Source organism: Mycobacterium sp. ACS1612 (assembly GCF_001667505.1).
Taxonomy (GTDB): Bacteria; Actinomycetota; Actinomycetes; order Mycobacteriales; family Mycobacteriaceae; genus Mycobacterium.
The window spans coordinates 172,534-287,876 of sequence record NZ_LZHZ01000063.1; the positions used below are offsets into that span (position 1 = coordinate 172,534).

The 115,343-nt window shown below is 67.0% G+C and carries 95 protein-coding genes and 2 pseudogenes (2 of these 97 only partly in view); 52 read left to right on the forward strand and 45 right to left on the reverse strand.

Annotated features, from left to right (window positions below; all coding sequences use genetic code 11):
* The 4 genes in view from A5724_RS26155 to A5724_RS26170 are tightly spaced (at most 22 nt apart) and all read left to right on the forward strand, a layout consistent with a single transcriptional unit that may run on beyond the window.
* A protein-coding gene (locus A5724_RS26155) for a peroxidase (protein ID WP_082965281.1) crosses the window boundary here: on the forward strand, nucleotides 1-188 show its 3' portion. 1,126 nt of this gene lie to the left of the window's left edge; only the last 188 of its 1,314 coding nucleotides appear in the window; its start codon lies off the left edge, out of view; its stop codon occupies nucleotides 186-188.
* Nucleotides 189-199: 11 nt separating this feature from the next.
* Nucleotides 200-1,201, forward strand: coding sequence for a hypothetical protein (locus A5724_RS26160; RefSeq protein ID WP_067809147.1), 1,002 nt, complete (start codon nucleotides 200-202; stop codon nucleotides 1,199-1,201).
* Between the two features lie 22 nt (nucleotides 1,202-1,223).
* On the forward strand, nucleotides 1,224-2,018 hold the full coding sequence (locus tag A5724_RS26165) for an SDR family oxidoreductase (protein WP_067809149.1): 795 nt from the start codon (nucleotides 1,224-1,226) through the stop codon (nucleotides 2,016-2,018).
* Between the two features lie 19 nt (nucleotides 2,019-2,037).
* Nucleotides 2,038-2,313 carry an EF-Tu/IF-2/RF-3 family GTPase gene (locus A5724_RS26170; protein WP_067809150.1) on the forward strand — a complete coding sequence of 92 codons (276 nt, stop codon included), beginning with the start codon at nucleotides 2,038-2,040 and terminating at the stop codon, nucleotides 2,311-2,313.
* A gap of 3 nt (nucleotides 2,314-2,316) precedes the next feature.
* Here the strand turns inward: A5724_RS26170 and A5724_RS26175 are convergent, their stop codons facing one another.
* The 4 genes from A5724_RS26175 to A5724_RS26190 form a co-directional block, all read right to left on the reverse strand.
* A complete protein-coding gene (locus A5724_RS26175; RefSeq protein WP_067809151.1) occupies nucleotides 2,317-2,622 on the reverse strand; it encodes an STAS domain-containing protein in 306 nt (101 codons plus the stop codon).
* Nucleotides 2,622-6,800, reverse strand: a complete 4,179-nt coding sequence (locus A5724_RS26180) for a SpoIIE family protein phosphatase (protein ID WP_067809153.1) — start codon at nucleotides 6,798-6,800, stop codon at nucleotides 2,622-2,624. Before A5724_RS26180 ends, A5724_RS26175 begins: the two co-directional genes overlap by 1 nt.
* A gap of 83 nt (nucleotides 6,801-6,883) precedes the next feature.
* A complete protein-coding gene (locus A5724_RS26185; RefSeq protein WP_232004985.1) occupies nucleotides 6,884-7,252 on the reverse strand; it encodes an STAS domain-containing protein in 369 nt (122 codons plus the stop codon).
* Between the two features lie 98 nt (nucleotides 7,253-7,350).
* Nucleotides 7,351-8,013, reverse strand: coding sequence for a PAS and ANTAR domain-containing protein (locus A5724_RS26190; RefSeq protein WP_067809157.1), 663 nt, complete (start codon nucleotides 8,011-8,013; stop codon nucleotides 7,351-7,353).
* Nucleotides 8,014-8,185: 172 nt separating this feature from the next.
* Here A5724_RS26190 and A5724_RS26195 point away from each other — a divergent pair, with 172 nt between their 5' ends.
* The 10 genes from A5724_RS26195 (at nucleotide 8,186) to A5724_RS26240 (ending at nucleotide 17,406) form a co-directional block, all read left to right on the forward strand.
* Nucleotides 8,186-9,307 carry a YeiH family protein gene (locus A5724_RS26195; RefSeq protein WP_067809158.1) on the forward strand — a complete coding sequence of 374 codons (1,122 nt, stop codon included), beginning with the start codon at nucleotides 8,186-8,188 and terminating at the stop codon, nucleotides 9,305-9,307.
* A 17-nt stretch (nucleotides 9,308-9,324) separates the two neighbouring features.
* Nucleotides 9,325-10,281, forward strand: coding sequence for an ABC transporter substrate-binding protein (locus tag A5724_RS26200; RefSeq protein WP_156752457.1), 957 nt, complete (start codon nucleotides 9,325-9,327; stop codon nucleotides 10,279-10,281).
* A gap of 12 nt (nucleotides 10,282-10,293) precedes the next feature.
* A complete protein-coding gene (locus A5724_RS26205; protein WP_067809165.1) occupies nucleotides 10,294-10,986 on the forward strand; it encodes a queuosine precursor transporter in 693 nt (230 codons plus the stop codon).
* A 75-nt stretch (nucleotides 10,987-11,061) separates the two neighbouring features.
* Nucleotides 11,062-11,742, forward strand: a complete 681-nt coding sequence (locus A5724_RS26210; protein WP_067809167.1) for an allophanate hydrolase subunit 1 — start codon at nucleotides 11,062-11,064, stop codon at nucleotides 11,740-11,742.
* Nucleotides 11,739-12,623, forward strand: a complete 885-nt coding sequence (locus A5724_RS26215) for a 5-oxoprolinase/urea amidolyase family protein (protein ID WP_067809528.1) — start codon at nucleotides 11,739-11,741, stop codon at nucleotides 12,621-12,623. Before A5724_RS26210 ends, A5724_RS26215 begins: the two co-directional genes overlap by 4 nt.
* 36 nt (nucleotides 12,624-12,659) lie before the next feature.
* A complete protein-coding gene (locus A5724_RS26220; protein WP_067809169.1) occupies nucleotides 12,660-13,223 on the forward strand; it encodes a GNAT family N-acetyltransferase in 564 nt (187 codons plus the stop codon).
* A gap of 96 nt (nucleotides 13,224-13,319) precedes the next feature.
* The gene (locus A5724_RS26225; RefSeq protein WP_067809173.1) at nucleotides 13,320-14,714 is read left to right on the forward strand and encodes a NarK/NasA family nitrate transporter; all 1,395 of its coding nucleotides are present in this window, start codon (nucleotides 13,320-13,322) and stop codon (nucleotides 14,712-14,714) included.
* A 56-nt stretch (nucleotides 14,715-14,770) separates the two neighbouring features.
* Complete coding sequence (locus A5724_RS26230; protein WP_067809175.1) at nucleotides 14,771-15,919, forward strand: uroporphyrinogen-III synthase; 1,149 nt, start codon at nucleotides 14,771-14,773, stop codon at nucleotides 15,917-15,919.
* Nucleotides 15,916-16,617: a sirohydrochlorin chelatase gene (locus A5724_RS26235; RefSeq protein ID WP_067809177.1), complete on the forward strand. Its 702-nt coding sequence runs from the start codon at nucleotides 15,916-15,918 to the stop codon at nucleotides 16,615-16,617. Before A5724_RS26230 ends, A5724_RS26235 begins: the two co-directional genes overlap by 4 nt.
* A 57-nt stretch (nucleotides 16,618-16,674) precedes the next feature.
* Nucleotides 16,675-17,406: a superoxide dismutase family protein gene (locus tag A5724_RS26240; protein ID WP_067809179.1), complete on the forward strand. Its 732-nt coding sequence runs from the start codon at nucleotides 16,675-16,677 to the stop codon at nucleotides 17,404-17,406.
* Here A5724_RS26240 and fdxA read toward each other — a convergent pair.
* From fdxA to nirB, 3 genes are all read right to left on the reverse strand, one after another.
* Nucleotides 17,403-17,753, reverse strand: a complete 351-nt coding sequence (gene fdxA, locus A5724_RS26245) for a ferredoxin (RefSeq protein WP_067809181.1) — start codon at nucleotides 17,751-17,753, stop codon at nucleotides 17,403-17,405. The genes A5724_RS26240 and fdxA overlap by 4 nt on opposite strands.
* A 75-nt stretch (nucleotides 17,754-17,828) precedes the next feature.
* The gene (gene nirD / locus A5724_RS26250; RefSeq protein ID WP_067809183.1) at nucleotides 17,829-18,173 is read right to left on the reverse strand and encodes a nitrite reductase small subunit NirD; all 345 of its coding nucleotides are present in this window, start codon (nucleotides 18,171-18,173) and stop codon (nucleotides 17,829-17,831) included.
* Nucleotides 18,170-20,737, reverse strand: coding sequence for a nitrite reductase large subunit NirB (gene nirB / locus A5724_RS26255; protein WP_067809531.1), 2,568 nt, complete (start codon nucleotides 20,735-20,737; stop codon nucleotides 18,170-18,172). The genes nirD and nirB overlap by 4 nt, the downstream gene beginning before the upstream one ends.
* Nucleotides 20,738-20,942: 205 nt before the next feature.
* Here nirB and A5724_RS26260 point away from each other — a divergent pair, with 205 nt between their 5' ends.
* Entirely contained in the window at nucleotides 20,943-21,350 is a 408-nt protein-coding gene (locus A5724_RS26260; RefSeq protein WP_067809185.1) for an Hsp20/alpha crystallin family protein, read from the forward strand.
* A 58-nt stretch (nucleotides 21,351-21,408) separates the two neighbouring features.
* Here A5724_RS26260 and A5724_RS26265 read toward each other — a convergent pair whose 3' ends face one another.
* Both A5724_RS26265 and A5724_RS26270 read right to left on the reverse strand, forming a co-directional pair.
* Complete coding sequence (locus A5724_RS26265) at nucleotides 21,409-21,906, reverse strand: hypothetical protein (protein WP_067809187.1); 498 nt, start codon at nucleotides 21,904-21,906, stop codon at nucleotides 21,409-21,411.
* A gap of 12 nt (nucleotides 21,907-21,918) precedes the next feature.
* The gene (locus A5724_RS26270; protein WP_082965282.1) at nucleotides 21,919-22,443 is read right to left on the reverse strand and encodes a DUF302 domain-containing protein; all 525 of its coding nucleotides are present in this window, start codon (nucleotides 22,441-22,443) and stop codon (nucleotides 21,919-21,921) included.
* Between the two features lie 57 nt (nucleotides 22,444-22,500).
* Between A5724_RS26270 and A5724_RS26275 the strand changes: the two genes are divergently transcribed.
* On the forward strand, nucleotides 22,501-23,019 hold the full coding sequence (locus A5724_RS26275; RefSeq protein ID WP_067809189.1) for a helix-turn-helix domain-containing protein: 519 nt from the start codon (nucleotides 22,501-22,503) through the stop codon (nucleotides 23,017-23,019).
* On the opposite strand, the gene A5724_RS26280 is transcribed toward A5724_RS26275, so the two are convergent.
* Together A5724_RS26280 and A5724_RS26285 are read right to left on the reverse strand one after the other, a co-directional pair.
* Nucleotides 23,020-23,397: a hypothetical protein gene (locus A5724_RS26280; protein ID WP_067809191.1), complete on the reverse strand. Its 378-nt coding sequence runs from the start codon at nucleotides 23,395-23,397 to the stop codon at nucleotides 23,020-23,022.
* 9 nt (nucleotides 23,398-23,406) lie between these two features.
* The gene (locus A5724_RS26285; RefSeq protein WP_067809193.1) at nucleotides 23,407-24,165 is read right to left on the reverse strand and encodes an isocitrate lyase/phosphoenolpyruvate mutase family protein; all 759 of its coding nucleotides are present in this window, start codon (nucleotides 24,163-24,165) and stop codon (nucleotides 23,407-23,409) included.
* 111 nt (nucleotides 24,166-24,276) lie between these two features.
* Between A5724_RS26285 and A5724_RS26290 the strand changes: the two genes are divergently transcribed.
* Genes A5724_RS26290 through A5724_RS34285 form a run of 5 tightly spaced genes read left to right on the forward strand, consistent with a single transcriptional unit; the run spans nucleotide 24,277 to nucleotide 28,340 of the window.
* Complete coding sequence (locus A5724_RS26290) at nucleotides 24,277-24,567, forward strand: hypothetical protein (RefSeq protein WP_067809195.1); 291 nt, start codon at nucleotides 24,277-24,279, stop codon at nucleotides 24,565-24,567.
* A 46-nt stretch (nucleotides 24,568-24,613) separates the two neighbouring features.
* Nucleotides 24,614-25,432: a hypothetical protein gene (locus tag A5724_RS26295; protein ID WP_067809197.1), complete on the forward strand. Its 819-nt coding sequence runs from the start codon at nucleotides 24,614-24,616 to the stop codon at nucleotides 25,430-25,432.
* Between the two features lie 34 nt (nucleotides 25,433-25,466).
* Complete coding sequence (locus tag A5724_RS26300) at nucleotides 25,467-27,380, forward strand: fumarate reductase/succinate dehydrogenase flavoprotein subunit (RefSeq protein ID WP_067809199.1); 1,914 nt, start codon at nucleotides 25,467-25,469, stop codon at nucleotides 27,378-27,380.
* Nucleotides 27,381-28,136, forward strand: coding sequence for a succinate dehydrogenase/fumarate reductase iron-sulfur subunit (locus tag A5724_RS26305; protein WP_067809201.1), 756 nt, complete (start codon nucleotides 27,381-27,383; stop codon nucleotides 28,134-28,136). It abuts the gene before it with no gap.
* 54 nt (nucleotides 28,137-28,190) lie between these two features.
* Nucleotides 28,191-28,340, forward strand: a complete 150-nt coding sequence (locus A5724_RS34285; RefSeq protein WP_197518786.1) for a hypothetical protein — start codon at nucleotides 28,191-28,193, stop codon at nucleotides 28,338-28,340.
* Here the strand turns inward: A5724_RS34285 and A5724_RS26310 are convergent, their stop codons facing one another.
* From A5724_RS26310 to A5724_RS26335, 6 genes are all read right to left on the reverse strand, one after another.
* A complete protein-coding gene (locus tag A5724_RS26310) occupies nucleotides 28,341-28,826 on the reverse strand; it encodes a flavin reductase family protein (protein ID WP_067809536.1) in 486 nt (161 codons plus the stop codon).
* 122 nt (nucleotides 28,827-28,948) lie between these two features.
* Complete coding sequence (locus tag A5724_RS26315; RefSeq protein WP_067809203.1) at nucleotides 28,949-29,593, reverse strand: GAP family protein; 645 nt, start codon at nucleotides 29,591-29,593, stop codon at nucleotides 28,949-28,951.
* A gap of 28 nt (nucleotides 29,594-29,621) precedes the next feature.
* A complete protein-coding gene (locus A5724_RS26320) occupies nucleotides 29,622-31,370 on the reverse strand; it encodes an AMP-binding protein (protein WP_082965283.1) in 1,749 nt (582 codons plus the stop codon).
* A gap of 43 nt (nucleotides 31,371-31,413) precedes the next feature.
* On the reverse strand, nucleotides 31,414-32,553 hold the full coding sequence (gene pe, locus A5724_RS26325) for an acyltransferase PE (RefSeq protein ID WP_067809538.1): 1,140 nt from the start codon (nucleotides 32,551-32,553) through the stop codon (nucleotides 31,414-31,416).
* Nucleotides 32,554-32,597: 44 nt separating this feature from the next.
* Nucleotides 32,598-35,594 carry an RND family transporter gene (locus A5724_RS26330; protein WP_067809205.1) on the reverse strand — a complete coding sequence of 999 codons (2,997 nt, stop codon included), beginning with the start codon at nucleotides 35,592-35,594 and terminating at the stop codon, nucleotides 32,598-32,600.
* A 34-nt stretch (nucleotides 35,595-35,628) separates the two neighbouring features.
* Complete coding sequence (locus A5724_RS26335; RefSeq protein WP_082965284.1) at nucleotides 35,629-37,050, reverse strand: condensation domain-containing protein; 1,422 nt, start codon at nucleotides 37,048-37,050, stop codon at nucleotides 35,629-35,631.
* Between the two features lie 248 nt (nucleotides 37,051-37,298).
* On the opposite strand from A5724_RS26335, the gene A5724_RS26340 reads away from it, so the two are divergent.
* Nucleotides 37,299-48,239, forward strand: coding sequence for a type I polyketide synthase (locus A5724_RS26340; protein ID WP_067809208.1), 10,941 nt, complete (start codon nucleotides 37,299-37,301; stop codon nucleotides 48,237-48,239).
* On the opposite strand, the gene A5724_RS26345 is transcribed toward A5724_RS26340, so the two are convergent.
* The gene (locus A5724_RS26345) at nucleotides 48,220-49,314 is read right to left on the reverse strand and encodes a dihydrodipicolinate reductase (protein ID WP_067809210.1); all 1,095 of its coding nucleotides are present in this window, start codon (nucleotides 49,312-49,314) and stop codon (nucleotides 48,220-48,222) included. The genes A5724_RS26340 and A5724_RS26345 overlap by 20 nt on opposite strands.
* A gap of 240 nt (nucleotides 49,315-49,554) precedes the next feature.
* On the opposite strand from A5724_RS26345, the gene A5724_RS26350 reads away from it, so the two are divergent.
* The 4 genes from A5724_RS26350 to A5724_RS26365 all read left to right on the forward strand — a co-directional run bounded on the left by A5724_RS26350 (nucleotide 49,555) and on the right by A5724_RS26365 (nucleotide 55,189).
* Entirely contained in the window at nucleotides 49,555-51,390 is a 1,836-nt protein-coding gene (locus A5724_RS26350; RefSeq protein ID WP_067809212.1) for an acyl-CoA dehydrogenase, read from the forward strand.
* A 134-nt stretch (nucleotides 51,391-51,524) separates the two neighbouring features.
* Nucleotides 51,525-53,189, forward strand: coding sequence for an NHL repeat-containing protein (locus tag A5724_RS26355; protein ID WP_082965285.1), 1,665 nt, complete (start codon nucleotides 51,525-51,527; stop codon nucleotides 53,187-53,189).
* A 59-nt stretch (nucleotides 53,190-53,248) separates the two neighbouring features.
* On the forward strand, nucleotides 53,249-54,514 hold the full coding sequence (locus A5724_RS26360; RefSeq protein WP_232004986.1) for a hypothetical protein: 1,266 nt from the start codon (nucleotides 53,249-53,251) through the stop codon (nucleotides 54,512-54,514).
* Between the two features lie 15 nt (nucleotides 54,515-54,529).
* Nucleotides 54,530-55,189: an esterase gene (locus A5724_RS26365; RefSeq protein ID WP_067809540.1), complete on the forward strand. Its 660-nt coding sequence runs from the start codon at nucleotides 54,530-54,532 to the stop codon at nucleotides 55,187-55,189.
* Nucleotides 55,190-55,375: 186 nt separating this feature from the next.
* Here A5724_RS26365 and A5724_RS26370 read toward each other — a convergent pair.
* Both A5724_RS26370 and A5724_RS26375 read right to left on the reverse strand, forming a co-directional pair.
* Nucleotides 55,376-56,155 (reverse strand): annotated as a pseudogene (locus tag A5724_RS26370) (TIGR03564 family F420-dependent LLM class oxidoreductase); the annotation flags it as partial.
* A 190-nt stretch (nucleotides 56,156-56,345) separates the two neighbouring features.
* Complete coding sequence (locus A5724_RS26375) at nucleotides 56,346-57,653, reverse strand: acetyl-CoA C-acetyltransferase (RefSeq protein ID WP_369830670.1); 1,308 nt, start codon at nucleotides 57,651-57,653, stop codon at nucleotides 56,346-56,348.
* Between the two features lie 38 nt (nucleotides 57,654-57,691).
* Between A5724_RS26375 and A5724_RS26380 the strand changes: the two genes are divergently transcribed.
* Entirely contained in the window at nucleotides 57,692-59,041 is a 1,350-nt protein-coding gene (locus A5724_RS26380; RefSeq protein ID WP_067809218.1) for a 3-oxoacyl-ACP reductase, read from the forward strand.
* A 1-nt stretch (nucleotide 59,042) separates the two neighbouring features.
* Nucleotides 59,043-59,885 (forward strand): MaoC/PaaZ C-terminal domain-containing protein, encoded by an 843-nt coding sequence (locus tag A5724_RS26385; RefSeq protein WP_197518787.1) that lies wholly within the window; start codon nucleotides 59,043-59,045, stop codon nucleotides 59,883-59,885.
* On the opposite strand, the gene A5724_RS26390 is transcribed toward A5724_RS26385, so the two are convergent.
* The 5 genes from A5724_RS26390 to A5724_RS26410 form a co-directional block, all read right to left on the reverse strand.
* Nucleotides 59,880-60,530 carry a L,D-transpeptidase gene (locus tag A5724_RS26390; RefSeq protein WP_067809220.1) on the reverse strand — a complete coding sequence of 217 codons (651 nt, stop codon included), beginning with the start codon at nucleotides 60,528-60,530 and terminating at the stop codon, nucleotides 59,880-59,882. The two genes, A5724_RS26385 and A5724_RS26390, sit on opposite strands and share 6 nt — an antisense overlap.
* A complete protein-coding gene (locus A5724_RS33965; protein WP_156752459.1) occupies nucleotides 60,527-60,685 on the reverse strand; it encodes a hypothetical protein in 159 nt (52 codons plus the stop codon). Before A5724_RS33965 ends, A5724_RS26390 begins: the two co-directional genes overlap by 4 nt.
* Before the next feature lie 414 nt (nucleotides 60,686-61,099).
* On the reverse strand, nucleotides 61,100-62,920 hold the full coding sequence (locus A5724_RS26400) for an ABC transporter ATP-binding protein (RefSeq protein ID WP_232004987.1): 1,821 nt from the start codon (nucleotides 62,918-62,920) through the stop codon (nucleotides 61,100-61,102).
* Between the two features lie 9 nt (nucleotides 62,921-62,929).
* A complete protein-coding gene (locus tag A5724_RS26405; protein WP_067809223.1) occupies nucleotides 62,930-63,553 on the reverse strand; it encodes a TetR/AcrR family transcriptional regulator in 624 nt (207 codons plus the stop codon).
* A gap of 34 nt (nucleotides 63,554-63,587) precedes the next feature.
* A complete protein-coding gene (locus A5724_RS26410) occupies nucleotides 63,588-64,760 on the reverse strand; it encodes a glycoside hydrolase family 3 N-terminal domain-containing protein (protein ID WP_067809225.1) in 1,173 nt (390 codons plus the stop codon).
* 53 nt (nucleotides 64,761-64,813) lie between these two features.
* On the opposite strand from A5724_RS26410, the gene A5724_RS26415 reads away from it, so the two are divergent.
* The 6 genes from A5724_RS26415 to A5724_RS26440 all read left to right on the forward strand — a co-directional run bounded on the left by A5724_RS26415 (nucleotide 64,814) and on the right by A5724_RS26440 (nucleotide 73,493).
* Entirely contained in the window at nucleotides 64,814-65,641 is an 828-nt protein-coding gene (locus A5724_RS26415) for a patatin-like phospholipase family protein (RefSeq protein ID WP_067809552.1), read from the forward strand.
* A complete protein-coding gene (locus A5724_RS26420) occupies nucleotides 65,638-66,579 on the forward strand; it encodes a lysophospholipid acyltransferase family protein (RefSeq protein ID WP_067809227.1) in 942 nt (313 codons plus the stop codon). The genes A5724_RS26415 and A5724_RS26420 overlap by 4 nt, the downstream gene beginning before the upstream one ends.
* A gap of 73 nt (nucleotides 66,580-66,652) precedes the next feature.
* Nucleotides 66,653-66,826 (forward strand): DUF2613 domain-containing protein, encoded by a 174-nt coding sequence (locus A5724_RS26425; protein ID WP_067809229.1) that lies wholly within the window; start codon nucleotides 66,653-66,655, stop codon nucleotides 66,824-66,826.
* Nucleotides 66,827-71,092, forward strand: a complete 4,266-nt coding sequence (locus A5724_RS26430) for an alpha-(1->3)-arabinofuranosyltransferase (protein WP_082965287.1) — start codon at nucleotides 66,827-66,829, stop codon at nucleotides 71,090-71,092. It abuts the gene before it with no gap.
* A complete protein-coding gene (locus A5724_RS26435) occupies nucleotides 71,044-72,021 on the forward strand; it encodes a phosphotriesterase-related protein (protein WP_082965288.1) in 978 nt (325 codons plus the stop codon). The genes A5724_RS26430 and A5724_RS26435 overlap by 49 nt, the downstream gene beginning before the upstream one ends.
* On the forward strand, nucleotides 72,021-73,493 hold the full coding sequence (locus A5724_RS26440; protein WP_067809233.1) for an AMP-binding protein: 1,473 nt from the start codon (nucleotides 72,021-72,023) through the stop codon (nucleotides 73,491-73,493). Before A5724_RS26435 ends, A5724_RS26440 begins: the two co-directional genes overlap by 1 nt.
* Here A5724_RS26440 and A5724_RS26445 read toward each other — a convergent pair.
* Nucleotides 73,459-74,568: an acyltransferase gene (locus A5724_RS26445; protein ID WP_156752470.1), complete on the reverse strand. Its 1,110-nt coding sequence runs from the start codon at nucleotides 74,566-74,568 to the stop codon at nucleotides 73,459-73,461. The genes A5724_RS26440 and A5724_RS26445 overlap by 35 nt on opposite strands.
* A 237-nt stretch (nucleotides 74,569-74,805) precedes the next feature.
* Here A5724_RS26445 and A5724_RS26450 point away from each other — a divergent pair, with 237 nt between their 5' ends.
* Both A5724_RS26450 and A5724_RS26455 read left to right on the forward strand, forming a co-directional pair.
* Nucleotides 74,806-76,002, forward strand: a complete 1,197-nt coding sequence (locus tag A5724_RS26450; protein WP_067809553.1) for a DUF3068 domain-containing protein — start codon at nucleotides 74,806-74,808, stop codon at nucleotides 76,000-76,002.
* A gap of 47 nt (nucleotides 76,003-76,049) precedes the next feature.
* A complete protein-coding gene (locus tag A5724_RS26455) occupies nucleotides 76,050-77,678 on the forward strand; it encodes a hypothetical protein (protein WP_232004988.1) in 1,629 nt (542 codons plus the stop codon).
* Nucleotides 77,679-77,865: 187 nt separating this feature from the next.
* Here the strand turns inward: A5724_RS26455 and A5724_RS26465 are convergent, their stop codons facing one another.
* Nucleotides 77,866-79,023 (reverse strand): glycosyltransferase family 4 protein, encoded by a 1,158-nt coding sequence (locus A5724_RS26465; RefSeq protein WP_067809241.1) that lies wholly within the window; start codon nucleotides 79,021-79,023, stop codon nucleotides 77,866-77,868.
* A 36-nt stretch (nucleotides 79,024-79,059) separates the two neighbouring features.
* Here A5724_RS26465 and A5724_RS26470 point away from each other — a divergent pair, with 36 nt between their 5' ends.
* Both A5724_RS26470 and A5724_RS26475 read left to right on the forward strand, forming a co-directional pair.
* Entirely contained in the window at nucleotides 79,060-79,824 is a 765-nt protein-coding gene (locus tag A5724_RS26470) for a bifunctional 2-polyprenyl-6-hydroxyphenol methylase/3-demethylubiquinol 3-O-methyltransferase UbiG (protein WP_067809243.1), read from the forward strand.
* A 55-nt stretch (nucleotides 79,825-79,879) separates the two neighbouring features.
* Nucleotides 79,880-81,361 (forward strand): aldehyde dehydrogenase, encoded by a 1,482-nt coding sequence (locus tag A5724_RS26475; protein WP_067809245.1) that lies wholly within the window; start codon nucleotides 79,880-79,882, stop codon nucleotides 81,359-81,361.
* 11 nt (nucleotides 81,362-81,372) lie between these two features.
* Here A5724_RS26475 and A5724_RS26480 read toward each other — a convergent pair whose 3' ends face one another.
* Nucleotides 81,373-81,618, reverse strand: a complete 246-nt coding sequence (locus tag A5724_RS26480; RefSeq protein WP_067809247.1) for a hypothetical protein — start codon at nucleotides 81,616-81,618, stop codon at nucleotides 81,373-81,375.
* Nucleotides 81,619-82,018: 400 nt separating this feature from the next.
* On the opposite strand from A5724_RS26480, the gene A5724_RS26485 reads away from it, so the two are divergent.
* Nucleotides 82,019-82,591 (forward strand): TetR/AcrR family transcriptional regulator, encoded by a 573-nt coding sequence (locus A5724_RS26485; RefSeq protein WP_067809555.1) that lies wholly within the window; start codon nucleotides 82,019-82,021, stop codon nucleotides 82,589-82,591.
* Here A5724_RS26485 and A5724_RS26490 read toward each other — a convergent pair.
* Together A5724_RS26490 and A5724_RS26495 are read right to left on the reverse strand one after the other, a co-directional pair.
* Complete coding sequence (locus tag A5724_RS26490) at nucleotides 82,588-83,109, reverse strand: dihydrofolate reductase family protein (protein ID WP_067809249.1); 522 nt, start codon at nucleotides 83,107-83,109, stop codon at nucleotides 82,588-82,590. The genes A5724_RS26485 and A5724_RS26490 overlap by 4 nt on opposite strands.
* A gap of 1 nt (nucleotide 83,110) precedes the next feature.
* Nucleotides 83,111-84,022 carry a helix-turn-helix domain-containing protein gene (locus tag A5724_RS26495; RefSeq protein ID WP_067809251.1) on the reverse strand — a complete coding sequence of 304 codons (912 nt, stop codon included), beginning with the start codon at nucleotides 84,020-84,022 and terminating at the stop codon, nucleotides 83,111-83,113.
* 82 nt (nucleotides 84,023-84,104) lie between these two features.
* Here A5724_RS26495 and A5724_RS26500 point away from each other — a divergent pair, with 82 nt between their 5' ends.
* On the forward strand, nucleotides 84,105-85,244 hold the full coding sequence (locus tag A5724_RS26500) for an acyl-CoA dehydrogenase family protein (protein WP_067809253.1): 1,140 nt from the start codon (nucleotides 84,105-84,107) through the stop codon (nucleotides 85,242-85,244).
* Nucleotides 85,241-86,185 carry an acyl-CoA dehydrogenase family protein gene (locus A5724_RS26505; protein ID WP_067809255.1) on the forward strand — a complete coding sequence of 315 codons (945 nt, stop codon included), beginning with the start codon at nucleotides 85,241-85,243 and terminating at the stop codon, nucleotides 86,183-86,185. The genes A5724_RS26500 and A5724_RS26505 overlap by 4 nt, the downstream gene beginning before the upstream one ends.
* Here A5724_RS26505 and A5724_RS26510 read toward each other — a convergent pair.
* A complete protein-coding gene (locus tag A5724_RS26510; RefSeq protein ID WP_067809257.1) occupies nucleotides 86,163-86,984 on the reverse strand; it encodes an arylamine N-acetyltransferase in 822 nt (273 codons plus the stop codon). The genes A5724_RS26505 and A5724_RS26510 overlap by 23 nt on opposite strands.
* 57 nt (nucleotides 86,985-87,041) lie before the next feature.
* Between A5724_RS26510 and A5724_RS26515 the strand changes: the two genes are divergently transcribed.
* Nucleotides 87,042-87,614, forward strand: a complete 573-nt coding sequence (locus A5724_RS26515; protein ID WP_067809560.1) for a hypothetical protein — start codon at nucleotides 87,042-87,044, stop codon at nucleotides 87,612-87,614.
* A 60-nt stretch (nucleotides 87,615-87,674) separates the two neighbouring features.
* Nucleotides 87,675-89,051: an HNH endonuclease signature motif containing protein gene (locus tag A5724_RS26520; protein ID WP_082965304.1), complete on the forward strand. Its 1,377-nt coding sequence runs from the start codon at nucleotides 87,675-87,677 to the stop codon at nucleotides 89,049-89,051.
* On the opposite strand, the gene A5724_RS26525 is transcribed toward A5724_RS26520, so the two are convergent.
* The 3 genes from A5724_RS26525 to A5724_RS26535 are packed head-to-tail and all read right to left on the reverse strand — an operon-like array spanning nucleotide 89,048 to nucleotide 91,571.
* Complete coding sequence (locus A5724_RS26525; RefSeq protein WP_067809258.1) at nucleotides 89,048-89,371, reverse strand: hypothetical protein; 324 nt, start codon at nucleotides 89,369-89,371, stop codon at nucleotides 89,048-89,050. The genes A5724_RS26520 and A5724_RS26525 overlap by 4 nt on opposite strands.
* Before the next feature lie 37 nt (nucleotides 89,372-89,408).
* Nucleotides 89,409-90,191 carry a crotonase/enoyl-CoA hydratase family protein gene (locus A5724_RS26530; protein WP_067809260.1) on the reverse strand — a complete coding sequence of 261 codons (783 nt, stop codon included), beginning with the start codon at nucleotides 90,189-90,191 and terminating at the stop codon, nucleotides 89,409-89,411.
* Between the two features lie 15 nt (nucleotides 90,192-90,206).
* The gene (locus A5724_RS26535) at nucleotides 90,207-91,571 is read right to left on the reverse strand and encodes a hypothetical protein (RefSeq protein WP_067809262.1); all 1,365 of its coding nucleotides are present in this window, start codon (nucleotides 91,569-91,571) and stop codon (nucleotides 90,207-90,209) included.
* A gap of 137 nt (nucleotides 91,572-91,708) precedes the next feature.
* On the opposite strand from A5724_RS26535, the gene A5724_RS26540 reads away from it, so the two are divergent.
* From A5724_RS26540 to A5724_RS26550, 3 genes are read left to right on the forward strand one after another with little or no spacing between them, the layout of a single operon-like run.
* On the forward strand, nucleotides 91,709-92,512 hold the full coding sequence (locus tag A5724_RS26540) for a lysophospholipid acyltransferase family protein (protein WP_067809264.1): 804 nt from the start codon (nucleotides 91,709-91,711) through the stop codon (nucleotides 92,510-92,512).
* A gap of 4 nt (nucleotides 92,513-92,516) precedes the next feature.
* Nucleotides 92,517-94,163, forward strand: coding sequence for an acyl-CoA ligase FadD12 (fadD12, locus tag A5724_RS26545; RefSeq protein ID WP_067809266.1), 1,647 nt, complete (start codon nucleotides 92,517-92,519; stop codon nucleotides 94,161-94,163).
* A gap of 10 nt (nucleotides 94,164-94,173) precedes the next feature.
* Entirely contained in the window at nucleotides 94,174-95,418 is a 1,245-nt protein-coding gene (locus A5724_RS26550; protein WP_067809269.1) for an alpha/beta hydrolase, read from the forward strand.
* Here A5724_RS26550 and A5724_RS26555 read toward each other — a convergent pair.
* Complete coding sequence (locus A5724_RS26555) at nucleotides 95,405-96,823, reverse strand: wax ester/triacylglycerol synthase family O-acyltransferase (RefSeq protein WP_067809271.1); 1,419 nt, start codon at nucleotides 96,821-96,823, stop codon at nucleotides 95,405-95,407. The genes A5724_RS26550 and A5724_RS26555 overlap by 14 nt on opposite strands.
* A gap of 24 nt (nucleotides 96,824-96,847) precedes the next feature.
* Nucleotides 96,848-98,071: an alpha/beta hydrolase gene (locus A5724_RS26560; RefSeq protein ID WP_067809274.1), complete on the reverse strand. Its 1,224-nt coding sequence runs from the start codon at nucleotides 98,069-98,071 to the stop codon at nucleotides 96,848-96,850.
* Nucleotides 98,072-98,240: 169 nt separating this feature from the next.
* Between A5724_RS26560 and A5724_RS26565 the strand changes: the two genes are divergently transcribed.
* Both A5724_RS26565 and A5724_RS26570 read left to right on the forward strand, forming a co-directional pair.
* Nucleotides 98,241-100,403, forward strand: a complete 2,163-nt coding sequence (locus A5724_RS26565; protein WP_067809276.1) for an acyl-CoA dehydrogenase — start codon at nucleotides 98,241-98,243, stop codon at nucleotides 100,401-100,403.
* 133 nt (nucleotides 100,404-100,536) lie between these two features.
* A complete protein-coding gene (locus tag A5724_RS26570; RefSeq protein ID WP_067809279.1) occupies nucleotides 100,537-100,836 on the forward strand; it encodes a hypothetical protein in 300 nt (99 codons plus the stop codon).
* Between the two features lie 140 nt (nucleotides 100,837-100,976).
* Here A5724_RS26570 and A5724_RS26575 read toward each other — a convergent pair whose 3' ends face one another.
* Both A5724_RS26575 and A5724_RS26580 read right to left on the reverse strand, forming a co-directional pair.
* Complete coding sequence (locus A5724_RS26575) at nucleotides 100,977-101,642, reverse strand: HAD hydrolase-like protein (RefSeq protein ID WP_067809564.1); 666 nt, start codon at nucleotides 101,640-101,642, stop codon at nucleotides 100,977-100,979.
* A gap of 50 nt (nucleotides 101,643-101,692) precedes the next feature.
* Nucleotides 101,693-102,808 (reverse strand): TIGR03364 family FAD-dependent oxidoreductase, encoded by a 1,116-nt coding sequence (locus A5724_RS26580; RefSeq protein ID WP_067809566.1) that lies wholly within the window; start codon nucleotides 102,806-102,808, stop codon nucleotides 101,693-101,695.
* A 150-nt stretch (nucleotides 102,809-102,958) separates the two neighbouring features.
* Here A5724_RS26580 and A5724_RS26585 point away from each other — a divergent pair.
* Nucleotides 102,959-103,339: pseudogene (locus tag A5724_RS26585) on the forward strand (UTRA domain-containing protein); the annotation flags it as partial.
* On the opposite strand, the gene A5724_RS26590 reads toward A5724_RS26585, so the two are convergent.
* Nucleotides 103,328-106,084: an AAA family ATPase gene (locus A5724_RS26590; protein ID WP_067809281.1), complete on the reverse strand. Its 2,757-nt coding sequence runs from the start codon at nucleotides 106,082-106,084 to the stop codon at nucleotides 103,328-103,330. The pseudogene A5724_RS26585 and the gene A5724_RS26590 sit on opposite strands and share 12 nt — an antisense overlap.
* A gap of 75 nt (nucleotides 106,085-106,159) precedes the next feature.
* Here A5724_RS26590 and A5724_RS26595 point away from each other — a divergent pair, with 75 nt between their 5' ends.
* Nucleotides 106,160-107,086 carry an alpha/beta hydrolase gene (locus tag A5724_RS26595; RefSeq protein ID WP_067809283.1) on the forward strand — a complete coding sequence of 309 codons (927 nt, stop codon included), beginning with the start codon at nucleotides 106,160-106,162 and terminating at the stop codon, nucleotides 107,084-107,086.
* On the opposite strand, the gene A5724_RS26600 is transcribed toward A5724_RS26595, so the two are convergent.
* Nucleotides 107,083-108,447 carry an MmgE/PrpD family protein gene (locus tag A5724_RS26600; protein WP_067809288.1) on the reverse strand — a complete coding sequence of 455 codons (1,365 nt, stop codon included), beginning with the start codon at nucleotides 108,445-108,447 and terminating at the stop codon, nucleotides 107,083-107,085. The genes A5724_RS26595 and A5724_RS26600 overlap by 4 nt on opposite strands.
* Nucleotides 108,448-108,497: 50 nt before the next feature.
* Here A5724_RS26600 and A5724_RS26605 point away from each other — a divergent pair, with 50 nt between their 5' ends.
* Entirely contained in the window at nucleotides 108,498-109,877 is a 1,380-nt protein-coding gene (locus tag A5724_RS26605) for an MmgE/PrpD family protein (protein ID WP_067809290.1), read from the forward strand.
* Here the strand turns inward: A5724_RS26605 and A5724_RS26610 are convergent.
* The 5 genes from A5724_RS26610 to A5724_RS26630 are packed head-to-tail and all read right to left on the reverse strand — an operon-like array spanning nucleotide 109,855 to nucleotide 115,016.
* Entirely contained in the window at nucleotides 109,855-110,547 is a 693-nt protein-coding gene (locus A5724_RS26610) for an SDR family NAD(P)-dependent oxidoreductase (RefSeq protein WP_067809293.1), read from the reverse strand. The two genes, A5724_RS26605 and A5724_RS26610, sit on opposite strands and share 23 nt — an antisense overlap.
* Nucleotides 110,540-111,898: an MmgE/PrpD family protein gene (locus A5724_RS26615; protein ID WP_067809295.1), complete on the reverse strand. Its 1,359-nt coding sequence runs from the start codon at nucleotides 111,896-111,898 to the stop codon at nucleotides 110,540-110,542. Before A5724_RS26615 ends, A5724_RS26610 begins: the two co-directional genes overlap by 8 nt.
* Nucleotides 111,895-112,890: a tripartite tricarboxylate transporter substrate binding protein gene (locus tag A5724_RS26620; protein ID WP_067809297.1), complete on the reverse strand. Its 996-nt coding sequence runs from the start codon at nucleotides 112,888-112,890 to the stop codon at nucleotides 111,895-111,897. The genes A5724_RS26615 and A5724_RS26620 overlap by 4 nt, the downstream gene beginning before the upstream one ends.
* A gap of 34 nt (nucleotides 112,891-112,924) precedes the next feature.
* On the reverse strand, nucleotides 112,925-114,436 hold the full coding sequence (locus A5724_RS26625; RefSeq protein ID WP_067809300.1) for a tripartite tricarboxylate transporter permease: 1,512 nt from the start codon (nucleotides 114,434-114,436) through the stop codon (nucleotides 112,925-112,927).
* A 19-nt stretch (nucleotides 114,437-114,455) separates the two neighbouring features.
* Nucleotides 114,456-115,016 (reverse strand): tripartite tricarboxylate transporter TctB family protein, encoded by a 561-nt coding sequence (locus A5724_RS26630; RefSeq protein WP_067809302.1) that lies wholly within the window; start codon nucleotides 115,014-115,016, stop codon nucleotides 114,456-114,458.
* A 157-nt stretch (nucleotides 115,017-115,173) separates the two neighbouring features.
* Between A5724_RS26630 and A5724_RS26635 the strand changes: the two genes are divergently transcribed.
* On the forward strand, nucleotides 115,174-115,343 hold the 5' end (the start) of the coding sequence (locus A5724_RS26635) for an IclR family transcriptional regulator (RefSeq protein WP_067809304.1). 634 nt of this gene lie beyond the right edge of the window; the window shows 170 of its 804 coding nt (coding positions 1-170); its start codon is at nucleotides 115,174-115,176; its stop codon lies off the right edge, out of view.

The following is a 115,343-nucleotide window of genomic DNA, read 5'->3' on the forward strand; positions in this document are numbered from 1 at the left end:
CGTTCCACGAGCTCGGCAACGAGCACGACCCGATCTCCGGCACTCAGGACGGCTCGCTGGACTTCACTGTCCCCAAGCGGCCGATCCGCAAGGTGCACAAGGGAATTCCGGCGTTCACGACACTCAAGGGTGGCGCGTACTTCTTCCTACCCGGCATCAACGCCATCCGTTACCTCGCCACGCTCTAGAAGGGCCGACCATGCGGGCACGCACCTACAACCAGAGCCACATCGCACGCAATCACGATGGTCGGCGGCGCATCAGTATCTACTGGACGTGGAGTTACCCCTGGGAATCTCAACGGGATCCGGCCGTCATCTACAACCGCTTCTCCACCATGACCGAAGTCCGAAACGTCCTGTGGCCCTCGTATGAGACACCGGAGTATGACGCGGCGAACTTTCTGCAGGGCATCGCCGGGACGCTGGAACTGTTCCATCGCTCCGCGTTGGCGTTTCAGGAGTTGGCCGAGGAAGCGACCGGTCACCCGGTGGCAGTGTTCCAGCGCATCGATCAGGCCGGGTACAAGCTGCCGATCGACGAACGCATCCTCGCCGACACGGACACGCTGATGGTGTTCGGGCTCGATCACCTGCTCTCCGAGCAGGAGGCTGCGCCCGAGGAGATCGCCGCCATCAGCGAGTGGCTCAAAAGGGAAGGCACCTGCCTGCTGCTGGCGCCGCACCACGATGTCGGCTTCACCGAGGATTCCGCACAGCAACAAATGGAGTACGAACACCACGGTGACCGCCTTGTTCCACGCCAGCAGAGGTTCGGCCAGTACACCCGGTCGCTGATGAAGGCGCTCGACGTGCCCGTGCACAACATCTGGGGACTGCGGCCAGCAGTTGTCGAGGGCACCAAGGAGATCGCGCCGCTGACCGGTTTCCGTGACCTCGACACCCCGCGACTGCTCGACAACGTCAGCACGTTCAACTTCCACCCGCATCTGCCGCATTACGAGCTCACCGTGCCGGAGGGCAAGGGCGTGCACGTCCTTGGCCGTCAGCGGGTCGACCCCAACCGGCCACATCCGTTCACCGAGGCAGGCAACACGGAGTTCAACGCGCTGATCTGGATGCCGCCGGGCGGCCAGCGCGCGGGCGACATCGTGCTGATCGACTCGACACACTTCACCACGCTGTTCGGCGGCACGGACAGCCTCAAGAACCTGTGGCGGAACCTGGCGACCATGAAGTGACACCGATGGGCGATGATGGCTCATGCCGAATAGAGCCGTATTCATCACCGGAGCCGCCGCAGGCATCGGCCGCGCGACCGCGCTGACCTTCGCCAAGAAGGGCTACACCGTCGGTGGCTACGACATCGACGAGGTCGGTCTGAAAGCCTTGGCCGACGAGATCGGGGCGTTGGGCGGGACGGTCGTCGTCGGCCACCTCGACGTCACCGACTCGACCGAAATGGCCCAGCGGGTGGGCGAATTCGTCGAGGCCGCAGGCGGTCGACTCGACGTGATGATCAACAACGCGGGCATCCTACTGGCAGGGCGCTTCGAGGACATCGAGGTCAGCAGGCATCTGACAGAGATCGACATCAACACCAAAGGTGTCGTGAACGGGCTGCATGCCGCATATCCGTACCTGCGTGACACCGCCGATTCGGTGGTCGTCAACCTCGCGTCCGCGTCGGCGATCTACGGTCAAGCCGAGCTGGCCAACTACAGCGCCACCAAGTTCTTCGTCCGCGGCATCACCGAGGCGCTCGACATCGAATGGCAGCGCCACGGCATCCGGGTGATCGCGATGTGGCCGCTGTATGTGCAGACCGCAATGACGGACCACATCCGAACCGGCACAACGGAATCCCTCGGCATCCGGCTCACCGCGCAAGACGTTGCCGACGCGATCGCCGAGGCCGTCGAGCCGTCGCGGCTGCGCCGCGCCCTGCACCAGGTGCATTTCCCGGTCGGCTCGCAGACCAAGATGATGGCCGTCGGTTCACGGTTTTCGCCTGCGTGGCTGACCCGATTGATCAACAAGCGCCTCGCGCACTCCTGAGCCCTGGCACACTCCTGACATGTTCCGAATGACTGTCGAGGACGTGTTCGTCATCCGCAACCGCGGCACGGTCGCGACGGGCCGGGTGGAAAGTGGTGTGCTGCGCGTCGGCGACACCGTGCGGATCGACGGCACACTCGACGCGCGCGTCGACAGCATCGAGGTCTTCCGGAAGAAGACCGACGAGGCGGGCGTCGGCGACAACATCGGCGTGCTCTTCCGAGATGTCGAGAAGGGGTTACTCGACCGCGGTTCGGTGCTCACCGGGTCCGGTGAGTCGCCGTTCATCGTCTGACCCTCAGCCGCCCACCTCGACGCTCATCACGTCAGTGATCCCGCTGATCTTGAGCACCGGCATCAGGATCGGGTTGACCACTACGCGAACGCGATCGCCGCACGCGAACAGCACGTTGATGGCCCCACTGTCCAGATACTCGACGCCTTGCAGATCCAGCCTCACCGGCTGGCCGTCCGCTTGCGCCAGTGCGCCGGTAAGCGCGTCTTTGAACCGGTCCAGGTTGCTCATGTCGAGCTCACCCGTTGCGGTGACGACGATCTGGCCGTCGGAGCCGCGGCAGGTGGACACCGTCATTGGCGTGGCCATCACGCGATCCTCATGTCCATTGCCACCGTGGTGCCCTCGGCGCCGGGCGAGATGTCCACGGTGTGCATCAATCCGCGCATCAGCATGATGCCGCGCCCACGGTCGGGATTGGCCGCGGGCTGCGGCGTCTTCCACGATCCGGCGTCGGCGACTGTCACGTGCAGACTGTCTCCCGACGCCGTGGCATGCAGGCGCACCAGTCCCTCCTGGTCGTCACGATGGCCGTGTTCGATCGAATTGGCCAACGCTTCGCCGGTCGCCACCAGCACATTGACCGCCTGATCCGCGCCGACCCCGGCCTGGGTCAGCCACCTCCGCAGCGCCGTGCGGATCGGCGCCAATTGGTCGGCCTCGGCAGGGATGGCGATGCTCAACGGCGGCGGGTGCCGGTACAACAGCATGGCGACGTCGTCCTGGTAGCCGTCGCCCGGCGTGATGCGCGACATGAGCGAGTCGGCGAGTTCGTCGAGAGCTGCCTCACGATTGTCGATAACGAGATCCGCGGCTCTGTTGATTCCGCGATCCAGCGGTTCGCGCCGCCGCTCGACGAGGCCATCGGTGTAGAGCAGCAGCGTCGACCGGAACGGCAGCATCCGACGAGCCTCGGTGCGGACGCCGCTGAATCCTAACCCGAGAGGGATGGCGCTACCGCCGTCGAGCAGCTCGACCCTTCGGTCGGCATGCACTACCACCGGCGGGGGATGGCCTGCGTTCGAATACACCAACTCGCCGGTGTCTGGACTCAGCACCGCACAGAACGCCGTGGTTGTTCGCGCGCCCGGCAACCGGCCTGCGAAGCGGTCCAACGCGGTCAGCACAGCGCGCGGGCTGGGGTGTTCGAGCAGCAGCGCCCGGCATGCGCTCTTGAGCTGCCCCATGACGGTCGCGGCACTGAGGCCGTGACCGACGCAGTCACCGACCACCAGCCCGATGCGGCCGTCGTCGAGATCGACGACGTCGTACCAGTCGCCGCCGACTTGCAGCGGCCTCGTCGCGGGTTGGTACCGCGCAGCGAATCCGCCAGGTAGCGCTGCGGGGCCGAGAATCGCGGTCTGCAGCGCCAACGCGGTTTCCCGTTGCTGGTCAAGGTGATACACCCGTTGCAGGCCCTGGCCGAGCCGGCTGGCGAGCACAGTGAGCAGGGTGTTGTCTTCGGTGGTGAACGGCCGCCGCTCAGCCAACTCGAGGTACAGCACGAGAATTCCGTGCGGATGTTGCACCGCGATGGCCGCCGTCCCCGGTTCTGTCGTGTCGCTGACCAGCAGGTCGCCGTCGCGCACGGCAGCCACTCGGCGGCGGATGCGTTCGGACATGTCCGACCACTGTGGCGAGGAGCCCGCCGAGTGAATCCGCGGCGCGTCCTCGTCGGACGCCGTCGACGGCACGGCGAACGTGGCGGCCAACACCGTGCGGGCGTGCCAGAGTCTCCGTAATTCTTCGGCGGCCGCGACGACTGCGTCGTCGAGAGAATCGGCCTGGACGAGTTGCTCCGTGAGCTCGGCCAGGGCCGTATCTCGTTGCATTGCATAGTGTTCGGCGGTGACGTCCCGAAAGGAGCCGACGATCACGCGTCGTCCGGTGTCGGGGTCCTCCGTCTGGTTGGCGCTGAAACGGACCCAGAGTCGATGGCCGTCCCGGTGGATCATAGGGACGGTGCCCGCTCCGCTGCCGTCGGTGAACAGCGTGTCGAACGCGGCCTGCACCTGCCGGTACCCGTCTGGGTCGGTGTTCACGTCCGGCCACCACGGGTGGATCGGTTCGTACGGCAGTTGTTCCGGCCCATATCCGAGGATGTCGGTGAACGTCGTATTTATCTCGATGACAGTGCCGCGCTCGTCGCAGAGGAAGAACGCCTCCTGCAACGCATCGACAAGTGCTGTGCGCCAACGCGAATGATGGTTACGAAGCCGAGACAGCTCGACGTTGGCGCGCACCCTGGCGAGCAGTTCCGCCGCGGCGAACGGTTTGACCAGATAGTCGTCCGCCCCGGCCTGCAGGCCTTCGATGGAGGCTTCCTGCCCCGCACGCGCCGACAGCAACAGCACGGGCACGGCGGCTGTGCGTGCCTCCGCCCGCAACGCCGCGACAAGCGCAAGACCGTCCATGCGGGGCATCATCACGTCGCTGACCACCAGGTCGGGCACGCTCTCGCGGACCTTCTCCAGAGCCAATTGACCGTCGGTCACCGCGTCGACGACGTAACCCGCGCTGCGCAGCAGACGCGAAAGATACTGGCGCATATCGGCGTTGTCGTCGGCGATCAACACCCGCGCGGGCGGCCCCGTTGCGGCGAACGTCGTACTGACTTCCGTATCGGCGGTCACCACACCCTGCGTGAGCCCGTGCGCGGTGTCGGATTCCTCCGGCAACCATCGCAGTGCCTCAGCCACATAGGGCTCGGCCAAACCCGACGGCGCCAGTTCGCGGGCCAACGTGACGACTTCCTCGGCAGGCAGATGCGCAGACCCGAACGGCAGGCAGACCGTGAAGGTGGTGCCCTCCCCTTCACCGCTGTGCGCCTCGATGGTTCCGCCGTGCAGCGAGACCAGTTCCTTGACGAGCGCCAAGCCGATTCCGCTGCCCTCGTTGGAGCGGGCGCGGGTGGCCTCGATCCGGTGGAAACGCTCGAACAACCGTGGGATCTCGTCCGCCGAAACTCCAATGCCGGTGTCGCGCACCGTGACGAGGGCGTAGCCGTCCTGCTGCCGCGTCCTGATCAACACGCTGCCGTCGAAGGTGTACTTCAGCGCGTTGGACAGCAGGTTCAGCACCACCTTCTCCCACATGTCCCGATCGACGTACACCGGTTGGCTCAACGGCGGGCAGTCCACCTCGAACCGCAGCCCGGCCCGTTCGATCGCAGACCGGAACACGCTGGCCAGTTCGGCCGTCACCGCCGACAAGTCGACCGGTTCATATCGGGCCTGCGCGCGGCCCGCTTCGATACGGGAAAAGTCGAGCAACGTGTTGACCAGCTTGGCCAGTCGCAGCGAATTACGGTAGACAACCTCGAGTTCCTGACGTGCGACTTCGTCGAGTACCGATGCGGCGCTGCGCATTTCGGCCACCGGAGCCATGATCAGCGTCAGCGGGGTGCGGAACTCGTGGCTGATGTTGGAGAAGAAGGTCGTTTTGGCACGGTCCAACTCGGCGAGTTCCTCGGCGCGTCGCTGCTGCGCGGCGTAATTTCGCGCACTGCCGATTCCGGCGGCGATGTGGCCTGCCACCAGGGTCACGAAGTCGCGGTAGTGCTCGTCGAACGCGCGGTAGCGATTGATCGCCGTGACCAGGAATCCTGCCGGCGCGCCACCTTGCTGCACCAGCGGGGTCACCAAGGCCTGGGTGGGTGGCTCATGCCAGTCCCCGGTGGGAAGCTTCGGGTACCGGTCGCCGTCGAGTTCGACGAGAACTTGTTCCCCTCGGGCACTTGCGGTCAGCGGCCACAGCGCGGCACCGTCGGCGGACAGGCTCGCCGGTGCGGCCGGGTGGCCGGGTTCGATGCCGCTTGCGGCCGCCAGCCGCGCGCCACCGTCGTCGTCGAACAGGTAGGTCAACGTGAACGGAAGATCACGCGGATTGTGGCTGAGTTGACGCGCGGCGTGCGCCAGGGTCTCGTCCTCGGTCCGCACGACGCTGGGGTCTGAACCCAGGTCGCGCAACGTCGTGATCCTGCGCTGGGCGATCACCCGTTCGGTGTCCTCACTGACGACGCAGAGCATGCCCACCACGTGTCCGAGTTCATCGCGCAGCGGGCTGTAGGAGAACGTGTGATACGACTCCTCCTGATAACCCGACCGCTCGAGGAAGAGCAGCAGCGCGGAATCCCACGTAGCGCGTCCGGTGGCCAGCACGCCGTCGATACGTGGGCCGATATCCGGCCAGATCTCCGCCCACACCTCACTCGCGGGTCGACCGAGCGCCCACGGATACTTGCGGCCGAGCGTGTCACGGCGATAAGCGGCGTTGCAGAAGAACGTCAGCTCGGGACCCCACGCCATCCACATCGAGAACCGCGACGACAGCAGGATGCTGACCGCGGTCTGCAGACTCTGCGGCCACGCTGCCGGCGGTCCGAGCGGGGTGCGCGCCCAATCGACGGCCGCCAGATCGCGGCCGATCTCGGGGTCCGCGTTGAACACCGCCGGTGACGGGCGTTGCGTGATGTCGTCCGCCCCCATCGTCACTCCCGTCAGCGTGCTGGCCCCGAAGGCAGTGGGGCAGCGGCGATTGCAAGACGCGATATACCCACCCTCGTCTGCCGTCAACCGCTGTTGTCGGCGGAGTCGGCGAGCGCGTCAGGCACCGTCGGATACGGCCGGAGCACCGAGTCGAGTTGCGTCACTTGCAGCGGCCGCAACACTTCAGCGGCGTTGGCCACCAACCGCACTGCGACGCCGTTGTCCGCCCCTGCTTCGTAGCACCCGAGCACGGCGTTCAGGCCGGCGCTGCCGAAGTACGTCACGTCGCCGAGATCCACCACGAGCAGTTTGTGCGATTGAGTCGACGCCACGTTCATCGCGGCCGCCAGGTTGCGGGCGAGTGTGTCGACCGTGGCGGTGTCGATATCGCCCGCCACCGCGACGACGACCGCGCGGTCGCGCACAACCTGCTTGATTTCCAGATTTGGCACTGCTGATTTGGTCCCCTGCTTCGTCGCCATCCCCTACCGGAGATTAAGCGACAGCCGCATCGAAAGCGCACCGTTTCACCGCAGTCCCCACCGGCAGCTCAGCGCACCATCCTTTCGTGCACGGTGAGCAGTAGATGGTCGAACTCACGGCGTAACGCGTCCGAATGGTGTTGCACGGTGTCGAGGTCGGCGACAACCTGCGCCGCGAGTGCGCGCAACTTCGTATTGGTCTGCTGAGAGCGCCACTGCAGCATCGCAAATGCCTGGTCGGCGTCGACCCCGTACACCACCATCAGGGCCCCTTTGGCCTGTTCGATGGCCGCGCGGGCTTCGAAGAGTTCGGGCAGGGCAGCGTCGAGTACCTTGCGCCGTGTCTTCTCGACGGAGTCGGTCAGGTCGACGTAGAACCCTTCCGTTCCGACGACCGCCCCCTGGTCGTTGTACATCCGGTCGGCGAGGACGATCACCGTGTGTTCGTGGCCCGCCGTGTCGATGAACCGATGCCTGCTGGAAAACGACCCGCCCTGATGGAGCGCTTGGTCGAGGAGGTCCTGCACGTGCTGGCGGTCGTCGGGGTGTTTGTGCGACAACAGCAACTCAGTGGTCGGCTCGACCGTGCCGGGTTCGTAGCCGTGCATGCGGGCGACCTCGTCGGACCACTCCCAGCGCTGGCCGACGAACCAGAACCGGAATTCCCCGACGTTCAGGTCCTCGCCGTGCTCGCCGGGCCTGACGCGTGGCGCGAGATTGGAGGAGGGCATGCTCTATGGCACCACACTGGGCTGCTCGGTTCTCACTGATCGCAATCGGTGACCTGAAAAGTCGCTGTGCATATGTTGCGGTCGTGATCAACGAGGATTGGCTGGCAGTCATTGTCGGCCTCGCCCTACTGGCGCTCGTGCTCGTCGGCGCGCTTCCGGGGAGCGTGATCCCGTGACCGAGACCGAGACGCGGCGCGACGAGACGCGCTCCGCGCGGATCGGCTACGCCGTCGCCGGGGTGCTCGTGGTGATCGCGCTCGGCGCGGCCACCCGGTTCCTGGAGCAGCAGGTGCCGGTGTGGGCGGCGGGCACGCCGTTCGCGAAAATCGCCAAGTCGATCGAATTCCCGGTCTACGCAATTGCTTTGGGCCTGATCGGCAACGCGGTACTGAGCAAATTCGCGCTGCGCGATGCGCTCGCTGGCCTTTCCCAAGGCTTTCGGACCGAGTTCTTCATCAAGACGGGCCTGGTTCTGCTCGGTGCGTCGATCAACCTGAAGGTGCTGGTCACCGCGGCGGGTCCGGCCGTCCTGCAGGCGCTGCTGCTGATTTCCGCGGTGTTCGGCTTCACCTGGTGGTTCGGCGGCCGACTCGGGCTCGAGGACAAGTTGCGTGCCTTACTGGCCTCGGCGGTGTCCATATGTGGGGTGAGCGCGGCCATCGCGGCCGCGGGTGCGGTGCAGGCCAAGCGCGAACAACTGGCCTACGCCGCATCGCTTGTCATCGCCTTCGCGCTGCCGTCGATCTTCCTGCTGCCGTGGCTCGCCGACGTGTTCAACCTGTCGGATGCGGTGGCCGGCGCGTGGATCGGCGGCAACATCGACACCACCGCCGCGGTCGCGGCATCGGGTGCGATCGCGGGTGAGGACGCCCTGCAGATCGCGACCATCGTCAAGACCACTCAGAACGCCCTGATCGGCGTCGTGGCGATCGCGCTGACCGCGTACTTCGCGCTGAAGATCGAGCGCAAGTCCGCCGCTGAGGCCAGGCCGACGCTCGGCCAGTTCTGGGAACGCTTCCCGAAGTTCGTGCTCGGCTTCATCGCCGCGTCGGTGATCGGCACCCTGTATCTGCAGTGGGTGCCCAGCGGGAAAGCGGAGATTGCGACCGTCAACGATCTGCGCACGTGGTTTCTGATCTTCGCGTTCGTCGCAATCGGCTTGGAGTTTTCGCTCAGGGGCCTGAAAGAGGCGGGCTGGCGGCCGGTCGCGGTGTTCGCCTCGGCGACTGTGGTGAACGTCGTCGTTGCGTTTGGCCTGGCCAGTGTGTTGTTCGGTAACTTCCGGATCAGTTAGCGACTAGGCTCGCGTCGGTGCGAGCTGCGTTGTCCCGCCGGGGTTTCCTGACCATGACTGCGAGCGCGGCACTCGTTGCAGGCTGCAGTTCGCCCAAGCCGGGCGCCGTCGCCAAAGACGGCTCGGTGACGGTCAAGCACATCTTCGGCGAAACCAAGATCCCCGGCCCGCCCAAGCGCGTCGTCAGCGCGGGCTTCACCGAACAGGACGACCTGTTGGCGGTCGGGGTCGTCCCCATCGCGATCACCGACTGGTTCGGCGGCGAGCCGTTCGGCGTATGGCCATGGGCGCAACCGAAATTGGGTAACGCACAGCCGGTGGTGCTCAACCTCAACGACGGCATTCAGGTGGACCAGATCGCGTCGTTGAAACCCGACCTGATCGTCGCCACCAACGCCGGACTGGACCAGGACACCTACACCAAGCTGTCGGCGATCGCACCCACCGTCGCGCAGTCCGGTTCGGACGCGTTCTTCGAGACGTGGAAGGACCAGGCCACGGTGATCGGCCAGGCCGTGTTCAAGGCCGACGAGATGGCCAAGCTGGTGGCTGCCGTCGACGACAAGTTCGCGGCCGTCGGGAAGAACAACCCGCAATTCGCCGGTAAGAAGGCGTTACTGCTCGGCGGCACGTTCTTCGACGACAGCGTGCGCATCACCACGCCCAGTTGGCGCACCGAGTTCCTCACCAAGATGGGGTTCACCGCTCCCGACCCCGGCGCCTCTTTGGTGAAGCGGGACAAGATGGCGGCGGTGCTCGATGACGCGGACGTATTGATCTGGACCACCGAGAGCGATGACGAACAGACCGCGCTCCTTGCCGACCCGGTCGTCGCAAAGCTGCGAGCTACCGTGGGCAACCGCAACGTCTTCACCGGCAAGGAGTTGTCTGGCGCGATCGCGTTCGCGTCGACGCTGTCGTATCCGGTGGTCGCGGACAAACTGCCGCCCATGATCTCGAAGGCGCTGTCCTGATCTAATTACCGGGTGACCAGCGACCAAACCACGACCGAAGAACAGCACGCCGCGTTCGCACAGGTGGGGTCGAAGTACTATCCGATTTTCGTCGCGGTCTTCACGGCGCTGGTGATCATCTCCAACGTGACCGCCACCAAGGGTGTCGCATTCGGGCCGATCATCACCGACGGCGGGTTCATCGTCTTTCCGCTCACCTACGTGATCGGCGACGTCCTCTCCGAGGTGTACGGGTTCAAAGCGGCCCGGCGAGCGATCTTTCTCGGGTTTGCTATGAACGGGTTGGCCGCCCTCACGTTCTGGATCACCATCTATCTGCCCGCGGCGGACTTCTACACCAATCAGGAGCACTTCGAGAACGTCGTGCACGCCTACACCCAGTTGATCATCGCGGGCCTCGCCGGCTTCATCGTCGGCCAGACCATCAACGCGTGGGTGGTGGTGCGGATCAAGGAGAAGACCAAGGAGAAGCACCTGTGGGCCCGCTTGGTCGGCTCGACTTTCGCCGGCCAACTAGGGGACACGCTGGTGTTCTGCAGCATCGCGGCAGGCGCGATCGGCATCAGCACCTTCGGCGACTTCGTCGTCTACACGGCGCTGGGCTGGTTCTACAAGACCGCCGTCGAGGTGGTCATGCTGCCGGTGACCTACCGGGTGATCGCTTACGTCAAGCGCCACGAACCGACGTACGGCGCCGCAATATGAGCTATCGCTAAGCCTTCTCTGGCAAGGCTCATAGAGCTGGTTCCTTCTTAGCTACCCGCGGGTAAGTTCCACACTATGAGCGTGATCGCGGATGTGATGGACGTACGTGCACTCGGCGCTGTACGTGACTATGGCGACCAGGCGCTGCTGCTCGAATTCGACAGCACCGCCGAGGTGTTGGCGTGGGCAGACGCGCTGCGCGAGGCCGATCTGCTCGGCGTCCTGGACATCGTCCCGGCGTCGCGCACGGTGCTGCTGAAACTGGCCGGACCGCGCTATCAGGCGCCGACCCGGCAGCGGCTGGGCAAGCTGCGGGTGACGGCCGAGGCGCTGGCCGCGGCGGCGGCACCGGCGAGCGGACGCGCCGACATCGAGATCGGCGTGGTGTACGACGGCGCCGACCTCGACGAGGTGGCCCGGCTGACCGGGCTGAGCACCGACCAGGTGATCGCCGCCCACACCGCCACCCCGTGGCGCGTCGGCTTCGGCGGCTTCGCACCGGGTTTCGCGTATCTCATCGGCGGGGACGAGCGGCTCAACGTGCCGCGCCAGTCCGAACCGCGGACCAGAGTGCCTGCCGGGTCGGTTGCGCTGGCCGGGGAGTTCAGCGCCATCTATCCGCGGGAATCGCCCGGCGGTTGGCAGCTGATCGGGCGGATCACCCCCGACGTGCCCGCGTTGTGGGACATCGATCGGAATCCGCCGGGGTTGCTGCAGCCGGGGATGTGGGTGCAGTTCCGGGAGGTGCGGTCATGAGCGTCACCCTCGAGGTGCTGCGCACCGGTCCGCTTGCGCTGATCGAGGACCTCGGCAGGCCGGGCCTGGCTCACATGGGCGTGTCCCGCTCCGGGGCTGCCGACCGCCGCTCCCATCAGCTGGCCAACCGGCTGGTGGCCAACCCCAACGACCACGCCACCATCGAGGTGACGTTCGGCGGGTTCTCCGCGCGGGTCCGCGGCGGTGACGTCGCGATCGCGGTGACGGGTGCCGACGCCGACCCGTCGGTGAACGGGAAACTGTTCGGCACCAACAGCATTCACTACGCACGCGACGGCGAAGTCATTTCGCTCGGCGCGCCCCGCACCGGTCTGCGGACCTACCTCGCGGTGCGCGGCGGCATCGACGTCTCACCCGTGCTGGGCTCCCGGTCGTACGACGTGATGTCGGCGATCGGCCCGCTGCCGCTGCAACCCGGCGACGTGCTGCCGGTCGGCGAGCACACCGGCGAACTCCCGGAGCTCGACCAGGCGCCGGTGGCCGCCATCGAGGACGAGGTGCTGGAACTGCGGGTGGTGCCCGGCCCGCGCGACGACTGGTTCGTCGACCCGGACATCCTGATCCGGACCAACTGGCAGGTGACGAACCGGACCGACCGGGTGGGGATGCGCCTGATCGGCATGCCGCTGGAGTACCGCTGGCCCGATCGTCAGCTGCCGAGTGAAGGTGCGACCCGCGGCGCAATTCAGGTGCCGCCGAACGGTTTTCCGGTGATCCTCGGACCGGATCACCCGGTGACCGGCGGCTATCCGGTGATCGGCGTCGTCACCGACGACGACATCGACAAGGTGGCCCAGATCCGGCCCGGGCAGACCGTCCGACTGCACTGGTCGCGCCCGCGCAAGCCCTTCGAGGAGTAGCGAGACAGCGGCGGGTTGCGCTGGTAGACAGGCAGTGTGCACACGCACGAACCTCGCACCCGCGCAGTCCACACCGCCCGTCTGGTCCACACCTCCGACCTCGACAACGAGACCCGCGAGGACGCCCGCCGAATGGTCATCGAGGCGTTCGGCGGTGAGTTCACCGACGCCGACTGGGAGCACGCGCTCGGCGGCATGCACGCCCTGATCTGTCACCACGGCGCGTTGATCGCACACGCCGCCGTTGTGCAGCGCCGACTGATGTACCGCGGCACCGCGCTGCGCTGCGGCTACATCGAAGGTGTGGCGGTGCGCGAAGATTGGCGCGGGCAGGGACTGGCGCACGCATTGATGGATGCGGCCGAACAAGTGCTGCGCGGCGCCTACCAACTGGGCGCGCTGAGCGCCTCGGAGGCAGGCAGGCACATGTACACCTCGCGAGGCTGGTTGCCGTGGCGCGGGCCGACGTCGGTGCTCGCGCCCGCGGGCCTGACCCGCACTCCCGACGACGACAACGGGTTGTTCGTCCTGCCGATCAGCATCGACCTGGACACCTCGGCGGAGATCACCTGCGATTGGCGCGAAGGCGACGTCTGGTAGATCTCACACCCTTGCCGGAAAGGACGTGAGCGGAAGTTCACGGCGGGGTCATCGCGAGGCGTTTGGCCGCAATAAAGCGTTCCTAGCGTTGGCGCCATGTCGAAACGCATCACAGACTGGGATCCCGAGGACATCGCAGCCTGGGAAGCCGGTAACAAGTACGTCGCGCGTCGCAACCTGATCTGGTCCGTGGTGGCCGAGCACATCGGCTTCTCGGTGTGGTCCCTCTGGTCGGTGATGGTGCTGTTCATGCCCGAATCGGTCTACCACTTCTCCGCCGGCGACAAGTTCCTGCTGGGCGCCACCGCGACACTGGTCGGCGCATGCCTTCGCATTCCGTACACACTGGCCACCGCGACGTTCGGCGGGCGCAACTGGACGGTGTTCTCCGCGTTCGTCCTACTGATCCCCACCGTCGGCACCATGTGGCTGCTGGCCCACCCCGGTCTGCCGCTGTGGCCGTACCTGGTGTGCGCGGCGCTGACCGGCCTCGGCGGCGGCAACTTCGCGTCCTCGATGACCAACATCAACGCGTTCTATCCGCAACGGCTCAAGGGCTGGGCGCTGGGCATCAACGCCGGCGGCGGAAACATCGGCGTGCCGATGGTTCAGATCGTCGGCCTGCTCGTCATCGCCACTCTCGGAAACCGCCAGCCGTACTGGGTGTGTGCGGTGTACCTGGTGGCGCTGGCCGTCGCCGGGATCGGTGCGGCGCTGTACATGGACAATCTCGAACAGCACAAGATCGATCTGGCGGCCATGGGCGCGATTCTCAAAGAGCGTGACACATGGGTGATTTCGCTGCTCTACATCGGCACCTTCGGCTCATTCATCGGTTTCGCGTTCGCCTTCGCCCAGGTGCTGCAGATCAACTTCGCGGCCGGGGGCCAGAGCGCGGCCCAGGCCTCGCTGCACGCCGCGCAGATCGCGTTCGTTGGACCGCTGCTCGGGTCGCTGTCACGGGTGTACGGCGGCAAACTGGCCGACCGTGTCGGCGGCGGCCGGGTCACCCTTGCGATGTTCGCGGGCATGATCTTCGGCGCCGGGATCCTGGTCGCCGTCAGCACCTTGGACGATCACACCAAGGGCGCCGCGACCGGCGCCATGATGACCGGTTACGTCGTCGGCTTCATCGTGCTGTTCCTGTTGTCTGGCATCGGCAACGGGTCGGTCTACAAGATGATTCCGTCCATCTTCGAGGCGCGCAGTCGCTCCCTGACGGTCGCCGAGGCCGACCGGGTGGCCTGGTCGCGCGCGATGTCGGGGGCGCTGATCGGCTTCGCTGGCGCGATCGGCGCACTCGGCGGCGTCGGCATCAACATGGCGCTGCGGCAGTCGTATCTGAGCAGTCACTCCGCAACCGCGGCGTTCTGGATCTTCCTGGCGTTCTACGTGGTCGCCTGCGCGGTGACCTGGGTGATGTACGTGCGCAGGCCGGTCTCGGCGCCGGTCGGCAGTGCAGAGCCTGCCACCGGTCTCGCCAGGGCGTGACCGCTCGGCAATGGCTGGGTAACGGGGCGGAAACATGATCTACGTAGACATGGCGCATGAGTGAGCCCGAATGGGCACCGCTCACCGGTTTTCGGGTGGCGGTGACCTCCGCCCGCCGCGCCGACGAACTGGCCGCCCTGCTGGAGCGCCGCGGGGCCACCGTGACGTGCGCGGCCGCGATCGCGATGGTGCCACTGCCCGATGACGAGCAGTTGCGGGCGAACACCGAATCGTTGATCGCCGAACCGCCCGACATCGTGGTGGCCACCACGGGGATCGGGTTCCGCGGCTGGTTCGCCGCCGCCGACGGTTGGGGGCTTGCGGACGATCTGCTCCGCGCACTTGGCAACGCACGCATCGTGTCGCGAGGCCCCAAAGCGACCGGGGCACTGCGGGCCGTGGGATTGCCGGAGGAGTGGTCGCCGGAGTCCGAGTCGTCGCGGGAAGTGCTGCACTATCTGGTCGAGGGCGGTATCGCGGGCAAACGCATCGCGGTGCAGTTGCACGGCGCCACCGACGAATGGGACCCGTTCCCTGAGTTCCTCGACGAATTGCGCTCGGCCGGTGCGGAAGTCGTGCCGATCAGGGTGTACCGCTGGCATCCCGCCCCCCGCAACGGTGACTTCGACCAACTGGTCGCAGGTATCGCGGAGGGCAAGTTCGACGCCGTCAGCTTCACCTCGGCACCTGCCGTCGCCTCGGTGCTGATGCGTGCGGTGGAACTCGGCATCGAGGACAAGGTGTTGTCGTCGTTGCGAACTGACGTGCACGCGATGTGCGTCGGCCCAGTGACCGCGCGGCCGCTGGTACGCCTTGGTGTCCCGACGTCGGCACCGGAGCGGATGCGGTTGGGCGCGTTGGCGCGCCACATCACCGACGAATTACCGCTGCTGCAGTCACGCACGTTGCGGGTCGCCGGCCACATCCTCGAGATCCGGGGCACCTGCGTGATGGTCGACGGTGTGGTGAAGGCGGTTTCGCCTGCCGGGATGGCGACCATCCGCGCGCTGGCCCATCATCCCGGCGCTGTGGTGTCACGGTTCGATCTGCTCGGGGCGCTGCCGGGCACCGGCACTGACACGCACGCCGTCGAAACCGCGGTGCTGCGGCTGCGAACTGCGTTGGGCGACAAGAACATCGTGTCGACGGTGGTCAAGCGCGGGTACCGACTGGCTGTCGACGACGATTTGGCGCAGGCGCAATGAGCTACCCAGTTCGCGCGGGGGCCCAGGTGTTGGTCGCGCACGGCACCCGCAAGCGGCAAGGCGTCACGATGGTGGCTGAGCTTGCACGGCGGGTGTCACAGACGCTCGGGCAGCCAGTGCACGTGTCGTTCGTCGACGTGCTCGGCCCGACGCCGTCCGACGTGTTGGCGTCGATGACCGGATCGGCAATCGTGGTGCCCGCGTTCCTCTCCCGCGGATATCACGTCACCAGCGACATCCCCGCGCACGTCGACGCGAGCAGACATCTCGACGTCACGGTGACGCAGGCGCTGGGGCCCAGCCCGCAACTGGTGCGGGTGCTCGCCGACCGGCTGATCGAATCCGGTTGGCGGCCAGATGATTCGGTGATCCTGGCGGCGGCAGGTACCGCTGATCGTGGCGCGCAGCGTGACCTGCACATGATGGCGACCTGGCTGTCGGCGCTCACCAGCTCTCGTGTGGAACTCGCGTTCGCGGCGACCGGCACACCACATGTCGGTGACGCGGTCGACTCGCTGCGGCGACGCGGCGCCAACAGGGTGGTCGTCGCGTCGTACCTGTTGTCCGAGGGCCTGTTTCAGGACCGTCTGCGCGACAGTGGCGCCGACGTGGTGACGGAGCCGCTGGGCACCCACCCCGGCCTGGTCCGGTTGATCGCGAACCGGTTCAGCCGCGCCCGGTGTGCGGCCGCCGCCTGACCTTTCGTTGGCAAAACTGGCCGTTTGCCGGGGCCCTCGACAGGGTAAGCCGCGTCCATGTTCAAGCTCGTCGCGGCGGTTGCCGTGCTCGCCGCCGTCGCGAGCGGTTGCGCGAATCAGTCGAACGACAATCCGGCTACCGGGACCACGACCCCGTCGGGACCCACTGCTCAGTCGCTGACCACCCAGCTCAATACCGCCGACGGTAAGCACGTCGCGAACGCGACGGTCGACTTCACAAGCGGGTACGCGACCGTGACCGTCGAGACGGTCGCAACCGGCGCCATGTCGCCCGGTTTTCATGGCGTGCACATTCACGCGGTCGGAAAGTGCGAGGGCGACTTCACCTCCGCAGGCGAGCACTTTCAGGCGCCAGGACACACCGGTCAGCCAGCCAGCGGTGACCTGCCCCCGCTGCTCATCCGCTCAGACGGCGCAGGCAAACTCGTCGCGACCAGCGACGCCTTCACCGCCGACCAGCTGAAGGGGCCAGAGGGATCGGCGATCGTGCTGCACCAAGGCGCTGACATAAGCGGCACCGCGTCCGATCAACGCATCGCCTGCGGCGTGCTCAGCCCGGCCACCACCGCCGGCACATCGGTCTCCACATCGATCTCGACGTCGACCGTCACCACCAGTGTCGTCGCGCCTGTGCCGCCCGCAACGGTCACGGAGACCACCTCGCCGACACCGGCCACCACCACCGAGAGCCCCAGCCCGAGCACCAGCACCAGTACCGTCACCGTGACGCAGACGACGTCGACGACAACCGCGCCACCGGGCGGTTAGCCGTGACCCGTGTTCGTCGGCAGCCCGGCGACGTAGGGCGTGTCCACACCGACCCGCCCCAGCTTCGCCGCGCCGCAGGGCGACCCCAAGGGGGCGTCGCGTCCCGGCAGCACGTCGCTGAAGAATGCGGCGCCCCCGGCGAGGAACTGCAGCTGATCCTCGGGAAGATCGGTCTCGTAGTAGATCGCGTCGACGCGACAGATGAAGGCGCACGCACCGCAGTCCACACATTCGTCGGGATTGATGTAGAGCATGCGGTCGCCCTCGTAGATGCAGTCGACCGGGCAGTCCTGAACGCAGGACTTGTCCATCACGTCGACGCATGCGCTACCGATCACATAGGTCATAGGTGTAACTGTAAGTAACACCTGCGCGCACGTCGTGGGCCAAAAGTCCCTAGTTCCTGTGGCGAGCAGACGCAGTCAGACGCCGACCTGCACGTCGCCGTCCACGATGCGGGTGGCATACACCGGCAACGCGACTTCGGGATCATCCAGACAGCTGCCATCGGCTAAGGCGAACGCCTGCTTCTTTATCGGCGTCTGCACCGTCGCGCGGCCACCCCGGTCGCCGACGATGCCTCGTGACATCACCGCGGCACCGGAGAAGGGGTCGATGTTGCCGACCGCGTGCAGCGACCCGTCGTCGAGGCGGAACAACGCCGCCTGCGCACCGTTGGGCAGCAGCACCCCCACCCCGCGGTTCGGGATCAGGAAGTCATACGCACATGCGGTCGTCCAGACCTCGATGTCGTTGGCAAGAGTCATCTTTGAGGCACCTTAGGCATTCCGACGGGCACGATACGACCCGATTGGTGCGTGAACTCGACGGTGGGGTCCGCGACGTCGGGCGCGTTGACGAACGACACGAATCGCGACAGCTTGTCCGGGTCTTCGAGGACACCCTTCCATTCGCACGCGTAGCCCTCCACGTGGCGAGCGATCGCCTCCTCGAATTCCGCTGCCAGGCCCAGTGAGTCGTTGCACACAACCTCACGCAGGTGATCCAGGCCCGACTTGTCGGGGAAATCCATCGCTTCCAGCCACGGCGCCGTCCGCTGTAGCCGGTCGGCGGTGCGGATGTAGAACATCAGGAACCGGTCGATGTAGCGGATCAGCGTTTCGTCGTCCAGGTCGCTGGCCAACAGTTGGGCCTGGCGCGGCGACATGCCGCCGTTGCCGCAGACGTAGAGATTCCAACCCTTTTCGGTCGCGATGACACCGACGTCTTTGCTCTGCGCTTCCGCGCATTCGCGCGCGCACCCCGATACGGCCATCTTGATCTTGTGCGGTGCGCGCAGGCCGCGGTAGCGCTTCTCGATGTTGACCGCCATCTCGACCGAGTCCTGTTGGCCGTACCGGCACCAGGTGCTTCCCACGCAACTTTTCACCGTGCGCAGCGCCTTGCCGTAGGCATGCCCGGATTCCATGCCGCCGTCGACCAGTCTGCGCCAGATCTCCGGAAGCTGGTCGACCCGCGCGCCGAACATGTCGATGCGCTGGCCGCCGGTGATCTTGGTGTACAGGTTGAAATCCCGTGCGATCTCACCGATCAGGATCAACTGCTCCGGCGTGATCTCGCCGCCGGGTGACCGCGGCACCACCGAGTAGCTGCCGTTCTTCTGAATGTTGGCGAGGAAGTGGTCGTTGGAATCCTGTAGCGACGCCTGCTCACCGTCGAGGATGTGATCCGAACTGGTCGACGCCAGAATTGAGGCAACCACCGGTTTGCAGATGTCGCAACCCTTTCCGGTGCCGAACCGTTCGATCAGCCCGGTGAACGTCCGGATGGACGTGGCGGAGATGATAGAGAACAGTTCGGCCCGCGACTGGCTGAAGTGCTCACACAGCGCCTTGGACTGCTCGACGCCCTCGGCCTCCAGCAGTTGCTTGAGCAGAGGGACGCAGGAACCGCAGGAGGTGCCGGCCTTGGTGCAGTCCTTGAGTGCGGGCACATCACTGCAACCGCCTGCGATCGCGTCACACAGGTCGCCCTTGGTCACGTTGTTGCACGAGCAGATCTGCGCGGCGGCAGGGAGTGCCCCGACACCGAGCCCCGTTGCGCCCCCGTCGGATCCGGCCGGTGCGATTAGCGTCATCGGATCACCGGGCAACGGTTCACCGACCATGGGCCGCAGCACGCCGTAGGAGGAGGCGTCGCCCACCAGGATGCCGCCGAGCAGCGTTTTGGCGTCGTCGGACAGCACCAGCTTCGCATAGGTCTGGTTGACGGCGTCGTTGACGACCACCTCGAGACAGTTCGGTGTGCTGCCCATCGCGTCACCGAAGCTGGCGACGTCGACGCCGAGCAGCTTGAGTTTGGTCGACATGTCGGCCTCGGGGAATTCCGCGGTACCGCCGAGCAGGCGGTCGGCGACCACCTCCGCGCTGGTGTAGCCGGGCCCGACAAGGCCGTAGCAGCGGCCCTCGATCGCGGCCACCTCGCCGATCGCGTAGACGTTGGGATCCTCTGTGCCGCATGACAGATCGGTGAGCACGCCGCCCCGGTCGGCGATCGGCAGCTCCGCGGCGCGGGCGAGTTCGTCGCGCGGACGGACCCCGGCCGCGAAGACGACGACCCCCGCGTGGATGATCGTGCCGTCGCTCAGCGTCACCCGCACCGAGTCGGTCTCGGCGGAGCGCCGCACCGGCCGGTTGCGTTGCGAAGGCGCGATGTTGTCGGTGCCGACGCCGGTGTGCACGGTGATGCCGAGTTCACCGATCATCCGACCGAGCAACGCGCCGCCCGCTTCGTCGAGTTGCTGGGCCATCAGCCGCGGTGCCATCTCGACGACGTGGGTGGTAAGGCCGAACTGCCGCAACGCGTTTGCCGCCTCGAGCCCGAGCAGACCGCCGCCGATCACGACGCCCGTCGTGGTGCCGCCTGCCTGCATGGCACGCATCGCGTCGGCGCGGATCGCGTCGAGATCGTCCAGGGTGCGGTACACGTGACAGGACGGCAGATCGTGGCCTGGCACCGGCGGGACGAATGCGTACGAACCGGTGGCGAGCACCAGCGCGTCGTATCCGATTTCGTCGCCGGCCTCTGTCAGCACCGTCTTGGCGGCCCGGTCGATGTCGGTGACCCGACTGCCCAGCCGTAACTCGACGTGGTCGTCGCCGGCGTAGTCGTTACCGGGGAGTGCGAGTTGTGCGCGGTCCCAGTGCTCGGTGTAGCCGGTCAGGCCGACCCGGTCGTAGGCGGCGTCCGCTTCCTCGGCCAGTACCGTCACCCGCCACTCGCCCTCGGCGTCGCGTGACCGCAACGCCTCGACGAACCGGTGACCGACCATGCCGTGGCCGACCACCACGACCCGAGATGAAGAACGCATGACGCCGAGGTTATGCAGCGGATATTGCCGCAATGTCGCCTCGTGTGAAGCGCCCATCACGGACTTCTCACCGGTGTTTGCGCCGCTCTGTGAGCCGTTCGCCGACGGCGAAAGCGCAGCTGGAACATGAGCGGACCTGACTCAAGTTCTAACTGGTAGTCGACCGGCGTGGTGCCGGTCACGGCGTGACGAAGGAGAGTCAACGATGAGCCAAGTGACGTTGTGGGCCAGGCCTGCCTGGGAGATCGACCGTTGGATGAAGCCGGGTGTGTTCACCGGTTTCAGCCCGGCCGCCGAAGTCGTCAAGGACGGGGACGACGCCGTCGTACGCCTCGAACTGCCAGGTGTGGACGTGGCGAAGGACGTCACCGTCGAGGTCGAGAGGGGTCAGTTGGTGATCCGCGGCGAGCGCCGCGACGAGTACTCGGAAGAGAAGGACGGGCGCACGCTCAGCGAGGTCCGGTACGGATCGTTCCGGCGGTCGTTCAAGCTGCCCGCCCACGTGACCGGCGACGCGATCTCGGCGTCCTATGACGCCGGCGTGCTGACCGTACGCATCACCGGTGCGCACAAGAATGCCGAGGCACAGCGCATCGCGATCGAGAGCAAGTAACTAACACTGCCCTGACCAAATCCGGTGGGACCATTGCGGTTCCACCGGATTTGTTCGTCTAGTTCAGCGGCGCGACGATCTCCGAGGTGTAGAAGTCGCCGATCACCCTGCCGGGTTTCGGTGGGCCGTCGACGGACACCCACACGCCCGTCGCTCCGTCGACGACCGGTCCCGCCAGCCTGGTGGTGCCGCTTCCGCTGGCGTCGGTGAACAGGTCGCCGACAATCACTCCCGGGTCTCCCGCGGTGCATGTGCGCTCCGAGGGCCGGGGCACCTCGATGAGCCGGACCGTGTACCGCGTGTTGGGCTGGGCGGTGGCAAGTCGAACGTCGGCGGTGACGCCGCCGGGGCCCACGCCGATCTCCGCGCCGCCGCTGCCGTAGCCGGTGGCCGACACCCAGTGTGTCTGGTCGTGGCTGCAGGTCCTGAACAGGCTGGAGAACGGCACGAAGGTGGACCCACCAGAGGACGCCGCGGCACCGGTGAAGCTTGCGGCGATGGTCGCCGCAGCGACGAGCACTGCGACAGCGCCGACGCGCCGTTTCGACGATTGCATTGCTCGACCCTACTAGGCGCCGAAGGCGTCCCCCGGGTCAACCCCGATGACCCGCAACAGGTTTGCCACCTTGCGGTCCAGGCCCACCCCCACCTCGGTGACGTCGGCGATGCCGAGGCTGCCGAACGCAGGACCGGGTTGGTCCATCGAGAACACCGCGTTGCCGTCGGGGTCGCTGTACACGAGCACCCGCAGCGGTGCGTACAGCATCGCCCGGGGGTCATGCCGGAACATGGTTTCGGCGATGGTGTGGTTACCGAGCAGGTACTCGACCGCCTTGACGTCGTGGCCTGCCGCCCGCATCACCGGGGTGGCATCCACCTTGGCGTACACCATCAGGTCGTTCGGCGCGTTGTCTGCCGCCTGGGCGAGCACGTCGTCCCATGTGCCGCCGGACCCGACGATCTGCGCAACGCGCGCCGAATCAGACGGCGGCGCCGCGGATTCGAACGCGGCGAGGAATTTCTCGAAGTCGACACCGGTGGACACGTCCACTCGCGTCATCGTGTGGTCGTGCCTTGCGAATGGTGCGGTCATCACTGATCCCTTCGTACGGTTCAATCATTGAACCGCTGAACTGCGATACTTCATTCCATGCCGCTGCCCCGCGAGTACGCCGCCGAAAGCTGCCCGATCGCGCGCTCCCTCGAGATCGTCGGCGAGCGGTGGACGTTGCTGATCGTGCGTGACGCCTTCTACGGTGTCCGACGGTTCAGCGACTTCGCCGAACACCTCGGAATTCCCAAGGCGGTCTTGGCGCAACGGCTCTCGCTACTCGTCGACGAGGGAGTGCTGGCGCGAGTAGCGGCCGCCAGCGGCCGCGACGAATACGCGCTGACTGCCAAGGGCCGGCGACTGTGGCCGACGCTGTGGTCCTTGATCGCCTGGGGCAACGAGAACTATCTGGAGCGCCCGGTCCGCCGTGCCTTCAAGCACGTCGAATGCGGCGGAACCATCCGCGCCGACGCGATCTGCTCCAGGTGCGGTCAGCAACCCGGGCCTGCCGACCTCGTCGTGCATCCGCCGCGCCGGCCCCGCAGACGCGACGACGCTGTCAGCAGGGCGCTGAGCCGACCTCACCGGTTGCTCGATCCGGTGAGAAACGGCAACTGATCAGATTTGGCCGGCGTTGGTCGGGGTGGTCGTGGGGTAGGGATTGGTCGAAGTGCTCGACTCCGTGGTGTCTGTCGCGTCACCGCCGGGGCCGTCGTCGGACGGCGTCGACTTGACCGGACCCGTCAAGGACGGGTTGTCCTGGCTGGTCAGCGCGCTCGGCACGGTGTAACTCGTGCTCGACGTCGAACTGGTGGTGTACGTCGACGCCGTCGCCGACGACGCAGGCAATTCGGCGGGCTGCGGAGGCCGCGACGAGTCATCGGCCGTGCGCAGCACCGCCCACACCAGGATCGCGATCAGCACGACTGCCGCCACGCCGGCGGCCACGATCACCGACTGCTGGTTGTGCCAACTGCCGTCGTCGTCAGGACTCACGGCGGAATGCTAAGCCCAACGCGCCAACATCTCTTTGGAGTAGGCGGTGAGCGCGTATTGCCAGAACGGCCCGAAGCTGATCCGCCCGACGCCGAGCGGTCCGAACGTCGCGGGGTCGTCCTGATCCGGCAACGCGATCGCGTTGATGGGCAGCGGCAACTCGGAAGCCAAGCGCCGCAACGTATCCGGATCGTGCCTGCCCACCGGATACAACGAGTCGGCGCCGGCGGCTGCGGCCTCCTTCAGTCGCGCGATCGCACGGTCGACCCGGTCGGCCTCGTCGCCGTCCTGCCGAAGAAAGAGATCGGTGCGGGCGTTGACCACCACATGCACCCCGGCAGCGTCGGCCGCCTGGCGCAACGCGCCGACGAGTTCGGCGTGCTCGGCCGACGACCGCAACCGACCGCCCTGACAGTGCACGGTGTCCTCGATGTTGAGGCCGACCGCGCCTGCCTCCAGCAGTCCCTCGATCAGGCGGGTGGCCGACTGTGCGTAACCCGATTCGATGTCGACCGACACCGGCACGTCGACGGCCGCGGTGATCTGACCGACTCGAGTGACCACGTCGTCGAACGTCATGCCCTCCTGGTCAGCCTTACCGACCGAATCGGCCATCGGGTGGCTGCCGACGGTCAGCGCAACGAAGCCGGAGTCGACCGCCGTCCGCGCCGACCACGCGTCCCAGACCGTCGGGAGGACCACTGGATCGCCCGGCCGGTGCAGGCCCAGCAATGTCTCGGCACGCTCCGCGAGGACCTGGGTGGACATGGACCTACCTCCGCTTCTGCGACGTGACCGGTCTCACGCCAAACCCCCTGATGCAACTAACATCGGGTGTCGTACTGTGATTCGAGACACCCTTCAGCCCAAGGAGGTCAAATGTCGAGCACTACCGAACTTACCGAGTTGCACGAGCTAATCGGAAGCCTGCGGCGGTGCGTCACCTCGCTGGCATCGAAGTATGGCGACAGCCCTGCCACCCGCCGGATTGTCAACGATGCCGAACGCATCCTCAACGACATCGACCGCCTCGACATCGACGCCGAAGAGCTCGAACTGACCAGGGGCGTGACCCGCCACCAACACGGCGCCGAGAAGATCACCATTCCCGACACCCCCTACGACACAGCCTTCTGGGGCGATGAAGACGACAGAGGAGTCGCCGGCTAACGCCGCGGCCTTCGCCAGCGGGACATAACCACATCGAAAGGGAAAAGTGAGCGCACCCACCGCCGACCGCAAAGCGACCGGCGTCTTTTCACCGAGCCGTGCCCAAATTCCGCAACGCACCCTTCGCACCGACCGGTGGTGGCAGTCGCCGCTGATCGTCGACCTGGGCTTCGCCGCGTTCGTCATCTATGCGACAGTGCGAGCGTTCCTACAGAACAACTACTACGTGCCCGAATACCACTACCTGACGCCGTTCTACTCGCCCTGCGTCAGCACCGGGTGCATCCCTGAAGCCAGCCACTTCGGTCAGTTCCTGCCCGACGTGTGGTGGCTGCCCTACGCCGCGCTCTCGCTGCCGTTCCTGCTGCTGTTCCGGCTGACCTGCTACTACTACCGCGGCGCCTACTACCGCTCGGTGTGGCAGTCGCCGACCGCATGCGCGGTGGCCGAACCGCACGCGAAATACACTGGCGAGACACGCTTTCCGCTGATCATCCAGAACACCCACCGGTACTTCTTCTACATCGCCGGGATCATCTCGGTGATCAACACCTACGACGCGATCGTCGCATTCCAATCGCCGTCCGGCTTCGGATTCGGTTTGGGCAACCTCATTCTCGTCGTCAACGTGGTCATGCTGTGGATCTACACGCTGTCGTGCCACTCCTGCCGTCACGTCGTCGGCGGCCGCCTCAAGCACTTCTCCAAGCACCCGGTCCGCTACTGGTTCTGGACGCAGGTGAGCGCGTTGAACACCAGGCACAAGCTGTATGCGTGGGTCACGCTCGGCACGCTGATGGTGACCGACTTCTACATCATGCTGGTGGCCAGCGGCACCATCTCTGACCTGAGATTCATTGGCTGACAGGGTTTTCCGAAAGCAATAGTGAGGTTCATTAATGGCGGAAGTTGAGCGGCACTCCTATGACGTCGTCGTCATCGGTGCCGGCGGCGCGGGTTTGCGTGCGGTCATCGAGGCACGCGAACGCGGCTTGAAGGTCGCGGTTGTCTGTAAGTCGTTATTCGGCAAGGCCCACACCGTGATGGCCGAAGGTGGCTGCGCGGCCGCGATGGGCAATGCCAACCCGAAGGACAACTGGCAGGTCCATTTCAAGGACACCATGCGCGGCGGCAAGTTCCTCAACAACTGGCGGATGGCCGAGTTGCACGCCAAGGAGGCGCCCGACCGCGTATGGGAGCTGGAGACCTACGGCGCCCTGTTCGACCGCACCAAGGACGGTCGCATCAGCCAGCGCAACTTCGGTGGCCACACCTATCCTCGGCTCGCGCACGTCGGTGACCGCACCGGCCTCGAGATCATCCGCACCCTGCAGCAGAAGATCGTCTCGCTGCAGCAGGAGGACAAGGCCGAATTCGGCGACTACGAGGCCCGCATCAAGGTGTTCCACGAGTGCACCATCACCGACCTGATCAAAGATGGTGACCGGATCGCAGGGGCGTTCGGCTACTGGCGGGAAAGCGGACGCTTCATCCTGTTCGAGACGCCTGCCGTGGTGATGGCCACCGGCGGAATCGGCAAGTCCTACAAGGTGACATCGAACTCGTGGGAGTACACCGGCGACGGGCATGCGCTCGCGCTGCGGGCGGGCGCCACCCTGATCAACATGGAGTTCGTCCAGTTCCACCCGACCGGGATGGTCTGGCCGCCCAGCGTGAAGGGCATCCTCGTCACCGAGGGTGTGCGCGGCGACGGCGGGGTGCTGAAGAACTCCGAAGGCACCCGGTTCATGTTCGATTACATCCCGCCGGTGTTCAAAGGCCAGTACGCGGAGAGCATCGAAGAGGCCGACCAGTGGCTCAAGGACAACGACTCGGCCCGCCGCACCCCCGACCTGCTGCCCCGCGACGAGGTGGCCCGCGCCATCAACTCCGAGGTGAAGGCCGACCGCGGAACCCCGCACGGCGGTGTCTACCTCGACATCGCGTCGCGGCTGCCCGCCGAGGAGATCAAGCGCAGGCTGCCGTCGATGTATCACCAGTTCATGGAGTTGGCCGAGGTCGACATCACCAAGGAGCCGATGGAAGTCGGGCCGACGTGTCACTACGTGATGGGCGGCATCGAAGTCGATCCTGACACCGGGGCGGCCACGACGCCGGGGTTGTTCGCCGCAGGCGAGTGCTCCGGTGGCATGCACGGGTCGAATCGGTTAGGCGGCAACTCGCTGTCGGACCTGCTGGTATTCGGCCGCCGCGCCGGGTTGGGCGCGTCCGACTACGTCAGGGCGCTGCCGGAACGACCGAAGGTGTCCGACGAGGCGCTCGCGGACGCGGCCAAGCTGGCGCTGGCACCCTTCGACGGTCCGACCAACGGCGATCGCGCCGAGAACCCCTACACGCTGCAACTGGACCTGCAGGACACGATGAACAACCTGGTCGGCATCATCCGTAAGGCCGACGAGGTCACCGAGGCGCTGGGCAAGCTGACCGAACTTCGGGAGCGCTACAAGAAGGTTCAGGTCGAAGGCCATCGGCAGTTCAACCCCGGTTGGCACCTGGCCATCGATTTGCGCAACATGCTGCTGGTCAGCGAGTGCGTCGCCAAGGCGGCGCTGGAGCGCACGGAGAGCCGCGGCGGGCACACCCGCGACGACTATCCGTCGATGGACGCCTCCTGGCGCAAGACGCTGCTGGTGTGCCGGGCGGAGGGTGATGCGGTGGTGCCCGACGTCACCATCACCAAAGAGGACCAGGTACCCATGCGCGACGACCTGCTCGAACTCGTCGACATCGAGGAACTCGAGAAGTACTTCACCCCGGAAGAACTCGTCAACCACCCGGCAAGGAGAAGCTGAATGGCGGCCTATCAAGCGAAGCTGCGGGTGTGGCGTGGCGACGACGGCGGCGGCGCGCTGCAGGATTTCTCCGTCGAGGTCAATGAGGGCGAGGTGGTGCTCGACATCATCCACCGTCTGCAGCAGACCCAAGCCGGGGACCTCGCGGTGCGGTGGAACTGCAAGGCGGGCAAATGTGGCTCGTGTTCCGCCGAGATCAATGGCCGACCACGGCTGATGTGCATGACGCGGATGTCGACATTCGACGAGGCCGAGACCATCACGATCACCCCGCTGCGGACGTTCCCCATCATCCGCGACCTCGTCACCGATGTGTCGTTCAACTACGAAAAGGCCAGAGAAATCCCGTCGTTCACGCCGCCGAAGGACTTGCAGCCCGGTGAGTACCGGATGATGCAGGAGGACGTGAACCGGTCCCAGGAATTCCGCAAGTGCATCGAGTGCTTCCTGTGCCAGAACACCTGCCACGTGGTGCGCGACCACGAGGAGAACAAGAAGGCGTTCGCCGGGCCGCGGTATCTGATGCGTCAAACCGAACTGGACATGCATCCGCTGGACACTCATGACCGCCGTGCGGTGCAGGCGCAGGAGGAGCACGGCCTCGGCTACTGCAACATCACCAAGTGCTGCACCGAGGTGTGCCCGGAGCACATCAAGATCACCGACAACGCGCTGATCCCGCTCAAGGAGCGTGCTGCCGACCGCAAGTACGACCCCGTCGTGTGGTTGGGAAGCAAACTGTTCAGGCGGAGTTGAGCGCGGGTAACCTTCATACAGCGGCCAATCAACGCCATGACGAGAGGCAGCAGTATGACCCTCAGCATCAACGACATTCGTACGGCGATTCGTGAGCTCAGCGCGCGGGCGGAATTGGCGCGCAAAGAAGGCAGGCCAGCGGACGCCGAGGAACTCGAACGGCGCGTCCAAGGCTATCGCGAGGAGCTTGCCGCCCGCCCGTGACTAGGCGCCGAGCCGACGGAATGTACTGCGGTGAAAGACAATCGGCGGTACATCGGCGTGCACCGTGATGTCGCTGACCCGCAATATGACAATGGTGTGATCGCCTGCGGGCACCAGCTGTTCGATGGCGCTTTCCAGCCACACGCTGGTGCCCGTGACGAACACTGCGCCTGAATCCCTGGACACCGTGTCCAGACCCGCGAACCGATCACCCGTCTTGGCAGCCAGTGTGCGGGCAGCTTCGTCGTGGGCTTCGCCGAGCACGCTGATGCCCAGCGCAGGCAGGTCCTTGAGCTTGGGCCACGTCTCCGAGGCGTTCTGTACACAGAACGAAACCAACGGCGGGTCGAGCGACACCGGGACGAAGGTGCTGGCCACCAGCCCGACACGGACACCGTCGACTTCGGCGGCTATGGCGATGACGCCGGCCGGGAAATGCCCGAACGCCTCCCTGAGGCTGGTGGGGCTCAGATCGTTGGATGCCATCGCTTCCATCTTCACACGCGACATGGGCTGCGCAGTCCAAGTCGTCGGCCCGTAGCCCGTCGTGGGCGCTGGAAGCAATGAAATCTCGTTGAGTACAAAGGACAGGCGGTGTCCAACGCGCTTCAGAGTCCGGCCACGCCCGCCACCAGCGCCACACCGCCAACCACTGCCAGCAGGACGGCAAATTCGACTCGGCGCCGCGCCCGGATCCAGGTGTTCAACGCGTCCACCCGTCTGACGGTGGCCTGCGGCGCCAGCAGATAGGCCAGCAGTGGGATCTCGATGAAGGCGAAGGCAATGACGTTGAACATGAACAGCACCGCGACCTGCGCCATGGCTGCTGCGCCCGAGGCCAGAATGACCGCCAGCGCGGCGAGATAGTCGATGGACGGCAACGCGATGCCAAGACCGGCGACGCCCGCCACCGCGAGCGAGGGACCGCTCAAGAGTTGTTTGGCCGGCCTCGCCAGCCTCGTCGGACGCAAGTTCCACAGCCTGGGCACCGCGACGAACACCGCCGCCAGCAGCGCCACCACCCCGATCAGAATCTGAACGTTCGGCAAGGTGAAGTGGCGGGTGCCCAGCAAGACGCGCCGGAACAGGAACAGGATCACCAGGCCGATCGTCAACCCCATCGCGAAACCACCGCACAGGAACGCCAGCAGTTGCAGGGCTGGTTTCGGCCGGTTGAGCATCAGCACGGTCATCCCGATCCGGAATGGTTCGACGCTGACGGCAAGGGCCATCACCAGGACGGTCACCAACATCGGTATCTCCAGGCGCGCACCCGCCGGGTTAGTCGTCCAGCCGGGCGAATTGGTCCTGCCGGTACTGCTCGACACACACGGCACGTCGGATCTTGCCGCTCGTCGTGGTGGGAATCGACCCTGGTGCGACGAAAACCAGGTCCCCGACACTCAAGCCGTGCAGATTCGATATTGCGGACGTGACGTCGCTCTTGACGCCGCTGAGCCAACGCATCGCTTCCTCGTCGGAGTCCCCGCGCTTCTTCAGTTCGATGACGGTGACCAACTCCTCAGTGCTGTTCACCTGCACCGAGATTGCCGCAACCCGGCCACCGGTGATCTGCTGGACCGTCGCTTCGATGTCCTCCGGATAGTGGTTGCGGCCGCGGATGATCAGCAGGTCCTTGATCCTGCCGACGATGAAAAGCTCACCGCCGGAGATGAAGCCAAGGTCACCGGTTCTCAGCCACGGACCATCCGGTGTCCCCTGGGACGGGTCGACCAGCGTCGCGCCGAAGACACCTTGCTCCTCGGGCGGTTTGCGCCAATAGCCTTCTGCCACATTGTCGCCGTGCACCCAGATCTCGCCGACCCGGTCGCCGGGACATTCCCGGCGGGTCTCGGAATCGACGATCCGCAGCGTGGGTGATTGCGGCACTTTGTATTTCACCAGCTCTGCGCCTGCCCCCGCCGCACACCGCTTGACGCGGCCCTCCGACAACTCGTCGGGATCGAAGCGGACCACTTCCGATGCTTCGCTCCAGGTGCCGCTTGCGACGAACACCGTCGCTTCCGCGAGCCCGTACGACGGGCGCACCATGTTGTCGCGAAAGTTGAAGTGCGCGAAGCGGTCCACGAAACGCTGCAAGGTGGCAGGCTGGACCCGTTCGGCACCGCTGATGATGCCGAGCACCCCACCGAGGTCGAGTCCGGCCAGGTCGTCGTCCGTGGTTTTGCGGGCAGCCAAGTCGAAAGCGAAGTTGGGCGCCGCGGACCACACCCGGGAATTCTCGGCCAGCGAGCGGATCCACCTCGCCGGGCGCTCCAAAAACGCCACCGGCGAAGTCAGTTCGCCGCGGAAGCCGCCGAGAATCGGCGCACACACCCCCAGTACCAAGCCCATGTCGTGGTAGAACGGCAGCCACGACACGATCGTGTCGATCGACTGGCCCTTCAGATGGGACTCCGCGAAGTAGCTGCGCATCAACTGTTCGAAGTTGGCCTGCAGGTTGCGGTGTGAGATCATCACGCCGGTCGGCGCTCGCGTCGACCCCGAGCTGTACTGCAGATAGGCCGTGTTGGGCAGATCGGTTGTCCGCGAGAAGGGTTCGCCAACCGCATCCAGGTTCAACGAATCGATTTCGACGACCTTCGGCATCGCCTCGATGGCAGCCTTGTCGACGTAGTCAGCGACGTCCGCGGCGGCCGCCGACGTGGTGAGCACCACCGCGGGCGACGTATCGGCGAGGACCGCGCTCACCCGCTCATGACTCGAACCGCGGTGCGGCAGCGGTAGCGGAACCGCGATCAGTCCGGCCTCCATGGAGCCCAAAAACGCAGCGATGTAGTCCAGGCCCTGCGGAGCCAGAATCACCGCACGATCCGCCGCCGATCCGTGCCTGCTCAGCTCGCGCGCCACATTCGTTGTGCGACGCGACAATTGCGACCACGTCAGGTTCTCGGAGACGCCCGCGAAGTCGTCTACGTAATCGGTGAAGGTGAATGCGACGTCATCCGGACGCATGCTGGCACGTCCGTGCAACATCGAGAGAATGGTCGACTGAGTCGAAGGCGTCACATCACGTCCGTAGTAATTCGTATTCGTCGGCGCAAGGTTGTGGTCAGCCGCCGCGGTGGTTCAGCACGTACTGGAAGCCGGACAGCAGCTGCGACACCGGGTCAGAGCCGCCGCCGAAGGCGGCCTGGGTAGCCGGCGCCGTGACCGCCGCCGGGTCGTACCCGTGCACCGGATCGACAGTGATCGGAGCGGTCAGTGGATCGTCGTTGCGGGAATATCCGGCATCCACCATCGGTTTGAGCACGCCGTCGAGCCGGTCCAATGTGCCGTCGTCCACCCCGAGGTATTTGAAGGGCAGCACCAGCGGCAGGTGTTGCTCGGGAATCAGGTACGTCGTCGTCTTCGCGCCCTTGGAGTTGACGGTCGTCCTGATGTTCTGCGGCGGCACGTTCTTCGGGTTGGTGAACGCCACCGCGGTGTGACCGGTCGCAAGGCCGACCACCGCGTTCAACAGGGACATCCAGTTGTCCGGCCTGTCCGGCCAGTCCGCGATGCTGTCGTAGGCGGACACGAATTGATAAGTGTCGTACTGACTTTCCACCGGAGCGGGCATGCGGAAGTCCAGTGAGGGGACGACGCTGCCGACGGGGAACATCTGCCTCAGGAAGCTCGCACCGAACGCGTGCGTGGCCAGCGGGTCGCCGTACGTGGCGAAGCTCAGGGTGTTCGGCGGCGGCGCGGTCGGGTCGTTCGCCAGCTTGTCCTGAACGGCGTCGAGCACCATCGCGCCTTCGGACAACCCGATCGCGGTGCCAGGGCCACCGTTGCGGATCGCCGTTTCCAGGTTGCCCTCCCCCTCGTCGACCGATTCGCCGATGCTGGGGCCGTCGAGACCGAGGCCGGGGAATCCGTCGTCCAGCCTGCCGATGCCGGGGAACAACCGTTCCAGCGTATGGCCCTGGACCTGACCGGCGGGATAGTTGACGATCTGCCGGTTCAGTCCCGGGAACCAGTCGGCGCCGGTGCGCTTGATGTACTCGTCGTAGGGGATGCCCAGCACGTGCGCGCCGCCGAGGGCGTATCCCCTGCCTGGCGTTCCGATCGGCGGCGGCCCGGCGCTCGGTGCGCCGTGATCCGGTGTCCAGCCGGCTTGGGAGTCGTCGGCGGCGGCGATCGGTGAGCCGAAAGACCCTGCGGCGCCAACGGATAGCAGCGCAGTGGCCACTGCGAGTAGTCTCCGCATACCTGTTTTCACCTCGCTGACTGCCCCTGCGTCCTGCGGCGACATTACTCCGCCTTCCCTGCGGTTGCCCGTGCCACCGGCGGTGCGCTCAGTCGTGACGGCCACCAGTTCGCCCGGCCCACCAGCGTGGCGATGGCGGGCACCGTGACTGTCCGCACCAGGAAGGTGTCCAGCAGGACGCCGACACCGATCAGGAAGCCACCCTGGACCACGGTGGTGATGCTGGAGAACAGCAGACCGGACATCGAGGCGGCGAAAATCAGACCGGCCGCGGTGATCACCCCGCCCGTCGAGGTCAACGTGCGGATGACGCCGTAGCGCATGCCGTGCGGAGACTCGTCGCGCATTCGCGATACGAACAGCAGGTTGTAGTCCGCACCCACCGCGACCAACACCACGAAGGCCAGCGGCGGCACACTCCAATGCAGTTGCTGGCCGAGCAGGTACTGGAAGGTCAGCACGGTTGTCCCGAGCGCGGCGAAGTACGAGATGACCACGGAGGCAACCAAATAGAGCGGTGCGATGATCGCCCGCAACAGCACCATCAGAATCAGCAGCACGACGATCAGGGTCATGATGATGATGAACCGGATGTCGTGTTCGTAGTAATCGCGGGTGTCGCGCAACGCGGCCGGAAATCCGCCCATCGAAATCTGCGCGTCGACCAATTGGGTGTTCGGCTGCGCGCCCTTGGCGGTGTCGAGGATCTGGTTCACCTGGTCCATCGCCTCGGCGCTGAACGGATTGAGTTTCGTCTGCACCAGGTACCGGGCGGTGTGGCCGTCGGGTGAGATGAAGATCTTCGCGGCCTTCTTGAAGTCGTCGAGCTGCAGGATCTGGGCGGGCAGGTTGAATCCCGCCATCGACGGATCCGCCGCGTCGTGGCGCATCGCCAGCAGGAACGCCGCCGCCTCGTCGAGTCCGGCACCCATCAGCTTGACCTGGTCGACGAGTTGATCCACCCCGCCTGCCACCTGCTTGCTGCCGTCGGCGAGCCGATTGGCGTCCTGCTTGACCTTCGTCAGGCCCGCCTGCAGCCCGCCGGGCCGATCGAGGCCCATGGACCGCACCGCCGAACTGAAGTTCGCCATCGCGTCGTTGAGTTGTTTCACCGTCGCGTTGAGGGACTCCTTGTCGCCGAAGCCCTGCAGTTGCCCGGCCAACGTGTTGATCTCGTCGAGGCGGCCGTCGTCGCGCGCGGCGACCAACTTCTGGAACTGGGCGCGGGTGTCGGCGCACGACGGGTTGGCGTCGCAGACGACGTTGCCGTTCAGCGCGGTCAGCACCGGACCGACCCAGGCGAACATGTCCTTGACGGTGGTGAAGTTGACGCCCATCGCGTTGCCCAACTCGTTGACGCTCTGCACCAGCTTGGCCGCGGTCTCGACGTCTTTGACCAATTTGTCGCCGCCGAGGTTGGTTCGCATCGACGAGAACGCGTCGATCAGCCGCTGCATGCTGGGCGCGATCTTGTTGATCTGGGTTCGCACGTCGCTGAGGCTGGCGGCCAGCGTGCCCGCCCCGTCCGTCAGCCGGTTGAGGTCTTTGGTGTTGTCACTGATCACCGCCGAACCGGTGGCCATCCGATCACCGACGATGCCCGCCTGGTAGGTGGCCCGAAACTCCTGCGGCACTTCCCCTGTGGGGCGGGTCAGGCCGCTGACCAGACCGATGTTCGGCAGCTGGCTGACCCGCTGCGCCATCTGCTCGAGATCCGCGAGGGCCTGTGGGGTGCGTAGATCCCGCGGCGATTTGATCAGGATGTATTCGGGCACGGCCTGGCTGATCGGGAAGTGGCGCTCGAGCGCCGCATAGCCGACCGAACTCGGCGCTGACGGTCCGAGGGCCTTGCGATCGTCGTAGTTGTACTTCGCCAGCGTGGCGCAACTGGCGAGCAGCACCAGGACGAGCAGGCTGCCGACCAGATGGGCCTTGGGGCGCCGCACGATGCGCACCCCTGACCGGCGCCACAATCGACTGGTCAACTCGCGGCGTGGCTTGACCCAACCACGCGGCGCTGCCAGCACCAGGATGGCGGGGAGCAGGGTGACCGCGGCAAGGTACGCCACCGCCACGCCGATCGCACACGCCACGCCGACGGTGGAGAACACCCCCATCTTGGCGAAACTGATTCCCAGGAACGTGATTCCGACGGTAGCGGCCGATGCGGTGATCACCTTGCCGATCGAGATCAGCGCCCGACGCACGGCGTCGTCGAGATCAGCGCCCCGACGCAGATAGTCGTGGTAGCGGCTGATGAGGAACACCGCGTAATCGGTGCCCGCACCCGCGATCATCGCGCTCAGGAAGATCACGGACTGGTTGGAGACCCCGATTCCGAACAGATCCGAGACGCCGGCCACCACGGCCTGCGCCGTCACCAAGGACGCCCCGATCGCGGCGAGCGGCAGCAGCATCGTGATCGGGTTGCGGTAGACCACCAGCACTACGAGAAGGACCAGCACGCCGATCGCGATCTCGATCGGCAACCGATCCTGTTGGCCTGCGACGGTCAGGTCGGCGACGGTGGCCGCCGGCCCGGTCACCTGAACGTCGAGGGAACTGCCCGCGGCGTTGTGCTTGACGATGTCGGCGACCCGGTTGTAGGCGTCGTAGGCGCGCGGCGTGCCCAACTCGCCCGCAAGGCCGACGGGTAGCACCCACGTCGTCTTGTCCTTGCTCGTCAGGAACGGACGCAGTTGGGGCGTGGTGAAGAAGTCCTGCACCATCACGACGTCGGTGACGTCGTCGCGCAACGCATCGACCACCTTGCGGTAGGTGGCCTCGTCGCCTTGCTTGAGCCCGGATTGGTTGATGAACGCAACGACGAGGAGGTTTTCCGAGCCCGACTCGTGAAACGCCTCCGTCATCTCCCTGGCGGCGACACTCGACGGGGCGTCGTTGGGCAGGATGGCCAGCGGATGCCGCTGCGCCATCTCGTTGAGACTCGGGAACGTCAGCGGCAGCGCGACCGCTATCGCGACCCACACTCCCACCACCAACCAGGGCCACCGCACCACAAGATCGGCTAGCCGTCGCATATCGCCCTCACCCTCGTCCGCGAATCGCGCACCACTACGCGACGCGTCCCCAGTCCCCGCTGTCGGCGACTCGTACCGTCACCGACTTCATCGCCTCCATGTAGCGGGTCACCGACTTGTCGGCAATGGGATTGTCGGGATGCATGATCGCCATCACCGTGCCCTCGTTGTACCGGAATATGTAAATGGTCAATTGATAAGAAAACCGGCCGTCAGGGTAAATGCCGATATTGTTCGCCAACCCCATATCGGCGGCCGCGAGAATGGCATTCAGTGGTGCGGCACCGCCGTGCAGGAAATTCGACACCGGGAAATTGGGCTGCGGCCAGTTCAGCCACGGCGCCAACTCCAATACGCGGTAATACGGCACGCGCGCCATGTCGAGCCCCGAATCGAATGACGCCTGCGCCGCCGCGGCGGCGTCGCTGAACGAGGTCGCCGCTATCGGAACGGTGATCGGGATCAAGCCGGTAAACCATCCCTGCGTCATGAAATTGTCGCTGGCGGTCCGCGAATCCCGCGGCGTCAACCCGTAATAGGTGAGCGCACCGGTGAATTCGTACTCCACCAACCCGAGGCAGGCGAACAGGCCGCCGACGAAACGTGCACCCGCCACCGTACAAGCCGATTCGAAGCGCTCGGTCTGTGCCGCATCCATCAGTATTTCCGACGTCATCCCACTGCTGTTCGACTCCTGCGGATTGCCCAGCGGAAGCGGGAATTCAGGAAAACCGTCGGTGTTGTTCTCAGCAAATTCAATCCATGCACGGACCCCGGGCGAATCCAGCGTCAACGCCGATGTGTGCTCACGCTCGCGTACACAGAAATCGTTGAAACTGCCCGCGTCGGGAAGCGTGAGAGCCTGGCTTCCTGCGCTGAGCGCGGAGTACATTCCGTTGGCTTCCAGCATCGTCGTGCCGATCAGCGTCGCATCGCCGTGCACGTGGTCCATGGCGGCGAAGAAGGTGAAGTGGTTCTCGTTCTGGATGATGCCGAACGTGAAGCAACCCCACTCCAACGGATTCGGTATGTCGACGGCATGGGCGCGGATTTCGTCGACCGTCATACGGCCCTGATCGACCGGTACGAATTCGATGTCGGCCGGGTCCTCGATGGCATGGCGGATGAAGTCACCGTCATCGGTCCGTTCGAACCAACTGCGGAAGGTGTCGTGCCGGCGCAGGTACGCGTTGACGGCATGATCCATCGCGGCGATATCGCATTGTCCGGGTACTTCGCAGCTGGCGATGATTTGCCGGGAAAAGGTCAGCCCCGCGTCGGTGCGGTCACAGTAGTTGCGCAGATGTTGGCGCTGCATATAGCTCACCGGTACGGAACTCACCGGCGCTCGGCGCGCTTTTTCGGCCGCCTCCGCCGTCGGATGCCATGAGGTGACCGAGCCCGAATTCAACGACCATTCATCAAGTGCGCCAACCGTGACTTTCCCGATTCGCAAAGCTCGGTCCTCCTATTTGGCCAAGTTTCGGGTCCGGCAGCACCCGTTGCTGCGCCAACATACCCTCGGTCCCAGTACGACGCCCCGCACCGGTTGCCCGCGGGGCGACGACGACGCGCACGCGACAGTGGCGCATGCAATAGTGGTCGGTCGGGAGACGACAGTTTTGTCGGGGATAGGCCATTTTCCTGCGGGACACATGTCCCACAGGAGGCACTTCCAACCGCCGATGCAAGGAGGACAACGGCATGGGATCTGCCGGGCATCCGTTCGAGCCGGCCACACGTTTCGCGATTATTGGCTACGCGGCTCGTTTGCCGGGCGCTCGCGACGCCGATGAGTTCTGGGACGTGTTGCGCGAGGGCCGCGACGCGATATCGGAGGTCCCGAAGGACCGTTGGGACGTCGACGAATTCTTCGATCCGGAACCCGGTGCCCCCGGCAAGGTGGTGACCCGCCGGGCCGGGTTCGTCGACGACGTGACCGGTTTCGACGCACCGTTCTTCGGTATGTCGACGCGCGAGGTCAGGTTGATGGACCCGCAGCACCGGATTTTGCTGGAGACCGCATGGCGCGCAGTGGAGCATGCGGGTATCGCGCCGACCTCGCTGGCCGACACCAACACCGGGGTGTTCGTCGGCCTGGCCACCCACGACTACCTGGGGATGGCATCCGACGAGCTGACCTATCCCGAGATCGAGGCCTACATGGCCATCGGGACGTCGAATGCCGCGGCCGCAGGTCGGATCAGCTACCGGTTGGGCCTGCAGGGGCCCTCAGTCGCCGTGGACACGGCGTGCAGTTCGTCGCTGGTGGCGATCCATCAGGCGTGCCAAGCGCTGCGCCTCGGCGAATGTGACCTCGCGCTGGCGGGCGGGGCGAACGTGCTGCTGACTCCGGCGACCATGATCACGTTCTCCAGCGCGCAGATGCTCTCGCCCGACGGCCGGTGCAAGACGTTCGACGCGGCCGCCGACGGCTATGTGCGCGGCGAGGGTTGCGGCGTCATCGTCGTCAAGCGCCTCGAGGACGCGCTCCGCGACGGCGACCGGATCCGCGCCGTGATCCGCGGCAGCGCGATCAACCAGGACGGCGCCTCTGGCGGCCTGACGGTGCCGAATGGCGTTGCGCAGCAACGGGTTATCGCCGACGCGCTGAAGCGTGCCGGGCTGCGGCCCAGCGATGTCGGATACCTGGAGGCACACGGCACCGGAACATCGCTGGGCGACCCGATCGAGGCTCAGGCCGCCGGCGAGGTGCTCGGTGCGGGGCGCGAACCCAGCCAGCCGCTGTTGATGGGCTCGGTCAAGACCAACATCGGGCACCTGGAGGCCGCCGCCGGTATCGCGGGTGTCATCAAGGTCGTCCTGTCGCTGGAACACGAGCTGTTGCCGCGGCACCTGCATTTCGAGAACCCGTCGCCGCACATTCCGTGGGACCGGCTGGCGGTGGAGGTCGTCAAGGAACCCACACCGTGGGAACGCAACTGCAGGCCCCGCATCGCCGGGATCAGTTCCTTCGGATTCGCGGGCACGAACGCCCACGTGATCCTCGAAGAGGCACCCGAGCAGAGCGCGCCGGACACCACGGCGTCGGAGGACCGCCGGTTCAACGTGCTTCCCGTCTCGGCTCGCACGCCTGCCGCGCTGGCGCAACTCGCAGGCGACTACCGCGGCTGGCTGGCCGCACACCCGGAGGCCACGCTGGCGGACGTCTGCTTCACGGCGGGCGCAGCGCGCGCGCATCTGGAGCACCGGGCCGCGCTGGTGGTCAACTCGAGGGAATCAGCCATCGAGCTACTGGGTGCGCTCGCCGACGATCGGCCCGCACCGGGTCTGGTGCGGGGCGAAACCCACGACACGCCCAAGACGGCGTGGCTGTTCACCGGCCAGGGCAGCCAATACCCCGGGATGGCCAAGGAGTTGTACGGCGGCGAGCCGGTGTTCGCCGAGACGGTGGACAGGTGCGCGGCGGCGATCGCGGATGTTCTCGAAAAGCCGCTGCTGGACTTGATTTTCGAGGTGGACGGCCTGGACAGCGACGCCACGCTGCGGCAGACCGCTCATGCGCAGCCCGCGCTGTTCGCCGTCGAGATGGGTTTGGCCCGGCTCTGGCAGTCATGGGGCCTCGATCCCGACGTGGTGCTCGGCCACAGTGTCGGCCAGTATGCGGCGGCCTGCGTGGCAGGCGTGTTCAGTCTCGAAGACGGCGCGCTGCTGATGGCCGAACGCGGTCGCCTGTTCGGCAGCTTGCCCGCGGGCGGCCGGATGGTCGCGGTGTTCGCCGCCGCTGAGCGCGTCGAGGCGATAACCGACGAGTTCCCGAGTCTCTCGGTGGCCGCCTACAACGGTGCCAACACCGTATTGTCCGGTCCCGCAACGGATCTGGAGAAGGCGGCGGCGTCGCTGGCCGCCGACGGTGTCCGCTGCGACTGGCTGGAAACCAGTCACGCGTTCCATTCGGCGCTGCTCGATCCGATCCTCGACGAGTTCGAGTCGTATGCGGACCGGTTCTCTTACCGTGCGCCGCAACGACTGTTGATCGACAATCGCACGGGTGCCGCACTGGGTAGGAGCGTCAAACTCGATGGTGCCTATTGGCGACGCCACGCGCGCCAACCCGTCCAGTTCGCCAAGAGTGTGCGCACCCTTGCCGATCTGAACTGCAAGGTGCTGCTGGAGATCGGCCCCAGGCCGGTGCTGACCGCGGCGGCCCTCGGCGCATGGCCGGACCAGGTGACCGCACCGCGGGTGATCGCATCGCTGCGACCGAACATTGCCGACCAACGGCAGATCACCGAAGCCGTCGCCGACGCATATGTCATGGGACACCGGCCTGACTTCGCTGCCCTGGGACATACGCACGCCCGCAAGGTGGACCTGCCCACCTATCCATTCGAGCGGCGTCAGTACTGGTTCCGTGACAACCTGGCCGCCGACCGGCCCGGCCGAACCCGGCCCGATGCCACGCGCACCCAGGCCGTGCGCTTGCTCGAAGACGGCCGCATCGACGAACTCGCCACCCTGCTCGGTGACGGTGACCGCCAGACCATCGATGTGCTGACCAGGCTTGCCGCGCAACACAATCAGCAACGAACGACTCAGTCGATCGCGGACGACCGATACGAATTCCGATGGGAGCCCTCGGGCGCGCCGATCGGCGCGGACGGCTTGGAATCCACCTGGATCCTGATCGGCGAGGACACCGAAGCGATACGTGCCCTTGTCGATGTACTGACGGCGCGTGGTCACAAGCACCGGATCCTCGGATTGCCGATGTCGGACCCGGATGAGGAAAAGCTTGCCGACGCGTTGCGCGCTGCGGCGGTGGACGATTCGACTCTTCGCATCGTGCATGTCGGTGCGCTTGACGTCGGCGCGGCACCGTCGATGCGGTCCCTGCTGCGCATGCAGCACCGCGTCCTGGGCGGCACCCGACGGCTGCTTCGGGCCGCGAGCGCCGCGGAAGCGGGCGGACCCGTCTGGGTGGTGACGCGCGGTGCGCAGAAAGTCACTGACGCCGACGCCGTCGCGCCGGATCAAAGTTGCCTGTGGGGCTTTGGTCGCGCCGCGTCGCTGGAGCTTCCGCAGGTGTGGGGCGGGCTGGCTGATCTGGCGGACGGCAGCACCGACGAATGGTCCCGGCTCGTCGACCTGATCAGCACGCCGCGTGATGCGACGGCCAGAGAAGACCAGGTCGCGCTTCGCGGTCAGGAAATCTACGTGCCCCGGCTGGTCCGGCGGGACGAGGCGCCCAGCGGTGCGCCGGTGGAATTGCGCCAGGACGCAAGCTATCTGGTCACCGGCGGCCTTGGGTCCGTCGGATTGGAAATCGCCGGTTACCTGGCCGCCCGCGGCGCCAGGCATCTCGTGCTGACCAGCCGCAGAACGCCCAACGACGCCGCGCAGCAGCGCATCGCTGCTCTGGGCCAGCAGTACGGCTGCGAAATCCGCGTGGTCCCCGCTGATGTCGCCGACGCGCACGACGTGGCCCGTCTGCTGACCACGGTGCAGGCCGAACTGGCGCCGTTGGCAGGCATCGTCCACGCTGCGGGCGAGATCGGCACCACGCCGCTGAGCCACCTGGACGACAGCGAACTCGATCGGGTGTTCGCCGGAAAGGTCTGGGGCGCTTGGCATCTGGCCGAGGCGGCCAACGATCTGAGTCTGGACTTCTTCGTCTGCACGTCGTCGATCGCCTCGGTGTGGGGTGGATTCGGCCAGACCGCCTACGGTGCGGCCAACGCCTTCCTCGACGGGCTGGCCTGGCGACTGCGCGAACAAGGCATTCCCGGCATCAGCGTCAACTTCGGTCCATGGTCGGCGGGGATGGCCGACGCGGAATCGCGCGCCCGACTGGACAAGCGCGGAATCCGCACGCTCTCCCCTGCCGACGCGCTGGCAGGCCTGGCCGACATCCTTGCGGCGGGTTCGTCCGCGCACGGCGTGGTCGCGCGGGTTGACTGGGCCCGCTTCCTGCCCCTGTACCAGCAGGCAGGCAGGCGCGCGTTCCTCGCTGAGCTGGAACACGAAGTGCTCGACGCGGTGCCTGCGGTCACGCCGTCAGGGACGACGGACTTCGTGCAGCGGCTCACCAACGCGCCGGTGCAGCAACGCAAGAAGCTGGTGACCGATCACCTGCGTGATGCGGTGGCACAGGTGACGCGGGTCGACGCCAGCGAGATCCGCGAGGACGCCGGGTTCTTCGACCTCGGCATGGATTCGTTGATGGCGGTCGAACTGCGGCGCCGGATCGAACAGGCCGTCGGCAAGGAAGTTCCGGTCACCCTGGTGATGGATCACCCGCGGTTGTCCGACGCGGCCGACTATCTGCTGCACGACGTGCTCGGCCTCGGCGAGCAGGCGTCCGCGCCTGCGCGCGCGTCGATGGTGACCACACGCACCGACGAACCCATCGCCATCGTCGCGGTGTCCTGCCGATTCCCCGGCGCGCCCGATCCGGAAGCGTTCTGGGACCTGCTCGCCGCCGGTGTCGACGCGATTCGCGAAGTGCCCGAGGACCGGTTCGACATCGACGAGTTCTACGACCCCGACCCGGAAAGCGTTGGCAAGACCTACACCCGGTTCGGCGGGTTCCTCGATGCGGTCGACGGCTTCGATCCCGAGTTCTTCGGCATCTCCCCGCGTGAGGCCGTCTGGATCGAACCGCAACAGCGGTTGATGCTCGAAACCGTATGGGAGGGGCTGGAGAGGGCCGGCTACTCGCCCGCGGAGCTGCGGGGCAGCCGGACCGGCATCTTCGCCGGGGTGGCCGCCAACGAGTACGCCCACCTGCTGTCGTCAGAGTCGGTCGACAAGATCGAGCCGTACTTCATCACCGGCAACGCGCTCAACGCCATCTCCGGCCGAGTCGCGTTCGCGCTCGGCCTCGAAGGGCCAGCGGTGGCAGTCGACACGGCGTGCAGTTCCGCGCTGGTCGCGGTGCATCAGGCGTGTCAGGCGCTGCACGCAGGGGACTGCGATCTGGCGCTGGCGGGCGGTGTGAACGTGCTGCTGTCGCCGGTGACGGTGATCGCAGCCTCGCGGGCCAGGATGCTGTCACCGGTCGGGCGGTGCAAGACCTTCGACGCCTCCGCCGACGGCTACGTCCGCAGCGAGGGCTGCGGCATCCTGGTGCTCAAGAGGCTCAGCGACGCCCAGCGCGATGGCGATCGGATCTGCGCAGTCATCTCCAGCAGCGCGGTCAACCAGGACGGCGCGTCCAGCGGTTTGACGGTGCCCAACGGCGGTGCGCAGCAGCGGCTGATCGGGACGGCGCTGGCCCGCGCGGGCCTGACCGGCGGCGACGTCGACTATCTGGAGGCGCACGGCACGGGCACCCCGCTGGGTGATCCGATCGAGGTGCAGGCGGCCGCCGCCGCCTACGGCGACTCGCGTGAGGCGCCGCTGCTGATGGGTTCGGTGAAGACCAACATCGGGCACACCGAATCCGCCTCCGGCGCAGCGGGTCTGATCAAGGTGGTGCTTTCGCTGCAGCACGAGTTGTTGCCGCAGAGTCTGCACTTCGACACCCCGTCGCCGCACATTCCATGGGACTCGCTGCCGGTGCAGGTGGTCAGCGAGGCGACGCCGTGGCAGACCAACGGTAGGCCGCGCCGCGCAGGTGTGAGTTCATTCGGGTTCACCGGCACCAATGCGCACGTGTTGATCGAGGAGGCGCCGCGGCGACCCGCGGTCGCCGACGAGGAACCGGAGACACCGCAGCCGCCCGTCAACGTGCTGACGTTGTCCGCCCGTTCACCGGAAGCGTTGGCCGAGTTGGCACAACGGTACGAGGCGTGGTTGGCCGCCCATCCGGATGTCGACCTGGCCGACGTGTGCCTGACCGCGGGCACGGGCCGTTCGCACTTCGAACATCGCGCCGCGTTGGTGGTGGATTCGATCGAAAGCGCGCGCGGGGGTCTGGCCGACCTGGCCGAAAACCGCCTGCGCCCCGGCGTCGTCCGCGGCGAGCACACCAACCGCCCGACGACGGCCTGGTTGTTCACCGGTCAGGGCAGCCAGTATCCGGGCATGGCGCGCGAGTTGTTCGCCGCCGAACCGGTGTTCGCCGAGACCGTGACCCGCTGCGCGGAGGCCGTCGACGACATGCTGCCGCGTCCGTTGCTCGAGGTGATGTTCGCGACGGATCGCGAGACCGCAGGCAAGGCGGCAGATGCGTTGCGGGACACATCATTTGCGCAGCCCGCGCTATTCGCCGTCGAGATGGGCCTCGCCCGGCTCTGGCAGTCGTGGGGCATCGAGCCCGACGTGGTGCTCGGACACAGCGTCGGCCAGTACGCGGCCGCGTGTGTGGCCGGAATGTTCAGCCTCGAAGACGGCGCCCGACTGATCGCCGAGCGTGGTCGGTTGTTCGGCAGCCTGCCCGAGGGTGGGCGCATGGTGGCGGTGTTCGCCGACCCCAAGCACGTCGAGGAGGTGGCCAGCGAGTTCCCTCGGGTCTCGGTGGGCGCCTACAACGGGCCCAACACCGTGCTCTCCGGGCCAGGCGAGGACCTGCAGCAGGTCGTCACCCGGTTCGAGGAAGAGGCGATTCGCTGCACATGGTTGCAGACCAGCCACGCCTTCCACTCCGAACTGCTGGACCCCGTGCTCGACGAGTTCGAGTCGTACGCGGCCCAATTCACGTTCGCCACCCCCGCACTGCCGTTGGTCTGCAACCGCACCGGCGCCGTGCTCACACCGCAGACGCCGATGGATGCGCAGTACTGGCGGCGGCATTCCCGCCAGCCCGTGCAGTTCGCCGAGAGCGTGCGCACCGCGGCGGCGCTGGGCTGCACGGTGTTGATGGAGATCGGTCCGCAACCGGTGCTGACCGGGGCGGCGGTTCAGGTGTGGCCGGAACATCTGGCCGCGCCGCGGGCGATCGTCTCGCTGCGCAAGGGCGTCGGCGACCGACGTCAGATCGCCGATGCGCTGGCCGCGGCCTATGTCGGCGGCCACCGACCGGATTTCGCTGCGCTGCATCGTGGTTCGCGCCGGGTGCTGGAACTGCCCACCTATCCGTTCCAGCGGCGCCGGTTCTGGCCGAAGTCGGCGGGCATGTCCGTGACGGGCGGTTTCGGTGAGGCGTCGGGAATCCTGGGCACCGGTAAGGAACTGGCCTCCGGCGACACCGTCTACACCAGCAGGTTGTCGGTCAAGTCGCAGCCGTGGCTGTCCGACCACGTCATCTACGGCACCGTCGTGGTGCCTGGCGCGACCTATGCCGCGATGGCGCTGGCCGCGGTCGGCACGCCCGCGCACGCCAAGGACGTCTTCTTCTACGAGCCGATCATCCTGCCGGAGAAGAGTTCTCGCGAGGTGCAGCTGACGCTGCATCCGCTGGAGCACGACGGTGAAACGCGCTTCCAGGTGCACAGCCGTCCGTACGGTGAACGCGGCGCGGAGTGGTCGTTGAACGCCGAAGGCACCGTCGTGTCCGGCGCGGAGAACGAGCAGGCGGCAGAGAACGAGCCTGTCGACGAAGCCGTCGAGCGGCTGGAACGCATGCGCCCGCAGGAACTGTTCGAGACGTTCGCCGATCTGGAATTGGCGTGGGGGCCGACGTGGTCCGGTTCGCTGAAGTCGCTGTGGCTCGGTGAAGGTGAGGCGATCGGTGACGTCCTGGTCGGCGAGGAACTCGCGGAGCAACTGGGCACCGAACCGATGCACCCGGTGCTGATGGACCTGTGCACCGGCGTCGCGTTCCCTGCGTTTCCGGCGCTGCTCGCAGCCGAGCAGGGGGTGAGCGATCTGTTCCTGCCGTTGCGGTACGGGCAGGTGACGCTGCGCGAGAAGATGCCGAGGCGGTTCTACTGCCGGGCACGGTGGCACGAGAGCGCGCTGGACAACGAAACCCAGGTCTTCGACATCGACTATCTCGACCGAAACGGCAAGCACCTGGGTGGGATTCGCGAGTTCACGGTGAAACGCGCACCCCGCGAGGCATTGCTGCGTGGTCTCGGCGGTGACGCCACCCGGCTGCTGTACACCCTGGGCTGGCACGAGGTGCCGGTGGCGGGCGACGATCCCGCCGCGGCGAACGGCACGTGGCTGATCGCCGGCTTCGACGAGTTGGCGGCCAAGGTGCCCGGCTGCATCCCGTTCGATCGCGACATCGACACCGAGCCGCTGGGACAGGTGCTGGCGCAGGCGCACGAGCGCGGCATGGGCTTCTCCGGCGTGGTCTGGCGCAGCGGCGCGGCCACCGCCGACGAGTCGATCGCCGACGCCACCGCCCGACTGGAAGCCGAGATCGCCAACCTGCTCAGCGCCGTGCACACCGTACAGGGCGGCCTGAAACTGCCCGGCGGCCTGTGGATCGTCACCGAACGGGCGGTCGCCACCGAGTCCGGCGAGCCGGTCGACCCGATGCAGGCCGCGCTGTGGGGCTTCGGCCGCACCGCGATCAACGAGGAACCGGCGTTGCGCGCCAAGCTCGTCGACTGCGACGGATCGCCGGAAGCCGTGCAGTTGCTGTCCAGTCTGCTGGGCACGCCCGTCGACGAGCCGGAACTGGCTCTGCGCCAGGGGAAGTTGCTGGCGTCCCGGCTGCTGCCGTGGGCGCGCAGCGGCAATCTCACCGTCCCGCGCGCAGGCGATTTCGCGCTGGCGCCCACCGAACGCGGTGCGATCGACAATCTGCGGCTGACCGAACGGGACGTCGCGCCGCCCAACGAGGGCTACGTGCAGGTCCGGGTCGAGGCCGCGGGCCTCAACTTCCGGGATGTGCTCAACGTCCTCGGGTTGTATCCGGGCGATCCGGGGCCGATCGGCGGCGACTTCGCCGGTGTCGTCACGCAATTGGGTGAAGGCGCGACCGGACTCGAGGTGGGCCAGCGCGTCTACGGCTCCATGCAGGGTGCGTTCGCCAGCCGGTTCAACGTGCCTGCCCAGTTCCTGGCGCCGATCCCGGACGGGGTGAGCGCGGTCGAAGCCGCGACGATCCCCGCCGCGGCGCTCACGGTGCGGCTGTCGTTCGACTGGGCGCAGCTCAAGCCGGGCGACAAGGTGCTCATTCACGCCGCGAGCGGCGGTGTCGGCCTTGCTGCCGTCCAGATGGCCCAGCAGTGCGGGGCAGAGGTGTTCGCCACGGCAAGCACCTTCAAGCGCGCGACCCTGCGCAAGCTCGGCGTGCAGCACGTGTACGACTCGCGCACAACAGATTTCGCCGACCAGATTCTGGCGGACACCGACGGCGCAGGTGTGGACGTGGTGCTCAACAGCCTGACCAGCGAGGGTTTCATCGAGGCGACACTGAAGGCCACGGCCCAGAACGGCCGCTTCGCCGAGATCGCCAAGCGCGATATCTGGACGCCGGAGCAGATGGCCGCGGTCCGTCCCGACATCGCCTACGAGGTCGTCGCGCTGGACACGGTGATGTTCACGGAACCCGACCGCATTCGCGACCTGCTCACCGAGGTGTCGGACGGACTGGCGAACGGCCAGTGGACGCCGCTGCCGGCCGAGATCTACCCGCTGACGGAGGCCAGGACCGCGTTCCGCCGCATGCAGCAGGCGCGGCACATCGGCAAGATCGTGGTGCAGATCCCCAATCCGCTTCAACCGCGGGCGGATCGAAGCTACCTGATCACCGGCGGCCTCGGCGCGATCGGACTGCACACGGCGTCGTATCTGGCCCAACTCGGCGCCGGTGACATCGTGTTGACCAGCAGGCGGGCGCCCGATGCCGGAGCACAACGGACGATCGACGACATCACCGAGCGCTACAAGTGCCGAATCCACGTGCACTCAGCCGATGTCGGCGACGAGGCCGAAGTGGTGGCACTGTTGGAGAAGATCCGCGCGGAGTTGCCGCCACTCGCGGGTGTGGTCCATCTGGCCGGTGTGCTCGACGATGCGCTGCTGTCCGCGCAGAGCGTCGGGCGGTTCCGGGCGACGTTGGCGCCCAAGGCATTCGGCGCCTGTCACCTGGACCGGCTGACCAAGGACGAGGCGCTGGACTTCTTCATCGTGTCGTCGTCGGTGTCGAGCTTGTTCGGTTCACCGGGGCAGGCCAACTACGCAGCCGCCAACGCACTGCTCGACGGCCTTGTCGCGCAGCGACGGGCGAAGGGGCTGCCCGCCACGGGCATCAACTTCGGTCCGTGGGGCCAAGGCGGCATGGCGTCGTCGGACGCCGCGACCGCCAACATCAGTGCCCAGGGCCTGGTGCCGCTGGATCCGTCGGCCGCACTCAGTGCACTCGCCGAGGTGGTGGCCAACGGCACCGGACAGGCCACGGTGCTCAAGGCCAACTGGCAGCGCGCCGCGAAGGTGCTCGGCAGTTCCCGGCCGCCGATCCTCGACCTGGTGCTACCGAGTGCGGTCGGCGAGGTGACCGGGGACAGCGAGTTGCTCAAGCAGTTGCAGGAGATCCCGGTGCCGCAGCGCGCCGCCTTCGTCACCGAGTTCCTTCAGCGCGAGGTGCAGAACTTCCTGCGACTGGCGCAGCCGCCCGCCGCGAGCAGTCGGTTCCTGGACCTCGGCACGGACTCGCTGATGGCGATCGAACTCCGCAACCGGCTGCACAGTCAGTTCGGCGGCGCGTTCACGATCAATGCGACCGCGGTGTTCGACTACCCGACCATCGGTGGGCTGGCCGAATATCTGGTGAATCAGCTGCCCGACGCGGAAGAGACTGTGGAGGAAGCACAACCAGCGGAGGTCAGTCAGCCCACCGGCTAGCTTCCACCTCCGGCGGCAGCACGGACTGCATCGGCACGTCGAGGCCGTCATAGATGCCCGGCTTCTGGTCGGCCAGCCAGTTGAGCGCGCCGAGCAGCCGGTTGGCGGCGGTGGTGTTGCCGCCGTCGGCGCGGGTGCCGCCGGGTACGTCGGCGCGGCTGACGATGGTCAGCCGCGGATCGCCGTCGACGATCACCCGGTGGTCGCCGACGCCTCCCCGATCGGCGTCGTCGGGGTAGGGCCAGTCCGGCGCGCACGAGGAGTGGATGCGGGTGATGTGGTCGATGACGACGCGTTCGCGGCCCTTCGACTTGCCGACCACCTTGAGCCAGAACGCGCCCTGCGTGCCCTTCTCGAATCGGCCCATGACGGTGTCGACGGACTCCTCCAGTGGCAGCCGCTCGACCTCCTCGGTGATCTCGTCGATCTCCAAGCCAAGGCCGCGTCCGATCAGCCGGATGTTGCCGCCCCACACCATGGTCGGGATCGACGGCAACAGCATCATCGGCACCTCATCCATGGGGCCGCCGAAGCCGCACGACACCTTGACCGCGTACGGCTGGTCGTAGGTGGAGTAGTCGAAGATTTCCTGGCAGCGGATGGCCTTGATCCGGGTGCACAGCCCCGCCGCGATGACGGCCAGCGCGTCGTTACCCCAGCCGGGATCCACCCCGCTGACGAGCAGCGAACCTCGGCCCTCCTCGGCGGCCGCGGTCAGCCGTTGCACCCATTCTTCAGGCGCCGACCGCGGGTCGTAGAGCGAGTACAGCGACGGGGTGACGACGTGCTTACCCGCGCGCAGGCAGCAGACGATGTCGGCGACGGCGTCATCGGGCCTGATGTCGCCGGAGGCCATGTAGGCCACCGCGTCGCAGTCGGCCAGGACCGCATCGACGTCGGTGCTGGCGGTGACGCCGGTGTCGGCGTCGAGGCCGGCGAACTTCGCGGCGTCCTTACCGTCCTTGTCCGGCGACGACGTGATGACGCCCGCCAGCCGTAAACCCGGAAACGCCGCCGCCGACCTGATTGCCGTCGAGCCCATGTTGCCTGTTCCCCACACCGCCACCCGAAGCACCCGGACACCCTATCGAGGGCCCGCGTGATCAACCTCACAAAGCGCCAAACCGCCTGCTCAGGCGCCTGTCAACTGCGGTTTTGAGCTCCCGACCAACCACCCGGTTACTTAGGCAGCGGAAATGTCTCCGCAGCGGTTTGAGTTGTAGTTACCGATGGGTATAGTTCGGGCGAGTTACTGGTGGGTAACTTAGTCCAAAGTACCCAACCACATGTGTGGCTAACTCGATGAGGAGGAACCGTGAGCCACTACAAGAGCAATGTCCGCGACCAGGTATTCAACCTGTTCGAGGTGTTCGGCGTGGACAAGGCGTTTGGTGAGGGTGCTTACACCGACCTGGACACCGACACGGCGACCGAGATGCTGGGCGAGATCGCCCGACTGGCCGAGGGCCCGATCGCAGAATCCTTCGCCGACTCCGACCGCAACCCGCCGGTGTTCGACCCCAAGACCCATTCGGTGACGCTGCCGGAGCCGTTCAAGAAGTCCATGCGGGCGCTGTTCGACGGCGGCTGGGACAAGATCGGCCTCGTCGAGGAGCTTGGCGGCATGCCGATGCCCCGCGCACTGCAGTGGGCCCTGATCGAGCATGTGCTCGGCGCCAATCCCGCCGCATACATGTACGCGATGGGTCCCGGTATGGCGCAGATCCTCTACAACCTCGGTACCGAGGAGCAGAAGAAGTGGGCCGTGCTGGCCGCCGAGCGTGGCTGGACCGCCACCATGGTGCTGACCGAGCCCGACGCGGGTTCTGACGTCGGCGCAGGCCGCACCAAGGCCACCCAGCAGCCCGACGGCACCTGGCACATCGACGGTGTGAAGCGCTTCATCACCTCGGGTGACGCCGATGACCTCGGCGAGAACATCATGCACCTGGTGCTGGCCCGCCCCGAGGGCGCGGGCCCGGGCACCAAAGGTCTGTCGCTGTTCTTCGTGCCGAAGTTCCACTTCGACCCCGAGACCGGTGAGCCCGGTGAGCGCAACGGCGTGTTCGTCACCAACGTCGAGCACAAGATGGGCTTGAAGGTTTCGGCCACCTGTGAGCTGTCGCTGGGCCAGCACGGCGTTCCCGCCGTCGGCTGGCTGGTCGGCGAGGTGCACGACGGCATCGCGCAGATGTTCGACGTCATCGAGCAGGCCCGAATGATGGTGGGCACCAAGGCAATTGCTACGCTGTCGACCGGCTACCTGAACGCGCTGGCGTACGCCAAGGAGCGTGTGCAGGGTGCCGACCTGACCCAGATGACCGACAAGACCGCGCCGCGCGTGACCATCACGCACCACCCGGACGTGCGTCGCTCGCTGATGACGCAGAAGGCTTACGCCGAGGGGCTGCGCGCGCTGTACCTGTACACCGCGACGTTCCAGGATTCGGCGGTCGCCAAGGCGCTGCACGATGTGGACGCCGAACTGGCCGTGCGGGTCAACGACCTGATGCTGCCGATCGTCAAGGGTGTCGGTTCCGAGCAGGCTTACGCCAAGTTGACCGAGAGCCTGCAAACCTTCGGCGGGTCCGGCTTCCTGCAGGACTACCCGATCGAGCAGTACATCCGTGACGCCAAGATCGACTCGTTGTACGAGGGCACCACGGCCATCCAGGCGCAGGACTTCTTCTTCCGCAAGATCGTTCGCGACAAGGGTCAGGCGCTGGCCTATGTGGCAGGCCAGGTCGAGTCGTTCGTCAAGAACGAGGCGGGCAACGGCAGGCTCAAGACCGAGCGGGCGCTGCTGGCCACCGCGCTTCAGGATGTTCAGGGCATGGCCGCGTCGCTGACCGGCTACCTGATGGCCGCGCAGGAGAATCCCGCCGAGCTGTACAAGGTGGGCCTCGGTTCGGTGCGCTTCCTGATGAGCGTCGGCGATCTGGTCATCGGCTGGCTGCTGCAGCAGCAGGCGGCGGTGGCCATCGAGGCACTCGACGCCGGGGCCAGCGGCGACGATCGCGCCTTCTACGAAGGCAAGATCGCGGTCGCGTCGTTCTTCGCGAAGAACTTCCTGCCGCTGCTGACCAGCACCCGCAGCATCATCGAGAACCTCGACAACGAGGTGATGGAACTGGACGAGGCGGCGTTCTAAAGCCTTCTGACCGCTTCGTACCCAACAGGCCCCGGTCTCTTCCCGGGGCCTGTTGCGTTGAGTGACCAAGAAATCGCCAAGGTCGCTTTCGCATGCTGATCGCAACAAAGCGTCAGTGATGGAAGGCCCTTGCAATGACCATCGTCTCGCCGCCCTTGGGGCGCGCAAGCCGCGGGATGAAGACCGCGCTGTTGTTCGGTTTACTTGTGATCCTCGTTGGCGCAACAGGCGTCAGCATCAAGGCGATGGTTTCCGACCGCCCGGCGCAAGAATCGGTCGTGTCGTACACCTCTCAGGTGGCACTGCCGTTCACGCACCTCGGTCAGCCGTGGGGGGTGGCCGTCGACGCCGCGGGAAATCTTTACATCGCCGACCATTCCTCCCGCCAGCTGATGAAGCTCGCAGCGGGCGCCGATGCGCCGACTCCGCTTCCTTCGGAAGGCCTTTCTGACCCGACTGGTGTGGCGGTGGACGGCGCAGGCAACGTCTATGTCGCCGACAACGGCAACGACACGGTGTGGAGGCTCGCAGCGGGCGCAGACAAGCTGACTGCGCTGCCGATCGATGGCCTCGAGGACCCCGATGGTGTGGCTGTCGACGCCGAGGCCAACGTGTACGTCACCGACTACAGCAACCGCCGGGTGGTGAAGCTCGCGGCGGGGGCAGCCTCCGCGTCGGTGCTGCCGTTCGGCACGCTGCGCGGTCCGGTGGGCGTGGCGGTGGACAGCGCGAACAACGTTTACGTCACCGACAACCCGGCCGGCCGGGTGCTGAAGCTCGCCGCAGGTACCAACGAGCCGGCCGTGTTGCCCTTCGGCTCGCTGCACCACCCGACCGCCGTCGCGGTGGACGCCCGCGACAACGTCTACGTGCTGCAGATGAACCCCGATCCGGTGCTGAAGCTCGCGGCGGGCGCGACGATCCCCACGCCACTGCCGATCTACGTCGGCAGCAAGGCGGCCGGGTTGGCGGTGGACACTGACGGCACCCTCGTCGTGACCGATTTCGGCGAGCACAAGGTGGTGCGACTGGCACCGGGGGCGCGCACGACCACGACCGTCTCGTTCACCGACCTGGTGTACCCCAACGGCGTGGCGGTCGATGGCGCCGGCACTGTTTACGTCACCGGCCGAGGCGACAACCCGGTCTGGAAACTCGGGGCGGGCGCGGACACGCCGACCCCGCTGCCCTTCAGCGCCAAGACCGATCCCGTCGGCGCCGCAGTCGACCCGGCAGGCAACCTTTACGTCGCAGACTTCGACCACCGTCAGCTGCTGAAGCTGGCATCGGGGGCGCGCGCCCCAGTTCCTTTGCCGCTCAACGGTATCGAATACCCGGCCGCTGTCGCCGCCGACACCGCAGGCAACCTGTACATCACGGATTGGACCGGCAACCGGGTGTGGAAGCTGACTGCCGGTGCAGAAGGCCCGACGATGCTGCCGTTCAGCGACCTCCGCGACCCCCAGGGCGTAGCCGTCGATGCGGCAGGCAACGTCTACGTCGCCGACAGCGGCAACAACCGGGTGCTCCGGATGGCCGCGGGATCGACCACCGCCACCGCGCTGTCATTGACCGACCTGAACAGCCCGACCGGCGTCGCAATCGACGCCGCAGGCGATGTCTATGTCGCTGACCGCGGTAACAACCGGGTAGTGAAGCTCGCGGCGGATTCGGCCATAGTTTCCGCACTGCCGTTCACCGACCTCAACAGTCCTCAAGCGGTGGCGGTCGACACGGCCGGAACCGTCTACGTAACCGACAGCGGCAACGCCCGGATAGTGCAGCTCTCACCGCGGTGATCAGCCATATACCGAATTTGCCAATGACATTTCGTAAAGGAAACAACGTGAAACGATCCATGACTGCGCTCCGACTGTTCGCGGTGGCGGCAGCGATGCTGGCCGGATGCTCGTCGTCGCACGGTTCGCTCACACCGCATCCCGCCTCGAGCACCTTGTCTCCGACGTCGGCCGCAACCGCCCCAGCCGAGCCCGTCGCCGCACCAGGGGTGGAGGCCGAGATCGGCGATGTGCCTTGGTCGAAGGTGGGCGCGGGCTGGACGCTCGCGATGTGGAACCCGGTTACCCCGACCAGGCCCGGTGAAGCACCGGCTCCGAACCAGCCGACGAGGGATGCGGCCACCACAACGCTGTATCTCGTTGACCCACAAGGCAATCGCTATTCGATCACCACCTTCGGCCCTGGCGGTGAACCCGAGTTGATCGACTGGTCCGGCGATGGCAGCCACGCCCTGATCGAAGCGCAGGGATACAGGTCACCGGCGGTGGTCTCGGTCGATCTACACACCGGTGCGCAGACGACGATTCCCGTCAAGGGATACGCCCGGTATGCGCGTTCCGACGCCAAGGCGTTGCTGGTGTCGACCGACAATGGCGTTGACGAACCGGCGATGTTGACGCGCGTCGACCTGTCCGGACACGAGCAGCAGTCGTATCCGGTGGATTCATCGATCGGCGCAGGTCATTTCAACGGTCACTATCTGCAGTCGCCGGATGGGACGCGGCTTGTTCTCGGGACCACGACCATCGGCAGTCGCGGCGCCACGACGTCGGCCAGCGACATGGTCATCATGAACAGCAGCGACGGCAAGCTCATCCGCACGCTGCCCGCACCGATGCCCGACGCCGAATGCGAACCGGTGCGGTGGTGGACTCCGACCGTGATTCTCGCGCATTGCGGAAACAATGCGGGAAAGCAGTTGTGGAAAGTGCCCGTTGACGGCGGGGCTGCGACTGCCCTTACTGCCGTCAACTCGAGCCAGCAGGACGACCCCGGCTTCGGCGGTGACCTCGACGACGGGGTCGCCTTCCAACTGCCCAGTGGGACGTTTCTTCAGTCGCAGGGTGCTTGCGGTTCGATTTTCCTGTCCCGCTTGACACCTGATATGCACACCAGGCGGGTGCACATCCCCGGAGTCTCCGACAGCGTCCAACTGGTAGGCGCAACCGGCGACATGCTGTTGCTGCTGGCGAAGGTGGGTTGTGGTGGCACGACGTCGCTGCTGACCTACGACCCGGCGGCCAACACCTCGACCGTGCTGCTCGGTCCACCGGTCAATGGCGGCGGTGTGAGCAGCGCGCGACTCTACCCCGGTCAGGAGTGACCGACTGTGAAGAGCATGCTGATCACAGCGGCCGCCGTCGTGGCGTTGGTCGCCGGAATGCCCTCGGCCACTGCGCAATCGACGTGTGAGGATCTCGGCGGAACGGTCGGCGCCGACCAGGTGTGCCACGTGCAATCCACCACGACGGCGTATGCGATCGACATCAGTTTTCCGCTGGGCTATCCCGACCAGCAGGCCGTTGCCGATTACCTGGAGCAGGACCGCGTCGATTTCCTGAACTGGGTCACCAGGTTCGGCGGCGACCATCACCAATACGTGCACAACGTCAACGCCAAGACCTACCACTCCCCAGGCACGCGAAGCCTGGTGCTGACGGTTGTCGACGACACCGGCTTAGCCCACGAAGATCACCCTGGTACCACCTATCAGGCGTTCAACTACGACGAGGACGAGCAGGCACCGATCACCATCGACACGCTGTTCAAGCCAGGCACCGACCCGCTGAGGCTGCTCAACTCGATCGTCCAACGCGAGTTGGGCACGCACTCGGATGTCCCCGTGCGCAATGATCTCGATGTCAACACGTACCGGAACTTCGCGATCACCGACGATGCGGTGACCTTCTTCTTCGGCGAAGACGAAGTGGTCGCCGACAACAACGGACCACATCGGATCGCGGTGCCGCGCAGCGAACTGGCGTCGATGCTGGCGTAGCAGGATCGGCTGACCACACCCTGTACACAAAAATAGGGCGGGTTCGGGAGGACATTCGAGGGCGTCTCATTAATTCTCGCGCGTCCGGCCTTCGCCTCTTACCGGCACTTTGGATCGGTCACTCCCGAACCCGTCGTGCGCTCGATCGTACGCTTGTGACTGCGCTCACACCAGAGTCTTTCTGCGCTATTTGTCCTTCGTCCGCAGCAGCGCGCGGGTGCGCGCACGCCCCTCAGCGGAAGGGTCGAACGTGACGCCCGCAAACTCGTCGACACCCGCCGCGGACAGCTCGTCGAGGCGCTGCGCGACGGTGTTCTCGTCGCCGATGATCGCGGCGTCCTCGGGTCCCTGGTAGCCCTCGCGGTCGAGCATCGCCCGGTACGACGGCAGCTGGCCGTAGAGGGCGAACTCCTCGGCCGCCCGCGCCCGCAGACCCTCGACGTCGTCGGTGACGGCCACCGGCAGCGACGCCGCGACCCGCACCGCAGTCTCGGCACGGCCCGCCTCCGCGGCAGCCTGACGAAGCGTCGGACCCACATGTTCGGCGAGCGTCTTGGGTCCGGTCATCCACGTCAGCGTGCCCGCCGTGCGCCGTCCGGCCAGCCCCAGCATCTGCGGACCGAGCGCGGCGATATAGACCTGCGGCGTCGGCGCACCCGGAATCTGCAGCGAGCCCCGCGTCGTCCAGAACTCGCCGGTGGCGTCGGCGGCCTGCCCGGTCAACAGCGGCTGCAGACCGTCGAGGTATTCGCGCATCTGACGCACCGGCTTGTCCCAGGACACGCCCCACATCTGTTCGGTGACCATCCGGTGGCTCATGCCGATGCCCAGCGTGAAGCGCCCGCTCGAGATCACGTTCAGGGTCAGCGCGCGCTGAGCCAGCTGCGTGGGATGCTGCACTTGGATCGGTATGACGCCGGAGCCGACCTCGATGGTGTCCACCTCGCGCAGTGCGACGGCGGCGAGCCGCCGGCGGTGTCTTTGAGTAATCCGACGAGGGTCAGGCTGATCTGCATGATCACCATCGAAGCACTCGGCGGCCAAAATTAAGAGCCCCGTATTACCGTCGGGTCGGGGGGTCAGACGGCAATACGGAGCTACCAGGTCTATCGAGAGCCCCCCCGAGCCCGTTACAACCCGGTGGAAGTTTTTTTGGCTATGCCTCGAGTATTGCGGCGACGCCCTGGCCGCCGGCCGCGCAGATCGAGATGAGACCGCGGACCGGCTGGCCCGTCTCCTTCTTTTTCTCCGCGAGCTGCTTGGCGAGCTGGGCCACGATCCGCCCGCCGGTGGCGGCGAACGGGTGCCCTGCGGCCAGCGACGAGCCGTTGACGTTGAGCCTCGACCGGTCGATCGAGCCGAGCGCCTTGTCCAAGCCGAGCCGTTCCTTGCAATATTCCTCGGACTCCCATGCCTGCAGGTGCGCGAGCACCACCGACGCGAAGGCCTCGTGGATCTCGTAGAAGTCGAAATCGCCGAGGCTCAAGCCGTTTCGGGCCAACAGCCGCGGCACTGCGTAGGTGGGCGCCATCAGCAGACCGTCCTTGCCGTTGACGTAGTCGACCGCTGCGGTCTCGGCGTCGATGTAGTACGCCAGCGGCTCGATGCCGTGCTGTGCGGCCCACTCCGGGGTGGCGAGCAGCGACACCGAGGCACCGTCCGTCAGCGGCGTCGAGTTGCCCGCCGTCATCGTCGCGTCCCCGTTCTTGACGCCGAACACCGGCTTCAGCTTGGCGAGCTTCTCGGCTGACGAGTCCGCCCGCAGGTTGTTGTCCCGGTACACCCCGAGGAACGGGGTGACCAGGTCGTCGAAGAATCCGCGGTCGTAGGCGGCGGCCATGTTGCGGTGGCTCGCGGCGGCCAGCTCGTCCTGCTCGACGCGCTTGATGCCCATCTGCTTGGCCGTGATGGCCTGATGCTCGCCCATCGACAGTCCGGTGCGCGGTTCGCTGTTGACGGGAATCTGGACACCGAGGGACGCCGGTAGTTTGCCGACCAGCTTGAGCCGCTCGAGGTTGGACTTGGAGCGGCGCAGCCCGAGCAGCACACGGCGCAGGTCGTCACCGAAAGCGATGGGTGCGTCCGAGGCGGTGTCCACCCCGCCCGCGGCGGCGACGTCGTAGCGGCCTGCGGCGATGCCATCGGCGGCGGCGATGGTGGCCTGCAGACCCGTGCCGCACGCCTGCTGGATGTCGAAGGCGGGCGTGTACGACGACAGCGAGCTGCCGAGCACGCACTCCCGCATCAGGTTGAAGTCGCGGCTGTGCTTGAGCACCGCACCGCCGATCACTGCGCCCAGCTTCTCGCCGTCGAGGTTGAAGCGGTCGATCAGTCCGCCCAGCGCCGCGGTGAACATGTCCTGGTTGGAGGCGTTGGCATACGCGCCGTCCGACCGTGCAAACGGAATCCTGTTGCCGCCGAGGATGGCGACGCGTCGGTGGGTATCACTAGCCATGAACCCCATACTACGCACTCTTCTTACTCTGGAGTAAGTTCGTCATCATGGCTACCGATCTGTATTCGCAAATCGTTCACTCGGCGCCCGGATCGTTCCTCGCCAAGCAGCTCGGCATCCCGCAGCCGGAGACGCTGCGCCGGTACAAGCCCGGCGACCAGCCGCTGGCGGGCACCCTGCTGATCGGCGGGGAGGGACGCGTCGTCGAGCCCCTGCGTGCCGCGCTGGCCGAGGACTACGACGTGGTGTCGGACAACCTCGGCGGCCGCTGGGCCGACTCGTTCGGCGGGCTGGTGTTCGACGCCACCGGCATCACCGAGCCCGCGGGGCTCAAGGCGTTGTACAAGTTCTTCACGCCGCTGCTGCGCAACCTCGGGGCCTCCGGGCGCATCGTCGTGATCGGCACGACACCCGATGACGTCGGCGGACATGAGCGCGTGGCGCAGCGGGCGCTCGAGGGGTTCACCCGGTCGCTGGCCAAGGAGACGCGGCGCGGCGCCACGGTCAACCTGGTGTACCTGTCGCCGGAGGCCAAGCCCGCGGCGACGGGGCTGGAGTCGACGGTGCGGTTCATCCTGTCCGGCAAGTCGGCCTACGTCGACGGGCAGGTGTTCCGGGTGGGCGCGGCCGACGCGGCGCCGCCCGCCGACTGGGACAAGCCGCTGGACGGCAAGGTGGCGATCGTGACGGGTGCGGCACGGGGCATCGGCGCAACCATCGCGGAGGTGTTCGCGCGCGACGGCGCACGCGTGCTCTGCATCGACGTGGAAAGCGCCGCCGAACCGCTCGGTGTCACCGCGACGAAGGTCGGCGGCACCGCGCTCACCCTGGACGTCACCGCCGACGATGCAGTCGACAAGATCGCTGAGCACCTGCGCGAGAACTACGATGGTCGCGCCGACATCCTGGTCAACAACGCGGGTATCACCCGGGACAAGCTGCTGGCCAACATGGACGAGGCGCGCTGGGATTCCGTGATCGCGGTGAATCTGCTTGCGCCGCTTCGGCTCACCGAGGGCATGGTGGCCAACGGCAGCCTCGCCGAGGGTGGCCGGGTGATCGGGCTGTCGTCGATGGCGGGCATCGCGGGCAACCGCGGACAGACCAACTATGCGGCCACCAAGGCGGGCATGATCGGGCTGACGGACACGCTCTCGGCGGAGTACGCGGACAAGGGAATCACCGTCAACGCGGTGGCGCCCGGTTTCATCGAAACGAAGATGACCGAGGCGATTCCACTGGCCACGCGTGAGGTGGGTCGTCGGCTCAACTCCCTGTACCAGGGCGGGCAACCGGTCGACGTCGCCGAGACCATCGCGTACTTCGCCAGCCCCGCTTCGAACGCCGTCACCGGGAACACTGTCCGGGTGTGCGGCCAGGCGTGGTTGGGGGCGTGACGTGACGCAGCCGTCGGGGTTGATGAATCTGGTGCGTGCCGCGGCGGGCGCACTGCCGTTCGTGCCGCGCGGCGACACACTTCCCGAACGCACGTTGAGTGTCGACGAGCTGAGCATCGATCCGGAAAACGTTGCGGCGTACGCCAACGTGACGGGGTTGCAGTTCGGTGATGCGGTGCCGCTGACCTATCCGTTCGCGTTGACGTTCCCGACCGTGATGGCGCTGGTAACCGGGTTCGACTTCCCGTTCGCCGCAATGGGTTCGGTGCACATCGAGAACCACATCACGCAGTACCGGCCGATCCTGGTGACCGATACCGTGTCGGCGCAGGTGCACGCCGAGAATCTGCGTGAGCACCGGCGCGGGTTGCTGGTGGACATCGTCACGGATGTGAAGGTCGGCAACGAGCAGGCGTGGCATCAGGTGACGACGTTCCTGCATCAGCAGAAGACGAGCCTGTCCGACGAGCCCAAGCCGCCGCCGCAGAAGCAGCCCAAGCCCGGTCCGCCGAACGCGGTGCTGCGCATCGCGCCGGGGCAGATCCGGCACTACGCGTCGGTCGGAGGGGATCACAACCCGATCCACACCAACCCGATCGCCGCGAAGTTGTTCGGGTTCCCGACAGTGATTGCACACGGAATGTTCAGCGCCGCTGCGGTTTTGGCGAATATCGAGGGCCAGCTGCCGGATGCGGTGAAGTATTCGGTGCGGTTCGCCAAGCCGGTGGTGCTGCCCGCGCAGGCCGGTCTGTATGTCGACCGCATCTCCGACGGGTGGCAGTTGACACTGCGCAACCTGAAGAAGGGCGATCCGCACCTGACGGGAACGGTGACGGCGCTATAGCGACGGGCTTCCGACGCCGATGGTGATCACCGGCGACGCCGACGGGTCGAGCCAGTTCAACACGGAGCGCATGTCGTCGCGGCTGATGGCCACGCAACCCCAGGTGGGGCTGCCGTCGGTGACGTGCAAGAAGATTCCGGAGACGCGGCCCGCAATGCGTTGCGGATTCACCGCGATGTTGACCGCGTAGTCGTAGACAGGCCCGGAGTCGTAGAGGTTCTCGGCGATCGACGAGGGACTGCCGGAGCGGCGCACGTGGGTGTTGTAGCTGGGTGATCGGGCGTCCTCGTCCCACCAATCCTGTTCGGTGGCTTGGAAGTAGGGCATCTTCGTGCCCGGGTTGGGTTGTCGGCCGAAGGCCTGATCGAACCTGAACGTCCCGACGGGTGTGCGGTGTACCCCGTCGGCGGGGGCGCCGACACCGAGTTCGCCGACTTTGGCGGGCACCGGGCCCAGCACGACTTTCCACTGCTGGCCGACGCGTTGGTAGGCGGTCAGGGTTCCTGTGGTGGCGTGTGCCGCAGGCACGCCGACGACGATCCACTGGGCGGGTTGGCCAGCGGGATCCGCAGCCGCGGGCGCGGCAAGGGGAAGGGTGAGAATAGTCAGAGCCAGTCCCAGCCACAGTGTCTTGGCGAACCTCACAAGGGCGGCATCTTCGCCGACAACCAGTCGTTGATGGCGTCTTGGCCGATCTGGTGAGCTTGCACGGCTTGTGATGCCGACCTCGGCTGCCCGGTGCTGTCGAAGTGCGACTGCAATACGCTGAGGATCGCGCTGTACAGGTCCTTGTCGGTCACTGCTTCCTCTCGTCCGCCATGGAGCTTCCGTCGCATTCTTGCGATGCGACGTGTCGCTGAAGGCAAGCTCCGATAACGATTCGACGGCGAGGAAAAGCACTTGTCATTTTGCCCACGTAGCGAGCGACAACACGCCGTGTCGATCAGTTGTCGCTCAGTACGCGGGCAATTTCGCCGGCCTACCCTCGGGCCGTGTCGGCCGCGAACGCATCCGCGGCCGCCCGTCGTGTTCACCACCTCGACCGCGAACACCGGAACCTGTTGCATTCCTTCCGTACTGACCACCAGCACCCCTCGGCGCCACGCGTGACCGCCAACAATCCCGCCGCCGTACCCGCGGCCGTACCCGCCGCCGTCATCCGCATCTGTTCGACCAACGCGCTCCCATACAGACGACCGATGTGATGATGACGTTCATCGGTACACCAGATCCGGGTCGACGTTCTGCGCCTCGTACAAGCGCTTGTACAGCCCGCCCGCCGCCATCAGCGTGCGGTGATCGCCCACCTGCGCGATGCGCCCGTTCTCGAGCACCAGAATCCGATCCGCCACGGCGGCAATGAAATCCATGTCATGGCTGATCACCACACACGTCCGGTCGCGGGCATAGTCACGAATCACGCTGGTCAGCCTGGCTCGTTGGTCAGCGTCGAGATTCTCCGTCGGCTCGTCCAGCAGCAACACCTCGGGTTTACGTAACAGGCAGCGCGCCAACGCGATCAGGCGCTTCTGCCCGCCGGACGGCACCTGCACATCCATCACCGTGTCATAGCCGTCGCGCATCTTCATCGGATCGGTGATGACCTCGTGCACATGCGCCTGCCTGCAAGCCTCCTCGACATCGGCGTCGGTCGCGTCCGGGCGTGCCAGTCGAATGTTCTCCCGGATCGTGTCTTTGGTGAAGAACGGGAACTGCGCGAGCTTGGACACCTGGCCGCGCAACGACGCGATGGTGACACCTGTGACGTCGTGTCCGTCGAGCAATATCCGTCCGCCCTGCGGCTCCAGGAATCGCAGCAGCAGGTTGAACACCGTCGACTTGCCCGACCCGATGCCACCCACGAGCGCCACCGTCTCACCCTCGCTGATCGAGAACGACAACCCGTCCAGCACGGCATGTTCCGGGCTGTAGCCGAACGTCACGTCCTCGAACACGACGTTGCCGTGTACCTCACCGATCGGGGTGGCGCCGGCACGATCCGAAACCGTCGGGCGGGTGTCGAGCAACTCGTACGTCGACCTCGCGCTCGGCAGCACCGACTGGTAGGTGGTGTAGGCGCCCATCACCCGTTGCGCGGCAAAGAACATCGTCGGGACCATCCCCGCGAACACCATCAGGCCCGCGAACGTCAAACCGAAGCTCGCACTGAAGCCCACGCCGACAACCAACACCACCACCGTGCTGAGGGCGACGAAAACCTGAGACCCGTTGGCGGTGGCCTGCATCCAGACCACACTCGACGCGTCGCTCTTCGCCGCCGCCTCCGACGCCTGGCGAAATCGCCTGCTGCGGATCGGCTCCGCATTGAACGTCTGGATCTCGGCGATCCCGTTCACCGTCTGCTCGAGCTCTGCAGACATCAACCGATCCGCGTTGATCACCCGCTGTACCGCGGCCTGCACATGGCGGCCCGCGAACCTCAGCGTCACCAACGCCAACGGCGTGAGCGCCAGCGCGGCGATCGTCATCTGCCACGAGATGGCCAGCAGATAAGCCACTGCCACCGCAAGCACCAGCGCATCGATCAGGGGAGCCAGCAGGCAGTCCATCAAAAGCCGTTGCACGCCAGCCGATTCCACCGTCACGCGGGGTATCAGCGCACCGCTGCTTGACCCGGCGAAGAAGTCCAGCGACAGCGTCTGGATGTGGTCGTGCACCCGCTGCCTAATGTCGGTGACGAGTATCCGCTGTGCCTTCACCCGCACCGCCGCGTTCACCAGATACATGAACTGGGTGAGCAGCAGCGACGCGCCCCATGTCGCGAGCAGTACCGCGAACGGCACCGGACCCGCCAGCGACGCCAGCAGGCCGTCCTCGCGGGCGACCAGCGGACCCCGCAAATCCCATACGCCGCTGAGGTTTCCGCTGGCGCCCGCGTCGGCGACGACCTGCATCATGGGCCCGAATGCAGCGGCAGTGACGTAGGGCAGCGCCGAGGCGATCACCCCGAGCACCAGCAGGGCCACGATCAGCCCACGCACCGACCGCAACAGGCCCAGGCTGCGCCACACCACTCGGCGAGCCTAGTTTGACGCCACCGCCTGCGTGTCCTTATCGGACGGCGTGCCTTTCAGGCCACGCCAGAACAGGTTGATCATCAACTCGGCGGCCTCGTTCACGTCGGCGTCCCCGGTGCTGACCCTGGTGGCCACCGCCTCACCGGCACCCACCAACGCGACGGCCATCATGTCGAAATCGGTGTCCGGTTCCGGATGGCGGGTGCCCGACCGCAGCAGCCTGCCGACCAGATCGATGATGCGTTCGCGACCCTCGCGTACGGTGTGGGCGAACGCCTGCGAGCTGGTGGCCTGGTTGTAGAGCACCATCCAGGACGCCCGGTTCGAGTCGATGTATGTCAGGAACGCGAGAACAGCGTTGCGCAGCAGGTCCTTTGGACTCTGCGAGAAGTCGATCTTGCTTCGCACGTCTTCGACGAACCGCGTCAACTCGCGGTCAAGGCATGCGCCGAACAGTTCTTCCTTCGAGCCGTAATACAGATACAGCATCGGTTTGGAGATCTCGGCCTCGGCGGCGATCGCGTCCATCGACGTCTCGTGATAGCCGTTGACAGAGAAGATCTGCACCGCGGCGTCGAGCATCTGCTGTTCGCGCACGGCGCGCGGCAAACGCTTGGTGCCTCCGGCCATTACTCAAGAGTAAGCAATAGCCGACGATTCAGCGTCAACAGCGCGCATTGGGGCCCTTCAGCGCCGCCATCCGCAGCACCGACGCATCCACCTGCGCCTGCGTCAACTCACCCGCGGACAGCGCCTTCTCCAACCGGTCCAGCACCGCGGGGACTTCGTCGGTGGTCACCCACAGCGCAACATCGGCACCGGCCTGCAACCCACGCAGGGCCGCTTCAGCAACGCCCATCCGGTCGCTGATCGCCTGCATGCTCGACAGGTCGTCGGTGAACACCGGGCCGCCGAACGGCGGGCCGCCGTAGTCGCCCGACCGCAGCAGCGCGTACGCTGCCGGGCTCAGGCTGGCCGGGTCGCTGCCGGTGAGGCCGGGCACCTCGATGTGGCCGACCATCACGCCGACGGGGCCCTGCGTGGTCAGCGTGCGATACGGAATCAAGTCGTTGGCCTGCAGGTCCGCCAGCGGCGGGGTCGTCACGCTGCCCGTGTGGGTGTCCCCGGACCCGTGGCCGTGGCCGGGAAAGTGCTTGAGCACCGGCAGCAGCCCGGCGTCGCGCAGGCCGCGTGCATACGCGCCCGCGTAGTCGGTCACGGTGGTGGGGTCGGCACCGAACGAGCGGTCGCCGATCACGGTGTCGTCGGGGGCGTTCGTGACGTCGGCGACCGGCGCGAAATCGATGGTGATGCCCAGCTTGCGCATCGCCTGGCCGCGCTCGAGGGCGATCTTGTACACCTCGTCGGGGGTGTGGCTGGCTGCCAGCACCCGGGCCGACGGCTGGGCGCCGATCAGCGATGAGAGCCGGGACACCCGGCCGCCCTCCTCGTCGACGCTGACGGCGAGCGGCAGCGGACCAGTCTCGGTGATGCTGGGCAGCGTTCCGTCGGACAACATCGACAGGTCGGTCCAGCTGCCGATGAAAACGCCGCCGACGTGATGGTTCTCCACCACCGCGCGTGCGTCCGCGGCGCCGGTGACGCCGACCATCAGCAGCTGTGCGAGCTTGTCGCGGTTGGTCATGCTGGCCAGCAGCGCGGCCCCGTCGCCGCAGGCCGGCGGCACAGGTTCGGCGGCGGGTGCGGGCGCGCCGGTCGCGGCCATGGTCGGAGCGGACGTCGGCGACGGTTTGACCGGCTGCTGCGCGGGCGTCGAGCAGGCCGCCACCACCAGGGACAGCGCCGCCAGGACCAAATGTCGACGAGGCAAGGCCATGCCGCCATGCTGTCATGCGCGGCAAGCGGCTGCGTGGTGGGTATTCCTGCGACATGTCAGGCCACGCGTTCGTGCTGGGCGGCGGCGGTCTACTCGGCGCCGCCGAAGCAGGCATGGCCAGTGCGCTGCTGGATGCGGGTGTGCGACCCGACGTGGTGTGCGGCACCTCGGTAGGGGCGATCAACGGTGCGGCCCTCGCCGCGGATCCGACGCCAGCCGGTGCGCGGCAGTTGATGACGTTCTGGGAGGCGCTGCCCGACGAGGGTGCCCTCGACGGGTCGGTGCTGCGGCGGGCCGCCGAGGTGGTGCGCCGCAGGACGTCCCTGCACGGCAACGGTGAACTTCGCCGGCTGTTGCACGAATACCTGCCTGCCCGAACGTTCGAAGAGCTCGCCGTGCCGTTCGAATGCGTCGCCGCCAGCATCGAGCAGGCCCGCGAACACTGGTTCAACAGCGGCGACCTGATCGAACCGGTGTTGGCCTCGTGCGCGCTGCCAGGCGTTTTTCCGCCCGTGCGGATAGGCGACCAGCACTACTTCGATGGCGGCCTGGTCAACAGCATTCCGCTGAATCGGGCGGTGCAACACGGCGCGGACACGATCTGGGTGTTGCACGTCGGCCGGCTCGAAGAGGACCTCGCGCCGCCGCGGTTCCTGTGGGAGGTCGGCTTCACCGCGTTTGAGATCTCCCGCAGGCACCGGTTCCACAGCGATCTCGAGCGGGTGGGGCCCGGCGTCACCGTCCACGTTCTGCCGAGCGGGTTGCCGCAGCGCCAAGCCGCGACTTGGTCGAACCTGCGCTACCGCGATACCCGGCGCATCGCACGGCGGGCCCAGCTGGCCTACCAAGCGACCAAGGACTATCTGGAGGCGTTGCGATGAAGTGGCTGCGCAGGGCGATCACCGTGCCGCTGGCGACCGTCATGATGATCGGCATCCTCGCGGTGTGGCCGCTGCTGCTGATCATCGGGGGCGTCGCCGGACTGATCGCCAGATCGAGTCTTTCGGTGCGGACGTTGGGCGTGCTGATGGCGTACGCGCTGCTCGAGCTTCGGGCGCTGTGGCAGCTGTTACGCGGCGGCCTCGACTGCGACGATTTCATGCGCGACGTGCTAGACCGGGCTTACACCGTCGGACGCCGAACCCTCCATCTCGACGTGCAACTCGACGACGCCTCGCTCACGCCGGGACAACTGCCGCGCGACCAACCGGTGATCGTGCTGTCGCGGCATTGCGGCCCGGGCGACACTCTGTTGGTGGCCTGGCTGCTCGCCATCCATTACGGGCTGCGGCTGCGGATTGTGCTCAAGGCGCTGCTGCGGTGCGAACCCGTTCTCGATCTCGCCGACGATCTGGGTTGCCTGTGCTTCCTGAAACATCGGGGCAGCAAGGCGCGCAGGCAGATTCGCGATCTCACCGCGTCGCTGGTAGGCGGGCAGGCGCTGCTGCTGTTCCCTGAAGGCGGGAACTTCACCTGGGTCCGGTGGCGCGAGGCGATCGTGCGGCTTCGCTCGACCGGCCGGTTGCGCGAAGCACGGCGGGCCTGGCGTCAGACGTACACGCTGCCCCCGCGCACCGGCGGCACTGCTGCGGCGCTGTCGGGCGCGCCTCACGCCAACGTCGTGGTGCTCACGCACACCGGTTTCTCGCCGGACGGTCGCGCCCGTGCGTGGTGGCGGCTGCCGATGGACCGGCGGCTGCTGGTCCGCACCGTGCTGGTGCCCGCCGAGGACCTGCCCGCACCCGATCAACTGGGTCCCTGGCTCGAGCGGACGTGGACCGGGGTCGACGCGTGGGTGGCCAAACACGTCAGCCGTTAGAAGCAGGTGGGGGGTGCGCCAGCAGGCTCGTTGGCTGGCAGGCACGCAAAACAATGTCTGCTAGTTTGGCCGCATGGATCGGTTCATCGTTCCCGCCGCAGCCAGCGTCGTTGTGGGTCTGCTGCTGGGAGCGGCCGCCATTTTCGGGGTGACCCTGATGGTGCAGCAGGACACCAAGCCGCCGCTGCAGCCCGGCGATCCCGCGTCGTCGGTGCTCAACAGGGTTGAGTACGGCGACAGGACTTAGATGACCGCGCCGCTCTCGCGGCGCTGGCTGTCGGTAGTCGCGGGTGCGGCGCTGATCCTGACGTTCGCCCAGTCGCCGGGAAAGATCTCGCCCGACACCAAACTCGACCTGACCGCGAATCCGCTGCGGTTTCTCGCCAGGGCGTTCAATCTGTGGAACAGCGAGTTACCGTTCGGGCAGGCGCAGAACCAGGCATACGGCTATCTGTTTCCGCACGGTGCGTTCTTCCTGGCGGGCGATGTGCTCGGCCTGCCCGGTTGGGTGACCCAGCGACTGTGGTGGGCGCTGCTGTTGACCGTCGGATTCTGGGGGCTGCTGCGCGTCGCCGAGGCGCTCGGCATCGGCAGCCCGACGTCGCGCCTGATCGCCGCGACCGCATTCGCGTTGTCCCCCCGGGTGCTGACCACATTGGGCGCGATCTCGTCGGAGACGTTGCCGATGATGCTGGCGCCGTGGGTTCTGCTGCCCGTCATCCTCGCTTTGCGAGGGCAGTCCTCCGTGCGGGTGCTGGCCGCGCGGTCCGCGATGGCCATCGCCCTGATGGGTGCGGTCAATGCGGTCGCGACTCTGACGGCCTGCCTGGCGGCCGCGATCTGGCTGGCCTGTCACCGGCCGAACCGGTTGTGGTGGCGCTTCACCGCCTGGTGGGCGGTCTGCATCGTGCTGGCCGTGTTGTGGTGGGTGATCGCGCTCGTCATGTTGGGCCGGATCAGCCCGCCGTTCCTCGATTTCATCGAGTCCTCTGGCGTCACCACGCAGTGGATGTCGCTGACCGAGATGCTGCGCGGCACGGACGCGTGGACACCGTACGTCGCGCCGAACGCGACGGCAGGCGCGTCGCTGGTGACGGGGTCGGTCGCGGTATTGGCGACGACGTTGGTGGCGGCCGCGGGCATGGCAGGCCTCGCGATGCGCACGATGCCTGCGCGCGGCCGACTCATCGTCATCATGCTCACCGGTGTCGTGCTGCTGGCGCTCGGCTACTCGGGTGGACTGGGATCGCCTGTCGCCCAGCAGGTTCAGATGTTCCTGGACGCCGACGGCACCCCGCTGCGCAACATCCACAAACTCGAGCCGTTGCTGCGACTGCCGCTGGCGCTCGGCCTCGCCCATCTGCTCGGCCGAATCACCTTGCCGGGCAGCGCACCTCGCAGGCAATGGCTGTACGCAATCGCGCACCCCGAACGCGACAAGCGGGTCGCGGTCGGCGTGGTGGTGCTCGTGGCGCTGGCGGCCGGGACGTCGCTGGCGTGGACTGGCAGGCTCACCCCATCCGGCGCGTTCGACGCGATCCCGCAGTACTGGCACCAGACCGCCGACTGGCTCGACGAACACAACACCGATCGGGGTCGCGTGCTGGTGGCGCCCGGCGCCCCGTTCGCGACCCAGGTGTGGGGCAACAGCCACGACGAACCTTTGCAGGTGCTCGGTAGCAGCCCGTGGGGGGTGCGCGACTCGATTCCGCTGACGCCACCGGAGACCATCCGCGCGCTCGACTCGGTGCAGCGGCTGTTCGCCGCGGGCAGGCCCTCCGCCGGCCTGGCGGATACGCTTGCGCAACAAGGCATTTTATATGTGGTGGTGCGCAACGACCTCGATCCGGAGGCGTCGCGGTCGGCGCGGCCGATACTCGTGCACCGGGCCATCGAAGGATCGCCGGGCCTGACGAAGGTGGCTCAGTTCGGTGAGCCCGTCGGCCCCGGCACGCTGGCGGGCTTCATCACCGACAGTGGTCTGCGGCCGCGGTACCCCGCGGTGGAGATCTACCGCGTCGACGGGTCGCCGGGCATGCATCCCTACCTCGTCGACACCGACTCGATGGCCCGCGTCGACGGCGGACCCGAGGCGCTGCTGCGACTCAACGAGCGCCGCAGGCTGTTGGGGCAGACACCGCTGGGACCGATGCTGCTGACAGGTGACGCGAAACGCGCCGGGTTGCCTGCGCCCGTGGTGACCGTGACCGACACCCCGTTGGCCCGCGAAACCGACTACGGCCGGGTCGACGACCATACGTCGGCGATCCGCACCTCCGACGATCCGCGGCACACGTTCAACCGCGTCCCCGACTATCCGGCCGTCGGCGCCGAAACCGTTTACGGGCAATGGAAAGGCGGTCGCATCTCGGTGTCGAGTTCGGCGGCTGATTCGACGGCGCTGCCCAATGTGGCCGCCGCGACCGGGCCCGCGGCAGCCATCGACGCCGACCCCTCGACCAGTTGGGTGTCCAACGCGTTGCAGGCGGCCGTCGGCCAGTGGCTGCAGGTCGACTTCGACCATCCGGTCACCAATGCGACCATCACCGTCACGCCGAGCGCCACCGCCGTCGGGGCACAGGTGCGACGCATCGAGGTGTCAACCGCGAACGGCACCAGCACGTTGCGCTTCGATCAGGCAGGCAAACCGCTGACCATCGCGCTGCCCTACGGCGAGACGCCGTGGGTGCGGCTGACCGCAGCGGCCACCGACGACGGTTCCGCGGGGGTACAGTTCGGCATCACCGACCTCACCGTCACCCAGTACGACGCCAACGGATTCGCCCACCCGGTCAACCTGCGCCACACCGTGGTGGTGCCCCCGCCCCCGTCGAATTCCGCTGTGGCGCAATGGGATTTGGGGTCGGAACTGCTGGGCAGGCCCGGCTGCGCGCAGGGCCCCACCGGCACCCGATGCGCCGCCTCGATGTCACTCTCACCGGAGGAACCGGTCAACCTGAGCCGGACGCTGCACGTACCGGCGCCGACCGCGGTCACGCCGACGGTGTGGGTGCGCGCCCGCCAGGGCCCCCAACTCGCCGACCTGATCAGTCAGCCCGGCGCGGCACGCGCGCTCGGCGACGCCGACCCGATCGATGTGCTCGGCTCGGCCTACGCCGCCGCCGACGGCGATCCCGGCACCGCGTGGACCGCGCCGCAGAGCGTCGTGCAGCGCAAGACGCCGCCGACCCTGACGCTCAAGTTGCCCACCCGCACCCAGGTGGCCGGACTGCGGATCACGCCGAGTTCGGCTGTGCTGCCTGCCCATCCGACGCTGGTGGCGATCGACCTCGGCGACGGCCCCGAAGTGCGGGCGCTGTCGGCGGGCGGCGGGACACAGAAGGTCAGTCTGCAGCCGGTGGTCACCGACACCGTCAAGGTGTCCCTGCTGAATTGGAACGACGTCATCGACCGCACGGCGCTGGGCTTCGACCAACTCAAGCCGCCGGGCCTTGCCGAGGCGACGGCGCTGGACACCAGGGGCATGCCGATCGCCGCCGCCGACGCCGCGCGTAACCGGGCGCGGACCATCGATTTGCCGTGCGGCAAAGGGCCGATCATCGGCGTTGCCGGGCAGTTCGTCCAGACCTCCGTCAGCACCACCGTCGGCGCACTGCTCGACGGCGAACCAGTGGCTGCCACACCCTGCCGGTCCGAGGCCATCACATTGCCCGAGGGCGAGCAGGAACTGGTGGTCAGCCCCGGCGCCGCGTTCGTGGTGGACGGCGTCCAGTTGGCGGGCCCGCTGGTCGGCCAACTGCATTCCGCCGCAACGACTCCCGCGACCACCCGCGACTGGACCGCTGACCATCGCACGGTGGACGTGACGGGTTCCGCGTCGTCGCGGATCCTGGTCGTGCCGGAAAGCCTCAATCCGGGGTGGACCGCGCACACCGCGTCCGGCAGCACGCTGACCCCGGTGACAGTCAATGGATGGCAACAGGGTTGGGTGCTGCCGCCGGGCACCACCGGACCCGTCACGCTCACCTTCGCTTCGAACACCACCTACCGCGCGGGTCTGATCGGCGGGTTGGCGCTGCTGCCGTTGCTTGCCCTGCTGGCGTTCCTCCCCGCGCGCAGACCCAAGCCCGACGCCCCGCCCGCCCGGCCGTGGCGACCGGGTCCGACGACGACCGCCGTCGCGGCGGTGGCGGTCACGGCGGCGATCTCGGGAATTGTCGGCGCCGTGATGGGCGGTGCGGCGCTCGGTCTGCGCCGTCTCGTGCGGCGGCGCGAAAAGCTGTGCGAGGCAATCACAATCGGCGTCACCGCCGGTGGCTTGATCCTGGCGGGCGCTGTGCTCAGCCAGAACCCGTGGCGGTCCGTCGACGGCTACGTCGGCCACTCGTGGGGCGTCCAGCTGCTGGCGCTGGCCTCGGTGGCGATGCTGGCCGCGTCGACGGTCGCCACTCGCGGTACCGGAAAGCCGCCCGACTCTCAGACGGGCGACCTAGCATCGGACCGGTGGCCAACCTCAACACCGCACGGGGAGCAATCGATACCGCAGATCTAGGCGTCACGCTGATGCACGAACACGTGTTCATCATGACCACTGAGATCCTGCAGAACTATCCGGAGGCGTGGGGCGACGAGTCCAAACGCATCGACGACGCGGTCGCCCGCCTGAACGAACTGAAGTCCCGCGGCGTCGACACCATCGTCGATCTCACGGTGGTCGGCCTCGGGCGGTACATCCCGAGGATCGCCCGCGTTGCCGCGCAGACCGACCTCAACATCGTCGTCGCGACCGGCCTGTACACCTACAACGACGTGCCGTTCTACTTCCACTACACGGGGCCCGGCACCGTCCTGGACGGCCCCGAGACCATGACCGACATGTTCGTCCGCGACATCGAGCAGGGCGTCGCCGACACCGGTATCAAGGCGGCGATCCTGAAGTGCGCGACCGACGAACCCGGTGTCACACCCGGCGTCGAGCGGGTGTTGCGCGCCGTCGCTCAGGCGCACCGCCGCACCGGTGTGCCGATCTCCACCCACACCCATGCGGCCACCCGGCGGGGACTCGAACAGCAGCGCATCTTCGCCGAAGAAGGCGTCGATCTGTCCCGCGTGGTGATCGGCCACTCCGGGGACACCACCGATCTCGATTACCTCGAGGAGCTGATCGCCGCCGGCTCCTACATCGGCATGGACAGATTCGGCGTCGACGTCTACCTGCCGTTCGAGGACCGGGTCGCCACCGTCGCCAAGATGTGCGAGCGCGGACACGCCGACAAGATGGTGCTGTCCCACGACGCGTCGTGCTACTTCGACGCGCTGCCGGAGGAGACGCTGCCGATCGCGCTGCCCAATTGGCACTACCTGCACATCCACAACGATGTCATCCCGGCACTGAAGCAACGTGGCGTCACCGACGAACAGCTCACCGCGATGCTCGTCGACAACCCGCGCAAGATCTTCGAGGCGCAGGGCGGGTACTGATGACCGCACCCATCGCGCCGATCGGCGCCGAGTTCTCCCGACTGGCCGCGCTTGCGCCCTACGAACCGGCCGTCACCGCCGGCGGCCGCACCCTCACCAGGGGCGAACTCGACAAGGCGACCAATCGGCTGGCACGGGCCTACGCCGAACTCGGTGTGCGCCAAGGCGATTACGTGACGATCGTGCTGCCCAACTCGATCGAGTGGATCCAGGCCGCGCTGGCCGCGTGGAAACTCGGCGCGGTGCCCCAGCCGCTGTCGGCGCGGTTGCCCGACGCCGAACTCGAAGGTCTGCTCGACCTGAAGCCGCGGGCACTGATCGTGGGCCGCGACGATCCGCGCGGCGTGATTCCCAGCGTGCCCGGTGATTTCACCGGCGACCCCGACCTGTCCGACGCGCCGCTGCCCGAGGCGGTGTCGCCAGCGTGGAAGGCGCTGGGCTCCGGTGGCAGCACCGGCAGGCCCAAACTCATCGAGGCGGGCGGCGACAGCCGATTCCCCGGGGCGCTCGCCGGTTACGGGATGGGCGCCGCCGAGGGCGACACCCAGTTGATCGCGGTGCCGTTGAGCCACAACACCGGCATGACCACCGCGTCCATCGGCCTGCTGATGCGGCACCATCTGGTGCTGATGCCGCGGTTCGACGCCGCGGAGTTTCTTCGGTTGATCGCCGAACACCGGGTCAGCTTCATGGTGGTGGTGCCGACGATCATGCAGCGACTCCTCGCGGTGTACCGGGCCGACCCCGACGCGTACGACCTGTCGTCAGTGCGGCGCCTGTGGCACGTCGGTGCGGCGTGTCCGCCCGCCGTCAAGGAGGCGTGGATCGACATCCTCGGGCCCGAGGCGGTGTGGGAGTTGTACGGCGGCACCGAACTCCAGGCCTTGACGTTCATCAGCGGGACTCAGTGGCTGGAGCACCGCGGTTCGGTCGGCGTCGTGGTCGCGGGCGAGATGAAGGTGCTCGACGATGACGGCAACGAGTGCCCGCCAGGTGTGGTCGGTGAAATCTACATGCGGCCCGCACCGGGCAGCGCGCCGACGTACCGCTATGTCGGGGCCACCGCGAGGAGTCGAGAGGGGTGGGATTCGCTCGGCGATCTCGGTTATTTCGACGCCGACGGTTTCTTGTATCTGAACGACCGTCGGGTGGACATGTTCACCGTCGGCGGCCGCAACGTCTACCCGGCCGAGATCGAGTCGGCGCTGTCAGCGCACCCGAAGATATTGTCCTGCTTGGTCGTTGGTGTGCCTCACGAGGATCTCGGCCAGGTGCCGTACGCGATCGTGGAAGCCGACGGGCTCGACGAAACCGATGTGATCGGTTTCCTGTCCGAGCGGATCGCCTCCTACAAGGTGCCGACCGCGGTCGAGTTCAGCGACACCCCGTTGCGCGACGACGCGGGCAAGGCGCGCAGGTCCGCCGTGCGGGATCAAATCATCGCGCGACGGCAGGTTCAGGCGCGTCGGTGACCGAACTGTCAAGCGGCGCTGGGTCGTTGCGCCGCTCCCACCGCCGCAACGCGTTACGGCACGGCGATTCGATCAGCGCGTAGCTGACCGCCGCGATGGCGAAGCCGAACACCACGGTGAGCACCAGCACCACCGGCATGTGCCCGTTGAACGCGAACTCACCGATGATGGGGAACACCATCCACAGCGCCGCGAGGTGCCAGACGAACAACCCGTACGACCACCGGCCCAGCGTCACCATCGTGGTGTTGCCGAGCAGACGGTGGCCGGTGTCGGGCGGGTCCAGCACCAGCGGGGCGATCAGGGCCGCCGCGAGCACCGCACCCGTCGCGGTCTTCACGATGAACTGGCTCACGGTGCCGGGTGTCAGCCCTTCGGGGCCGGCGACGGGTGAGGCCGCGATCAGAAACGCTGCCACGGCGACGGCCGCCATCAGGACCCGCCGCCGCGCCAACCGGTGCGGCCACCCGACCTCGGTGACGGTCAACTCCGCCAGCAGCATGCCCGCGGCGAACCACGAGAAGAAGGCGGGCGGCCAGTTCAACGGGTTGACCCCGATCGGCGTGTGGATCGGCAGCAGCGCCCAGCCGAGGCTGGCGGCGGCCACGGCCGCGATCACAGGGATTCTGGCGCGCACCGGCAGTCGGCGCGCCAGCAGCGCCAAGAACGGCAACGCCAGGTAGAAGGCGACCTCCACGGACAGGCTCCACATCTGGGTCAGCCCGGCGGTCAGCGTCAGCGGTACGTAAATCTGAGTCAGCGACAGATTCGCCAACCACACCGTCAGGTCGGCCTTGGCGTCCGGCAGCAGCGTGAGAATCACCACGACCGCGACCAGGTAGCCCGGCATGATGCGGATCAGCCGGGACCGCAGGTAGTGCCCCGTCGGAGGCCGCGACCGCAACCCACGGGCGGCGGCGGCGTGACCGCGCCACAACAAGAAGCCCGATAACGCGAAGAAGACGGCGACGGCCAGGTCGAACCGGCCGAACAGCCTGCCGGTGACCCCGCCGCTGTGACCGGTCTGAAACGCGACGTGAGTGATGACGACGCCCACCGCGGCGCATGCGCGCATGCCTTCGAGTGCGGGCAGGAAACCACGCGTCCCGCCGACCGCAGGGGCTTGCGTCACGACGACCAGTGTGCCGTGCGGATCCGCCGACTGAAAAACGGGTAGTCAGGCGGCCATTGGCTAATGCATTCGTAGTAAGGATCGGCTTTAGTTTGGACTGTTAGGGTCGAACGGGTTTGCCGCCAGTCCCTGGTCGGGGCGGGGGCGAAGTGGTCTGTCGGGTAAGTGAAGGAGGGCGGCTTGAACCGCACCGTGGCGATGCGCATAGCAGCCTGCGGAATCTTGGGGCTGGGGGCCGCCCTGTTGATTGCCGCGTTGCTGCTGTCCACGTACACCAAGGGCAAGATCGCCAAGATCCCGCTGAACCTGGACGCCACCCTGGTCGCCGACGGCACCGGCACCGTGTTCGATCCGGAGTCGCTGAACTCCGACAAGTTCGTGATCAACAAGAACGTCCCGGTCGTGCAGCAGCAGCAGATCAGCGTAGAGGCGCCTTCGAACGCCGACGTCGTCACCCTGCAGGTCGGTAACACGCTGCGCCGCACGGACAAGCAGCAGGACGCGGGTCTGTTGCTGGCGCTCGTCGACACGGTTACGGTCAACCGCAGGACCGCGACCGCGGTCTCCAGCGAAAGCAACCCGGGCGGTGCCGTGCAAAAGCCGCGCGCCGTCGACGACACCGTGCCGCCGACCAACATCGCCCTTCCGCACGACGGGCTGGCCTACCGGTTCCCGTTCGACACCGAGAAGCGCACCTATCCGGTGTTCGACCCGATCGCGCAGAAGGCGTTCGACGCCAACTACGACGGCGAGGAAGACGTCAACGGGCTGACCACCTACAAGTTCAGCCAGAACGTCGGCTACGACGCCGATGGCAAGCTGGTCGAGCCGGTCAAGTACTCGTCGCTGTACGACGACGACGCCGACGCCGAGGTCACCGCGCGGGCCTCATTGTGGGGGCTGCCGGGCAACCCGGACGAGTCGATCACCCTGACGCGGTACTACGCCGCGCAGCGCACATTCTGGGTGGACCCGGTGTCCGGCACGATCGTCAAGCAGAAGGAGCACGGCTTCCACTACTACGCACGTGAGCCGCTCAAGCCCGAGGTGACGTTCGCGGACTACACCGTCACCTCCACCGAGGACACCGTGGAATCCCAGGTGGCCAGCGCGCGCGACGAGCGCGACAGGCTGGGGCTGTGGGGCCGCATCCTGCCGATCACGTTCACCGCGATCGGGTTGGTGGCCGTCGTCGGCGGCGCGTTGCTCGGGTCGTTCAGCCTGCGTGCAGAGTCGGCGCTGATCGATCCCGGGCTCGACGAGGCGGACCACAACTTCTTTGACACCCGGGGCATCCAGGTTCCAGGCGCCGAGGCCAAGACCGAGAAGCTGCCCGCGCCGCGGCCGACGGATCTGCCTCCCGACCGCCCGGTCTGATCAGGCGCCTCCTCGCGCCGGCGTACGCGCTGGCGCTCGCTCTGCTGGTGACGGGGCCGCTGCTGGCACCCGGATATCTGTTGCTGCGCGACGCGGTGTCGACGCCGCGGTCGTATGTGTCCGATGCGGCGCTCGGGTTGTCGGAAGCCGCACCGCGGGCGTTGCCTCAGGACTTCGCGATCGCGATGGCCACCGAGATCGTCGACGGCGGCCTGGTGGTCAAGGCGCTGTTGGTGGGCGGGCTCTTCCTGGCGGGCTGGGGCGCGGCCAGGTTGGCGTCGGTCCTGCTGCCGGAGGCAGGTGTGGCCGGTCAGGTCGTCGCGGTGACCATCGCGATCTGGAATCCCTATGTCGCCGAACGTCTTCTGCAGGGGCATTGGAGCTTGATGGTCGGTTACGGCTGCCTGCCGTGGGTGGCGACGACGATGCTGCGACTGCGAACGCCGGACGTCACACCGTGGGTCGAGGTGTGCGCGTTGGTGTTCTGGATCGGGCTGGCCGGGTTGACGCCCACCGGGGTGATGCTGGCCGCGACGGTCGCGTTGACGTGTGTCTTCGTGCCAGGCGCGGGCCGCCCGCGATGGTGGTGCGCGACGATGGCGCTGGCCGCCTCGGTGCTGGCGGCGCTGCCGTGGCTGACCGCGGCGGCGCTGGCCGGGTCGTTGTCGTCGACGCAGGCCGACGGCGTCGGCGCATTCGCCGCAAGGGCCGAACCGGGTCTCGGCACGTTGGGCAGCCTGGCCAGTCTCGGCGGGATGTGGAACGCCGATGCTGTACCCGCTTCGCGCTCAACAGCTTTCGCGATCGTCTCCGCGGCGGTACTACTTTCCGTGGTGGCGCTGGGGCTGCGCACCGTCGTACGGCGACCGCAGGCGGTCCCGCTGTTGATCCTCGCGGCGATCGCCGTCGTGGTCCCTGCGACCATGGCGACCGGTCCGGGGATGGCCGTCGCGGAAGCCACCATCCGCGCGCTGCCCGGCCTCGGCGTGGTGCGTGACGCGCAGAAGTGGGTGGCACTGGCTGTGCCCGCCTACTCGCTCGCAGGTGCCGCCGCAGTGGTCGCGGTGCGGCATCGGATCCCGGCCGCGGCCACCGCCGTCCTCTGTTGTGCCGCACTGCTTGTTACGCTGCCCGATCTGGCGTGGGGCGTCGGCGGCAGGATGACAGCCGTGCATTACCCGCCGGGATGGGCGCAGACCGCGGCGCTGATCAACGCCGATCCGCGGCCCGTCGCGGTGCTACCCGTGGACAGCATGCGCCGTTTCGCGTGGGCGGGTGACGCGCCGGTGCTCGACCCGCTGCCGCGGTGGGTGCGTGCCGATGTGTTGACGACGGGTGATTTGACCATCGGCGGCCGCACCATTCCCGGCGAGGGCAACCGCGCCCGCGAGGTTCAGCAGTTGGTGCTTGACGGCGCGGACCGCAACCGGTTGGCGGCCGCGGGCGTGGGCTGGGTCGTCGTCGAAAACATCTGGCATACAGGGTGGTCCCCGCCGGAGCTGCCGCTGCCAGTGGCTTACCGCGACGGCGACCTCACGCTGTACCGGGTCGGCGGCGACCATCCGGTCGCGGCGGGCCGCGGCGTGATGGTGGGTGTGCACTGGGTGTGGCTGTCCGCGATCGCGGTGGGGCTGGCGGGATTGGCGGTGGGGCGACTGCGCAGACCGGTCAGGTAGGCCACCGGCTGTTGAAGACGTCGAGGACGTTCGGCAGCTTGGCGCGGTACCGTGCGCGGTCGGCAGTGACAAGCTCACCCATGAACACATCTACTGGGACCAGGCCAGTGTGCTCGTGCAGTTGGGCTTGCTCGACCCGGAGGGACTGCCGGTGGCCGGGGTGGAGACCCAACGCGCTGATGACCGGCTAGAGAACGCCGCTGACGATTCGTCGCGCGTGCACGGACTCCAGCACCGTGCGCATTGCCTCTGCGCTTTGGTGCCAGGAGAATTCGCTGCTGCGGGCCTGCGCCTTGGCACCGAGTTGGTCCCGCAGCACCCGGTCGGTCAACAGCCGGTACAGCTGGTCGACAAGGTCGTCGCGGTCGTCGACCAGAAGCCCGGTCACCCCGTCGACGATCGAGTCCGTCAGCCCGCCCGAGGACCGGTAGCCGATCGTTGGCACGCAATGCTGCCCCGCCTCAGGCACGGCCAACCCCCATCCTTCCTTGCGGGACGGCAGCACCTGCACCCAAGACTGTTGCAGCACACGGTGTTTGGTCTGGTCATCGACGTGGCCGTGGAACGTCACCGCGTCGGAGATACCCAGCAGCGCGGCGTGTTCGACCAGCGGCTGCTGCCACCACCCGCCGCCGAGGATGTCCAGGTGCAGCTCCGGCATCCTGGGCCGCAGTGCGGCGACCGCTTCGAGCGCGTCCTCGATCTGCTTGTGCGGTACCAACCGCGACAGCACGACCACACGCGGCGTCGTCGACCGCGACACGGTCAGCGTCTGCGGGGGCGCCTCGTCAAGACCGTTGCGCACCACCGCGATCTGAGCGGGCCGCACGCCCAGACCGGTGAGGTCCCGCGCAGAGGGCAGTGACACCGTGACGTACTGATTGCGGCGGTGCACCCGAGGCGACAACCTCGACTCGACGAACCAGCCGATCCTGCCCAACACCGGGCCCGCCACCGGCCACTGCTCGCGGTGGCAGTGGTGCACCAGCACCGCGACCCGCCTGCCGAACGCCCACCGCGCCATGAACGGCAGGCCGTTCTGGGTGTCGATGACGACGTCCGGCCTCGCCTTGCGCAGCGGGCCGAGGCCGATGCGCGCCAGCACCATCGCCAGCCCGGCCCAGATGTAGACGGAGTACGGCCCACCTGCGCGGCTGATCTGCACGCCGTCTTTGACCTCACGCCGTCGAGCGCCCGGATAGTGGGCGGTGCGCAGCGTGACCCGCACGCCGGATGCGGCCAGTCGGGCGCCGATGCGCTCGAGGTAGGCCTCGCTGCCGCCACCTTGCGGGTGCCCGGTGTCGCGCCAGCAGAGCAGCAACACGGAGCGGACGGGTGCGGACATCGCCGCCCAGACTATCCGCTGGCTAGGGTCTGGTTGATGGCCGTGACCGATGTCTTCGCCCGACGGGCGAACCTACGCCGGTCGCTGCGGCTGCTCAGCCAGTTCCGCTACGAGCAGCCCAACCCCGCCCGGTTCTACGGCGAGCTCGCCAAGGACACCGCGACGATGGTGGGCGACCTGTGGCGCGGCGTCGGCGGCGGGCCACCTGCGGGCCGGACCGTCGTCGACATCGGCGGTGGCCCAGGCTATTTCGCAGACGCGTTCAACGCCGCGGGGATGCGCTACATCGGAGTGGAGCCGGATCCGGCCGAAATGCACGCCGGTCCTGCCGCCGACGACCGCCGGACCCCGTACGTGCGGGCGTCCGGCACCGCGCTGCCGTTCGCCGACGGCAGCATCGACATCTGCCTGTCGTCCAACGTTGCCGAGCATGTGCCGCAGCCGTGGCGCCTGGGCCGCGAGATGCTGCGGGTGACCAGGCCCGGCGGCCTGGCGGTGCTGTCGTACACCGTGTGGCTGGGGCCGTTCGGCGGCCACGAGATGGGCCTCACGCACTACCTCGGCGGGGCTCGCGCGGCAGCGCGCTATACCCGCAGGCACGGCCATCGGCCCAAAAATGACTACGGATCGTCGTTGTTCGCGGTGTCGGTGTCCGACGGTCTGCAATGGGCCGCGAGCACCGGCGCCCTCGTCGCCGCATTTCCCCGCTACCACCCGCGATGGGCGTGGTGGCTGACCGGCGTGCCGGGGTTGCGGGAATTCGCGGTGAGCAATCTGGTGCTCGTGCTTCGGCCCTCGTGAGCGACTGAACTGGAACAGGTTCTCGTTTTTCGGATCAGTGGGTAGTGTGACGCTCATGACACAGAGTGTGGACACCGCGTACAAGACCGACTACGACAAGCTGTTCATCGGCGGTAAATGGGTCGAGCCGTCGACAGAAGAGGTCATCGAGGTGTTCTCCCCCGCGACGGGTGAGAAGGTCGGGCAGGTGCCGTTGGCGGCCGAGGCGGACGTGAATGCGGCCTGCGCCGCCGCACGCAGGGCGTTCGACGAGGGCCCGTGGCCCCAGACGCCGCCCGCCGAGCGGGCCGCGGTGATCGGCCGCGCGCTCAAGCTGCTCGAGGATCGTGCCGATCTTTTCAAGCATCTGCTGAAGCTGGAGACCGGCCAGCCGCCGACGATCGTGGACATGATGCAGTACGGCGCCTCGGTGTCGACGCTGCAGTTCTACGCCGGCGCCGCCGACAAGTACACGTGGAACGAGATCCGCGACGGCATCTACGGCCAGACGCTGGTCACCAAGGAGCCGGTCGGCGTCGTCGGCGCGGTGGTCGCGTGGAACGTCCCGCTGTTCCTCGCCGTCAACAAGCTGGGCCCCGCGCTGCTGGCCGGGTGCACCGTCGTGCTCAAGCCTGCTGCCGAAACCCCGTTGTCCACCAACGCTTTGGCTGAGGTGTTCGCCGAGGCCGGCCTGCCCGAGGGCGTGCTGTCGGTGGTGCCAGGCGGCCCCGAGACCGGGCGCGCGTTGACCGCCAACCCGGAATTGGACAAGTTCACGTTCACCGGAAGCTCCGCGGTGGGCAAGGAGATCGGCAAGCTCGCCGCCGAGAAGCTCAAGGCGTGCACGCTCGAACTCGGCGGCAAGTCCGCTGCGATCATCCTCGAAGACGCCGACCTGGACTCGACGCTGCCGATGCTGGTGTTCTCCGGCCTGATGAACTGCGGGCAGGCCTGCGTCGGCCAGACCCGCATCCTCGCGCCGCGGTCGCGCTACGACGAGGTGGTCGAGAAGGTGTCGGCCGCCGTCGCGGCGATGCCGGTGGGCCTGCCCGACGACCCGGCGTCGATGATCGGCCCGCTGATCTCCGAGAAGCAGCGCGAGCGCGTCGAGGGCTACATCCGCAAGGGCGTCGAGGAGGGCGCGCGGATTGTCACCGGCGGCGGTCGGCCGGAAGGACTTGACGGCGGCTGGTTTGTCCAGCCGACGGTGTTCGCCGATGTGGACAATTCGATGACCATCGCCCAGGAGGAGATCTTCGGGCCGGTGCTGGCGATCATCCCGTTCGACACCGAGGAGGACGCGATCCGCATCGCCAACGACTCGGTCTACGGGTTGGCGGGCAGCGTGTTCACCACCGACTTCCCGAAAGCCGTCGAGATCGCCAAGAAGATCCGCACCGGCACGTACGCGGTCAACATGTACGCGTTCGATCCGGGCGCCCCGTTCGGCGGCTACAAGAACTCGGGCCTCGGCCGCGAGAACGGTCCGGAAGGCATCGAGCAGTACTGCGAGGCCAAGAGCATCCTGCTGCCGTTCGGCTACACGCCGGAGATCTAGCCCGGCCTGCGTCAGTGGCCGAACGATGCCCGCGGCTTGGTGGGCCTCGGCTGATTCTGCGCGAAGCCGGTGCACGTGCCGAGATGGCCGGCCACGCACGGCACACCGTTCATGGTCGGCACCGGGCCGCCCGACCTCGGCGTCGGGGCGCCGTTGTAGCCGTTCTGATCCAGCGGAGCAGCGGCGGCCGTCGGAGCGGCCAGCACCGCGGCGGCACACAAAGCGGCCGTGAACGACCTGCACAGACGCGCGGTCATGGTTGTCACCCTACGCATCCGAGTCGGTCTGAGCTGGGAACGCACCGATTATGCTCGGCACCATAATGCCTGGGTGCCCAGCGAGCGCAATACGCCGTTCACCTGCGCGTCAACTGAACCAAGTGTGATGGGGAATACATTCGTTGCGCCCATGTGTTGCCAAGTTTATGCTGTTTGGCATAGACAGGGAGGCACCCGATGTGGATCGTTGAGGTCAACTTCGCCGGCCGCCGGTTCACGCACGAGGTGCACGGGCCCCGTCGTCGGTTGTTCCACTTCAGCCCGCGCCCCTTTAGTTGGCGTCCATCGCAGCTGAGGCGCGCTGCCTGACCAAGCGTTGGGGGTAGTTCTGTCCACCGCGACCAAGACCGGGACCAAACGCGGGTCGACGCGCACCAAGATGTTGATCAGCGCCGCTGAAGTGCTGCGCGAGCGCGGAGCGGCCGGCGTCACCATCGACGAGGTGCTCGCCCGCAGCGGCGCGCCGCGCGGTTCGGTGTACTACCACTTCCCCGAGGGCCGCAACCAGATACTGACCGAGGCGTTGCAGTACGCCAGCAACCTGGTCTCCGATGTCATCGACGAGGCCGCCGCCAAGGGCGGTATGCACCTCGTTCGCAGGTTCGTCACGTTCTGGGAGGACCTGCTCGTCGAAAGCGATTTCACCGCAGGCTGTCCCGTGGTGGCCGCGGCAATCGGGTCGGCCGCCGACGAACCCCAGCTGACCACCGTCGCGGGCAGCATCTTCAGCCGGTGGCGCGATGCGCTCACCCGCGCGTTCGTCAGTGACGGCTTTGACGAGCCCTGCGCGGCCTCGTTGGCCATCACGTGCATCGCGTCGTTGGAGGGCGCGGTGCTGCTGTGCCGGTCGACACGCAAGGTCGACCCGCTGCGGGATGTCGCCGCAGAGCTCGAATTCCTGATCAAGTCAAGGGAATTCGTCCGCCGCTACGGACTGCCCGGCCACGACTAGGCTCTGCGCCACCGCGCGCAGACGAAGTCGCCGTTGACGCCGGATTCGACCAACGCCCACTCGGAGCGCGTCGGCAGCAGCCGCGAGCCACCACCGAGCGAGCACGGCGTGTACGTCACGATCATCTCGTCGATCAGGCCTGCCGCGACGAAATGTGCGGCCGTCTGGCCGCCGCCGACCACCCACACGTCCTTACCCGTCGCCGCCGACACCAACTTAGGATGCAACTGTTCGACGTCGCCGTCGAACACCTGGACCGGATGTCCGTCCTCGACGATCTGCGCGCGGTGGGTCAGCACCCAGGACGGCTGGTCGTACATCCAGTCGCCGGGATGGTTGTTCTTCACCCATTCGTAGGTCGCCGAACCCATCACCAACGCGCCGACACCCTTGATGAACGCGTCATATCCGAACGGCCCGTTCGGGTCGACGGCGCGAGATGTCAACCAGTCCAAGCTGTCTGCTTCGTCGACGATGTAGCCGTCCAAGCTGGACGCGGTGAAGTAGACGGTCGCCATGTCAATTCCCTCTCATCCAGGCCAGCGGATCGCCCGCGCCGGTCCGCACGCCGTGCCGGGCCAGCATCGCGCGGGTGAGTTCGCGCCGGTGCGCCGAGTAGGTCAGCACGTGTGCGACGATGCCGTACAGCTGAAACGACTCGGGCGGGTCGCACAGCGCGTCGATCACCGTGTCGCCGAGGCGTCCGTCCGCGGTGTACTCGGAAACCATTGCAGCCCAGCGTTTTGCGATCTCGTCGTGGTGGGCGGCGAGCGCTTGCGGGGTGGTCGACTTGGTGGCCGCCCGGCTCGGGAAGTCGCGGCCTTCGATGGTGGCCAGCCACACCTCTTTGGTCCAGACGATCGCACCGAGCACGGCGCCGACGCTTGGCTCGGGACCGTCCCAGTCCAGGATCACCTGTCCCGGTGAGATCTCCTGCGTCCATTGCGCTTCGGACAACTGGGCGGCCTGGTCGATCAGGTACGCGGTATCGGCGACGTCGTGCGCGACCATGAGTGCAGAGATGTCGGGCTCCTTGCTGTCGCCGTCGCTGTCCAGCCACAGCGACTGAGGCGGATGGAAGTGCAGACCGTTGGGCGCAGGCAGCCGAAACTGGACCTCGGCGGCGCGGGACGGCGGCACACCGAACGTGCGGCTGAAGGCTCGCGAGAACACCTCGGCCGACGACCACCGCTCGGCGGCGGCGACCGCTGACACCGACTCGCCGCGGTGCAGGCGCCATGCCGCGCGCTCGAGCATGATCCTGCGCCGCAGCGCGGCCGGCGATTCGCCGGTCAGCCGCCGCACCTCACGGGAGAAATGGAACTCCGAGGCGTAGCTGCTGCGCGCCATGTCGCCGAGGTCGGTGTTGTCCGCGTCGACGACCGCGTCGAGCAGTTCACGCAGTCGGTCCCGGCGTGCTGGATCGGTCACGGTTACCGAGTATGGTCGGCGGCCCGCGGTCGGGACATGACAATTCTTGCTGCGTTGGCGGCTCACTAGACTCTGGTGCCCAGTGAGCGAATTCGATGCGTTGTGCGCCAACGACGGCGAACTGGGCCGGCTGCGGAGTTCTGTCCGCGAGTTCCTGGCCGCCGATCGCGCGCGGTACGGCTGGGAACCCGCCGTCGACTGTTGGCTGGCGAAATGGGACCCCGATTTCTCCGGCCGACTGGCCGACGCCGGATTCGTCGGCCTGACGATCCCGACGGAGTACGGCGGTCGCGGGCTGGGCTATCTGCACCGGTACGTCGTCACCGAGGAACTGCTCGCACACGGTGCGCCCGTCGCGGCGCACTGGATCGCCGACCGGCAGGTCTCGCCCGCGCTGCTGTCCTACGGCACCGAGGAACAGCGACGCCGCCTGCTGCCGCGGATCGCCGCGGGGCGGCTGTACTCGGCGATCGGGATGAGCGAGCACGGCGCAGGCTCGGACCTGGCCGCCGCGCAGGCCAGAGCCACCCGCACCGACGGCGGCTGGGTGCTCAACGGGACGAAGGTGTGGACCAGCGGCGCGCACGTCGCGCATCAGATCGTCGTTTTGGCGCGAACCAGCCCGCTGGACCCGCAACATCGGCACGCCGGCTTCTCGCAGTTCATTGTGCAGACCTCGGCGCCGGGCATCACGATCAGCCCAATCAAGTTGCTCAACGGCGAACACCACTTCAACGAGGTGCTCTTCACCGACGTGTTCATCCCCGACGAGGACGTGCTGGGGCAGATCGGCGACGGCTGGCACCAGGTCACCGCCGAATTGGGCTTCGAGCGCAGCGGACCGGAGCGGATCCTGTCCACCGCGACACTGATCTTCAGTGCGATCCGCGCGCTGGGCGACGTCGACGACGGCGTTGCCGCCGACGTGGGCGACCTTGTGGCGCGGCTGATTTCGCTGCGGCAGCTGTCGATCTCGGTGGCCCGCACGCTGGCCGACGGACAGGACGCGGCCACCAGGGCGGCGCTGGTGAAGGATCTGGGTACGCGCTTCGAGCAGGATTCCGTCGAACTGGTCGCCGACCTGCTCGACTATGTCGAGGAGCCAGAACCGTTGCGCGCGTTGGTGTCCGCCGCACGGGTGCATTCACCGCTGTTCACGCTGCGAGGCGGGACGAACGAGGTGCTGCGCGGCGTGGTGGCCAAGAGCATGGGGGCGCGATGAGCGAGTTGACGCAACTGATCGACGACCTGTGCAGCAGGTCGACCGGTGACGACCTGTGGCGCAACCTGGAGGACACCGGGCTGGCCCGGCTGACCAGCAGGCAGGACGCCGGGCCGGCGGACGCGGCGGTGGTGTTGTCCGGTTTGGCGAAACATGCTGCCGCCGTGCCGATTGCGGAGACGGATCTGCTCGCGGTGTGGCTTGCGGACACGGTCGGGCTGGCGGTGCCCGCGGCGGGACCGCTGACCGTGGCGATCGCCGACGCCACCGAACGCGACGGCCGCATCACGGGGACCGCCCATCACGTACCGTGGCCGACAAGCACGGTCGTGCTGGCGGCACGGAGGTCCGGGGCATTGCACGTCGCGCTCATCGACGGGGTGGCACAGGGCTCCTTCCCGTTCGACATCCCAGTCGGTGACACCCGCGTCGCCGACATCGAGGTGGCCGCCGAACTGACCCGGCGCGGCGCATGGGCGCGGTGCAACCAGATCGTCGGCGCGCTGGACGGGGCGTGCGCGCTCACCGTCGCGCACACCGCGGAGCGGGTGCAGTTCGGCCGCACGCTCAACAAGTTCCAGGCCGTGCAGCATTCGCTCGCCGCCATGGCTGGTGAGATCGAACGCGCCCGCGCGGCAACGGCATTGGCAGTCGCGGCCGCGGCGGACCACGGCTTCGGTCATGCCGCGACCGACTATGCGGTGACGGTCGCAAAGGTGGCGGTCGGCCGGGCGGTCGATCCGGTGACGACGATCGCCCACCAACTGCACGGCGCCATCGGTGTCACGGCGGAACACCGGCTGTGGCTGTACACAATGCCTGCCCGTAGCTGGGTCGACGATTTCGGCACGACGGCGACCCATGCGCGGCGCCTCGGCCGGATGGTGCTGGCGGCGGCTGATCCGTGGGACGTGGTGGTCAGCTGTCCAGCACCTCGGTGATGCGCGCCGCCACGTCAGCGCGGTCGCCGAGGTCGGCCACGTCGATGCCGAAGCGGTCGGTCAACGCGGTGAGCACACCCGCCGCGGTGTCGAAGGTGATCTGCTCGGTGCCGTCCGCGCGGTGGATCGCCAGGTGACGGCCGCGCAGGTTGTACCTGGCGTCGTCCTGCACCACCGCGGCGGTCAGTCCGGTGACGAACCGCGACTCCGGATACGTTGACACATACCAACTTCCGACCTCGAGGTCGATACGAGGTTGCGGGCAAGTGGTGAACATGTACAGCGGTTGCCACGCGCCGCGAATCTGTGCCTCCAGTTGGTAGCCCTCTGCCCGCTGAGTAAGGCGGTACGGCTCGTGTCGCGTCTCCTGCACCGGTCCTGCCTCCAGCCGGATCGGCGAGGTCAGCGTCTGCCCGCCGAAGCCCACGTCGACCAAGAGTCGTCTGTCGCCCCCGGGCATGCTCACGCCCAGCACCTGGTGGGTCTGTGCGGGCAGCGGACCGTCAGGATTCGTCCAGACCACCCGACCCGCAAAACGTTCGACGCCGTAGCCCAACTCTTCCAGGACGTAGCCCATCAGCCCGTTGTGTTCGTAGCAGTAGCCGCCGCGGCGGCGGTGCACCAGCTTGTCGGTCAGGGCGGCGGCGCTGAGGTCGACGACGGGAATGCCGAGTAGCGGGTCGAGGTTCTCGAACGGGATGGCGCGGTTGTGTGCGGCCACCAGTGCGCGCACGGTGTCGATTGTCGGGTCTGCTGGGCCGCGGTAACCGATCCGGTCGAAATAGGCGGCGACGTCCATGCCGTCATCCTGCGACCTCAATACGGGTTGAGGTCAACCCGGTGCGACACTGGCGTGGTGGCCGCCCATCTGACTGAGGAACTACGCGAGGATCTGCTGGCGCGGTGGTCGGAGACGCACCGCAGGCATCACAACGTGGCGCATCTGCACGAGATGCTCGACGCGATCGGTCAGCTCGCTGACGCGGGCATCGAGTTCGACCGCGAGGCCGTGGAACTGGCGGCGTGGTTCCACGATGCGATCTACGACATCGGCCGCGACGACAACGAGGACCGCTCCGCGGAGCTGGCGCGCGATCTGCTGGCGTCAGCACCGATCCGCGACGAGGTGGCCCGGCTGGTGCTCGTCACCAAGACGCACAAGGTCGCCGATGAGGACGTCAACGGTGCGGTGCTCAGCGACGCCGACCTGTCGGTGCTGGGCAGTGAGCCGATGCGGTACCTGGCGTATGCGCAAGCGGTCCGCGAGGAGTACGCCGCCGTCCCCGACGAGGTCTTCAAACCCGCACGGGCGCAGGTACTTTCGGCGCTACTCGATGGGCCGTTGTTTTACACCGCCGAAGGGCGGCAGCGGTGGGAGGAACGCGCCCGCCGCAACATCGCGGAAGAGATCGCCACGCTGACGGGCTGACCGCTCAACCTGTGGATAACTCTCTGCAGTTGTCAGCAGTTCGAACTAGTGTTCGAACACATGAGGACGCGCGTCATACCTGATCCGGCGGCCATCGTCGCCGCGGTGGACCGGTTCGACGCGGCACAAGCCGAGTTGGCAGCGCTGTCCTTCGACGCGCTCAACGGCCCACAGGCATTGGCGATCAAAGACCGGCTGGAAACGGTCGCCCGCCGCCAATGCGCTGTCGATCACCGACTCACCGCGCAGCTGGTGATGCAGACCAGCCCGCGTGAATTGGGTGGAACGTCGTGGCCGGATGTGTTGTCCAACCGGCTACGCATCAGCCGCGCGACCGCCCGCCAACTGCTCGATGAAGCAGCCGATCTCGGCCCCCGCACTGCGATTACCGGCGAGCCGCTGGCACCGGTACTGCCGAATGTCACCGCGGCTCAGGCCGCAGGAACCATCGGCACCGACCATGTGCGAATCATTCGCCAGTTTTTCACCGACCTGCCTGACGCCGTTGATCCCGAAACCCGTCAACAGTGCGAAGCCACCTTGGCGAGCCTTGCGGCCGACCACACCCCGGACACGCTGCGCAAGGCCGCCGAGCGGTTAATGTCCCTCGTGCATCCGGATGGCGACTTCTCCGACGTCGACCGGGCCAAGCGCAGAGGCGTGGCCGTCGGGAAACAAGAGGCCGACGGCACCAGCACAATCACCGGTCGGCTCGACCCTGAAGCGAGGGCCACCTTCGACGCGGTCCTATCGAAGTTGGCCGCACCGGGGATGTGCCACCCCGACGACGAAACCCCTTGCGTGACAGGGACCCCCAGCCAAGAGCAGATCGACAACGACCATCGGTCCCAGGCCCAACGCAACCACGACGCGTTGAAAGCCATGGGCCGCATGCTCTTGAGCTCCGGCGAACTCGGCCAACACAATGGCTTGCCCGTGACCATCGTCGTGTCCACCACGCTGCAGGAACTCGAAGCGGGCTGCGGCCGAGCGGTCACCGCCACGGGAACGCTGCTACCCATGCCGACGGTGATCAGGATGGCCAGCCACGCCTATCACTACCTGTCAATCTTCGACAAGCGCACCGGTCGGGCGCTGTATCTGGGTCGGACTCGGCGGATCGCGTCGGCTGATCAGCGCATCGTGCTGTTGGCAAGGGATCGCGGCTGTACCCGCCCCGGTTGCACCGTCGCCGGGGCCAACTGCCAGGCACACCACGCGGTTGACGACTGGGCCCACAACGGCCAGACCGACGTCGACGATCTCGCGCTCGGCTGCCCCAAGGACAACCGGGCCGTCAAGCCCGGTGGCTGGACGACAAGAAAACGCCGCGACGGCCGCACCGAATGGATCCCACCACCGCACCTCGACAGTGGGCAATCACGCGTGAACGATTACCACCACCCGGAGAACCTGCTGCGCCCGGACGGTGGCTAGGGGCGCCCTCGCGACGGCGTCTGGTTCGCCACGCCGTGCCGCAGCGGAGTGCCAGGTTCGGCGGCGGTCGACTCGCTGACCGTAGAGCCGTGCGGCGTATGCGCGGCGCCCGGTGCTTTGGCCGGGTCGCCCGGCGACGGCTCAGCGCCATGGGTCAGCTCCCGCAAGCGGGCATGCAGCAGTTCCAGCACCGGGATGCGGTTGCCGTGAGACTCCTCGTGGGCGAAGAGACCTCGCAACTGTTGCTCGTCGAGGCTGCGGATGCGGTGCCGCAGTTCGGTCAGTGGCAGCTGGTCGTAATCCGGCAGTGGCAGATCCATGCCCACGGGTTGCCCGCCACGCCGCCCCGGAAAACCGTCAGGTGCCAGTCCACTTCGGTGCGCGCTTCTCGGCGAACGCGATCGCACCTTCCTTGGCGTCGTTGCTGCTGAACACCGGCATCAGAATCCGGGTCTGCTTGGCCCACATCTCATCGGGGCTCCAGCCCCGCGATTCGACGATGATCCGCTTGGTCGCCGCGACGGCCAGCGGCCCGTTGACCGTGACTCGCTCAGCGAGTTCGATCGCGGCGTCCAGCACCTTGCCGGGCTCGGCGAGCGCGTTGACCAGACCGAGTTCCAGCGCACGCTGCGCGGGCAGCCGATCGCCGGTCAACGCCAACTCCATCGCGATGGCGGGCGGGATGCGCTGTGGCAGTCGCAACAGTCCGCCGCCGCCGGCGACCAGGCCGCGCTTGACCTCCGGGATACCGAAGGCGCCGTCCGTCGACGCCACGATCAGATCGCAGGCAAGAGCCAACTCCATGCCACCGGCGAGTCCGAAACCTTCGACCGCAGCGATCAACGGCTTGACCGGCGGACGTTCGGTGAAGCCCATGCCACGGCCCTCGACCACCACGTTCTCGCCGCGTGCGAAGGCTTTGAGGTCCATGCCCGCGCAGAACGAGCCACCGGCGCCGGTGACGATGCCGACGGAAAGGCTGGGATCGTCGTCGAGTCGGTCGACCGCATCCGCCAAGCCCTGACTCACCGCGGCGTTCACGGCGTTCTTCGCCTCTGGACGGTTGATGGTGATGATCAGGATCCGGTCGCGCTGCTCGACCAGGACTACATTTTCGCTGTTGTCTGTCACGCCGGTGATGCTAGCCCGACCGGTTCACGCCGGCGGCGACGCAGCCTCCAACTCGATCTCGGAAATGGCGGACCGGCTCTTACCGTCCGCCGAGCCCAGAGTGGAGATCCACACCACGACATTCGACACAGGTGCCGAGGCGCTCACCGGAATCCGGTTTCGCCCCGGCCGCATCGGCGTCGGTGCGGTGAGGTCGGTCGTGTCGGTCAGCGCCGCCGGTTGGTTGTTCGCGGCCGCCCGCACCTGCACGACGGTATCGGTGCTGTTCAGGTCGACGGTCACCGCGCTGATCGCGGTCGGTCCTGCCAGTTGCACCAACAGCCCGATGCCGGGCTTGAACTTCGGGAACGGTTCGGCGTCGTAATACGTGTCGGTCGACCAGGCGGTCGCCGGGTCGCCGTCGATCGCCGCCCCCGCCTCGGCGGGGCTGTCGGGCGAACCGCCAGGCGAGAACACCGCCGCCGCCGCAAGCGGCACCCGCTCGCCTGGCGCCGCCGCGCTGGTCAGCGCCCGCGGCGGCGGGGGCGCGACCGACGATGTGTTCAGCCCCAGTTTGTCGGTGTCGAGCCCGCCGGCGTCACGGTCCTCGTCGAGGATGCTGTTCAGGCTCGATCCCAGACCCGCGAGCGCGAGCGCGACGATCACCGCCGTCGTCACGAGGCCCAACCGCAACACCCCGCGACGCGCCGCGGCGGCCCGCTCGTCCGGTCCGAAGTTCCTGAAGGCCGCGTACTGGCCGGGCGGGGGCGTCGGCAGCGGCGGCATCACCCTGCCCCCGCCGACCTCGTCGTCGGTGGCCGCTCGCAGCAACGTCAAAAGTGTTGCAGCGCTAGCGATTCCGTCGTCTTCCTGATGCAGGCCCGCCAACGTGGTGGCGACCAGATACGGCAACCCTGGCTCGCGGTTCAGCAGCACCCGCATCGCGTCGCCGATGCCGCGGAGGTCGGCGGCGACCGTCGCGTCCGGCAGTGTCGCGGGGAACGCCAGCGCCGCGTGGCCGTCGAGGCCGACGCGCACCCGCGCCGGGCAGTCCACCGACAGCAGCAGCCCGGCCCGGTGGGCGGCATCCGCGGCGGCGGCCAACGACTGCATCGCGCTGGCGACGCCGATGGCCGATGGTGCGGTAGCCGCGATCTCCTCGAGGCTGCCGCCGTCGATCCACTCGGCCACTACGACGCCGAACCGTCCGGTGTAGAACACCTCGTTCACCGGCGCGAGGCCGGGCATGTCGACGCCTTTGAGGCGGATGGTTCGGGCGAGGATCTCGTGCACGAATTCTTCCGGCAGTGCGCCGTCGGGGTCGACGAGCGTCATCGCCACCTCGCGGCCCGTCGCGAGGTCGACAGCTCGCCAGAACTGCAGGGGCGGCCGCGCGCCGTGGCCGGCCACCAACCGGTAGCGGCCGTTCCCACGGTGGCGCCTGGCGTCGTCATTTGTCGACGTGGTAGCCCTGCATCAGCGGTTCTAAACCGGACGGCCGCTCATGTACCCTAACTAGAACACGTTCTAATTTGAGGGAGACTCAGATGGCGTCGACCGGCACGTCGCAGCTCACGAAGTGGGATCCCGAGCTCACCGAGCGCGTCATGGGCCTCACGCGGCCGTTCCTCAAACGCTACTTCCGCTCAGAAGTTCGCGGCCTGGAGTACATGCCGGCAGGCGGTGCGCTGCTGGTCAGCAACCACTCCGGCGGGATGCTGCCGATGGACGTGCCGATCCTGTCGGCGCACTACTACGAGAAGCACGGCTACGACCGCCCGCTCTACACGCTCAGCCACGACATGCTGTCGGTGGGGCCGACCGGAGAGTTCTTCAAGAAGATCGGCTACATCAGCGCCAACCACGAGAACGCCGACGAGGCGTTGCGCTCAGGCGGCCTGGTGGTGGTGTTCCCCGGCGGCGACTACGACGTGTACCGGCCGACGTTCTCAGAGAACAAGATCGACTTCGGTGGCCGCACCGGGTACGTGAAGGCCGCGTTGAACGCGGGCGTGCCGATCGTGCCGACGGTCGGCATCGGCGGGCAAGAAACGCAGATTTTCCTCTCCCGCGGCACCTGCTTGGCCAAGCGGCTGGGTCCGATCGCGCGGTTGGCCCGCACCAAGATCGTGCCGATCTCGTTCGGCTTCCCGTTCGGCCTGAGCCTGGTGATCCCGCCGAACATTCCGTTGCCCGCCAAGATCGTCATGCAGGTGCTGCCGCCGATCGACATCGTCGCCGAGTTCGGCGAGGACCCCGACATCGACGAGGTCGACGCCCATGTTCGGCACGTCATGCAGCGGGCGCTGGACGAACTGGCTGCGCAGCGCACGCTTCCCGTGTTGGGTTGAGATCATGGCGATCACCGACCGGCTCACCGAAACCCTTGGCGTCGTCGCGACCATGAGTCGCGCCCGCCTGCTCGCGCCGATGCGCCCCGACAAGTACCTGCGGATCGCGCAGGCGATGCAACGCGAAAACATGGCGGTCACTTCGGGATTCGCCGCCGCCGCACAACGCTGCCCTGACCGGCCCGGTCTGGTCGACGAACTCGGCACGCTGACCTGGCGGCAGATCGACCAGCGCGCGGACGCACTGGCCGCGGCGCTGCAGGCGTTGCCGGGCGGACCACCGAACGTGCTGGGCCTGATGGCGCGCAACCATCGCGGCTTCGTCGAATCGCTGATCGCCGCCAACCGGATCGGCGCCGACGTGCTGCTGCTGAACACGTCGTTCGCGGGGCCCGCACTGGCCGAAGTGGTGCAGCGCGAAGGCGTGGACGCGGTCATCTACGACGAAGAGTTCACCGACACCATCGACCGCGCGCTCGCCGACAATCCGAACGCGACACGGATCGTCGCCTGGACCGACGCGCCACGGGACGGCCTGACGGTCGAGAAGCTGATCGCCGAGCATGCCGGTCGCGAACCGCGACGGCAGCGCGGCAAGGCGCGCGAAAAGGCAAGAGTCATCCTGCTGACGTCCGGCACCACCGGAACTCCCAAGGGCGCCAAGCACTCCGGTGGCACCGACGGCGGACCGGGCATCCTCAAGGCGATCCTGGACCGCACCCCGTGGCGCGCCGAGGAGACCGTGGTGGTCGTGGCGCCGATGTTTCATGCGTGGGGTTTCTCCCAGTTGATCTTCGCGGCGTCGATGGCGTGCACCGTCGTCACCCGCCGCAAGTTCGACCCCGAGGCCACGCTTGAACTCGTCGACCGGCACCGCGCCACCGGCCTGTGCGTGGTGCCCGTGATGTTCGACCGCATCATGGAACTGCCCGACGAGGTGCGCAACAAATACAGCGGGCGCTCACTACGGTTCGCCGCCGCCTCCGGTTCGCGGATGCGGCCCGACGTTGTGCTCAAGTTCATGGATCAGTTCGGCGACGTCATCTACAACAACTACAACGCCACCGAGGCGGGCATGATCGCCACGGCGACCCCACAAGATCTGCGTGCCGCGCCCGACACCGCGGGCAAGCCGGCCGGTGGCACCGAAATCCGGATCCTGGACAGCGATTTCAACGAGGTGCCCCGGGGCGAGACGGGCAGCATCTACGTCCGCAACTCCACCCAGTTCGACGGCTACACCTCGGGCAAGACCAAGGATTTCCACGACGGCTTCATGTCGTCGGGGGATGTCGGATATCTCGACGAGGCCGGACGGCTGTTCGTCGTCGGCCGCGATGACGAGATGATCGTCTCCGGCGGCGAGAACGTCTACCCGATCGAGGTCGAGAAGACGCTGACTGCGCACCCCGACGTGGCGGAAGCGTCCGTGATCGGGGTCGACGACGAGCAGTTCGGTCAGCGTCTGGCCGCATTCGTGGTTTTGACCGAGGGCGCGGCGGCTACCCCCGACGTACTCAAACAGCATGTCCGAGACAACTTGGCGAATTACAAGGTGCCCAGGGAAATCATGATCCTCGACGAACTACCGCGCAGCAGCACGGGCAAGATCGTGCGCCGCGAACTGCAGGAGCGCGCGGCACGTGCGTAGACGCTTCCCGATGCTGCGCGCCTGCGCAGAACTGCTGAACGCTGCCAACGGCGTGCGGCCGATCGGCCGCGAGGGCTACATCACCCTGCCGGTGTTCGCGTTCGGTTGGCCGACGACCGAGATGTCCGCGGTGTATCTCGCCGCGTCGATGCTCGACGCGGCACGGCGAGGGCTGCGTGGCGACTTCCGCGGCACCCGGGGCCGAATCGCGTTGCTGTTCACCGTGATCGCGTGGGCGCTGCTTTGGCTGATCCAACGCCGCAACGTCGCGTCCAAACCGTATTTCGAGGAGCCGCTGCGCCAGACGTTGGGCGATGACTACGAGCGGATCGCGGCGCAATCGCAACCGGCCACGGCACGTCGGATGATCGGGGTGTGGCCCAGCGAACTGGTCCGTCGCCGCTACGTCCAAAAAGCCAGTACGGTGCGCTACGGTCCGCACCGCAGGGCCAACTTAGCCGACATCTGGCGGCGGGCCGACCTGCCCCGCGACGGTAAAGCGCCGGTGCTGCTACAGGTGCCGGGCGGCGCGTGGGCTATTGGCATGCGGCGACCGCAGGCCTATCCGCTGTTGAGCCATCTCGCCGAGCGCGGCTGGGTCTGCGTGTCGATCGACTACCGGGTCAGCCCGCGCCACACGTGGCCCGACCACATCATCGATGTGAAACGCGCGCTGGCGTGGGTCAAGGAGAACATCGCCGAGTACGGCGGCGACCCGGATTTCGTCGCGATCACCGGCGGATCGGCGGGCGGACACCTGTGCGCGCTGGCTGCGTTGACGCCCGACGATCCGCAGTATCAACCGGGATTCGAAGACGCCGACACCTCGGTGGCCGCGGCGGTGCCGATCTACGGCCGCTACGACTGGGTGACGGCCAGGGGCAGCGGCCGCAGGGAGTTCATCGGGTTTCTGCAGAAGTTTGTGGTGAAGAAGCGCATCGCCGAGCACAAGCAGATCTACGTCGACGCGTCGCCGATCATGCGATTACGGCCCGACGCCCCACCGCTATTCATCCTGCACGGCACCGACGACTCGATCATCCCGATCGCGGAGGGACGCGAGTTCGCGGCCGCGATGAAGGAGACATCGACGAACGTCGTCGCCTATGCCGAGATCCCGCACGCCCAGCATGCGTTCGACTTCTACTACGGCTCACCGCGGGGGCATTACACCGCCCAGGCAGTGGAGACGTTCCTGTCCTGGGTGCACGCCACCCGCGCAGACGTATCAAACGACAGCGCTACTGCGCCATAGCCTTTTCGACGACCGTCAGCTCCTCGGAAAGCCCCGCCGCACGCCGGATTTCGACGAAGGCCGCGACCATCGCTTCGGTCAACTCGTGCGGGTCGGCCAGCGTCGCCCCGTCGGAGAGCACCGAGATGTTGAGTTGGTCGACGTAACTCCACACCGTGATGTTCAGCCCGCTGCCGGTGGTGAGCGGGCCGACGGAGTAGATCTCGGTGACCAGCGCTCCGCCGACCCGGCCCGGCTCACGCGGACCCGGCACATTCGAGATCGGGATGTTGAGCACCTTGTTCTGGCCGTCCTTGTCGGCCAGCCAATGGAACAACCGCTCCGCGGGCGCCGGCGGGAAGTACGCCGCCCACCTGCTGACCAGTTCGGGGCCGAGCAGGTGATGCGCCTCCTTGGCGTCCACCGCCCCGTCATGCACGGTGCGCACCCGCTCCAGCGGATCGTCGAGGTGGATGGGCACCACCATCATCACGCCGGTGAAGTAATTGCCCGAGATGCGTTCCGGTGAGAAGTCGAAACTGACTGGGACGGAAGCCAACAGCGGATGGTCAGCCTGTCCGTCGTACTTCAGCGACAGTTCGCGCAGCGCTCCGGCCGAGATGGCCAGCACCATGTCGTTGATGGTCACGCCGAGGTGCTTGGCGGTCTGCTTGATGTCGGCGAGCGCCAATGTGGCCGTGGCGAACTTGCGCTGCGCATCGACGCGGTGGTTCATGAACGACGGCGGAGGGGTAAACGGTCGCGTCAGATCGGGCGACAACTTGCGCGAACTCTTCCTGACCCGCTGAATGCCCTGCGCGGTGTAGCGCACCACGCCGGGGAAGCGGCCGATGTGGCGCATGTGGTCGGCGAACGCCGAACGCAACAACTCGCCTTTGGTCGGCGCCGGATCGGTGGCATACGAATCGCGGTCGTTCTGCGGGCCTTGTTGCAGGTCCATGCCGCGGGCCAGCAGGTTGGCCGAGGCCACCCCGTCGGCGAGGGCGTGGTGGATCTTGCCGAGCACCGCGATCCTGCCGTTGGCCAAGCCTTCGATGAAGTACATCTCCCACAGTGGTTTGGTGCGGTCCAGCGGACTGCTCGCGATCTCCCCGACCGCCTCGTCGAGTTGACGACGACCGCCTGGCGCCTTCACCCGGTACGGCCGGATGTGGTAGTCGAGGTCGACTTCGCAGTTCTCGCGCCACATCGGATGGTGCATCTTGCCGGGCACCTCGACGAGTTGATAACGGAACGGATCCAGCTTGTGCAGCCGACCGTGGATCACCTTGCGGAACTCGTCGACGCCGAAGCTGCGGCCACCGAGATCGTCGAGTTCGATCACCGCCAACTTGAGGGTGTGCATGTGCACGGTGGGCGTCTCGCTGTACAACAACACAGCGTCCCACCCGCTAAGCCTTTTCACCGCGCTCCTCCCTGTGGGGGAAGCTTAGATCACCTGCTTGGCCCGCGTGAGCGATCGGTTGCGGTGAATCTGGTTGAGAAACAGGCCGATTGCAGTTGCCATCGATCCGGTCCTGGCACCGTCGATCATGTCGAACGCATGCCCGGCGCCGGGCAACTCGATATAGCTGACCACCGAGTGCGACGCCTTGCGCAGCGTCTCGACGAAACTGCGCGCCTGCTCGACGGGAATGACGCTGTCGCCGGTGCCGTGAATGACCAGGAACGGCGGCGCGTCCTCGTGCACCCGCGCTATCGGCGACGCCTTGCGGAACACGTCGGGGTGTTTGGCGATCTTGCGTTTGACCACGACGCGTTCCAGGAAGTCGACGAAGCGTGCCCGTTCCGCCGTCGACCGATCCTCCCAGTCGTAGCGGCCGTAAATCCCGACGACGGCGTCGACGGAGGTGTCCGAACCTTCCGGCAGGTCGCCCTGCATCGCGGGATCGTTCGCGGTCAGACCGGCCAGCGCCGACAGGTGTCCGCCGGCCGAACATCCCGCTATCGCAACGAAATTGCGGTCGCCGCCGAACTTGTCGACGTTGGCGCGCGCCCACGCGATCGCCGTCTTGACGTCGGTGATGTGTGCAGGCCAGCGATGGTGCGGCGCCACCCGGTAGTCGATCGACAGGCAGACCCAACCCATCTCCGCCAGGTGCGACATCAGCGCGTAGCCCTGCAGCATCCTGCTGCCGTGTACCCATGCCCCGCCCGGCACGAACAGCAGCACGGGTGCGGGTTCGGCGGTCAGATCCTTCCTGCGCCACACGTCGAGTAACTGCGAGGGAAGGTTGCCGTAGCGGACCGACGTCCGGTGCACGTTTCTACGGTGCTGCCGGAACTTCCACAGCGGCGGGACGCTTTCGGGCGCCGGCCAGTCGATCGCGAGGTCCTTGGCGGCTACGACGCCGCGCAGTGCTGCCTCGGTGACGGTGTTGGTGGCATCGCGTTCCTGCTGGCGCAGTTCTGCGTTGCCGGGCTCGAACCAGGAACGCGCGGTCGCGCCGAGAAAATCGGGCACGTGCCGATAGCCCCAGACGCCCATCGCTGTCACCGCGCCAAGGGGCTCAAGGTGTTTCCCGATCACGGGCAGGGAAGCAGACGCAACGCTCATGGCCAGCATATAGTCGGACGGACCTGCGTTCAGCAACCATCGGGCACGAGTCCACAGCGTCGGGCCTGGATACCGGATGTCCGGTCGTGCCGTCATTGCGCGACTGTACCCCGGCCGCCCAGCGCTAAACGACAACATCGTGAAGATGTCTACTAACCGGACCTCTAAGATCGTCTTGTGACCTGTATCACGTCTATAGGCGGTCACGGCGCCGCGGGTTAGCTTCGGTTTGCAAACGTCGAACACGCTTCAGGGGACTTCCACCGTGAGTAAGTCAGCTCTCGCCATCACCGAGGAACACACCGACCTGGCCGAAGCCGCTTTCGGCCAACTCAACCGGTTGAACAGCCGCGCCGTCGCGCGCGCCGCGCTGGACAACGAATCGACGCATCCGTCGGAGAACTGGTCGGCCGGCGCCGACCTCGGCTGGAACGGCCTCGCCGTGGCCGAGGAGTACGGCGGGTCGGGTTTCGGGCTCGCCGAGTTGGCGATCGTGGTGGAGGCGCAGGGTCGCGAACTGTCTTCAGGCCCTTTCCTTCCGTCCGTCGCGGCTGCGGTGGTCATCGACCGCTGCGCATCCGAAAGCGTTCGTGCGCAAGTTCTTCCAAAACTGGCAGACGGCACCAGCGTCGGCGCGCTGGCACTGTCGGGCAACGTCACGATCGGCTCGGACCTGGTGCTCACCGGTGAGAGCCCAGCGGTGCTCGCCGCGCCGGACGCCGATGTGCTGGTGATCGCCGCAGGTGAGGATGTCGCCATCGTTGACGCGAAAGCCGATGGAATCACCGTGACGGCGTCGAAATCGCTCGACCCCACCCGCAGCGTCGGATCGGTCGCACTGCGCGGGGTCGCAGTCGACCAAGACCGGGTCATTCGCGGTGCCGCGCGCAAGGCACGCACGGTGTTCCGGATCCTGGCGTCGGCCGAGGCGGTGGGCGTCAGTTGGGCGGTGCTCGACATGGCCGTCGAATACGCCAAGGTCCGAGAGCAGTTCGGCAGGACCATCGGCACCTTTCAGGCCGTCAAGCACCATGCCGCCAACATGTTGGTCAACGCCGAGGAGACCACCGCGGCGACGTGGGACGCCGCGCGCGCCGACGACCTCGACAGCGCCTGGTTCCCCGCCGCGGTGGCGGCGGCACACGCGATGCGCACGCAGGTCTTCAACGCGCAGTACAACATTCAGCTACACGGCGGGATCGCGTACACCTGGGAGCACGACGCGCACCTGTATCTGCGGCGGGCCAGGACGCTGGCCGCACTGATGGAGGAGGCCGGCGATCCGCTGCTCGACGTGGTCGAGGGCCAGCGCAGCGGTCAGGCCCATGGCGCGTCGTTCACGCTGCCGCCCGAGGCCGACGCGTACCGCAGCCAGGCCAGGGAGGCGGTCGAGAAATTGCAGTCGCTCCCAGAGGACAAGCGACGCGATTTCCTGGTCGATTCCGGCTACTTGGTGCCGCATTGGCCCACACCGTGGGGCCGCGCCGCCGATGTGCTCGAGCAGTTGGTGATCGAGGAGGAGTTCGCAAACATCGAACGACCGGACATGGGCATCACCGGGTGGGTGGCGCTGACGATCGCGCAGGCGGGCACCGACGATCAGCGTGAACGCTGGGTCGAGCCCGTGCTGCGAGGCAAGGTGATGTGGTGTCAGTTGTTCTCCGAACCGGGCGCGGGCTCCGACGCCGCCGCGGTCCGCACGGCCGCCAAGAAGGTCGACGGCGGCTGGCGGGTCACCGGTCAGAAGGTGTGGACCAGTCTGGCGCAGTACTGCCAGTGGGGTCTGGCGACGGTGCGCACCGATCCCGACGCCCCCAAGCACGCCGGCGTGACGATGATGGCGATCGACATGAAAGCCCCTGGCGTGACGGTGAATCCGCTGCGCGGCATCACCGGTGACTCACACTTCAACGAGGTGTTCTTCGACGACGTGTTCGTACCGGACGACGACGTCGTCGGCGATGTGAACAAGGGGTGGCTGGTGGCGCGCGCGACGCTGGGCAACGAACGCATCTCCATCGGCGGTGGTTCCGGCGGCGCGTCCGGTTTCACGCCGGAGGACCTCATCAAGCTGCTCGACGCCTCCCCCGCCGCGGCCAACTACGTGCGTCGGGCGGGCGAGTGCATCGCGGAGACGCACACCTTGCGGTTGCTGAATCTGCGCCGGGCCAGTCGGGCCATCGCGGGTGCGGAGCCAGGACCGGAGGGCAACGTCACCAAGCTGCTGGTCGCCGAGGCCGGTCAGCGGATCACCGAACTCGGCGTGGAGTTGTCGGGGTCTGCGGCGGTCACCGGCCAGGCGCCGAAGCTGCTGCGCAGCTATCTCGGCAATCGGGCGATGACCATCGCGGGCGGTACGTCGGAGATCACCCGAAACACGATCGCCGAGCGGATCCTCGGGCTGCCGCGCGACCCGCTGCTCAAGTAGTGCTCCCTCGCGGAGGCGCCCCAAGACGTGCGACTGTCGGGGACTCCTCCGGTGCGCGTCATTTCGGATATGACGTCCCCGCCCGCAGTATGGAACTCCGTCCGGTGTTCCAGGACCAGCCGCTGCAGAGATCATGGAGTTCAAGGTCGCCTACGGCCGTGTGATGGCGAGTTTCGACGGCTACCGGCGCGGGATGCTCGTCGAGGCAAAGTACTTCTGCGGTTCGATTCAATCCATGCCACTGACACGCGTGCGCTGTTTGTTAAGCGAGGCGAGACGGCAGCGCTTCCTCGCCAAGAAAGAAGGGTTGCCGCTCGAATGGCACATCGCGAGTTTCGCTGCGGCACAAGACATCTGCCAGCTATTCGCGAACAATGGCCTTGGCGACATTCCGGTGTACTTCACACCGCCTCAGATTGCGAACAAGTGCTAGGTGCCAACGCAATGCGGCCCTGCCGCGAACCCGGCCGAGGCCGCTCAAACCCAACGAGCCTGTACCGCCGCATGCCGCGGTCAACGTGGTGACAGCCGCCACCATCGCGAGCGCGACGGTGCGGAAGATCAGGCCTGGCTTCATGATTTCTTCTCTTCTCGGTAGTGCAGGACCAGATCTGCGAAGGCGGAGACCGACTCGACGACATGGGTGGCGCCCGCCGCCCGCAGGCGCTGCGCGTCATGCGCGCCGGTCAGCGTTCCCGCGACAACGCTCGCCCCGGCCCGGCGCCCGCTTTCGATGTCGCTGCTGGTGTCGCCCAGCGTCGCGACGTTGGCAACGCCGTCGATCTGCAGCCGGATCAGCGCACTGAGCACGAGGTCCGGATGCGGCCGGCCGCGTACTCCTCCTCCTGGCGCGAGCACCAGGTCGGCCAGCGACTGCCAGCCGAGGGCGGCCAACAACTTCTCCTGTGTGGTTCCGCTGAATCCGGTGGTGAGCGCGACCCGGATACCGTTGTCACGCAGACGGGTAACGGTGTCCGCCGCTCCAGCTATCGACTCGGCCCGACCCTCGTCGATCAGCCCTTCGTAGGCACGTTCGAAAGCGTCGTTGGCTTGTTGTGCGCGGTCTTCGGTGCCGAACAGCGCACGGAAAACAGCGATCTTCGACTGGCCCATGGTGTCGAGCACGTATTGACGCGCGGCATCTCTTTCGGGACCGGACTCGGGCACGCCGACCGCGGTGGCAGCCATGTCGAACGCGGCGACCACCAGCCCGTCATCTGCGACCGTGGTGCCCGCCATATCGATGACGGCTAGCTGAATCTGGTTGTGCTGCACAGCGTTCCCGTGCGTCAAAGGCCGATGATGTCGGCCGTCTGCTCGGCCAGCGCGGGGCCGAGGGTCATACCGCGGCCACCAGGGCCGGTTATCACCCAGACGCCGTCATCGGGTGACGTCCGGCACACCAACTGATGCGGGTCGACACATTGGCTGTAGACACCGGCCCACCGCTGGCGGATCGGGGGAAGCCTGCGGCCGAGAAGCTGCTCGACCAGGTCGGCCAGGTAGGCGTACGGCGCCTCCGACACGTCGAACGCGAACGGCTCGGTGTATTCGTGGGTGTCGCCGATGGTCAGGCCGCCGTGCAAGCGCTGCACACACAGCAGCTGCATCCGATGTTCGTGCGCGACCGGTGTCTGTGATTCGTTGCGCTGCAGCGTATGTAGCGCAGGACCTGCGTAACCGGGGTAGTAGCGGAAACTGTCGCCGTCAGCGATGGCGGTGGTGAACCGTTCACCGAGCGGTTCGGTCTGCATCATCTGCAGCCGTACGCGGCGCACCGGCAGATCGCCCGCCAACTCGCGGACCAGGCCGCCGTGCGCAGCACCCGCGCAGACCAGGACGAGGTCGCCCTCGTGCCGATGCCCGCGATCGTCGATGACGAGCTGGCCGTCGACGGACCGTGCCTCGGTATGCGGAAGAAATCTGTAGCGCCCTGTGGCCGCCATGTGATCGCGTATCGCGGGCAGCGCCTGCCGGGATTCCACGACGGCGTCGAGCGAACAGTGCAATCCTGCAAGGTAATCGCCGCGCAGCGCGGGATTGAGCGCACGCACCTGCTCGGCGTCGAGCAACGTGAAACCACGGCCCTCCGCGTCAGCACGTGCGACGACCTCCTCGGCGACATCGAGTTCGCGTCGCGTCCGCGACAGCGTCAAGGATCCGGCAGCACGGAAACCGACACCGGGAATGTCGGCGCCGAGTTTCTCCCACAGTTCCCGTGCACGCAGTGCTGCGGCCAGTTCGTCGGTGGCCCTGCCCGACACCCAGATCAGTCCGAAGTTGCGCACTGTCGCGCCGCGGGCTTCCGCTTCACGCTCCAGATGCACGACTTCGTGACCACGGCCGATCACCTCTGCGGCGTGCATAGTGCCGAGGATGCCTCCACCCACGATCGTCACCCGCATGGTGCTGAACATGTCCGAGTCAGCTCAAGGGCGCCTGGAGGCGAGGTGTGCCCGGGCCGAACAACAGGTTAAGAATTGGTATAGACCAATCACTGTGCTTGCGGCACGGTCGTTCTCGAAGAGGTCGGTGCGATGCGGCGCTCGCTGCGCGGCGTTTGGGACGGGGAAGCCGTGGACGAACTCGACCACGCGCTGCAGGCTGCGGCGAGGGCTCGTGACGACGGCCAGCGCATCGGATTGGAGAGCACCTACCTACCCAAGGTCCGGTTCAGCTCCTTCGCCGAAACCTTCGACCCGGCCACATCGTTGTATGCCGCCGTGCGAGCCGCGGGTGTCGAGTTCGGTTCGGCGGTCGAGCGCATCGAGACAGTGCTGCCTTCGCCCCGTGAAGCCACACTGCTCGAAACGACCACGGCGATGCCGATGCTGTTGCTCAACCGGCGTTCTCTCGATGTCGACGGGCGGCCCATCGAACTGGTTCGCGCGCTGTATCGGGGCGACCGCATCGCTTTCGAGACGCTATTGACCTGATGTGCCCATGATCCGGCCGAGTTCGGCGCGGGTGTGGATGTCGAATTTCCGGTAGATCCGGGTCAGGTTCGCCTCGACCGTCTTCGGGCTGACACACAGACGCGCCGCCACGTCGGCGGTGGTCATGCCCGCCCCCGCGAGTTCTGCCACCCGCCGCTCGGACGGGGTGAGGTCGGCGCCGCGGGTCGGGCCGACGTTCGCGCGCTCCAGTTCGGCGCGGGTGCGCTGCACCCACAGCGCACTGCCCATCTGCTCGAACGCCCGCAACGCCTCGCCGAGCGTCGCTTCGGTCGCCACCTTCTGGCGCCTGCGCCGCTGCAACTGACCGAGTAACAACTGGGTGCGGGCCCGTTCGAACGGCATCGGCAGCCTGCCGAACTCCGTAAGTGCTTGGCGCGCAGCCCGTTCCGCCGCTTCGACCTCGCCCTGCGCGGCCAGCATCATGGCCCGGCATCGCCCACCGGCCGCCAACATCCACGGCCGGTCCAGCAGTACGCCGTTGTGCTCCAGCGCCTTGATCATCGGTTCGGCGTCGGCCTGCCTGCCGAGCGCGATCAGCGCCTCGACCGCGTCCGGCATGAATGACGCGGTGACGATTTCGGTGCCGGGCATGTCGGGGAAATCGTCGCAGCACTGCGACAACGCCGCTGCCGCTTCGACGTGGTTGCCCAACGACACTTCGAGGAAGCCAAGGACGGACATCGGCCAGTACGCCAACCGCGATGTGCCGCAGCGTTCGACGGCCGCCATCGCACCCTCGATATCGGCGCGTGCATCGCGTTCCCGGCCCACGTACGCCGCCGCGGCCGCACGCATCGTCTTGGCGACGGCCACCATCTGGTCACCACCGAGTTCCTCTGCGAGGCGGACGGCTTCCGTTGCCACGTGCCGCGCGTCGACGAATCGGCCTCGCCAGATCTCGACCAGCGCGGTGTGCACGGCGACGAAGATGAGGTCACTGTCGGCCCCATGGTCGATGCAGCGCCGCCGTACCCGCTCCCAATCGACCCGGGCCTCGTCGAGCCTGCCGGTCCACGCCCACAGCTGGGCCTTGGCGGCACTGGCCATGAACGGCGCCGACACGTCCTGGCGGGGGTCCTCCAATTCGAGCGCCCTGTCCAGCGCCGCTTCGTCAATCCCGTTGCCGTCCAACGCATTGATCGTCGCGTAGTTGGCCAGGGCCTGGCTGACCAAGGTGGGGACACCGACTTCCTCGGCTTCACCGACCGCGCGCTTGGCGATCTGCAACGCCTCGTCGTAGAAGCCCGCGAGGCTCTGCGCGAAGGACAGCGCGAGTAGCGTCGGGAGCAGCATCTGCGGGCTGTCCTCGGCCTCGTCGACGGCACGCTTCAACAGTGCCGCCGCCTCGTCGACGGTGCTGCTGAACGCCGTGGTCCCGGCCAGCAGGTTCAGCGCGAAAGCCCGCTGAGGACCCGGCGGCAGTTGGTCGACCACGGGAGCGACCAGGTCACCGGCCCGCGCGGCGTCACCTGCCCGAAGGTGGTTCTCCGCCGCGTGAAGTCGTCGCGATGGCGTGTCGCCGCCGAGTTTGATTGCCAGATCCAGCAATTCGGCCGCTGCAACGGGTGAACCCTTGGTCCGCGCAGAACACGCCGCCTTGTCGAGCGCCCGCAACAATTCGGGATCGGCGGTCGACGCGGCCAGGGCCATGTGTCGGGCCTTGAGCTCGGGTTGCGTGACGACGTCGGCCACCCTGCCGTGCATCTCGCGCCGCAGCGCCGGTGCGGTGGTGGAGTAAACCCCCCTGGCCAACAGTGGATGGCGGTAGTGCACCCGGTTGCCGTGCACGGTGATGACGCCATGGCGCTCCGCGTCGTCGAGCAGTTCCAGCGTTCGCCGCACCGGCGTCCCGGTCGCGCGCGCAAGCGCCTCGACAGTCGGGTCTGCGACACAGGCAGCGGCAAGCAGCACTCGCCAGGTCTCCTCGCTGAGGTCCTCCACGCGGATCCGCACCAGGTCGGCCAACGTTCGCGGGAGCTCCGCCTCGATGCCGGACGATCCGTTGTCGATGGCGCGCGCCAGTTCGAGCGCAAAGAACGGGTTGCCAGCCGAGATTTCGATGATGCGCCGCATCGTCGGGCGGGGGAAACACCGGCCCAACCGCACAGCGAGCAATTCGTGCAGTTCCGCCATGCCCATCGGCCCGACCTGGATCCGGCGGATCCCGTCGGGTGACTCCAACTGGAGCCACGACACCGCGCTCGCGCCACCCGGCTCCGGTCGCTCGGTGAGCAGAAGCACCGTGCGCCGCCGCAGCCGCCGCGCCACGTATGCGAGCACCGCGCGACTGCACCCGTCGAGCCACTGCAGATCGTCGACGCCGATCATCACCGGGCCGCGCCTGCCGAGTCTCTGCACGACAGACAACAGCGCCGCAGCGACGGAGTGCACGTCGGCGCTCGAGGCGTCACTGCTGCCCCGCAACAGCACCCGATCGACGGCCGCCCGCTGCATCTCCGGCAACCCGGTCAGCACCTCGGCATCGACTTCTGCGAACAGATCGGCCACCGTGCCGTACGCCATGTCCGCCTCGACCTTCGCCGCGCGCGCCGACAACGCATGGAAGCCACATTCGGCCGCTTGCTCGATCGCGGCGAGCCAGAGCGTGGTCTTGCCGATGCCCTCCTCGCCCTCGATGAGCAGCGCCGACGCAGACGTGCTCGCACCCTCCACGTAGTTGGCTATCGTTCTTAAATCGTCCGAACGGCCTACAACTGCCCCCATGTCGGTAATCGTTGCATTCAGCAAATGTTTCGGCGGACAAATCGCAAAAAATTTTTGACGAGAACGAAAGTTTGAATGGCTTCGCCCACTGGTAATACTTCTCGCGTGTCCACGGAGTTTCACCCCGACCTGCGTCGCGTCGCCCGCCACATCCCCAGGCAGATCATCACGCCGGCCACTGTCCCGTTCCTGCGCGCGTCGGAGCGTTTGCTCTGGCGGCGGACCCCCAAGGACGTCGAGGTGCTCACGTTGGCGTCCGGCGTCGGGATCCGACTGTTCCGACCCGCAGGCGTGAGCGGGCCGATGCCTGCGCTGCTGTGGATCCACGGCGGCGGGTACGTGATCGGCAAGGCGGCCCAGGACGACGCCCTGTGTCGGCGCTATGCGCGCGAAGTCGGCGCCATCGTTGCCTCGGTCGACTACCGGCTTGCGCCCGAACACCCCTACCCCGCATCGCTGGAGGACTGCTACTCGGCGCTGCGGTGGTTGGTGCGACTGCCGTCGGTGGACCCGGACCTGGTGGCGATCGGAGGAGCCAGCGCAGGCGGTGGGCTGGCCGCCGCACTCGCATTGCTCACCCGTGATCGCGGCGAGATCCCTTTGGCTGCACAGCTTTTGGTGTATCCCATGCTCGACGACCGCACCGTGGGAAGACATCACGACCACCCCGGCTTGCGGTTGTGGAATCAGTCGAGCAACAAGTACGGATGGTCGGCCTATCTCGGCGGCGCCGACCCGGAAGTTGCCGTGCCTGCCCGGCGCGAGGACCTCAGCGGCCTGCCGCCGGCGTGGCTGGGCGTCGGCACCCTGGACCTGTTTCACGACGAAGATTTGGCCTACGCCGAACGACTCAGGGCCGCCGGGGTGCGCTGCGATGTCGAGATCGTCGAGGGCGCGTTCCACGGCTTCGACGGTATAGTCCCGAAAGCCGATGTGTCGCAGCGGTTTTTCGACAGCCAGTGCGCGCTGTTGCGCGAGATGTTGACGCCTGCGGCCGCCTAATCCGTTGGCGCTGCCAGGCGCAGCACGGCGCGGATGTCGTCGTGGTCCAGCAGCTTCCAGCAGGCTTCGGCGAGTTCGTCGGTGCGGCCACGGCCGAGCACCGGGGTGGCCAGCGCGGTGAACTTCTCCTGCAGTTGCGCATCGGTCATCGGGTTGTCGGGCGTGCCGAGGTTGTGCGCGACGTGGCGCTGCAGCGTGCGACCGTCGCGCAAGGCCACCACCACCAGCGCCGAGTCCTTGGTCTGTTCGGGGTCGGCGTGCACACGGATCCGCTCACGCAGCCGCACCAACGCCGGGTCGCCGACGCGTTCGTCGGTGAACTGTTCCAGCAGTGCCGCGCCGTCAGCGAGCGCGACCGCGAGCACGTGGTAGATGCTGAACTTGCCCTCCAGACCCGTGCGTGGCTCGGCGAGTCCGGTTGTCGTCTTCACGTAGTCGTGGACATAGGCGTCGACCGACGCGACGTCGGCGGCGGTCAGCCCGTACTCGGCGCGCAACTCGAGCAGCGCCTGGGCGGGCGGATGGGTCAGCGAGCCGCAGGCGTACGGCTTGAAGCCGTCGCGTGGCAGATACCAGGTCTCACCGATGCCCTCGACGGCCCGCTCGGGCAGCGGATCGGGCGAGAACAGGTGCAGAAACCCGCGATGCCCCTCGATCGGCACGGTGCTCGAGGTGAAGCCGTCGCGGGCGAGGAAACCCGACACCAGTCCGTCGGAGGCGGCCTTTCCCGCGTGCAGCGCCTTGCCCATCGAGCCGTAGACCACCTTCATCCCGGCCGACTGCGTGGCGCCCGTGCCTATGGCGGCCAGCATCTGTTCCGGCGGAAGGCCGAGCACCCGCGCGGTGGCGGCGGCGGCGCCGATGTGCCCCACCGTCCCCGTCACGTGCCAGCCGACGTCGTAGTGGCCGGGCCCGGCAGCGACTGCGACGCGAGTCTGCACCTCGAAGCCCGCAACGAAGGCTTCCACAGCCAGCTTGCCCGGCACGGGCACCAGTTCGGCCGCCGCCGCGATCGCCGGCCACAGCGGGGCGCTGCCGTGGATGGTGGTGCGATCCGGGTTGAACGTGTCGTCGAAGTCGAGCACGTGCGCGGCGATTCCGTTGGCCAGCGCGGCCTGCCCGGCCGCCGCGCGCTCCGCGGTGCCCACGATGCCTGCGACCTGTGAACCGTCGGGATCCATCGCCCGGATCGCGGCGCGGACCCGGGCGCTCTCGGGCGTCACCGCGCCTGCGATGGTGCAGCCGAGCCAGTCGACAAGGCATCGCAGGACCTGGTGCACGACATCGTCGGGGAGGGACTCGACCCGCACACCGGACGCGAAACAGGCCAGTGCACCGCTGACAGAGGACTGATCGCTCACCGAGAGACTCCAGTCTGTATTACGGAAAAAAATTCTGTTATACAGACTACATGGCATCTGACCCGGGAAGCTATGACGATCGCACTTCTGTCGAGACACGTACGCTGCTCGACTTCGTCTGCCACACCAGTGCCGCGGAGATCCCCGGCGAAGTGCTGCACGAGAGCGCCAGATGCCTGCTCGACCATGTCGGTCTTGCGGTCGCAGGCGCACAGGAGCCTGCCGCGCGGATCGTTCGCGAGCAGTGCGCCGTGCTCGGCGGCGAACAGCAAGCCCTTGCCCTGGGCACGACCGAGCGACTGCGGGTCACCGACGCCGCGTTGGCCAATGGGATCGCCTGTCACGCACTGGATTTCGATGACACGCACCTCCCGACGATCCTGCATCCGACCACCCCGCTGTACGCCGCGGGCACTCCGCTGGCGCAGTGGCGGCAGACCAGCGGTGTCGATCTGCTTGCCGCGCACGCGCTCGGCTACGAACTCGCGGCCAGGGCCAGCAACGCGCTGTATCCCGAGCATTACGACGCCGGTTGGCACATGACGGGCACCACCGGCGCGCTTGCCGCCGTGACTGTCGCAATCAGGCTGCTCGGCCTCAGCGGTATCGCGGCCACGCATTGCCTGAGCATCGCCGCGACGCAGGCCGCGGGACATCGCGAGCAGTTCGGCACCATGACCAAACCGTTCCATGCCGGCCACGCCGCAGCGTCGGGCGTCTGGGCTGGCCTGCTCGCCGCGGGCGGGTTCACCGGGGCACCTGATCCGCTGCAGGGCCGGCGCGGCATGTTCGCGGTGATGTCCTCGGCCAGCAGTGCCAACGATCTGGTCGACGGACTCGGGCAGCGGTGGCAGATCTTCGACAACGGGGTGAAGCCGTACGCATGCGGGGTGGTGATCCACCCCGCCATCGACGCGGTGCGCGACCTCGCCGTCCGCCGCGGGCTTGCCCCGGACGCCATCGAGAAGATTCGACTGCGGGTACACCCGCTGGTGCTGGAGCTGACCGGAAAGACCGATCCCCGAACGGGTTTGGAGGGCAAGTTCTCGGTGACGTTCGCCTGTTCGATCGCGCTGCTGGACGGCCGTGCCGGCGAAGCCGAATTCTCCGACTCCGCCGTGGTGCGACCCGACGTCCGCGAACTGATGGCACGCATCGAGGTGGTGCCCGACGCCGACGTCCCGCATACCCAGGCCGGCGCGACCGCGCTCACCGACGACGGCAACAGCGTGGACACCTGGGTCGACCATGCCCGTGGCACGCCGGGCAATCGGCTCTCCGATGACGAACTGCGGGACAAATTCCACGGCCTGGCGGACGGCGTTCTCGGCCGCGAGCGGGCAAATCAGTTGGCGGAGAGCATCTTCGGGCTTGCCGATGGCGGCGACGTCGACGCGATGGCCGAACTCACCACACCGCTGGCGCGCTGACGACTGAACCGTCGCAGTCGACCCGGACCACGGTGCCGGTGACCTCCGCGGCGTTCACAAACGCCAACCACGCGACCTGAGAAGCGATTTCGGCTCTGCAGCGGTCCAATTCGGGACCCTCGGTATCGACGCCGGGGGACACCGCGTTGACCGCGACCCCGTCGTCTCGAAGCGCTGCGGCGAGTGCGAGCGTCATGCCGAGCAGACCGTGCTTGGCCGCGGACAGGTGCACGCGGTCCGGGTCGCCCGCCAATGCATTGCGCCCGAGGATGTTGATGATGCGTCCGCCGGGGATGAGTGCGGGTAGTGCGTGGCGGACACAGCGGAACGCGCCGTCGAGGGTGACCGAGCGGACCTGATACCAGTCGTCCTCGCTGATGTTCTGTACGCGCTGCCTCGGTCGGTACGACGCGTTGTTGACAAGTACCCGCACCCTGCCACGTTCGGCGATGACGTCATACATCCGCCGAACCGCCGACGGATCGGTGACGTTGGCGGTGACCGCGAAGGCGCGGCCGCCGCCCGCCCGGATCGCCGCCGCCACCGCGTCGGCCTCCTCGGTACGCGCCCTGGTATTCACCGCCACCGTAAGGCCCTCACGGGCAAGGCGTTCGGCGATCACTGCGCCGAGGCCACTGCCCGCTCCTGTGACGAGGGCGATGTCATCCATCTGCGGGCACCGTCTGTTTCAGCAGTACCGACACGTCGTCGAGTTCGTCGACGTGCCAGCAGTTGTCCAGCAGTCGTTCGGCGCGCTGTGCGGCGAGCACCGGCGTGACCAATTCGCGGAACTTGGCGGACAGTTCGTCGTCGCTGAGCGGCGCCGCGGCCGTGCCGCGGTTACCGCGCACCTCGGTGGCCAGGGTGCGTCCCGACGCCAGCGTGATCTCGACGTCGGCGTCCTGCTTGCCGATCGCGGGGTCGGAGACCACCTTCACCCGATCGCGGAGGTCGACCACGTCGGGCCGCGCCAGTATCTCGGCCGCCAACTCGTCGTTGCCGAGCCTGCGGAACACCACCGCGGCGGCCGCGCAGTGCCGCAGGCTGAACTTGGCCTGCATCGGGGTGGCCGGCTGCGGCAGATCGGTGAACCGCGCCGCAGGCGGCGAGACACGCACGTTGATCACGTTGACATCGTCTGCGGCGACGTCGTTTTCGGTGACCAACGCGATCACGCCGTCGACCATCGGATGGGTCAAAGACCCGCTCGGGTAGAGCTTGTGACCGTTGCTGGTCAGATTCCAGCTCTCGCCGAGTTGCGCGGTGATCTTCTCGGGGGCCGGCGCGGCGCTCATCACCGCGAGGTAGCCGAAATCCCCTTCGAGCACCTTCGGGCTGGCAGTCAGGTGATGCGCGGCCAGGGTGGCCGCGAGCACGCCGTCCATCGCGGCCTTACCGGGATGCATGCTCTTCAGGTCACTGCCCGCCATGATCCGCAGACCTGCGGCCTGGGTGGCGCCCGCGGCCATCGCGTGCTCGATCTGCTCACCGTTGCAGCCCATGGTGCGCGCCGCGGCGGCGGCCGACCCGACGTGCCCCGATGTCCCTGTCACATGCCAGCCCGCGTCGTAGTGCGTCTGGCCCGCCGCGTGCGCCACCCGGGTCTCCACCTCGAAGCCGAGCGCGAAACTGGTCAGCGCGTCGAGGCCGCTGACCGGCCGATCGTCGGCGACGGCCAGGATCGCCGGCCACACCGAGCAACTGCCGTGCACGGTGGTGCCAGGCGGGTTGTACACGTCGTCGAGGTCGAGCACATGGGAGGCGAACGCGTTGAGGAACGCGGCGAACGGTGGCGATACCCGCATGCGGGTGCCGACAACCGTTGCGCTTCCCCCTTTTTCAGAGGCCGCGATGGCATCGCGCGCCCGCCGGGTGGCGTCGTCGGCCGACCCCGCGACCGTGACGCCGATGTGGTCGACGAGTGCTCGGCGCGCAGCGTGCGTGACGGCGTCGGGAATCTGTCCGGGTTGCTGCTGGGCGACGAACGCCGCAAGGGCAGAAGTGGGACCGGTGTTGGTCACTGATCCTTCCTCAGGCCGAGTCCCTGCAGCAGACCGCCGACGATGTCGGTCTGCTCCTTCAGATACGCCTCGAACTTGTCGTCCTGGAGGTTCTGCGTCACCAGGCCGTCTTCCTTGATCAGGTTCTTCCAGGCGTCGGTCTCGACCATCTTCGTCAGGTCGTCCTGGAACTTCTGCACCGCATCCGCCGGCATGTCGGGTGCGCCCATCACGGCGCGGAACTGCACGGGCACCTTCGCGGTGTCGATGCCCTGTTCCTGCGTGGTGGTGACATCGGGGAAGGCGTCCAGACGCTTGTCGCCGATCACGGCGATCACCTTGAGTTGTCCCGCCTTCACCTGCTCAGCGACGTCGGACGCGCTGCCGAGCATGATGTTCGCGTCGTTGCGCAGTAGCGCGGTGATGCGCGATCCGGTGTCCTCGAAGGACAGGAACTTCCACTTGGCCCCAAGGCCGTCCTGCAGCACCAACCGGGTCAGCGCGTCGTTGGCTGTGCTGGAACCGCCTGCCTGGACCAACGTGTCCGGCGCCTTCTTGGCGGCGGCGACGAAGTCGGCGAACGTGTTGAACGGCGACTTGGCGTTGGTCACCACGACCTGAGGTTCGGTGGCCACCAACGTGATCGGAGTCAGCTGAGCCAGGCTGACCTTCGCGTTCTCGACGGTCATCGGGGTGGCCAGCCACGTCGGCGTGACCTGTGCGATCAGCCCCGCGTTGCCTTTGTGGTCGACCATGTACGACATGGCGCCGATCGAGTCGCCGGCAGGGACGTTGCGCACCGGCCAGTTGGTGTCGATGATCTTGTTCTCGTACATCACCTTGATCATCTGCCGGGTGAAGACGTCACTGCCGCCGCCGACGGCGTTGTGCGTGACGACCTCGACGGGGCCGGACTTGCCGCCACCCCCACCGCCGCCGCTGCCGCACGCGACGAGGGCGACCAGCGACAGCGCCGCGATGAGCACGGTCAGCAGATGCCGAATTCGGATCATGTCCGTTCCCTTCTTCGAAAACTCGCGAAATGAGTTACGCATCGATCTCCACCACCTGATCTCGAACCTTGCGACCGCGGCCGAAGGCCAAAACCACCAGCAACACGACAGCCAGGCCGATCAACGTCGCCGAGATGGGCCGCTGAAGGTAGATGACCGGGCTGTTGTTCGACAGCAGCAGTGACTGCCGGATCGCATTCTCGGCGATCGGTCCGAGCACAAAGGCGAGAACCAAAGGGGCAGGCGGGATGTCGAGTTTGCGCATGACATAGCCGAGCAGTCCGAAGACCACCAGCATGCCGACGTCGAAGATCGAGAAGTTGACGCTGTACACGCCGACCACCGAGATCAGCAGGATCGCGGGGTAGAGCACCTTGTACGGCGTGTTCAACAGCTTGGCGAAGAACGGCACCATCGGCAGGTTCATCACCAACAGCGCGATGTTGCCCAGGTACATGCTGGCGATGATCGGCCACACCACGTCGGCGTGTTCGTGGAACAGCAGCGGGCCGGGGTTGAGGCCGTAGAGCACCAACGCGCCGAGAAGCACTGCGCCCGTGCCGGATCCGGGGATACCCATGGTCAGCAGCGGAACCATCGCACCGCCGGTTTCCGAGTTGTTCGCGGCCTCCGGCGCCGCGACGCCCTCGATCGAGCCCTTGCCGAACTCCTCGGGCGTCTTCGACGTCTTCTTGGCGATGATGTAGGAGACGAACGACGCGACCGTCGAACCCGCACCGGGCAGGATGCCGATCAGGAACCCGACGATGCCGCCCTGCAGCATGGCCGGCGTCGACTTCTTGATGTCTTGGCGGGACGGCAGCAACTCGCTCAGCTTCTTGGGCACCTTGAAGAGTTGCTTCTCGGCTTTGTCCTCGATGTTGATCAGCACCTCGCCGACGGCGAAGATGCCGACGGACAGCGCGATGAACTCGATGCCGCCCGCCAGTTCGATCTGGTCGCCGGTGAATCTTTGTGCGCCGGAGAACAAGTCGGTGCCGATGGTGGACAGGAACAGCCCGATGAACATCGCGATGAAGCCTTTGAGCATCGAGTCGCCGGCCAGCATGATGACGAGCAGGAGCGCGAACACCATCAGCGCCGAGTACTCCGGCGGACCGAAGTTGACTGCGACGTCGGCCGCGACCGGAGCGAGGAAGGTCAAGCCGATCACGCCGATGGTGCCCGCGACGAAGGACCCGATGGCCGCGATGCCGAGGGCCTTTCCTGCCCGGCCCTGTTTGGCCATCTCGTAACCGTCGATACACGTCACGACCGACGAGGACTCGCCGGGGATGTTCAACAGGATCGACGTCGTCGACCCGCCGTACTTCGCGCCGTAGTAGATGCCGGCCATCATGATCAGACCGGTTGCGGGATTGAACCCGGTGGCCAGCGGCAGCAGGATGGCGATGGTCGCGGGCGGCCCGAGGCCGGGCAGGATGCCGACGAGCGTGCCGAGTAGGCAACCGACGAGCAGCCACAACAGGTTTGTGGGCGTGATCGCCGCCTGCAGCCCGTGCAGGAGGCCTTCGATCGCGTTCACCGGTCGGCTCCGAAGTCGTTCAGTACCACAGGGTTCCTCCAGGCAGTTGCACCTCGAGCAAGGTGTCGAAAAGGAAGTACATGGCCGGCGGCAACAGCAGTAGTGTGATGATCAGCGGAATGGATCGAATCCGCTCGACGACGACGATCACCAACAGCACCAGCACCTCGCCCGCCACCAGGAAGCCCAGCGGCTCGATCAGGAACGCGCAGATCGCCAGCGCAAACCACACCAGCAGGGCGCGGCCAAATCCCTTGAGAGACAAGGAAAGCGTGGGCGCCTCTCCGCTGCGCGCCTTCGGGCCGAACAGCCAGACCGCGGACAGGGCCAACCCCAGCCCGATCAGACACGTGGTGAGCAGGACGGGAAGGTAGCCCGGCCCGGGTTCGTTGTTCGGACCGCGGAACTCCAATTCGGTGCGACTCTTGTAGAGCAGCCAGGCTCCGACGCCGGCGATGACCAGGCCGAGGACCACATGGATCAGGCGCGTGAGCCGGGCCTGGTGGTCGTGGACGCTGTCATCGGAAGGGCTCGGCTCCGGCGAGAGCTGTTCGGCGGGCCGAACGATCTCCTTCTCCATGCAGACCTCTTAGTCGGATGTCTTGTACGCGGAAATAACTTCTGCTGTGAGAAAACTTAGGAGGGTGGCACCCCTGTGTCAAGCATCACTTTCGGCCCATCACAAGGGAGATCGTGCATGCGCAACCTCGGGTACCGCGCGAAGGTAAGATTCTTCTATGCAGAAGTCGCGACCGGAGAGCGAAACCGGCCCCGCCTACCCGATCGCCTCGGTCAACAACGCGCTGTTGTTGCTGCTGCTGTTCCGAGAGCAGCCACGGGTCCGGCTCACCGACGCATGCAAGTACCTGGGGGTGGCGCATTCGACGGCCCACCGCTTGCTCGCCAT

Coding starts and splice junctions, on each gene's coding strand:
- A5724_RS26160 (WP_067809147.1), top strand. CDS start 200: ATGCGGGCACGCACCTACAACCAGAGCCACATCGCACGCAATCACGAT.
- A5724_RS26165 (WP_067809149.1), top strand. CDS start 1,224: ATGCCGAATAGAGCCGTATTCATCACCGGAGCCGCCGCAGGCATCGGC.
- A5724_RS26170 (WP_067809150.1), top strand. CDS start 2,038: ATGTTCCGAATGACTGTCGAGGACGTGTTCGTCATCCGCAACCGCGGC.
- A5724_RS26175 (WP_067809151.1), bottom strand. CDS start 2,622: ATGGCCACGCCAATGACGGTGTCCACCTGCCGCGGCTCCGACGGCCAG.
- A5724_RS26180 (WP_067809153.1), bottom strand. CDS start 6,800: ATGGGGGCGGACGACATCACGCAACGCCCGTCACCGGCGGTGTTCAAC.
- A5724_RS26190 (WP_067809157.1), bottom strand. CDS start 8,013: ATGCCCTCCTCCAATCTCGCGCCACGCGTCAGGCCCGGCGAGCACGGC.
- A5724_RS26210 (WP_067809167.1), top strand. CDS start 11,062: ATGAGCGTGATCGCGGATGTGATGGACGTACGTGCACTCGGCGCTGTA.
- A5724_RS26215 (WP_067809528.1), top strand. CDS start 11,739: ATGAGCGTCACCCTCGAGGTGCTGCGCACCGGTCCGCTTGCGCTGATC.
- A5724_RS26225 (WP_067809173.1), top strand. CDS start 13,320: ATGTCGAAACGCATCACAGACTGGGATCCCGAGGACATCGCAGCCTGG.
- A5724_RS26230 (WP_067809175.1), top strand. CDS start 14,771: ATGAGTGAGCCCGAATGGGCACCGCTCACCGGTTTTCGGGTGGCGGTG.
- A5724_RS26235 (WP_067809177.1), top strand. CDS start 15,916: ATGAGCTACCCAGTTCGCGCGGGGGCCCAGGTGTTGGTCGCGCACGGC.
- A5724_RS26240 (WP_067809179.1), top strand. CDS start 16,675: ATGTTCAAGCTCGTCGCGGCGGTTGCCGTGCTCGCCGCCGTCGCGAGC.
- fdxA (WP_067809181.1), bottom strand. CDS start 17,753: ATGACCTATGTGATCGGTAGCGCATGCGTCGACGTGATGGACAAGTCC.
- nirD (WP_067809183.1), bottom strand. CDS start 18,173: ATGACTCTTGCCAACGACATCGAGGTCTGGACGACCGCATGTGCGTAT.
- nirB (WP_067809531.1), bottom strand. CDS start 20,737: ATGCGTTCTTCATCTCGGGTCGTGGTGGTCGGCCACGGCATGGTCGGT.
- A5724_RS26260 (WP_067809185.1), top strand. CDS start 20,943: ATGAGCCAAGTGACGTTGTGGGCCAGGCCTGCCTGGGAGATCGACCGT.
- A5724_RS26265 (WP_067809187.1), bottom strand. CDS start 21,906: ATGCAATCGTCGAAACGGCGCGTCGGCGCTGTCGCAGTGCTCGTCGCT.
- A5724_RS26270 (WP_082965282.1), bottom strand. CDS start 22,443: ATGACCGCACCATTCGCAAGGCACGACCACACGATGACGCGAGTGGAC.
- A5724_RS26275 (WP_067809189.1), top strand. CDS start 22,501: ATGCCGCTGCCCCGCGAGTACGCCGCCGAAAGCTGCCCGATCGCGCGC.
- A5724_RS26285 (WP_067809193.1), bottom strand. CDS start 24,165: ATGTCCACCCAGGTCCTCGCGGAGCGTGCCGAGACATTGCTGGGCCTG.
- A5724_RS26290 (WP_067809195.1), top strand. CDS start 24,277: ATGTCGAGCACTACCGAACTTACCGAGTTGCACGAGCTAATCGGAAGC.
- A5724_RS26300 (WP_067809199.1), top strand. CDS start 25,467: ATGGCGGAAGTTGAGCGGCACTCCTATGACGTCGTCGTCATCGGTGCC.
- A5724_RS26305 (WP_067809201.1), top strand. CDS start 27,381: ATGGCGGCCTATCAAGCGAAGCTGCGGGTGTGGCGTGGCGACGACGGC.
- A5724_RS34285 (WP_197518786.1), top strand. CDS start 28,191: ATGACCCTCAGCATCAACGACATTCGTACGGCGATTCGTGAGCTCAGC.
- A5724_RS26310 (WP_067809536.1), bottom strand. CDS start 28,826: ATGGCATCCAACGATCTGAGCCCCACCAGCCTCAGGGAGGCGTTCGGG.
- A5724_RS26315 (WP_067809203.1), bottom strand. CDS start 29,593: ATGTTGGTGACCGTCCTGGTGATGGCCCTTGCCGTCAGCGTCGAACCA.
- pe (WP_067809538.1), bottom strand. CDS start 32,553: ATGCGGAGACTACTCGCAGTGGCCACTGCGCTGCTATCCGTTGGCGCC.
- A5724_RS26330 (WP_067809205.1), bottom strand. CDS start 35,594: ATGCGACGGCTAGCCGATCTTGTGGTGCGGTGGCCCTGGTTGGTGGTG.
- A5724_RS26340 (WP_067809208.1), top strand. CDS start 37,299: ATGGGATCTGCCGGGCATCCGTTCGAGCCGGCCACACGTTTCGCGATT.
- A5724_RS26355 (WP_082965285.1), top strand. CDS start 51,525: ATGACCATCGTCTCGCCGCCCTTGGGGCGCGCAAGCCGCGGGATGAAG.
- A5724_RS26360 (WP_232004986.1), top strand. CDS start 53,249: ATGACTGCGCTCCGACTGTTCGCGGTGGCGGCAGCGATGCTGGCCGGA.
- A5724_RS26365 (WP_067809540.1), top strand. CDS start 54,530: ATGCTGATCACAGCGGCCGCCGTCGTGGCGTTGGTCGCCGGAATGCCC.
- A5724_RS26375 (WP_369830670.1), bottom strand. CDS start 57,653: ATGGGGTTCATGGCTAGTGATACCCACCGACGCGTCGCCATCCTCGGC.
- A5724_RS26380 (WP_067809218.1), top strand. CDS start 57,692: ATGGCTACCGATCTGTATTCGCAAATCGTTCACTCGGCGCCCGGATCG.
- A5724_RS26405 (WP_067809223.1), bottom strand. CDS start 63,553: ATGGCCGGAGGCACCAAGCGTTTGCCGCGCGCCGTGCGCGAACAGCAG.
- A5724_RS26410 (WP_067809225.1), bottom strand. CDS start 64,760: ATGGCCTTGCCTCGTCGACATTTGGTCCTGGCGGCGCTGTCCCTGGTG.
- A5724_RS26415 (WP_067809552.1), top strand. CDS start 64,814: ATGTCAGGCCACGCGTTCGTGCTGGGCGGCGGCGGTCTACTCGGCGCC.
- A5724_RS26420 (WP_067809227.1), top strand. CDS start 65,638: ATGAAGTGGCTGCGCAGGGCGATCACCGTGCCGCTGGCGACCGTCATG.
- A5724_RS26425 (WP_067809229.1), top strand. CDS start 66,653: ATGGATCGGTTCATCGTTCCCGCCGCAGCCAGCGTCGTTGTGGGTCTG.
- A5724_RS26430 (WP_082965287.1), top strand. CDS start 66,827: ATGACCGCGCCGCTCTCGCGGCGCTGGCTGTCGGTAGTCGCGGGTGCG.
- A5724_RS26440 (WP_067809233.1), top strand. CDS start 72,021: ATGACCGCACCCATCGCGCCGATCGGCGCCGAGTTCTCCCGACTGGCC.
- A5724_RS26445 (WP_156752470.1), bottom strand. CDS start 74,568: ATGCGCGCATGCGCCGCGGTGGGCGTCGTCATCACTCACGTCGCGTTT.
- A5724_RS26465 (WP_067809241.1), bottom strand. CDS start 79,023: ATGTCCGCACCCGTCCGCTCCGTGTTGCTGCTCTGCTGGCGCGACACC.
- A5724_RS26470 (WP_067809243.1), top strand. CDS start 79,060: ATGGCCGTGACCGATGTCTTCGCCCGACGGGCGAACCTACGCCGGTCG.
- A5724_RS26475 (WP_067809245.1), top strand. CDS start 79,880: ATGACACAGAGTGTGGACACCGCGTACAAGACCGACTACGACAAGCTG.
- A5724_RS26480 (WP_067809247.1), bottom strand. CDS start 81,618: ATGACCGCGCGTCTGTGCAGGTCGTTCACGGCCGCTTTGTGTGCCGCC.
- A5724_RS26485 (WP_067809555.1), top strand. CDS start 82,019: ATGTTGATCAGCGCCGCTGAAGTGCTGCGCGAGCGCGGAGCGGCCGGC.
- A5724_RS26490 (WP_067809249.1), bottom strand. CDS start 83,109: ATGGCGACCGTCTACTTCACCGCGTCCAGCTTGGACGGCTACATCGTC.
- A5724_RS26505 (WP_067809255.1), top strand. CDS start 85,241: ATGAGCGAGTTGACGCAACTGATCGACGACCTGTGCAGCAGGTCGACC.
- A5724_RS26510 (WP_067809257.1), bottom strand. CDS start 86,984: ATGGACGTCGCCGCCTATTTCGACCGGATCGGTTACCGCGGCCCAGCA.
- A5724_RS26520 (WP_082965304.1), top strand. CDS start 87,675: ATGAGGACGCGCGTCATACCTGATCCGGCGGCCATCGTCGCCGCGGTG.
- A5724_RS26525 (WP_067809258.1), bottom strand. CDS start 89,371: ATGGATCTGCCACTGCCGGATTACGACCAGCTGCCACTGACCGAACTG.
- A5724_RS26540 (WP_067809264.1), top strand. CDS start 91,709: ATGGCGTCGACCGGCACGTCGCAGCTCACGAAGTGGGATCCCGAGCTC.
- fadD12 (WP_067809266.1), top strand. CDS start 92,517: ATGGCGATCACCGACCGGCTCACCGAAACCCTTGGCGTCGTCGCGACC.
- A5724_RS26550 (WP_067809269.1), top strand. CDS start 94,174: ATGCTGCGCGCCTGCGCAGAACTGCTGAACGCTGCCAACGGCGTGCGG.
- A5724_RS26560 (WP_067809274.1), bottom strand. CDS start 98,071: ATGACGGCACGACCGGACATCCGGTATCCAGGCCCGACGCTGTGGACT.
- A5724_RS26570 (WP_067809279.1), top strand. CDS start 100,537: ATGGAGTTCAAGGTCGCCTACGGCCGTGTGATGGCGAGTTTCGACGGC.
- A5724_RS26575 (WP_067809564.1), bottom strand. CDS start 101,642: ATGGCGGGCACCACGGTCGCAGATGACGGGCTGGTGGTCGCCGCGTTC.
- A5724_RS26580 (WP_067809566.1), bottom strand. CDS start 102,808: ATGCGGGTGACGATCGTGGGTGGAGGCATCCTCGGCACTATGCACGCC.
- A5724_RS26590 (WP_067809281.1), bottom strand. CDS start 106,084: ATGGGGGCAGTTGTAGGCCGTTCGGACGATTTAAGAACGATAGCCAAC.
- A5724_RS26595 (WP_067809283.1), top strand. CDS start 106,160: ATGGCTTCGCCCACTGGTAATACTTCTCGCGTGTCCACGGAGTTTCAC.
- A5724_RS26605 (WP_067809290.1), top strand. CDS start 108,498: ATGGCATCTGACCCGGGAAGCTATGACGATCGCACTTCTGTCGAGACA.
- A5724_RS26610 (WP_067809293.1), bottom strand. CDS start 110,547: ATGGATGACATCGCCCTCGTCACAGGAGCGGGCAGTGGCCTCGGCGCA.
- A5724_RS26620 (WP_067809297.1), bottom strand. CDS start 112,890: ATGATCCGAATTCGGCATCTGCTGACCGTGCTCATCGCGGCGCTGTCG.
- A5724_RS26630 (WP_067809302.1), bottom strand. CDS start 115,016: ATGGAGAAGGAGATCGTTCGGCCCGCCGAACAGCTCTCGCCGGAGCCG.